Genomic DNA, 113,363 nt, shown 5'->3' with positions numbered 1-113,363 from the left:
GGTTCCTGGCCGGCTTCACGAAGGACCCTCGGCTGCCCCTGCTGCTCGCCGGTCTGGGCGCGGTGGCCGGGGTCGCCTCGCTGGTAGGCGAGTGGCAGGTGATGACTCTGCCGAACGAGGGACCCGACGGCATCGGCACGATCGAGGTGCCCGCCGGGGTCTCCGAGGTCGGCGGCTTCGGGGTTGGTTACCTGGCCGGGCTTCTCGGCCTCGTCTGCGTCGTGGCGCTGGCGCTGCGGGGCACGGCTGCCGTGCGGCCGAACGCCCGGCTCGCCGGTCTCACCTTGGCCGGTGCCCTGTTGGCGCTGCTGGTCGCCGCGACGGCCACCCTCGACGATCCCGGTCAGCGAAACTTCTTCTACTCGCCTGAGGACGGCTTCCGGGCCGAATACGGACGCGGCCTGGTGATGGCGTTCGTCGCCTGCGTGCTCCTCGGAGCGGCTCTGTGGTTGGCCCCGGCCGCACCGCCCGGTGCACTGGCCGGCCCACCGGAGGACGACCGCCCCGGGGACGTGCCAGCGACACCAACCTGGCGCCGTCGCCGGCACCGCGCCCCCGTCGAGGAGGGCGGCCTGTCCGCCCCGGCCGACCTGACCGTCACCCCGGCCGCCCCGTTCGCCCGCCCCGAACCCCCGTCCTGAGCTGACCCCCCGAACCCGGCCCTCTGCGCCGATCTTGCACTTCCTGCCTAGACAAATACCTGCATTTCGCGCATAACGGCGACCGAAAGTGCAAGATCGCGTGGGGGTTGGGGGTGCCAGCCTGGCGGTGCCCGATTCGCCTGGAAGCCATGGTTGCGACCCGTTGCGCGAGGTATGGTTGCTGCCCGCCGTCACGCCGGGTCTCGGCTTTTCCGACCGCACGGCAGGCTGCGACGGCGGCGGGCGAAGGAGGAACGATGACCCGCCCGGGACTTCCCAAGCTGATCGCGACCGACCTCGACGGGACACTGGTCCGCAGCGATGAGACCGTCTCCGCGTACACCCATGGGGTGCTCGACCGGGTGCGGGCCGCCGGAATTCCGGTGGTCGGCGCGACTGGTCGCGGCCCTCGGTTGACCGAACTGACCCGAAACGACATCCGCGCCGCCGACTTCCTGGTGATGGCCGGCGGCGGACGGGTGGTCGACCAGAGCGACCCGACCGGCCCGCTGGTGCTCCGCGATGAGCGGCTGCCCGCCGAGGTGCTGGCCCGGCTGCTCGCCGACCTGGAGGCCGAGGTCGGCCCGCTGACCGTGATGGTCGAGGCGTCCGACGAGCACGACGCCCCGCTCTGGGGCGACTACCACGAGAGTTGGCCCTACCAGGACAGGTTCGAGGCGCGTAGCCGCGCGGAGTGCCTCTCCTGCGACGTGATCAAGGCGTTCGCCCGGACCGCCGACCACCACGTGGACGAACTGCTGGCGGTGGCCCGCCGGATCGTCCCGCCGCAGGTCGCCACGCTCACCCAGGCCGGGCTCGGTTTCATCGAGATCTGCCCGCCCGGCGTGGACAAGGCGAGCGGGCTGACCGTGGTGGCGCAGACCCTCGGGGTCGACCCGGCCGAGGTGCTGGTCTTCGGCGACATGCCCAACGACCTGCCGATGTTCGAGTGGGCCGGCTGGTCACGGGTGGCGGTCGCCAATGCGCACCACGACGTGCGGGCCGCCGCCGACGAGGTGACCCTGCGCAACGACGACGACGGGGTGGCGGTGTATCTGGACCGACTACTCTCCCGGTGATGGGAGAGACACCCCGGCTCATCGCCACCGACATCGACGGCACGCTGATCCGCGACGACCACACGGTCAGCCCACACACCGCCGACGTGCTCGCGCGGATCTCCGCGCGAGGCACGCCGGTCGTGCTGGTCACCGGCCGTCCGGTCCGCTGGCTCAAGATGGTGTACGACCAACTGGCCGAGCCTCTGCCGGCTGTCTGCGCCAACGGCGCCGTGGTCTACGACCCGTTCACCGACGAGGTGCTGCGGGCCGACCCGCTCGCGCCGCAGCACCTGGCCGAGGTGGCCCGGAGGCTGCGCGCCGAGGTGCCCGGCATCAGCTTCGCCGTGGAGATCCTGGACAGCCGGGAGATGCGGCACGAGGCGCATTACCCGCTGCGCTGGGACGTCGACCCCGAGGGAATCCGACCGATTGAGACACCGGAGGAGCTGCTCTCGGTGCCGGCGGTGAAGCTGCTCGCCCGGGCCGGCGAGCAGGACCCGGACGTGTTCGTCGAGCTGATCGCCGCAGCGGTGGCGGGGCTGGCCGAGGCGACACACTCGTCGTCCTCCGGCCTGGTGGAGATCTCCGCGGCCGGGGTGACCAAGGCGGCCGGGCTGGCCTGGTACTGCGACCGACTCGGGGTGAAGGCGGCAGACGTGCTGGCCTTCGGCGACATGCCCAATGACGTGCCGATGCTGAGCTGGGCCGGGCGTGGCGTGGCGGTTGCCAACGCGCACCGCGCCGTCCTGGCGGTCGCCGACGAGGTGACGACGGCGAACTCCGAGGACGGCGTGGCGGCGTACCTGGAGAAGGTCTTCGGGGTGGGCTGAGCGGGCCGCTCAGAGGTACTGGCCGGTGTTGTGGCCCTCACCGCCGCCCGGCTGGCCGATGCCCGGCATCCCCGGCACGATCCCGCCGGGACCGCTGGGCAGCGCCTGCCGGCCGCCGCCGCGCATCTGCTCCAGCTGCACCCGGGCGGCCATCTGCTGAGCCACCAGGGCCGCCTGGATGCCGTGGAACAGGCCCTCCAGCCAACCGACGAGCTGGGCGTGCGCAATCCGCAGTTCGCTCTCGCTGGGGGCCTTGTCCTCGGCGAAGGGCAGCGAGATGCGCTCCAGCTCGTCGCGGAGCTCGGGGGCGAGGCCCTCCTTGAGCTCGACGATCGATCGCTCGTGGATCTCTCGCATCCGGCTGCGGCTGGCGTCGTCGAGAGGTGCGGCCTTCACCTCCTCCAGCAACTGCTTGATCATGCTGCCGATCCGCATCACCTTGGCCGGCTGTTCGACCAGTCGGGTCGGGTCCTCGCCCTGGCCCTCGTCGGTCTGCATCGTGCCGATCGGCCGGCCGTCCGGGCCCACCACCACCACCGTGCCGGAGTGGCCGGAGTCGTCGGGGCCGGGCTCGTCGTTCTGTCCAGCGGAGCGCGCTTCGGTCATGGGGTCCATCTTTACCCAGTGGGCGCGACCCATGCCCCCCGGGACCGACTCCCGGGGCTGAACCACCCGGGCGGGGCGCGCTACCGTCGCGCCATGCCTGTCGACCCGCGCGCCGTGTTGATCCGGCCCGCACCGGAGCCCGACGGGACCGTGGCGTACGGCGACCACCCGGATCAGGTCGCCGACCTACGGCGCCCGGCGGGGACGGGTCCGGCGCGGCCGCTGGTCATCGTGGTGCACGGCGGGTTCTGGCGGGTCGAGTACGACCGGCGGCACACCGGCCCGCTGGCCGCGGCGCTCGCCGCTCGCGGTTACCCGGTGGCGCAACTGGAGTACCGGCGGACCGGGCAGCCGGGAGGTGGCTGGCCGGGCACGTTGACCGATGTGGTGACCGGGGTGGCAAGACTGCCCGTGCTGGCCTCCGAGGCGCTGCCCGGCCGGGTGACCCAGGCCGCGCCGATTCTGATCGGGCACTCCGCCGGCGGCCACCTGGCGCTGTACGTGGCGGCCACCGCCCCGGCGACGGTGGGCGGGGTGCTCGCCCTGGCCCCGGTGGCCGACCTGGGCGAGGCGTACCGGCGGAATCTGGACTCGGGCGCGGTGGCCGCGTTGCTCGGCGGCGGCCCGGCAGAGGTCCCGGACCGGTACGCAGCTGCCGATCCACGAAGACTGGTGCCCATGCGGGCACGGACAGTAGTCATGCATGGTGCAGAGGATCAGCAGGTTCCGGCGGAGATCAGCCGGAGCTTCGTCACGGAGGCTCGTGCCGCAGGATCCGATATCTCCCTTGTTGAACTGCCCGGATGCGAGCATTTCGGGCTGATCGATCCGGAGTCCCCCGCCTGGCCCCGGGTCCTCGATGTATTGCGGTCCCTGCACGATGATCACTAGCCATTGACGCAGCGTCGCGGACCAGGTAGAACGCCGGAGGGGCGGTGTTCTGCCCTGCAACGCTCCTTGGAAGGAACTGGGTGTCACAGATGAATCGCAGACGGGCGCTCCAACTGTTGGCCGCGCTCGGTACCACCGGGTTCGTCGCCGGGTGTGGCTCCGACACCGACGCCCAGCCGACCGCCAATCGCAGCCCGATCAAGATCGGGCTGATCACGCCGAAGAGCGGTGGCTTCAAGAGCATCGGCGACGACATCACCAACGGCTTCCAGCTCTTCCTCGACCTGCACGAGCAACGGCTGGGTGGCCACCCGGTCAACCTGCTGACCGCCGACGAGGGTGACACCGCGCAGTCGGGCAAGGCCGCCGTCGATGGCCTGCTCAAGCAGGGCGTGCTGGCGCTCACCGGGGTGGTCAACTCGGCGGTGATGGTCGGCATCCGGGACACCGTGGAGCAGGCCCGGGTCCCGCTGATCGGCTCCAACGCCTCACCGAGCAGCCTGCAGAGCGTCTTCTACATCTGGCGGACGTCGTACGTGCTGGACGAGGCCGGCCGGGCGCTGGGCCGCTACCTGCGCGACCAACTGCCGGCGAACGGCCGCGTCGCGATCATCATGCCGGAGAACGTCGGCAGCACCGACGTGGTGCGAGGCTTCCGGCAGGAGTTCGGCACGACCGACCCGCGAATCAGCAACCCGGTGACCTACACCAGCGCCACCAACACCCCCGGCAAGACCACGTACGCCTCGGACATCAACAGGGCACTGGCCAAGAAGCCCACCGCGGTCTTCTGCTTCTTCGCCGGGGCGGCTGCCGTGGAGTTCATCAAGCAGCTGCGCGAGGAGTTCTCCGGGCCGATCTACGCACCCGGCTTCCTCACCGAGGGCAGCGTGCTGGAGAACCTGAAGGACAACGCGCTGGGCATCCAGACCGCGCTGAACTACTCGGCCGATCTGAACAACACGTCCAACCGGGTCTTCGCCTCGGCCTACCGCAAGAAATACCAGGTCACGCCCACCACGTACGCGATGGCGTCGTACGACGCGGCGCAGGTGCTCGACCAGGCGATCCAGCTGACCGGCGGCTCACCCACCCCGCAACAGGTCAACCTGGCACTGGGCAAGATCGGCCAGATCGACAGCCCGCGCGGCATCTGGCAGTTCAACCAGCCGCGTACCCCCCAGCAGAAGTGGTACCTGCGGGAGGTGCAGCGCGATGGTCAGGTCATGTCGAACGTGCTGATCAACGAGCTGGCCACGCTGGGCTGAGCGCCCACGCAGCGCGATCAGGGGCCGGTCTCCCAGATGGGAGGCCGGCCCCTGGCGTACGCGGCGGAGTTCGGCTCAGTGCCGCAGTTCGGCGATGCAGCACTTCACACTGCCGCCGGCCTTCTTCAGCTCGGCCAGTTCGACGGGGACCGGGGTGTAGCCGACGGCCTTGAGCTTGCCGGCCAGCCGGGCGGCCTCGCTGTTGAGCACCACGTTCGCGCCGTCGCTGACCAGGTTGAGCCCGAAGGCCAGGGCGTCCTCGTCGTCGGCGATAACCGCGTCCGGGAAGAGTTGCGTGAGCACCCGTTGGCTGGCGGCGGAGAACGCGCCCGGGAAGTAGACGACGTTCGAGTCGTCGATGGCCGCCAGCGCCACGTCCAGGTGGTAGAAGCGGGGGTCGATCAGGCGCAGCGACACCACTGGCCGGCCCAGCGCCTCCTGCGCCTCGGCGTGCGCCGGGATCTCGGTGCGGAAGCCGTGCCCGGCCAGGATGAGCCCGCCGTGCGCCTCCGGCACGTACGCGAAGTCGCCCTCGCCCTCGTTGGTCTCGCTCGGTGCGATGAACCGACAGCCCTGCGACTCGTAGAAGGCGTGGTGGATGGCAGCCTCGGCGGCCCGCTGCTCGTGCTTGAACCGCGCGCCGTACACGCTCCCGTCGACCATGAAGGCGCCGTTGGCGGCGTAGACCATGTCGGGCAGGCCCTGCTCGGGGGTGAGCAGGTGCACCTCGTGGCCCAGGCCGACCAGCGTCTCGCGCAGCTGGTTCCACTGCTTGACGGCCAGGTCCCGGTCGACCGGGGTGGTGACGTCCATCCACGGGTTGATCGCGTACTCGACCGCGAAGTGCTCGGGCGAGCACATGAGATATGTCCGCTTTCGCGGGAGTCGCTGCTGGTTCACGGTCACCAAGAGTAGGTACCGTTGAACTTTGGTAACAGCCACAACCGTTGCTTCCCAGAGGCGGAACGTTGCAGATAGACGCGGTAGACCAGCGGATCATTGCGTTACTCGTCGCCGACGCCCGTGCGTCGTACGCCGACATCGGCACTCGGGTGTCACTCTCCGCCCCGGCGGTCAAGCGTCGGGTCGACCGGCTGCGCGCCACCGGCGTGATCAGGGGATTCACGGCTGTGGTGGATCCGGCCGCCGTCGGCTGGACCACCGAGGCGTTCGTAGAGCTGTTCTGCGCCGGCCGGACCACCCCGGCGCAGATCGGCGTGGCCGCCCGCCGGCACCCGGAGGTGGTCGGCGCGTACACCGTCTCCGGGGAGGCGGACGCGTTGGTGCACCTGCGCGCCGCCGACATCGCCCACCTGGAGGCGGCGCTGGAGCGGCTGCGTGCCGAGTCCTTCGTGACCTCCACCCGCAGCACCATCGTGCTCTCGCGGCTGGTCGAGTCTCCCGGCGTCGGGCCCTCCACCCGCTGACCTTGACCTCAAGCCCGGTTGAGGCAGTGGACTGGCGGTGACGTGTGGGCACGACGCCCGCCGTGACCGAGGAGGACCGCATGCGGGCGATCTGGCTACGGGCGTTCGGTGGACCCGAGGTGCTGGTTCCCGGCCCGGCACCCGACCCGACACCCGGCACCGGCCAGGTGCTGATCGACGTGGCGCACGCCAACATCACGTTCGTCGAGACCCAACTGCGCGCCGGTCGCCCCGGGCCGTTCCGGGTCACCCCACCGCTGATTCCCGGCAACGGTGTCGGCGGGGTGATCTCCGCCGTCGGGCCGGACGTCGACCCGGCGCTGATCGGACGCCGGGTCATCAGCGCCACCGGCGGCTCCGGCGGGTACGCCGAACAGGTTGTGGTGGACGCGTCAGCGCCCTTCGAGGTGCCGGCCGGGCTGGCGCTCGACGCGGCGGTGGCGCTGCTGGCCGACGGACGTACCGCCACCCTGCTGGTCGAGGCGGTCGGCGTCCGCCCCGGCGACCGGGTGCTGGTGGAGGCCGCGGCGGGCGGCGTGGGCGGCCTGCTCGTGCAGCTCGCGGCGGCGGCCGGCGCGCGGGTGATCGGCGCTGCCGGCGGGCCCCGCAAGGTGGGCCTGCTGCCCGACCTCGGCACCGAACTGGCGGTGGACTACCGCGTGCCGGGCTGGGCCGAGCGGATCCGGGACGCGGTGGGTGGAGTCGACGTGGTGTTCGACGGCGTCGGCGGGTCGATCGCCCGGACGGCGTTCGAGCTGCTGACCCCGGGTGGCCGCATGGCCAGCTTCGGGTTGGCCAGCGGCGAGTGGTCCCCGGTGTCGGCGGAGGACGCCACGGCCCGGCAGATCACGCTCGTCCGGTCGGACGCGCCACCCGAGCGGATGCGGGCGTACACCGTTCGCGCGTTGGCGGACGCGGCGGACGGACGCCTGCGACCGCTGATCGGCCAACGCTTCCCGCTGGAACGCGCCGCCGACGCGCACGCCGCCATCGAGGCGCGCGCGACGGTCGGCAAGACCCTGCTGGACGTCTCCTAGAGGTACATGCCGGTGCGGTGCTGCGACTCGTCGCGCAGAACCGGCTTGTCGCCCTCGCCGAAGAACCGCTTGCCGCCGAACTCGCCGTGCAACCGGTCGTCCAACTCGTCGGCGAGACCGGTCATCACCTGCACGGCCAACATCAGGTGGGTGGCCTGGAAGTTGCGGCCGAAGACCGGGATGGACGCCCAGACCGTGTCGTCGGCGCAGTAGAGGCGGCCGATCGGCATCCGGTTGGTCAGCTCGGACAGCTTGACGTAGAGCCGCTCGGTGGGCTCGACCTCGGTGAGCACCGGGGAGAGGACATCGACCAGGGCGGGATTGTCCCGTACCCGCACGAAGACCATCGCCGAGCCGGCGCGGATGTTGATGTCGCCGTCCGAGTCGATCTGCAACCGGTCGGTGTCGGACTTCAGCATCGTCGACACCACCGTCCGGACCCGATCCGCCAGGTCGAGCACGTCATCCCGCTCGACCTGCGCGGCAGCCGCCTCGGCCAGCGCCTCCTCCAGGTCGTGCTCGACGTCGGCGTCCGGACCGAACTCGCTGCGCGCGGTGCCCAGCGGGTCCACGGCCAGCGGCTCGCCTTCGGTGTCGTGCACCACGTAGACGAGGAAGGCCGGGTGCGGGGCACCGTAGACGTCACGCAGCGTCCGAGAGAGCAGCGCCGCGATCCGGGTCGACTCGGTCGTCGTACCGTCCAGCCCGAAGGAACCGCCAGAGCCAGCGACCACCCCGGGCGGGGACCAGCCAAGCGCGATCATGTCCGCCACCGCGCGGCGGTCCAGCCGGTAGCCCGCCGGTAGGGCGGCGTTGCCGACCGCCCGGGCGGACAACACGCCGTCGCCGTCCACGTCGACGCTGATCGAGTAGACGGCGTCCCCGGTGCCGGAGGCGGTGGGGTCCAGGGTCACCTCGAGGTGCGCGCCGACAGGAAGCTCCCGCAGCCGTACGGCGAGCGCGCGGGCGAACTCCTGCCACGCCTCGGTCACCTTCGCCCGCAGGTCGGTCGTGCTGGGCTCGTCGAGCAAAATCGATTCCGCCGGCTCAGCCGTAGCGCCGGGCAGCTCATCGTGCGGCGCCGAGGGGTGGTCAGCCGTCATGATCGCCTCCGTCCGTCACGATCACCCTACCCACGCCGCCCGGGGGGCCGAATCAGCCCAGACCGGGATCGGACAACAGTGGTCAGGAAACGGTTGGGTCGGCGGGGTCGGCGCCCAGCTCGACCGGCCAGGTGGCCGCCAGCGCACTGAGCCGTGCCGCGGCGTCCGCCGGGTCGGCACCACGGCCCACCGCCAGCCCGAGCAGGTACGCGGTGACCGGCGCACCCGGCCGCAGCACCTGGTGAGCGACGTCGCGGGCCAGGTCGAGCACCGTCGGCACGGGCACTCCGGCCGGGTCGAGGTCCAACTCGGCACACACCGCCGTGACCCAGTCGTCCATCACCGTCATCGCGCCCACTCCTCCGCCCGGCGTACGTCCTCGTCAGTGTCGCAGTCGAACCAGGGCGGCGGGCCCTCGCCAGACCACGGCATCTCCCGCACGACGAGGCCGGCCAGCAGGGCCCGGACCGGAGCCCCGGCCAGGCTGCCGCCCCGCTCGACCGCCAGCCGGTCGAGCCCCACCCGCAGCGCGGCGACCCGCCAGACACCGCAGAGCGACTGCCGTCGCCCGTCCGCGTCGACGAAGCAGGCCCCGTCGGGCCGCCGCTCGCCGCTGTCCCCCTCCCGTGCGAGCTCGTTCAGCAACTCGCCGATCGCAGAACGGGTGAGCAGTGGCAGGTCGGCCGCGAGCAGCGCGACGAAGGCCGTGTCGGGATCCAGCAGCGCCAGCCCGGCAGCCGCCGCGGCGACCGGCCCACCGCCGGGCGGATCCTCCCGAGTGACCCGCACGCCCTCCGGAACGGCGTCGGCCGGACCGACCAGCACCCGTGGCGTGGCATCGGCGACGGCGTCCAGCACACGGTCGCGCATCGGACGGCCACCGACCGGGAGCGCGGGTTTGTCGACCCCGCCCATCCGTCGGGCGGCCCCACCCGCGAGCACCACTGCGGCATACGTCCCCACCCGGCCACGGTAACCGTGTGAACGCCCCGGCGGCGCTCGCTGCCGCGTGCCCGATGCCCGGTGGCCGTGCGGGCGTGCCGGCGCGGGGTGGAGGATGGCGGAATGGGACGGGCAACTGATCGACGGGGCGTACTCCGGATCGACCTGGACGCTGCTGCCACCGGGCGTGGGTCCGTCCGCCGGCCGGACACCCTCGCCGTGGAGGAGCCGCTGGAGATCCGGGTCGGCGCGGCCGGCCCCGGCCGGCGACGGCCCCTCGCCGTCACCATGCGCACCCCCGGCGACGACCTGGACCTGGCCATCGGGTTCCTGTTGACGGAAGGGCTGATCCGGTCGACCGACGACGTGCTGACCGCGCAACTCTGTGCTGGCGCGGAGACTCCGAACACGTACAACGTGGTGGACGTGGTGCTCGCCCCTGGCGTGCCGGAACCAACCACCGACCCGTCCCGGAACTTCTACACGACCAGTTCCTGCGGGGTCTGCGGCAAGGCCAGCATCGACGCGATCCGCACCCGGTCACTGTTTTCGGTCTCGGCCGACCCGCTCAGCGTGCCGGCCGCACTCCTCGCCGAACTGCCCGACCGGCTCCGCGCCGGCCAGCGCGGCTTCGATCGCACCGGCGGACTGCACGCGGCGGGGCTGTTCACCTCCGACGGTGAGCTGGTGGTGCTCCGGGAGGACGTGGGCCGGCACAACGCCGTGGACAAGGTGATCGGCTGGGCGGTACGGGAACGCCGGCTGCCCCTGGCCGGGCACCTGCTGCTGGTCTCCGGCCGGGCCAGCTTCGAGCTGACCCAGAAGGCGTGGATGGCGGGGTTGCCGCTGCTGGCGGCGGTGTCCGCCCCGAGCACCCTCGCCGCCGAGTTGGCCGAGGAGGCGGGGATGACGCTGGTCGGCTTCCTGCGCGGCAACACGATGAACGTCTACGCGCATCCCCAACGGGTCACAGTCTGACCACCAGCTCGTCCAACAGCCCCAGCCGAATCACGGCGTCGCGGGCCAGCAGGAAACCGGCGATGCCGAGGATCCAGCCGAGCATGCCGCCGGAGTGCCGCGCGATCCAGGCGTTGAGCCGGACCAGCACCGGCTCGACCAGCCTCGGCCACGCCACCCGCGCCCCCAGCAGCAGCACCGCCGGCAGCACCATGACCAGGCAGTAGCCGGCGAGCAGCCCCGCCATCTCCGCCGCACCGACCCCGGAGGTGGTCAGCAGGCCGACCGCACCGAGGTACGGCAGCATCGTCGCCACCTCCGCGAGCGCGGCGAGTAGTGCCAGCCCCACGAGCCATCGCGTCGAGGAGTCGCCGGCGGTGACCCGGTCCCGCCACCGCAGCACACCGCCGCCGCGTGGGCGTCGTTTGCCGTCGTACCGGAAGCTGAGCGCGAACAGCCCGACCCCGAGAGCGAGTTGCGCCCAGAGCACCGGCCGGTTGTCCATCGCCCCGCCGAGGACGTCGGCCAGCCGGCTGCCACCCACGGCGAGCAGCAACCCGACGGCGAAGTAGAAGACGGTGATGGTGCCGAGGTAGACGAGGATCCGCCGGGCGTTGACCGTCCCGGGTGCGAGCAACAACCAGACCGGGATGAAGAGGGTGCCGATGCTGGTGCTGTCGATCAGGGCCAGGCCGGCGAGCGACAGCAGCAGTCCGACACTCATGTCGGGCATTCACTGGATAGGGGCACCTGATGATTGTTCGGGGACGGCGGCTCCGATGCGTCAGTCGTGAACAGGAGAAACGGGTACATCGTTCGGCGGATGCCCTCGTCGGGGAACCGCCCGATCAGCGCCGGTTCGGATTCGGCGGCTGTCGAGCCTGGACCCAGCCGACGAAACGCTCGGTCAGGCCATCCGGCGGCGTGCCGCCGTACAGCTCGGTGAGGTGCTCGGTCGCCTCGGCTTGTAGCGTCTTCAGGTGCTCGACCAGCTCGACGGGGCGACCGCGGTACTGACCGAGCAGGCGCAGTTTCGCGACCGAGCAGGGCCAGGCGATCCCACAGGTGCGGCAACGCCACGTCGGCTTGAGCAGGGGATGATCCGCGTTGTCGGTCATCGGCCAGCCCGCACTGTCAGTGGCGGGTTCGTGGGCTTCGGCTTGCCCTGCATGGAGTCCCCTCGTCGTTGGGAGGGGGCCGCCCCCTGAGTGCTCGCTCACGGGGCGGCCCCGGCACGAACGCGACCGCCGGGTCTCGGGTGGTCCCTGCCGGCCGCGCCGTCTCAAGAGGCACACTTCCAAGGGTTGCGATCCGAATACACTGCGTAGCAATATCTCCTGTGGACGTTTCGGACGTACGGGAGGGGTTCCGGATGAACCGCGCAGTCGCTGAAGCCATGTCAGCATCCGGCCTGACAGCGGACAGCCTCGCCGCTCAGATCGGGGTGGATCCGAAGACGGCGGCCAAGTGGGCGAACCCGGGACGAATTCCGCAGACTCGCCACCGGTCGAAGGTCGCGGAGATCCTCCGCCGCGACGAGGGCGACCTCTGGCCCGACCTGTTCAAGCGGCGAGAGCCGGCGTGGTTCCGGCCATGGACGGACATCGAGCGCGAGGCCGTGGGCCTCCGGTACTACGAGTCAGCCGTCATCCCCGGCCTCCTGCAGACCGAGGCGTACGCCCGAGCCGTGTTGAGCAGCGGGCTCTGGGCCGACGACGACCTTGAGGCGCACGTGGAGACCCGCCTTCGCCGACAAGCCGCCGTCTTCGATCGGCCTCGCCCGCCGTTGAGCGTCTTCGTGATCGACGAGGCCGCGCTGCGCCGGGGACGGCCCGACATCATGGCCGACCAGCTCGACCACCTGATGGTGCTCGCCGAGCGGCCGGCCATCATGGTGCACGTGCTCCCCCTGACGGCTGGCTTCCACCCCGGCCAGGCCGGGCCGTTCGTCATCGCCAGCACACCCGACGGCGGCGACGTCGGGTATCTCGACGACCAGGCGGCGGGGCGCCTCAGTAATGACGTTGCTCCGCTGTGGGCGGTCTGGGATAGCGTGAGGTCGTTGGCGCTACCGCGAGACCTGACCATCAACCTGATGAGAGCGCGAGCATGGATGACCTGACCGGCGCCCGTTGGCGCAAGAGCACCCGCAGCAGCTCGAACGGTGGCAACTGCGTGGAGGTCGCCGACAATCTGCCGGGTGTCGTGCTCGTTCGCGACACCAAGGACCGGGCCGGCGGCACGCTGACCTTCGGGCCGGCGGCCTGGGCGGGCTTCGTCAGGCTTGCGAGGGAGATCGGCCCCGTCGGCTAGGGCATGCCCTGTCGATCATCTCGGGTCACGCCGCTACGATCTCGACGGCACCCTGGGAGATCTTTACGTCGAACTCCATGCCGGTGCCTCTGGAAAGTTTGACGAGCGTCGCGATCGACGGCGGCTGATCGCCGGACTCCAGTCGCGCGATGACCGACTGGGTCATGCCCACCTTGCGGGCGAGCGCGGTCTGGGTCAGTTCGTTATCGGTGCGGTACTGCACGATACGGAGAGCGACCTCCCGGGCGAAGGCTGTCCGATCCCACTCTGCGCGGAACACCGGGTCCTCACGGCCACGCTCCCTGACGACCTGCTGCGAGGTCTTGAGGTCGGAAATTTCCATCACTCCCCCTCCACGTCCTTGATCCTTCGCTCTGCGACTGTGACGGCTCGTTTGAAGTCTCGCTGACTGACGCTGTTTACTGGGCCGATGGCACCGACCACGAACGCCTCACCAACCCGCGCGTAGAAGACGCGCCACCAGCTGCGCCCTCCACGGGGGCGAAGTTCACGCAGGTTGTCGGCGGTTCGGATATTGCTTGAGTGCGGGTAGCCAAGGTTGAGACCCAGGCATTCCAGCTTTTCGACAGCGTGGCCGATTGCCGCCTGTTCGATTGCCGGTATGGCTTGTAGCTCGGTCAGGGGCCTCGGGGTGATAGAGGCCTGGCCAGGGGCCGTGGCGACTATAGCAAATTTGCGATACGGCTGCGGGGGAGTCAGCGGCGGCCGGGCGGCGGCTGGCAACAGGCTTGTCAGCGTCGGCCACGTCGGCTCCGTTTGCGGGGGCGGACCACTCCAGGCATCCCGACCGACGGCCAGCCATCCAGCTCGGACGGGGGCACGCCCCGCCGGAGCAGATCGTCCAGCAGCACGGCGAGCGAGTAGTCGGGGTGCAGGCTCAGCGTGCGCTCCAGCGCCACCGCCGCCAGCGCCCCCTGCCCCGCGCGCCAGGCAGCGAACGCCAGCAACGCACCCGGCGCGGCGGTCAACTCCGGCTCGGCCCGGCGCAGCACGTCGGTCCAGAGGGCGATGTCCCGGTCACGACCGTCGGTGCACTCCCAGGCGTGGTCACGAACCGGCAGGTGGGTGAGCAGCAGGCACAGCCAGGCCACCTCGTCGTCGTCAAGCCGTTCACCGCGCCGCTGACGGCGCTGCGCCTCGCGGACCGCCGCCACCCCGGCGGAGCGCACCGCCCGGCCGCCGAGCAGGTCGCTGGAGGGCGCGTGCTCGATCAGGTCGACCAGCCGCCCCTCGGCCCGGACGGCTGCCGCGTGCAGTGCGTCCCGGGAGGGCCCTTCCACCGGCGACACCTGCGCCACGAGAGCGGCCCGGTCGGGGAGAGCCACCTGGCCGGCGAAGACGGCCGACGCGCTCACCTGGTTGGCCGCCGGGTCGTAGCGCCGGCCCTCGGGCGGGCAGCAGTCCGGCTCGGTGCAGAGATAGGACCACCATCGGCCGTCGGTCACCCGCAGCGCGTCGAGCACCTCCAAGCCGGCACCGGTCAGAGCGGCGCGTACGGCATCCACGCTCGGGGTCACCCGGTCGGGCGGCCCGTAACCCACGACGGTGGCGGCCTCCGCGCCCTGCCGGCGGATCACGCCGGCCAGGTGCCGGGCCCGCTCGACCGGATCAGTCGACGGGTCGGGCAGGTCGGCACGGGCGGCGAAGATGATCTGCCGGCCGAGCAACGCCACGGCGACCACGCTGTCGGTGGGATGAAAACCGAGCAGGTACGGCACAGCGGCGATCAGGTCGGCGGGTGAGCGGACGGCGAGCTGAGGGCGATCGGTCGAGGTCATGCCGGAAGCCTGCGGCGGGTGTGCCCGACCCCGCCGCCCCTGTGGATGACACGCGGCTTATCCACAGTTACTCAGAGTGTTTTGCCTGGTCATCGCGGATCAAGCATGGCTCGATGTGTTCGGGTGGCACCGATGTGTCGTGGGGAGCGGTTACCGTGCGCTGATGGACCTGGCGTACCTGCGCGCACACCCGGCACACCTGCCGACGTTTCGGACCCACCAGCGGCTCCGGGAGACGCCGGTCGCCGGTGGGAACATCTGCGCCGCGGCCCGGCTGACCCTGGACGACGGTCACTCCGTCTTCGCCAAGTCCTGGCCCGAAGGGGCCAGCCGACCGGTGCCGGAGGGCTTCTTCTCCGCCGAGGCGGCCGGGTTGCGCTGGCTGCGGGAGGCCGGCGCGGTCGCCGTACCCGAGGTGATCGTGGCGTTGCCAGACCTGCTGGCGCTCGACTGGGTGGAGCCCGGCGAGCCGACGCCTGAGGCCGCGGAACGCTTCGGCCGGGAGTTGGCCGACCTGCACCGGGCGGGCTCACCCGCCTTCGGTGCGACCTGGCCCGGTTTCATCGGGGCGCTCCCACAGGACAACACCCCCACCGACGGGCCGTGGTCGACGTGGTTCGCCGAACGACGCCTCGCCCCCTACCTGGCGCGCTCGGTCGACGGCGGTGCGCTGAGCAGCGCCGACGCCAGGCTGGTCGAGCAGGTGATCGGTCGAGTTGGCGGGCTCGGCGGCGACGAGTCGCCCGCGCGCATCCACGGCGATCTGTGGCCGGGCAACGTGCTGTGGGGCGCCGACGACCGGGCCTGGCTGGTCGACCCGGCAGCGCACGGCGGGCACCGGGAAACTGATCTCGCTCAGCTCGCTCTCTTCGGCGGCATCCCACACCTGGACCGGGCGCTGGCCGCCTATCGGGAGAGCTGGCCGCTGCCGGCCGGCTGGCGCGAGCGGGTGCCACTTCATCAACTGCATCTGCTGCTCGTCCACACCACGCTGTTCGGCGGCAGCTACCGAGATGCGGTCGTCCAGACCGCCGGTGCCGTCCTGGGCCGGGCCGAGCGCGCTACGGTCGACAGATGAGCGTCGCCCCGGGGACCGACGGCGTCCTCGTCGACCGGTACGACCGCGTCGCCCGGGACCTGCGCGTGTCCCTCACCGACAAGTGCAACCTGCGCTGCACCTACTGCATGCCGGCGGAAGGGCTGCCCTGGCTGGCCGGCCCCGAGTTGCTGACCGACGAGGAGATCGTCCGGCTGGTCCGGGTGGCCGTCGAGCGGCTCGGTGTGACCGAGGTGCGGTTCACCGGCGGTGAGCCGCTGATCCGGTCCGGGCTGGTCGACATCGTGACCACGGTCGCCGCGTTGAAGCCCCGCCCCCGGGTCTCGCTGACCACCAACGGCATCGGCCTGGACCGGCTGGCCCCGGCGCTGAGGTCGGCCGGCCTGGACCGGGTGAACGTCTCTCTGGACACTCTCGACCCGGCCCGGTTCACCCAACTCACCCGTCGTCCCCGCCTGGACGCGGTGCTGGCCGGGCTCGCCGGGGCGGCCGCCGCCGGGCTCAGCCCGGTGAAGATCAATTCTGTGCTGATGCGCGGAGTCAACGAGGACGAGGCGCCGGCCCTGCTCCGCTTCGCCGTCGACCACGACTACCAGCTGCGGATCATCGAGCAGATGCCGTTGGACGCCCAGCACGGCTGGAACCGCGACACGATGGTCACCGCCGAGGAGATCCTGACCTCCCTGCGTACCGCCTTCGACCTCAGCCCCGACCCGGCCGAGCGCGGCGCGGCACCGGCGGAGACCTGGCTGGTCGACGGCGGCCCCGCCCGGGTCGGTGTGATCGCCAGCGTCACCCGCCCGTTCTGCGGGGACTGCGACCGCACCCGGCTGACCGCAGACGGCCAGGTCCGCGCCTGCCTCTTCGCGACCGAGGAGTCCGACCTGCGCGCCGCCCTTCGCACCGGCGCGGACGACGACGAGTTGGCGCGGCGCTGGCGTACCGCGATGTGGGGCAAGCGCGCCGGGCACGGCATCGACGACCCCACCTTCCTCCAGCCGACCCGGCCGATGTCCGCGATCGGAGGTTGAGGGCGTGGACATGACGCCGTTGACCGTCCGCTACTTCGCGGGTGCCCGCGCCGCCGCCGGGCGCACCGAGGAGGTCGTGCCCGCAGGCCGGTCGCTCGACGACCTCAGCGCCGAGCTGACCCAGCGACACGGCGATCGACTCGCCTCCGTGCTTCGGGTCGCGAGTTTTCTGGTGGACGGCGTCACCTGTCATGATCGTCAGGCACCCCTGCCGGCCGGGGCCACGATCGATGTCCTGCCCCCGTTCGCGGGCGGCTGAGGGAGGCGTACACATGTTGGCGGTTCTGGGGTTCGTGGCTGTCCTGGCACTGGTCACCGGTCTCATCCACCTCTACCTGTGGAAGCGGCTCGTTCGGGACACCACCACTCCGGGCCGTTGGCGGCGGGTCGGCGGGATCGCCGCCGTGGTGTTGGCGGTGCTCGTGCCGGTCACCCTCGCCGGGACGCAGGCCGGGCTCTACTGGCTCGCCTGGCCGGGCTACCTGTGGCTCGCGCTGATGTTCTACCTGTTGGTCGTGCTGGTCGTGCTGGAAGTGCCGATGCTGGTCACCCGGCTGGTGCTGCGCCGCCGGGTGGTTGCCGCGGAGCCGACCGCCGCCGCGCCCGAGCCGGTGTTGGTCGGTGCCGCCGGGCCGACCGAGCCGCCGGCCGCCGGCGCCGTCGCGGCACCGGACCACGACCCGGCCCGCCGGCTGCTGCTGGCCCGTGGGGCGGCCATCTTCGCCGGCCTCACCGCCACCGGCATCACGGGGTACGGCGTACGCACCGCGCTCGGCCCACCCCAACTGGACCGGGTGCGGATCCCGCTCGCGAAGCTCCCCCGCAGCATGGACGGCCTGCGCATCGCGACCGTCTCCGACATCCACCTCGGCCCGCTGCGTGGCCGGGCGCACACCGAGCGGATCGTCGCCGCGATCAACCGGCTCGACGCGGACCTGGTGGCGGTCGTCGGTGACCTGGTCGACGGCTCGGTCGCCGAGTTGGGCTCGGCTGCCGCTCCGCTGCGCGACCTGCGCTCCCGGTACGGCAGCTTCTTCGTCACCGGCAACCACGAGTACTACTCGGGGGTGGAGGAGTGGGTCCAGGAGGTGGACCGGCTCGGCCTGCGGGTGCTGCAGAACAAGCGGCAGGAGATCCAGGCCCGGGGCGGCGTGCTCGACCTGGCCGGCGTGAACGACCTGTCCGGCACGGGCACCGGCCTCGCTGCCGGGCCGGACTTCGCCGCCGCGCTCGGTGACCGTGACACGAGCCGGCCGGTGATCCTGCTCGCGCACCAGCCGTTGGCGGCGGTGGAGGCGGCCACGTACGGCGTCGACCTGCAACTGTCGGGGCACACCCACGGCGGGCAGATGGTGCCGTTCAATCTTGCCGTCCGACTCGAACAGCCGGTGGTCAGCGGGCTCGGCGAGGTCGACGGCACCAAGGTCTACGTGACCAACGGCGCCGGCTTCTGGGGTCCGCCGGTCCGGGTCGGCGCCAAACCGCAGATCACTCTGGTCGAGCTGCGCTCGGCATAGCGGACGTCACGTCCGCGCGTGGCGGCAGGCGGCCGTCGCGGCGGGCGTGACAGGATGCGGCGTGCCCCCGTTCAGCGCCGTACCCCCCGGTGGCCCCACGCCATTCGTCGCGGACCTGCACATCCACTCGAAGTACTCGCGCGCGTGCAGCCGCGACCTCACCACGCCGAACCTCGCGTGGTGGGCTCGACGCAAGGGCATCGGCCTGCTCGGCACCGGCGACTTCACCCACCCCGCCTGGTACGACCACCTGCGGGAGACACTGCGTCCGGCCGAACCGGGGCTCTACCGGCTCGACCCGGAGGCGGAGCGGGACGTCGCCCGCCGGCTGCCGCCCCGACTCGCCAGCACGGCGGAGGCGGACCCGGTCCGGTTCATGCTGAGCGTGGAGATCTCCACCATCTACAAGCGGGACGACCGGACCCGCAAGGTGCACCACCTGATCTACCTGCCCGATCTGGACGCGGTGGCCCGGTTCAACACCGCGCTCGGCCGGATCGGCAACCTCGGCTCCGACGGCCGGCCGATCCTCGGGCTGGACTCCCGCGACCTGCTGGAGATCACCCTGGAGGCCAGCCCGGGCGGCTTCCTGGTGCCGGCGCACATCTGGACGCCGTGGTTCTCCGCGCTGGGCTCGAAGTCCGGCTTCGACGCGATCGCGGACTGCTACGCCGACCTGGCTGAGCACATCTTCGCCGTGGAGACCGGTCTCTCCTCCGATCCGGCGATGAACTGGCGGGTCGGCAGCCTGGACGGCTACCAGCTGGTGTCCAACTCGGACGCGCACTCTCCCCCGGCCCTGGGCCGGGAGGCAACGGTGCTGACCGCTGAACGGGACTACTTTGCCGTCCGGGAGGCGCTGCGGACCGGCGACGGCCTGGCCGGCACCGTCGAGTTCTTCCCGGAAGAGGGCAAATACCACGCGGACGGGCACCGGCTGTGTGGGGTCAACTGGTCTCCGGAGCGGACCAGGGCCGCTGGCGGGCGCTGCCCCGAGTGCGGCAAGCCGCTCACCGTGGGCGTCCTCAGTCGGGTCGAGGAGCTGGCGGACCGGCCGGAGGGGCACCGGCCGGCGCACGCCCGGGACGTCACCCATCTGGTGCCGCTGGCCGAGATCCTCGGCGAGCTCAACAAGGTGGGCGCCCGGTCGAAGAAGGTCGAGGGGCGACTCAACGAGTTGCTGGCCGCGCTCGGCCCCGAGCTGGAGATCCTCACCACGACGCCGCTGACCGACATCGCGCAGGCAGGTGGTGAGCTGCTCGCGGAGGGCATCGGGCGGTTGCGGCGCGGCGATGTGCGCCGGGTGCCGGGCTACGACGGCGAGTACGGGGTGATCACGCTCTTCGACCCGGGGGAGCTGGATGCCAGCGCGGGCTCGGCCCAGGAGACGCTGTTCGACGTACCGGTGCCAGCGCAGCGGCGACCCGCGGAGCCGGCGGCCCGCTCGACGGCCAAGCGTCCGGCGGCGAAGGCGGAGCCGAAGCGTAAGCCGACCCCGGCCCCCGCCCCGCCGATCGCGTCGCCGCCGTCTCCCCACGAACCGTTCGAGCCGATGCTCTCCGGCATGGAGGAGGTCGGCACCGGCCTGCTGGACCGGCTGGACGCGATGCAGCGGGTGGCCGCCTCCGCTCCCGGCGGTCCGCTGCTGATCGTCGCTGGTCCGGGCACCGGCAAGACCAGAACCCTCACCCACCGGATCGCGTACCTTTGCGCGGAGCTGAACGTCTTTCCGGAGCACTGCCTCGCGATCACGTTCACCCGCCGGGCCGCCGAGGAGCTGCGGCACCGCCTCGACAGCCTGCTCGGCCCGGTCGCCGAGGACGTCACCGTCGGTACGTTCCACGCACTGGGGTTGACCATCCTGCGGGAGAACGTCGACGCGGCGGGCCTACCGGCCGACTTCCGCATCGCCGACGACGCGGAGCGGGCGGCAGCCCGGTCGGAGGCCGGCGACGACAGCGCCAGCTATACGGCACTGCTGCGCAAGCAGGACCTGGTCGACCTGGACGAGCTGGTGAGCCTGCCGGTGGAGCTGTTGCGGGCCGACCGTGAGCTGGTCGAGCGGTACCGGGACCGCTGGCGGTGGATCTTCGTCGACGAGTACCAGGACGTCGACGCGATGCAGTACGAGCTACTGCGGCTGCTCAGCCCGGCGGACGGCAACCTGTGCGCGATCGGTGACCCGGACCAGGCGATCTACTCGTTCCGGGGCGCCGACGTCGGCTACTTCCTGCGCTTCTCCCAGGACTTCACCGACGCCCGGCTGGTCCGGCTCAACCGCAACTACCGCTCGTCGGCGCCGATTCTGGCCGCCGCCGTGCAGGCCATCGCACCGTCCTCGCTGGTCCGCGGCCGACGGCTGGACCCGGCCCGACTCGACCCGGAGGCACCCCTGATCGGCCGGTACCCGGCGGCGTCCGTCGCCGAGGAGGCCGACTTCGTGGTCCGCACGGTCGACGAGCTGGTTGGCGGGCTGTCCCACCGGTCATTGGACTCGGGCCGGATCGACGGCCGGTCCACCTCGCTGTCCTTCTCCGACATCGCCGTGCTGTACCGCACCGACGCGCAGGCCGCGCCGATCGTGGACGCCCTGACCCGGGCCAACATCCCGGTGCAGAAGCGCTCACACGACCGGCTGCGGGACCGGCCCGGGGTGGCGGCCATCGCCCGCGAGCTGCGGCACGCCGACGGGTTGGCCGGCTCGCTGGCCGCCCGGGTACGGCTGGCCGGCCAGGTCGTCGCGGAGCGGTTCGCCATGCCCACCCTGGATGGCGCCGGCGGCACGGTACGTCCCGAGGACGTCCGCTCGGCCGTGGACCTGCTGACCCCGCTGGCCCGACGCTGCGGCGACGACCTGGAGACGTTCCTGTCGCAACTGGCCACCGGCGCGGAGGTCGACGCGCTCGACCCGCGCGCGGAGGCGGTCACCCTGCTCACCCTGCACGCCGCGAAGGGCCTGGAGTTCCCGGTGGTCTTCCTGGTCGGCGTCGAGGACGGGTTGCTGCCGCTGCGCTGGCCGGGCTCGACGCCCGACGAGGACGCGGTCGCCGAGGAGCGCCGGCTCTTCTTCGTCGGCCTGACCAGGGCCCAGGATCGGCTGTACGTGAGTCACGCCGCCCGTCGCACCCGACACGGCGCGGAGCGTGACTGTGTTCCGTCGCCGTTTCTCGGCGTCGTCGACCCGGGCCTGTTCGAGAGGTTCGGCGAGGCGGAGCCGCGTCGCCCCAAGGACCGCCAGCTCCGCCTCATCTGACGTTCGCCCGCGTCCAGCGGGCTGATCAGATCACCCGAGGAGCACGGCGAGCCAGGCGCCCGCGAGCAGGGCTGGACCAAGTGGCAGCAGGGTGTCCCGGCGCACCCGTCGCGCGGCGAGCAGCCCGAGCGCCAGGCCACCGTGCAGCAGGTGGGGCAGGAGCAGCCCGGTCAGCAGGGCGTCCCGGCCCAGCCAGCCGAGCGGCAGGCCGAGGACGGCGGCGAGCTTCACGTCCCCGAAGCCCAACCGGGACCGGGGCAGCAGGGCCAGCAGCACGTGCGCCGCGCCAGCGACGGCCGCGCCGACCAGCGCATTGACCAACCGGCCCGGAGTGCCGGCCAGCAGCGCCGCACCGGTCAGGCCGACGAGGGCCAGCACCCCGGCGGCGAGGACCAGCGGGTCAGGCAGTCGCAGGCAGGCCAGGTCCACCACGGCCAGCACCAGCCCCACCGCTGCCACCGCGAGGAGGACCGGCAACGCCGGGTCGTCAGCCCGCGCGACCGCGAGCCCGCCGAACACCACGGCCGCCACCACCGGGCTGAGCCACGCCCGGGTGTCGCGTCGAGGTCCCGGCCTGATCGACGCGGTCGTGAAGCGCCGGGCCAGCGGGGGGACGACGAGGCCGACCAGTGCGCCGAGCAGCGTCACCGGCACCAGCGCAGCGGCCGACATGGGCCGGACGTTACCGGCGGTCGCCCACCGGCGCGGCCCCCGACCGTGATTCCGCGCCCGCCCGGCGGGGACGCTCGGTGCTCACGACCACAGCAACCCCGGCGACGATGACCGCGCCTCCGAGCAGCACCTGCGGGGTGATCGGCTCGGCCACCAGCAGCGCGCCGAGCGCCACCGCGACCGCCGGGTTGACATAGGCGTACGTCGACACCAGCGAGATGGGCGCGTTGTGCAGCAGCCAGACGTACGCGGTGAACGCCACCAGCGAGCCGGCCACCATGAGGTAGCCCAACGCCAACCAGGACCGGGTGCTGACCGCGGCCGGGTGGAAGTCGGCGAACTCGCCCCGGCCAGCGGCGACGACGGCCAGCACCAGAGCGCCGGCCAGCATCTCGTACACCGTGGCCACGAAGGGGTCGGCGGGCATCCGGATCCGTCCGGACAGGAACGAGCCGACCGACCAGGAGGTGGCCGCCGCGACAATGGTCAACGCCCCGACCAGCGGTACCGCGTCCGCGCTGCCGGCGGGCAGCACCAGCAGGACCAGGCCCGCAAAGCCCAGGGTGACCCCGGCGAACGTCCAGATCGGCGGTCGGTCCCCGGTGGTGGAGCGCAACAGCACCACGAGCAGCGGCACGGTCGCCACCAGCAGCGCGGCGATCCCGGACGGCACCGCCACTCCGGGCGGCCCGGATTCGGCGAGCACCACCAGGCCGTTGCCGCCGGCGAGCAGGAGCACCCCGATCAGCGCGGCGGAGCCGACCTGCCGCCAGTCCACCCGCAGTGCGCCCGGGCCTCGGCGCAGCCGCAGCACCACCGCCAGGATCAGGCCGGCGACGGCAAACCGCAGGGCGGCCGACAGCAGCGGGGGCAGCGTCTCCACGGTGATCCGGATGGCCAGATAGGTGGAACCCCAGAGCACGTAGACCACGATCAGCGCGGTCCAGATCAGGGTCGGTGCGGCGCCTGCGCGGCGGCCGGCGAGGGCAGCGGCGCTCGGTGGAGGTGAGCTCATCGGTGGACCACGCTACGGTGACGTCGGAGTCGGCGTCGCGCATTGGTGGCCGGCCTCTCACCACTTGTGCAGGAGGGCGGCATGACGAACTACGGACCACCGGGGGGTGACAACCCGGGACCGTGGCGTGGACAACGACCCGACGAGACGCCTGGACGGCCGGTACAACCGCCCTACCCGGCAGCACCCGAGCCCTACCCGCCGGCCGTTCCGTCCTACCCGCCCGCACCCCAGGGACGACCCGGGCAGTACGGCGACACACCCGCCGCGCCCTACGGAAGCGGTTCGGAGACGCCGTACCGTGCCTACGGAGGCGGTTCGGGAACGGCGTACGGCGGTCCGCCCGGGGCGCCGTACGGTGGTCCGCCGCCCGGGACGCCGTACGGCGGCAGAACCGAGGCTCCCTACGGGCACGAGCCCGGAGCGCCCTACGGAGGCTCGTACCGGCCGACCGAGGCGAGCCCGGCGTACGGCGGGCAGCCGTACCGACCCGACGACAGCCCGTACGGCGGGGACCCCGCACCGACACCGGGCAGGCGCGGTCGAGGACCGTTGATCGCGGTACTGGCCGTCGTGCTGCTGGTGGTCGCTGTCGGCGGTGCGTTCTGGCTCCTCCGCGGGCAGGACGACGATCCAGCGCCGGTGGCCGCGCCAACCGGTTCGGCCGTTGCTGGTGAGCCCAGCGCGGACGCGGACGCGCCAGCACCGAGCGCCGCCGCGCCGGAGTCGTCGGCCGATCCCCGGTTCGTCAAGGTCGGCCAGTGCATCCGCAATGACGGCGTGCCCGGCGGCAAGCCCAAGCTGCTGATCAGCGGCTGCGCCCCGAAGTCGTACGAGGTGTTGAGTCGGATCGACGGCGCGACCAGCGGCGAACGCGACGCCAAGGCCAAGTGCGACAAGGTCGAGGGTTACACCGACTGGTTCTCCTTCGACAGCGAGCTGGACACTCTCGACTTCGTCCTCTGCCTCAAGCAGCGCTGAGACCACCCACCCTTGGGGATGACATGACGACCTACGGACCAGCGGGTTCCGGCCAGCCGGACGACCCGTACCAACGCCCGCCCACCGGGTCCGACGGCCCGCCACCGGTCGAGGAGACCCTGCCCCAGTGGGGTGCCCCGCCGCCCGGCGATGATCCGACCCGCCAGCAGTGGGGGCCGCCGCCGACCGGCGCTGAGCCGCCGACCGTACCGATGTGGGCACCGCCGCCCACCTCGGGCCCGGGTTACCCGCCGCCCGGGCCGTTCCCGCCGGCCGGGCCGTTCCCACCGGCCGGGCCGATGCCGCCGCCCGGGCCGATGCCGGGTCAGCCGCCCACGCCGTGGGGTCAGCCGCCTCCTGGCGGCTACGGGATGCCGCCCCTCGCGCCGGTGAAGAAGACCGGCCGCAAGGTCGCGCTCATCATCACGCTGGTGGTGCTACTCGTGCTCTGCCCGTGCCTCGGCCTGGCCGGTTGGGCGGTCTGGAAGGTCGCCGACGGAAGCGGTGACGCCGCGCGTACGCCGTCGACGAGCGCGCCGGTCGTTCCGCCCGCCCTGCCCAGCGACGCACCGACGTCGGCCGCGCCGACTCCGGATGAGGAGTTCGCCCGGGGAGACTGCGTGGTGAACGACGGCACTGAGGACGACGCGGAGCTGCGCAAGGTGTCGTGCGGCCCGAACACCTACCAGGTGCTGTTGCGGATTCCGGCGACGACCGACGCGGACCGGTGCGACACGCTCGCGCCGCAGGCAACCGCGAACTACGTGCACGACAACTCGGTCGACCTGTTCGACTACGTGCTCTGTCTGAAAAAGCGGTAACTCCGATTGCCAAAACTAGGGCTGTCTAGCGTCCAGGCTAGACAGCCCTAGTTTTCTGTCGACGGCCTCGACACGCCAGTAGCCCCATCTACCCATCTCTAGCCCCGCAGCTAGACGGCCCGATACTCTGCGATGCGTGGATCCGGTCCGCAACCCGTACGCGCCGGGCGCCGGCCAGCGTCCGCCCGAACTCGCCGGGCGGGGGCGGGAGCTGGACGTCTTCGACATCGTGCTCGAGCGCATCGCACGAGGCCGCCCCGAACGCAGCCTGATGCTCACCGGGCTACGCGGAGTCGGCAAGACGGTCCTGCTCAACACTCTCCGGTCGCAAGCGATCAACCGTCTCTGGGGCAGCGGCAAGATCGAGGCACGGCCGGACCAGTCGTTGCGTCGCCCGGTCGCCGCCGCGCTGCACATGGCGGTCCGGGAGCTCGCCCCCCGACACCGCGCGCCCGATCGGATCGACACGTTCCTCGGCGTCCTCAAGGCGTTCGCCCAACGGTCCGCCCCGACCGGCCGGGCCGGTGCCGCCCCGAAGCTGCGCGACCGGTGGCAGCCCGGCATCGACGTGCCGGCGGCCAGCGGCCGAGCCGACTCCGGCGACATCGAGATCGACCTGGTCGAGCTGTTCAGCGACGCCGCCGCCGTGGCCAGCGACGTGGGCACCGGCATTGCCATCTTCATCGACGAGATGCAGGATCTCGGCCCGGAGGACGTGTCGGCGCTCTGCGCCGCCTGCCATGAGCTGTCCCAGCTCGGCGCGCCGCTGATCGTCGTCGGCGCCGGCCTGCCGCACCTGCCGGCGGTGCTCAGCGCCGCCAAGTCGTACTCCGAACGGTTGTTCCGCTACCAACGCATCGACCGGCTCGACCGGATCGCCGCCGACCAGGCCCTCTGCGCGCCCGCCGAACGTGAAGAGGTCGAGTACGAGCAGAAGGCACTCGACCTGCTCTACGAGAAGTCCGGCGGCTATCCCTACTTCGTCCAGGCGTACGGCAAGGCGACCTGGGATCACGCGCCACGCTCGCCGATCACCGCCGCCGACGTGCGGGTTGCCGCGCCCGAGGCGGAAGCCGAACTGGCGGTCGGGTTCTTCGGCTCCCGGTTCGAACGAGCCACCCCCGCCGAGCGCGAGTACATGCGGGCGATGGCCACGATGTCCGTGGTCGACGGCGAGTCCGGAGCAGTGGTCCGCGACGACATGGATGCCGCGGTGCCCACCGCGGAGATCGCCCGGGCTCTCGGCCGCAAACCCGCCAGCCTCTCCCCAGCCCGGGACGCGCTGATCAAGAAGGGGTTGATCTACTCCGGTGAGCGGGGCACTGTCGCCTTCACGGTCCCGCACTTCGGCCGGTACCTCCGCACCCAGCCGGCCTGACCGGCACTCACCGCATCGGCGCAGTCAGACCTTGGACCAGGGCGCCGGAAAGAGCACCTCGCCGCGGGGCGGCGGCCCCTCCTCACTGGTGGACGGCGGCAGCACCAGCGCCTGCCACGGCTCACCGAGACCGGCCCACGGGCCGGTCAGGCCCAGCTCGGTCGCAGGGCCGAAGCCGAACCGCCGGTAGAAGGCCGGGTCACCGAGGACCACGACCAACCGCTCGTCCAGCTCGGTGGAGGCGTCCAGGGCGGCCTGCACAACCGCCGTGCCGTGCCCGACGCGCTGTCGATGCGGCGCGACCGCCACCGGGCCGAGTGCCAGGGCGGGCACGTCCGAACCCCGCTCCGGCCGCACCCGCACCCGGGTGAGCAGCGCGTAACCGACCACCTCGCCGCCGTACTCGGCGATCATGGCCAACTCCGGCAGCCAGGCGGCGGTGCCGCGCAACTCGTCGACCAGGCTCACCTCCGGCGGCGTCGCCACGTCCGGGCGGGCGAAAGCGGCGGCCAGCACGCGGCGGACCGGGCCGGCGTCGGCCGGGTCCTCGGGTCGTAGCCGCAGCGTGGTCACCCGCGCGACGTTACCCGCCACGGCCGGTCCATCCGTGACGGTCGCTCCAATCGGCGTGGCGCAGGTACACGGCCACCGATCCGGATCCGGCTGTTGCCGGGGTAGCAAACGCCGCGACGGGGTATGACTGATTCATGACGCCCGTACGCTCCCTCGCCCGTGCCATGTTGAGCGGCATCTTCGTGGTCAGCGGCTACCGCAACTTCCGTTCCCCCCAGCGGCTCGCCCAGAAGGCCGCGCCGGTTACCGAACGGGTGGCGCCGCTGCTGCAGAAGGTGCACCCCAGCTTCCCCACCGGGACCGAGCAGCTGATCCGGATCAACTCCGCGGTGCAGCTCGGCGCCGGGCTGATGCTCGCCACCGGGCGACTGACCCGGCCCGCCGCGCTGGTTCTCGCCGGCACGCTGGTGCCGACGACCATTGCCGGACATGCCTTCTGGAACGACGACGACCCGGCCACGCGCGACGCGAACAAGGTCAATTTCCTGAAGAACGTCGGTCTCCTCGGCGGTCTGCTGCTCGCCGCGGCCGACACCGAGGGCAAGCCGGGTCTGCGCTGGCGAACCGGCCACCGCATCGGCCACTCTCGACGTTCCATGGAGCGCGCCGTCCGGACGGCCAAGCGGGAGGCCCGGATCGCCGTCCGGTCCGCCTCCACCGCACGTCGACTCCCGGGCTGACCTGCGTCGATCCATCTCTGTGCCGCCCCCACCCCCGCTAAGGCCGCGAATTACCTGAACCACCCGGTAGGCGTTAACGCGGTGGAAATGTCAAAAACATGTGTGGGATCGGACACGGTCGCATAACGCGGGAGGCACTGACGTGAGGCGCCGTTCTAGGCTCCGTGCAGGACCTGGACGGGTAGGACGACCTTGGTATGGGGGTGGCCACGCCATGCCGACGGCTGTCGGTAGACGGGCGGACCGCCTCGCCCTGATACAACGCGTAACGCGTGGGATCGATCGCAGGAACGTTGTACGGGGTGCCATCGTGGTCGCGGTCGTCTACGCCGCATGGCTCGCCATCGGCGCCTTCGGGCGGCCGTACAACTTCTTCGACATGAAGATCTACCACGGTGCCGTGGTGTGGTGGGCGAGCGGTCACGAGCTCTACGAGTTCATCGCGCCCGGGACCACACTCGGTTTCACCTACCCGCCGTTCGCCGGGCTGGTCATGCTGCCGATGGCGCAGCTCCCGATCGGCGCGGCCGGCATGGTCAACGCTGCCGCCAGCATCGCCGCGTTGGCGCTGGCGCTTGCCGGGCTGCTCCGCCCCATCGTGGACCGGCTGGCGTGGCCACTGTGGTTCACGGTGGCCGTGGCGGTGCCGCTCGCGGTCGCCATCGAGCCAGGTCGGGAGACCCTCGGCTACGGCCAGGTCAACATCCTGCTGTTCGCGTTGATCATGGCCGACCTGATCGGCCTACGCTGGCGCTCCCGCCGGGGCACCCACTACGCCGCGACGGACGGCCCCCTGCTGCGCTTCGTCTACGGCGGAGCCTGGGCCGGCGCCGGCATCGGCCTGGCCACCGCCGTCAAGCTCACCCCGGCACTGTTCATCGCCTACCTGCTGATCACTCGCCAGTGGCGGGTGGCGGCCACTGCCATCGGCACCACGATCGGCGTGACGGTGGCGAGCTTCGTGATCGTCGGCGACGAGTCACGGGCGTACTTCGGCAGCGTGCTCTGGCAGACCGAGCGGGTCGGCGCGGCCGACATGACTCCCAACCAGTCGCTTGCCGGCCTGCTCGCCCGGCTGTACGACTCGATCGAGACACCCGGGCTGCTCTGGCTCGCCTTCTCGGTGCTGATCCTGGCGCTGGGCCTGTCCCGGGCGGCCAGCTCCCGCGCCGATGGCGACGAGTTGACCGCGTTCACGCTGGTCGGTCTCACCGCGAACGTGATCAGCCCGATCTCCTGGACGCACCACCTGGTCTGGGTGATCCCGGCGATCATCGTGCTGGGCGACGCCGCGGTGCGCCGCCGAGAGGCGAGCCGGGGGATGCCGCAGCGCACCGGCCAGGGCTCGATGTCTGGCGGGCTGCCCGGGGTCAACGGGCTCCGGCCGCCGATCTGGTACCCCACGTTGACGGGGCTCCGCCACGGCGTCGCCGCGATCGGGCTCTACCTGCTGTTCCTGATCTCCCCGATCTGGCCGTACGAGCACCAACTGCCGGAGATGTCGCACTACCAGGACGGTCTCTTCGGAGCGCTGATGGAGAACTCTCTCGCGGTCGCCCTGATCGTGCTGGTCGCCGCACTGCCCTGGCGCCCCGGTGCGGAGCCGGCGTTCTACGGCGACCGGCTCGCCAGGGCCGTGGTGCTCAACGGCCGCCGTTGAGCACGGTCAGGGGCAGTTGACCCATTCCTCGGTGCCATCGGTGAAGACCTGCCGCTTCCAGATCGGCAGCCGCGCCTTGACCTCGTCGACCAGTCGGGCACAGGCCGCGAAGGCCGCCGCCCGGTGGGCGGTGCTCACCGCGGCGACCAGCGCCACGTCACCGATCGCCAGTGGGCCGACCCGGTGCGAGACCGCCACCGCGTAGACGTCGGGCTCGGCGGCGATCTCAGCGGCCACCTCGCGCAGCACCTGCGCGGCGCTCGGGTGGCCTTCGTACTCCAGGCTCGTGACCTGGCGGCCGTGGTCGTGGTCGCGGACCACGCCCTGGAAGGAGACCACCGCGCCGGCCCGGCGGTCGCTGACCGCCGCCTCGTGCGTGGCAAGGTCGAGCGGCTGATCGGTGATCTCGCCGAAGGTGATCGCCGGTGCGGTCACGACGCACGCTCCCCAGGCAGCAACGGCAGCGGCACGATCGGCACCCGGTCGCCCGGCTCGCCGCTGGTGCCCGGCCGGATGACGGCGAACCCGTCCGCGCCGGCCAGGCCGCGCAGCATCGCCGAGCCGACGTGTCGCACCGGCGACGCGGTGCCGGCGGCCCGGTCGAGCCGGACCAGTGCCAGGTGGGTGTGGTCACCGCGACCGGGCACCGCCTCGGCCAACGTGGCCTGCGGCAGCACCGGCATCGAGCGGCCCTGTAGGCCGGCGAGCAGTGGGGCGACCAGCGACACCAGCGCGACGATGGCGGACTGTGGGTTGCCCGGCAGCCCGGCCACGAACCGGACCCGCCCGTCGTGGCCGGACAGCCGGGCCAGCAGCATCGGGAAGCCCGGGCGGACCGCCACGGTGTTGACCACGTAGTCGGCGCCGAGCGCCTCCAGGGTCGGATGCAGGTGGTCGACCGGGCCGTTCATCGTGCCGCCGGTGGTGCACACCAGGTCGGCGGTGGCCAGCGCCGAGCGCAGGGCCGCCACGTGCGCGGGCAGCGTGTCGGCCACCGGGCCGACCACGTCGGATGGGCGGACCTGGCAGCCGTACCGCCGCAGCCACGCCGGCACCGCGGGGCCCAGCGCGTCCCGGACCCGACCCGCCGCGGGCGGGCCCGTGGTCAGCAACTCATCGCCGAAGACCAGCAGCGCGGCGCGCGGCGCCCGCCGGACCCGCAGCGTGTCGTGCCCGCAGGAGGCCGCCAAGCCGATCACCGCCGGGTCCACCGGCGTGCCGACCGGCAACAGTTCCTCATCGGCGTACGCCTCCTCGCCGGGCTGCCGCCACTCCGGCGTCTCCCGGGGAGTGCCGCTGACCAGGCCATCGGTGGTCGTGGACTCCTCCACGCGCAGCACGGCGGTGGCGCCCTCGGGCACCATGGCCCCGGTCGCGATCTCGACGGTCGTGTCGTCCTCGGTGAGCGGCGCGGGGGTGCTGCCCGCCAACACCCGGCCAACGACGCGCCACGGGCCACCGCCGCGCACCGCCCAGCCGTCCACGCTGGAGGTCGGGAAGGCGGGCAGGTCGGTGCGGGTGGTCAGCGGCTCAGCCAGGGTCGACCCGTCAGTGTCGACCAATGGTCGGGCGACGACGGGCAGCGCGGCGGCGAGACCGACCGCGTAGACCCGTGACCGTGCTTCCTCCCACCCGGCTGGCGGCGGGGGTGCGGCGACCCGATCCGCGGCGGGTGCGGTTTCCGTGCTCACCGACCGAGCCTATCGGCACGGACCGACACCCGCCCGGGCCTGGCGTGGACGGGTCAGTGGTCTCCGCCGCGAAGTTGATCGACGGTGTGCCCGAGGATCGGCCCGAGCACGGCCAAGCCGTCCCGGGCACCGCCGGTCGAGCCGGGCAGGTTGATCACCAGCATCCGGCCGGCGACCCCGGCCAGGCCCCGGGACAGCACCGAGGTGGGCACCCGGTCCCGACTGTGCGCGCGGATCGCCTCGGCGATGCCGGGGATCTCGTAATCCAGCAGACCCCGGGTCACGTCCGGTGTCCGATCCGACGGGGTCACCCCGGTGCCCCCGCTGGTCAGCACCACGTCGACACCGTCAGCGCGGGCGGCCTGCACGGCGGCGCCGACCGGCTCACCGTCGGGCACCACCACCGGCTCGTCGACCTGGCACCCCAGCTCGCGCAGGCCGGCGACGAGCAGCGGCCCGCTGGTGTCGGCGTAGACACCGGCCGCAGCCCGATTGGACGCGACGATCACCCGGGCCCGGATCACGGCCGGTCCTCCGGCCGGACCCACTCGCCGGTCTTACCGCCCTCCTTGCGCAGCACCCGGACCGCCTCCACCGAGGCCGCCGGGTCGACGGCCTTGACCATGTCGATCAGAGCGAGACCGGCGACGGCGACCGCCGTGAGTGCCTCCATCTCCACCCCCGTACGGTCCGCCGTGCGGGCGGTGGCCGTGATCTCCACGGTGTCGGCGGTCAACCGCAGGTCGACGGTGACGCCGTGCAGGGCGATCGGGTGGCACAGCGGGATCAGATCCGGAGTGCGCTTGGCCCCCATGATCCCGGCCAACCGACCGACCGCCAACGCGTCGCCCTTGGGCAGCCCGTCGCGGTGCAGCAGGTCGATGACCTCGGGCGTGGTCCGCAAACGGCCGGCCGCGACGGCCAGTCGGCCCGTCACCGCCTTGGCAGAGACATCGACCATGCGGGCCGCGCCAGCGCGGTCGACGTGGCTGAGCTGCGGGGGTTCGGTCACGGTCGTGAGCCTATCGGTGCGGTACGACGGTGCTCGGAAGGAGCGGCGCCGCGGTGCCCGCCGCGCCGGGTGCTGACGGCGCATCGGCCGGACGCCGCTCCTTCCTCACCGACCCGCCGCCGAGGTCGCTGGGGGGGACCTGGCAGCGGGCGCGTGTCGACGACCTGGTTCTGCCCAGGGGCAGAACCTCCCCCGTTCGTCGATACGACCGAGAAGCTACCGGGCCCGGCGATAAGAAATCGATAAGCGCCGGCAGGCTGGTCAGCGCCCCACGTCCACGGCCCTGTCATCCAACTCGGCAAGGCGACGCTCGGCCTCGAAGCGCTCCGGCACGCCCATCCTCCGGAAGATCGCCAACGCCCGCTCCCAGTGCCGCCGGGCCTCCGCCGCGTCGACTCGGGCGAATTGTTCGGCGAGACCGGCCAGGGCGCGCCCCTGCTCGTGCGGGTGCGAGATCCGAGTCGCCAACCGCAATGCCTCCTGGTGCATCTCGGCCGCCTCGCCGCCCCGCCCCTGTGCCATCAGGGTGCGCCCGAGCTCGTTCAGCGCAGCCGCCTCGACGTGTCGTTCCCCCGAGCCGATCGACAGCTTTCGGGCCACCTCGTGCTGCTGCTGGGCCTCGACCAGACGGCCAAGACCGCGATAGGCGATCCCGAGGTCGTTGCGCACCTCGGCCTCGGCATACCGGTGGCCGGTGCGGTCACGCAGAGCCAACGAGGCCATGAGGATTCGGATCGCCTGGGGGTAATCGCCCATGCGGACGCGCACGGCACCGATGTGGCTGAGTGCGTTGAGCACATGGAAGTCTTCGGAGTTCGTCCGGGCCCACGCCAGGTGCAGGCGGTGCAGGCGCAACGCCTCCTCGTAACGACCCAGCGACGTCAGTGCTATGCCGATGTTCGGCAGCACCATCGGCACCCTGACGTTGCCGTACCCCTTGTAATCACGCAGGCACTCCAAACCGACCGCTACCGCTTCGGTCAGGTTGCCGCTCCACCAGTAGACAGCTGCGAGATTGGCGCGGTACCGCGCGGTGTTCAGCATGTCCCGTGAGTCTCTGAAGAGGGCGACCGCGCGGGTCAGGTGGTTGAGCGCACCCCGGTTATCGCCGGTCCGGACGTAGGCGGAAGCGAGGTAGTTGTTCATCAACGCCATTGCATTGATGTCCCCAGTTGCCTCCGCCGCGGTCAGCCCGTGCCGGTGGGTCATGATGATGTCCTCGAAGTATCCGCGGATGTAACAGAATCGCCAGAGGGCACGGGCCAGTCGCCAGGAGTGCTCGTGAAAGCCCGCCGCAAGCGCCGACGACACCATCGTCACCAGGTCCGTCCGCTCCGTCTCCAACCAGTCGGCGGTGGGCTCCCCGATGCCCTCGACCAGCTCGGGTCGCCCGAACGAAAGGTGAGTGACGTGGAATCTGATGACCCCGGGCTCCAGCGTCTCTGCGGCCCTCAGCGCCGACTCCAGCGTGAAGTCGAGCAGTTGAGCCAGCCCGAGCCTTCGGTCGCTCGCGGAGTCAGTACGCGAGCACAGCTCGACGGAGTACTGGCGCATGAGATCGTGCAACCGATATCGCGTCGAGTCGAGGTCCTCTACCAAGTTCCGGTCGACAAGGTCATCGAGCGTCGCGCGAGCTTCCGCAACGGTCAGGCCGGTCAGCGCGGCGACGGCCGGCGGGCCGAAACGATTGCCGGGATACAGGCTCAGGAACCGGAAGACTCGCCTGGCCGGCTCCGAGAGTGGCTCGTAGGAGGCGGCAAAGGCACCGGAGACCGTGCTCTCTTCGCCAGCTAGATGTCGTAGTGCTGCCGTGGCTCCGTCCATCTGTTCGGCGAGATCCGCCAATCGCCAACCGCGTCGATGGGCCAGTCGGGCACCGGCCAGCCGGATCGCCAGTGGGAGATGGCCGCACCGTCGAACCACCTCGACCGCCGCATCCGGCTCGGCCTCGACACGGTCTCGACCGACAGTGGAGGCGAGGAGGTCCACACTCTCTTCAGTAGTCAGGACCGGCAGGGTCTGCGAAGGCCCCACGTCCGGATGGGAAAGTCGTCGCCGCGACGTCACCAGCACGACGGCGGTCGGCTCAGCCGGCAGGAGAGGAAGGATCTGTTCGCTGCTCGCGGCATTGTCGAGGACGATCACAGACCTCCGGCGGGCCAGTTCTCGTCGCCACAACTCCACCTTGGCGTCGAACTCGACCGGAACTTGATCGGCTGGCACCCCAAGCTGACGAAGCAGGGTGACCAGGGCGCTCGCTGGCTCCACCCGATTCTTCTCGCCATGCCCACACAGGTCGATGAACAGTGCGGCGTCCGGGTACCGGGCGGACACCTGGCGCGCCAGGTGCACGGCGAGGGCCGTTTTGCCGCTGCCCGCCATGCCGTCGATCATGTGCACGGCCGGTACACGTTCCTCGACTCGCCGAGTCTCCCCAAGTAGCCGCGTTACCACGTCCTCCCTGCCGACGAAGTCGGTTACGGCGCGGGGGAGGTGATCTACCAATTCGGGCCGACGTACCTTCGCGGGAACCACTACGGCCGCCGGGGCATGCGCGTTCAAGGCGGAGAGTGCACCCAGGCCGGCCGGGCGGGCTGCGGCACTGTTCCTCGCGAGCGGCGGAGCCACCGTGAGGATCGTGCGGTAGAGAGTCTGGAGCCCAGAACCCGGGATGATCCCAAGCTCCGCCGCCAGCCTCGCGCGGACCTCCCCGTACTCGGCGAGCGCACCGGCGTGATCGCCGCGCTCGTACAGCGCCCGTATGAGAAGGACGTACGCCGGTTCCCGGAGGGGGTGACGCACGACGACATCCCGCAGCAGCGGGATCGCCAGGTCATCCCGTCCCAATCTCAGCTGTACGTCGGTGAGGAGTTCGATGGCCAACAGCCGTTCCTCCTCCGCGGCCGCGCTGCGTGCGGTGAGCACGGGTCCGAGCGGGACACCGGCGAGCATTGACCCCTGCCACCGCGCCACGGCAGACCCCAGCAGTTCCAGCGCCCGGTCCAGACGGCCAGCCATTAGGGCTTCCCGGCCTGCGACACGCTCCATCTCGAAGCGAAACACGTCGATAAGCTCCGGCCTCAGGGCAAGCCGGTAACCGGTCTGCTGCTTAACGATGACGCCCCGGCCCGTCTCGAAAGTCTCGAAAGTCCGACGCAGATTGGCGGCGTAGGTACGCACATTTGCGACCGCAGAGCGCGGCGGGCTGTCGGGCCACAGCTCGTCAACCAGGTCGTTCAGCGTAACCAGTTGCCCAGGTTGGACAGCGAGCGTGGCAAGAACAGCCCGCTGTTTAGGCGTACCAAGGTGCAGTTTGCGAGCGGGCAGTTGCACCGAGAGGCCGCCCAGAAGCTGAATCTCCACTCGTCCCCCTGCTCTAGCGGGGTAGACAGACGATCACGCGACGAAGCTTACGGACACCGAACGTAACGGGCCGATGCCAATCGGGCAGGACGGCCGTTAACGGCCACCGCAGCGTCCAGCGACCAGGCTGGCCAGCGCCGGTGCAACGTGCCTAGTGCAGGTTGCCGCCTTCTGACCGAGAGCAAGTTGCAGGATGCGCGCCCGGCCGACCATTGATTGCGCCTCCCGGCATTCCTAGACGAACAGCTTGCCCAACCGGCTGTGACCTCTGCCCGAACTCCAGATGATGCAGCGGGCCGGAAGCCCGCAGACTTGAGAGGATACGCAGACATAACCCATCGGATTCAACCTGCCGCAACGAGCGACGGCTCCAGAAGAAGAAGGTGTGAACCTCCACGGTGCGCTTAGAAGCGCGGACAGAACGTTACAAACCATCTTCCAGTTGGCTGATATTGCGCATAGAGACATATGGCGGCCTCTAACGGGCTTTATCTCCATTACGCTATCCCCGTCAGCAAGCCGGTGCATTAATGGCTAATCCATGATTTGCCATTAATGCCTGAGCCTCGGGGAGGTAGTCATGCGCGGCAACGAGTGGATGTGACAATGCGCGGGCCTGCCGTTGGCCCCTTGTCGTGCGCTACGGTGCCAGGAGCAGACCCGGCACCCTCGGGAGCGGCATGCCTTCCCAAGCGCAGAGCGACCAAGAAGATCATCGACGACTGACTCTGATCATCGGCGTCATCGGCGCTGCGGCTTCGGTGGTCTGTGCGCTGTCCCTGATGGCGGCGGTCGCCCATCCCCCGGCAACCGTGACCGAGGTTGCCACTGTCGTAGCACTCATCTCAATGATCGCCGTTGCCACGATGGTCAAGGCAAGGGTGAGAATCCGATCGACCACACACTCGATCACCTGGAATGAGACCGCGATCGTCGTCGGAGTGGCGGTCGCTCCAGCGCCCTGGGTCGTGCTGTGCACGGCAGTTGGGGTAGCCGTGGCTTTTGCGGTCCTGCGTCTGCCGGCGATCAAGATGGCGTTCAGCATCGGGAAGAACACGATCGTTGCCGCCGGTGCGGGGCTGACTCTCGTAGCGATGGACTGGGCATGGCCGCCCTCGAAACTCATCGACTTCATCCACCTCGTCGGCCCGGTAGCCCTCGCCTATCTGGCCGCCACGCTGCTCGACGAGATCATCGCGATCCCGGTCATCGCGATAGCTTCTGGCAGCAGCGTTCGTCAGCAGTTCCGCACAAACTGGGATCTACGCGGCGTCGGTGTGGCGCTACGGTTTCTCGTCGCCATCTGCACCCTGCTCCTCCTTCGTGCCGACCCACGACTCCTGGTGGCCGTTCCGCCACTCGTGCTCAGCCTGCACCTGGCCTACTCCACGCGAATCCGTTCCAGGACGGAACAGCAGGCGTGGCAGCGGCTGGCCCGCACCACCGACGCGCTCAACGTGGTCGACCTGGACAACGTCCTCACCACCGCCGTCACCCAGGCCGCCGAGTTGTTCTCCGCCGACGAGGTCGAGATCGAGCTGCGCGACGGTGACCGCACCGTGCGCGGCGGCACCGGCGGCATCACCTTCGACGGCCCGACCGGTACGCCCGCCGAGGTGGACGGCACCATCGTCCCCGCGCCGCTGGAAGGTCACGACCGGTCCGTCGACGTCGGCGTGCTGCGACTGCGCTTCCGCGGCCCGGTGCAGCTCTCCGAGCGGGAGCAGTACACCCTGCGCACCTTCGCCTCCGCGCTCTGCACGGCCGTCCGCAACGCTCAGGCGTACGCCGAGTTGGCCCGGGTGGCCGACGAGCACGCGTACGCGGCCACGCACGACGCGCTGACCGGCCTGGCCAACCGTCGGCACCTCCTCGACCAGGGCACCGAGCAGTTGAGCACCCGGCACGCGGACGGGGTGACCGCGCTGGTGCTCATCGACCTGAACCACTTCAAGGAGGTCAACGACACGCTCGGGCACGCCGCTGGCGACCAGGTGCTGGTGCAGGTCGCCGACCGGTTGCGGGGCGCCGCCCAGGCGAGTGACCTGGTGGCCCGCCTCGGCGGCGACGAGTTCGCCGTACTCCTGCGCGGCCTGCCGGCCCCGGCAGTGGCCGCACACCGGGCCGAGACGCTGCTCGCCGCTCTGCATGAGCCGTTCGAGCTGGACGGCATGCGGATCAGCGTCGAGGCCAGCGGCGGGATCTCGGTCGCCCCGTCGAGCGGTGGCATGGCCGAACTGCTGCGCCGCGCCGACGTTGCCATGTACCAGGCCAAACGGGCCGGGCAAAGGATCTCCACGTACGCCCCGACCCGGGACACCGCCGACCTGGGCCGCCTCACCCTCGGTGGCGAACTGCCACGGGCGGTCGCCGACCACGAGTTCGTCGTCAACTTCCAACCGATCGTCGATCTGGGCACCGGCGAGGTGACCAGCGCGGAGGCGCTGGCCCGCTGGCATCACCCCATCCACGGCATGATCGACCCCCTGCGCTTCCTGGAGGCGGTGGAGCGCTCGGGCCTGCTGCCGGCCTTCGCCGAAGCGATCCTCGACCAGGCGCTGATCGCGGCGGCCAACTGGCGCGACGCCGGCTTCGACGTACCGGTCGCGGTCAACGTGTCCCCGCGCAGCCTGCTCGACGCGCGATTCCCGGGCTCGGTGCTGGCCCGCCTGCGCGCCCACGACCTACCACCGGACCGGCTGGTGCTGGAGCTGACGGAGACGCTGACGCTCAGCCAACTCGACGTGGTCGACCGGGTGCTCAGCCGGCTGCGCGACGAGGGTGTCCGGTTGGCGTTGGACGACTTCGGCACCGGCTACTCCTCGCTATCCCTGCTCTCCCGGATCCCTGTGCACGAGCTGAAGATCGACCGGAGCTTCGTGACGACGATGGAGAGCTCGGCGGAGGCCGCCGCTGTCATCCGCTCCACCCTCGACCTGGGCCGCAGCCTCGACCTGGACGTGGTGGCCGAGGGGGTGGAGAGCGAGCCGCAGCGGCGGGCACTCTGGGAATTGGGCTGCGTCGCCGGCCAAGGGCACCTGTTCGCCCGGCCGATGCCGTCCGGCACCCTGCTCGCGGCGATGCAACGCGGGTCGGGCGGCCGGCCGGGTGCCCTGGCCGCGCCGCTGCACGACGCCGGCGCGGTGATCCGGTTGAGCCAGAACCGCCGTCAGGCCGGCCGCGCCCGCCCCGACCGCCTCCCGCACCTCCCCGCCTGACCGCGCACCGGCCCGGGGCGAAAGCAGGCCGATCTGCCAGACTGGCGGCCGTGATCGCCGCCGACCCGACTGCCCGCCGCCGTCGCTGGCACTGGCGGACGCTCGACACTGCCGCCGGCGGGCTCGCCCTCGACCTTGGCCTCTACGCGGTCTCAGCCATCTTCGCCGCGATCACCGCGGTCACGTCGACCCTGCTGCCGCACCGGGCCTGGGGCGCGGTCGCCGCCGTCGGCTACCTGGTCGCGACGCTGGCGGTGATCGCCCAACTCCTGCTGCGCCGACGCTCCCCGACCTCCCGGTTGACCGGTCTGCCAGCCCGCTGGGCGGTCACCGGTCTCGCGTGGGCGGGCACCGCACTGCTGCCCCTGCTCTGGCAGAGCATCGAACGGGCCAACGGGCGCACCGACCGGGCCCAGGAGGAGGTGCTGGTCGTGGAGCAGGCCGGCACCCGCCTCCTGGAGCACGGCACGCCGTACCTCGGGCCCGACGCGATAGCCGCCCTGCCGCCCGGCGAGCAACTGCTCGGCTACACCCCGTACCAGCCGGGTATGGCGCTGTTCGGCCTGCCCAGAGCGCTCGCTGACACCTGGTGGACCGACTCCCGGGTCTGGTTCGCGGTGGGCACCGCGCTGGCGCTCGCCCTGGCCGTGGCCGCCCTCCGCACCACCGCCGGCAACGCCACCTCCGCCGCCACCCAACGACGGGACGCCGCCCTGCTGCGCGGCGTGCAGGCCGCCACCGTACTGCCGATCTGCGCCCTCACCCTCGCCACCGGCGGCGACGACCTGCCCGTACTCGCGCTCTGTCTGCTGGCCCTCGCGCTCGCCGCCGCCGACCGACCCGGCCGGGCCGGCCTCGCGGTCGGGCTGGCCGGCGCGCTGAAGCTGTTCGCCTGGCCGGTCGCCCTGGTCCTGATCGTCTGGGGCCTGACCCGGCGCGCCGGCACGCGCGTCGCCGTCGGCGCGATCGGCCTGCCCGTCGCGGCCCTCCTGCCGGCGATGCTGGTCGACCGCGACGCGCTGACCGAGAACGTGCTGCGCTTCCCCCTCGGCCACGGCCTCGTCACCAGCCCCGCGCAGTCCCCGTTCCCCGGTTACCTGATCGCCACCGCGCTGCCCGCCGGCCGGCTGATCGCCGCCGCACTGCTGGTCGCCGCCGGCGTGGCCATCGCCGTCCGGCTCGCCCGCCGCCCGCCCCGCACCGCCGTCGCCACCGCGCTGATCTGCGGGTACGGGCTACTCGTCGCCATCGCCCTGATGCCCTCGACCCGCTTCGGCTACCTGCTGTACCCGTTGGCCCTGCTCACCTGGGCGCCCGCCCTGCACCGCCCGGTCGACGCGCCGACCGCCCCGGTTGCCGGCGACCTGTCCGGTCGGACCACTTCGGCGTAACTGCCGGGCGGAACGGCGCGCCAGGGCGTAGACCTGAAGGCATGACGACGTACCGCGACCGGGCCGAGGCGGGCCGGATGCTCTCCGAACGGCTCACCGCACTCATCGGCGCACCGGACGTCGTCGTCCTCGGCCTGGTCCGTGGCGGTGTGCCGGTCGCCCGGGTCGTCGCCGAACGGCTCGGCGCGCCACTGGACGTGCTGGTCGTCCGCAAGCTCGGCATGCCATGGGCCCGGGAGGTCGCCTTCGGCGCGCTCGGGCCAGGCGGTGTCCAGGTGCTCAACGATGCCGTGGCCAGCCGACTCAGCAGCGAGGACATCGCCGAGGTCAGCCAACGGGAACAGGCCGAGCTGGAACGCCGGGAACGCCTCTACCGGGGCGGTCGCCCCCAGCTGGACCTCACCGGGCGGACGGCGGTGATCGTCGACGACGGCCTGGCCACCGGCGCGACCGCCCGCGCCGCCGTGGAGGTCGTTCGCCACCTCGGGGCACACCGGGTCGTGGTCGCGGTTCCGGTCGGCGCGCAGGAGGCGTACGAACTGGTCGCCGCCGAGGCGGACCAGGTCATCTGTGCGCAGCGTCCACCCGACTTCGGCGCGGTGAGCGTCTACTACGAGGATTTCCACGAGGTGTCCGACGAAGAAGTCACCGAGGCGCTCACAGCAACTGCATAGGTCCACCGGGTACCGTCGGGCGATGAGTAGCCTCACCTGTCCCAAGTGTCACGGAGAAATGCGCCAGTACGAGCGCAGCGGCGTCGTCATCGACCAGTGTGGGGAGTGCCGAGGCATCTTCCTGGACCGCGGCGAACTGGAGAAGCTGTTCGAGGCGGAGGCCAACTGGAGCCGCCAACAGGCCGGCGGTGCGCCGCCGCCGCCCGCCCAGCAGCCGGCCGGCTACCCGCCGCAGCCGCCGCAGCCCGGTTACGGTGCCGTCCCGCCGCCGCCCCCGCCCGCACACGGCTACCCGCCGGCTCCGGCCTATGGCCACCAGCAGCAGCAACACCACGGCTACCACGGGCACTACCGGCAGAAGAAGCGCAAGGGCTTCCTCGACGACATGTTCGGCTGAGCCGAGACCGGCATCCCGCCCGGGCCGATCCGCGCGTCGGCCCGGGCGCATGATCTACACCGTCGATGGTTGGCGGGTGGGATGGTCCATGCGAGGCTGAATCGCATGACCTCGATCCGGCCGGACGAGGCGCTGGCCCAGGCGTACGACGGCATCAGCGCGGTGGTCGGCGGCCTGGACGACGCGGACCTGCAACGAGCCACCCGCTGCCAGGGCTGGCTCATCGCGGACCTGCTCCTCCACGTGCTCGGCGACGCCCAGCGGGCACTGGTCGCACTGGCCATCCCCGTTGACGGCCCCGCCGATGTCGACGACGTGAGCTACTGGCGTGACTTCCCCGTCAGCGACGAGAATTCCACCCGGCACGCCTGGTGGGTGCGTCGATCGGCCGCCGCGTTCGACCGTCCGACCGGAATCGTCCGGCTCTGGCGGGAGACCGCCCCGGCGGCGGTCCGCGCCGCCGCGTCAGCCGACCCCGAGGGGTACGTGACCACGCAGGGGCATGTGCTGCGCGTACCGGATTTCCTCGCCACCCTGACCACCGAGGCCGTCGTCCATCACCTCGACCTGACACTGGAACTGCCCGACGCGCCGCCGCCCGGCCCGCTGGCGGTAGGGGTCGCGGTGGCCACCATGGACGGCCTGCTCAGCGACGACACGGTGCGCCCCACCGCCTGGGACGACCACGATTTCCTGCTGAAGGCCACCGGGCGCGTCCCGCTCACCGACCGGGACCGGCTGGAGTTGGGCGAGTCGGCGGGCTGGTTTCCACTGCTGAGCTGATGCTTCATATGCGTCTGACACCTCCACCTCCGCAGCCGACGGCGGCGGAGGTGGAGTTCGCTCAGCAACTGGTCGAGCGGGCCAAGGCCGTTGAAATCACGTCGTACTCGCCGCTATCCCCTGGCAAGTTCAGGCATGGCTGCGTTCTCCGCTTCATTGCCGACGGCCCTCGGTACCGAGAGCCGTCGTCCAGCAAGGATCCAGACGCACACTGTCGCCATCGGTGCCGCCGACAGGAGCGTCACCGTGATTTCGTCTAGCTTTCCGCCTTCGGTCAGCAGCAAGCCTGTGAGCAGTGCTAGAACCATATTGTTTCCGGCGTGAGCCAAGCTTGAGGGCCAGATACTGTCGCTGCGCGTACGCAGCCAGGCCAGAATGACCTCCTGCAGCAGGAACATCACTGTCCAGACCAACAGCCCGAGGGCAATGTTGGTAAATTCGATATAACCGAAAAAGGCGAGCGGATAGTGCCAGAACGCCCAGATTAGTCCTGTCGCGACGACCGACAGAAGTGGCCTGCCCACGAAAATTCGAAGCCTCAGGTAGCTGGTCCAGCCGAACTCCTCACCCCAGTACAAGGGTGTGAGGAGCGGGACGACAGCCATCAGCACGAGGACAAACGCCCACCCTGGAAGCCCAGGAACGGCGTCGTCCAGGGTAGAGAGATCGGGAGTCCACAGACCCATCGCCGCCGCTAACCCGACGGTGCCCACAACGAACCCCATCGGACAGAGCCAGGCTATGAGATAGGAAGACCACGCGTCACGCAAACGGAGGGCGAGCCCTGCATCGTGGAATCCTTCCCGCGTTATCCATCGGCGTACAATTATCGCAGCTATCGCCGGGGCGAAGCCAAATGGAAGCTGAACCAGCGGGTTGACCAGTGAGAGCCCCAGACCCAGCCGGGCGAGGATCAACCAACCCCAGCTCGCCCCGAATGCAATGACCAAAAATGCCAGCACCCCTTTCATTCTCGCCATCACGAGGTACGTCACCTTTCTCCTGCCTGCAGATACAGATCAAGGAGATCATGTGGTTCGTGTCGCGATCACTGACGCTGGTAGGCGTAATTCGGGTATGGCCAGGCAGACCCGATGAATACCGCCAGACGTAATGAGTGGGGCGGCGGCCACAACACCCACGAGGGAGACGAGCACCGCCAGCCACAGCGGCAGGTCCGCCAGGCAGGTGGCGATCAGGAGGTCGGCGACCGTTCCGACGTGCGTGAACGGCCCACCGTCGGGGCCGCCTTCATAGATGCCACCCGCCGGACCCTCCCGGCAGGAAACTGGGTGACGAGGATCGCTCAGCCGTTTGCGGCCGCGGAGTGCGCGAGGCGCACCGCGCGCGGATAGAGGCGGTCTCAGTGCGGCAAACCACCCTCGATCTGCGCCGTCGACAGGTGAATCCCGAGACCTCTCAGCCGATTGCCATGTCCACGAATCGCGAGAGATGCAACTGCGCTGCGACGGTCACGGTGTCAGTTGGCCCATTTCGATGCTTGGCAACAATGAAATCCGCCTCGCCCGCCCGCGGCGACTCTTTGTCGTAGTAGTCGTCGCGGTGCAAAAGGATGACAACGTCGGCATCTTGCTCGATTGATCCTGATTCACGCAAATCGGACAGCTGTGGGCGCTTGTCGGTGCGCTGCTCGGGGCCACGGTTCAGCTGACTGACCGCGATGACCGGGCACTCGACCTCCTTGGCCAACAGCTTCAGGCCACGGGAAAGGTCCGCGACCTCCTGCTGTCGACTCTCGGTGCGCTTCGGTGAGGTCATCAGCTGCAGATAGTCGACCACGATCATTTTGAGGTCGTGCCGCTGCTTGAGCCGCCGAGCCTTGGCCCGGATCTCCATCAGGTTCATGCTCGGCGTGTCGTCGACGAAGAGCGGTGCCTCGCTGATCTCGCCCATACACCTGGCCAGCTTGGTCCAGTCGTCGTCGGAGAGCTGCCCGCTGCGCAGCACGTGCAGCGGCACCCGCGCCTCGGCGGAGAGCAGTCGCATGACGATCTCGACCTTGCTCATTTCCAGCGAGAAGATCGCGGCCGCCTGATTAGCGCGAATTGCAGCGTTTCGAGCAAAGTCCATACTTGCCGTGCTGTTGTGAGTGGGGATCATTGCTCGGCTGGCAAGGTAGAGATGCTCGGGATTGTCCACGGTGACACATCGGACTGGCACGCTCGGCACTGGGCGGACGTCGACAATGAACCGCGAGATTGACCGGGCGTCTGAGACGGTACGGCGGCGTTCGGCGTGGGCGTCCCGCTTTCGCTGCAGTCGAAAAACGACATCCGGCGTGGAGAAGTTCAAGGTGTAAGCGATGGACGACTCGGGGGTGCGACCACGTACCGGCTTCACGTTGACCGTGCAGCGGTAGCCGAGGCTGACGATGAGCTCGCGCACGTCTTCTGCCAACCGCTTCGAGGTCGACGTGTACTGCAGGTTGCCCGCGGGGGCGACGGTGCCATCGGTGTCCATCAGCCCAGCCAGCAACGCCCGACGTTGGCCCTCAGAGGCGCGGAGGTAGACGCCCGGGATGTGCTTGTCCGCCGCCACCCCGACCTGACGCAACAGCCCGAGGAAGGAACCGGTCCGCGTATGGCAGGCGGCACACTTCACGGTGGCTGGATTCTCGCGCAACGCTCGGGTGGAAACCCCGCACTCCACGCAGATGCCGTTGCCTGGCGCGACTGGCCTGGGCAGCAACAAAATGGTGTAGACCATTGGCCCGCTGGGCCGAACGACGAAACCGTCCGCCTCGACCTGCGTGACCATCTCCGGATCTGCGGTGGTGAAGCGGCTGGCACCGGTGTGGCCGTCACCAAGCCACGCCCCCAACGTGTACGGCGGGACCAGCAGTTCCTGTTCCGGAAGGTGAAGGGGCGCGCTGTTTTGTACGGCGTGGTTGAGCCGTCGGTCGGCAGTGTCCGTACGCAACGTGGCCGCGATCTCGGCAGTGGTGACGACACCGTCGTGGTCCGCCCGGCTACCGGCATTGACCTCCCGCTCGGCTTGTTCAAGAAGCGCGGTCAGAAGGGGACCGGCCGGATAGCCGGGCGCGGTCCAGTTCCGCGTCTGGCCATTACGGACAATGGGGCGGCTGATCCGGCCGATCGACCCGACCTCATGGGCGACGGTGTGCAGGACATGCCGGAATTCCGCCCCGACCTGCTCGACAGTGTCGAAAAGGGTGATCGGCTGGTTTCCCACGGCGCTGAGCCGCTTCTGCGCCGCACGTACGTTCTCCAGCGACGACTCAGGCCAGTGGCGCCTCTGCCGTGCCGGCTCCTGCCGCCGACTTGCCCGGCTGGTCGTCTTCCACAGGTGCTCCCCGTCCGCCACGATGACGGTGCCGTCGGAGAACTCGACCTCGTAGCAGGGGCGGTCGTGCATCACGTCGAAGGCATGTGTGACCGTAGTGGGGCTGCCGTCCGCCGCCAGTAGTTGATCACCCATCCGGACCTCGCCCATGGTGGTCCAGCCATTCGGCGTCGGCAGTGGGGTGTCGAGCGCGAGGGCCTTGCCCAAACCAGGCCTGCCGGCCACGATGATCAACTGCCCGGCGTGCAGGCCGTTGAGCAGGCGGTCCAGGTCGCTGAAGCCGGTCGGTACGCCGGTCATCATGCCGCCGGACGCCCCCACCGCCTCGATCTCGTCCAGCGTCGGCTGCAACATGTCGGCCAGGATCGCGAAATCCTCGCTGACCCGGCGTTCGGTGACGTCGTAGACGGCCTGCTGGGCGAGGTCCACGACGTCGTCCACGTCGCGGCTGCCGCCGCTGGCGGTGCCGTAGCCCAACTGCACGATCTTGGTGCCGGCCTCGACCAACCGGCGCAGCACCGCCCGTTCGCTGACGATCCGCGCGTAGTAGGCCGCGTTCGCGGCGGTGGGCACGCTCGCGATGAGGGTGTGCAGGTAGGGCGCGCCACCGATGCGGACCAGGTCGCCGGAGTCGGCGAGCGCCGCCGCGACCGTGATCGAGTCGGCCGGCTCACCCCGGCCGTAGATGTCCAGGATTATGTCGAAGATGGTGGCGTGCACCGGCCGGTAGAAGTCGTTGGTCTTCAGGATCTCGACGACGTCGGCGATGGCGTCCTTGGAGAGCAGCATTCCGCCGATGACGCACTGCTCGGCGGCAACATCCTGGGGCGGGGTCTTGTCGAACTGGCCGTCCCGCTGCGCGGGTGACTGGCCGCCGCCGGAGCGTGACTCTGCCCGCATGTCGTCGGTGACCGACACGGGTCCCCCCTCCACTGCGCCGGATCCGATCCCAGCTTTACCGCTGAGGTACGACACTTCCGTCCGACCGGGCCGGTCGATCGGGGGCCATCGCCGGCGGTCGAGGGCCAACCATACGGACCCCGAGGTCAGAGACTCAACAACGCCGGTGGACGAGCCTCGGGACAACCTGTGGATGTCGGGGGACAGCATGTGCGCAGCGTGTGCACAGGCTGTGGATAACCATTGGGGAATTCTTGGCCGCACGTCTTTGACCTGCGGAAACATCCTCCCCAGCCTGTGGAGGAGAATATTTCGGTCGGGCCTGTGACACGATCGTCCCGTACTATCTCCAGCGAACGGCTACACCTGGACAGCGGATTCCGCTTTCGGTTCAGAAGGGTCACACTCCGGCCGTGAATTACCGGGACTGGGGACGCGGGGATGGCAGCCCGCGCGAGCGCCAGCCGATCGCCTCGTGGGGTGAGCGCGCGGCGTCCCTTCCGGTTGACCCGTACGACGAGGACGGGCGCTACCGGACCTCCAGCCGCCAGCGTGCGTTGGACCGTGGCCAGGACGAGCCGGTCGACGCCTACCTGCCCCGGTGGGCTCTGGAGTCGGGGGTCCTGCACGCTGACGGCGGCGGTCGCCACGCGGCGCCGGACGAGCCCGAACCCGAGCGGCCAACTTCCGGAGCCGGCCGACGGTCCGCCGAGTCGCCGAGCAGCCGACGGCGGGTCAGCGAGACGAGTTGGCGCGGGCAGGCGGCAATCGGCGCGGCACCCGATTCGGACCACACCCAGGAGTGGACGCTCGACCGTCCGCAGGAGCAGGGGTACGCCGGCCGCCGGCGCGCCGACGCCGGGGGGGAGGAGCCGGTCTCCGGCGCTGTCCCGGACCGCCGTCCCCGCCGTGCGCCCGCTGGCCGTCCGCAGGTGATCTGGTCGGGCGGGGATCTGGAGCCCGCCCCGGCCGAGCCGGCGCCTGACAAGGACGTGAGCCGTCCCAGCCGGCGCAGTCGCCGTGCGGCGGAGGAGTCGTGGTCCCGCCCGACGGTCGACCCCTGGACGCGCGGGTCGGACCGGGCGGCGGAGCCCGAGCCGTCGTACCCGCCTGCGGTGGATCCATGGGACGCCTCCGGCGTGCACGCGTGGCCGCCCGCTGCCGGTGCGGACGGCGCGGATCTGAGCGAGCAGTGGTCGGCGGTGGAGAGCGTCGGTGGCTGGGAGCGGTCCGACCGCACCGGCCAGTGGGAGCGGTCCGCGATCGAGGACGACCAGTGGGACCGTACGGTGCCGCCGCGATCCGACCGGTCGGTGGCGGCAGAGGGTTGGCCGACCCGGGACGAGGGGTTCTGGCCCGGCACTCGGCTGGCCGATGACGACCCCCGTTGGACGGATCCGTCGACGTCGGCGCCCCGGTCTCCGGTGGTGGGCTACACCGCTCCGCGGCCGCGCAGCGCGCCTGTGCCGCCCGGGGGTGCGCCACGGCGTCGGGCCGACCGGCCGGCGGTTGGGGCGGCTTCGGTGCGCCAGCGGGTCGAGTCGGCGGCCACGGGTGCCTGGGCACGTCGTCTGGAGGACGACCTGCTCGATCCGGATCCGGGTGGGTCCGTCCGGCCATTGCTGTACACGGCCGCCTGTTACCTGGTGCCGGCGATGCTCATCTTCGTCTGGCTGTTGACGTTGGACAGCCAGGCGCCGGCTGGTTGTGTGACCGACATCAGCGGGGGCGGGTGCGACTCGGCCCGGTCACGCGCGTTGGAGGCGTTGCTCGCCGGCGCGCCGCGCTTCGGGTTGGCGTTGGTGAGCAGTCTGGTGGTGGCGGCGCTGCTGCGTCGGGTGGGCACGACGTGGCGCTCGGCCACCATCGCACTCGCCGCCGCAGTGGTGGGCGGCGGCCTCTCCACGGTGCTGATCAGCGCGGTGACCGGTCAGCCGATCGGGTGATACCGCCCGGACCAGGTCAGAGCTGAGCCAAGCCCGGCCAGGCTGGAATCGACGATGGTACGCACGAGGGCCCGCACCGATCGCTCGGTGCGGGCCCTCGTGCTGGTGTTGCGGACGTCAGCCCTGAAGAACGTTCAGGTTGAACGACGCGGTCACCTCGGGGTGCAGCTTGATCTTCACCGGGTAGGTGCCGGTCGACTTGATGTGACCGGGCACCTCCAGCCGACGCCGGTCGAGGACCGGGCCGCTGGACGCCTTGACGGCGTCGACGATCTCGGCCGGAGTGACCGAGCCGAAGAGCCGTCCGCCGTCGCCGGCGCGGACCTTCAGGTTGACCTTGAGACCCTCGAGCTGAGCCTTGACCTCGTTGGCGTGGTCGAGGTCGCGGATCTCGCGGGCCGAACGGGCCCGCTTGATGACCGTGACCTGCTTTTCCGCGCCCTTGGTCCAGGCGATCGCGAAGCCCTGCGGCAGCAGGTAGTTACGGCCGAAGCCGTCCTTGACCTCGACGATGTCGCCCGGGGCACCGAGGCCGGACACTTCCTGAGTCAGGATGATCTTCATATCGGTGCCTCCTCTCAGCGGGTGGTGGCCGTGTACGGCAGGAGCGCCATCTCACGGGCGTTCTTGACCGCACGGGCGATCTGCCGCTGCTGCTGCGAGGTCACGCCGGTCACCCGCCGAGCGCGGATCTTGCCGCGATCGGAGATGAACTTGCGCAGCAGCGCGGTGTCCTTGTAGTCGATGTAGGCGATCCCGTCCTTGTCGAGCGGGTTCACCTTCTTCTTGGGCTTGCGAAGTGCCGCAGCCTTGGCCGTTGCACGTGCTCCTGGTTTGCGATCGCGGGCGCTCGGCGCCATTAGAACGGTGGCTCCTCGTCAAAATTGGCGCCCGAACCGGCACGCGCGGGAGATGGTGCAGCCGAAGCCCAGGGGTCGTCGAAGTTGCCTCCGCCGCCACCCTGACCGCCACCGCCACCTTGACCGCCACCGCCACCGAACCCGCCGCCAGCACCGCCGGAGCGGGACATCTTCTGCACCTTCGCCGTGGCGTAGCGCAGGGACGGGCCGATCTCGTCGACCTCAAGCTCGATGACGGTGCGCTTCTCGCCCTCGCGGGTCTCGTACGACCGCTGACGCAGCCGGCCCGAGACGATCACGCGGGCGCCCCGCTGCAGCGACTCGGCGACGTGCTCCGCCGCCTGACGCCACACGGTGCAGGCCAGGAAGAGCGGCTCGCCGTCCTTCCACTCATTGGTGGTCTTGTCCATGAAACGGGGCGTCGAAGCGACCCGGAACTTGGCGACCGCCGCACCGGAAGGGGTGAACCGCAACTCGGGGTCATCGGTCAGATTGCCGATGACCGTGATGGTGGTGTCTCCTGCCATGACCATCTCCTCGCGCACTCAGCGTCTCGTCGTACAGGCTCGCAGAGCCGTACGACAGAGCCGCGGAGGCTGATCCGGGCGAACCGGGGGTTTGGATGCTTAGCGCATTTCCGGCCGGATGACCTTGGTGCGCAACACGGACTCGTTGAGTCGCAGCTGACGGTCCAGCTCGGCCACCGCAGCAGGCGTGGCCTGCAGGTCGATGACGGCGTAGATGCCCTCGGCCTTTTTGTTGATCTCGTACGCGAGGCGCCGGCGGCCCCACACGTCGGTCTTCTCAACCGAGCCACCCGCGGTCCGGATCACGTTCAGGTACGTGTCGAGCGACGGGGCGACGGTGCGTTCCTCGAGACTGGAGTCGAGGATCACCATTACTTCGTAATGACGCAAGACGTGCTCACCTCCTGTGGGCTAGGCGGCCACGGTCCTTCCGTGGCAGGAGGTCGTGCGTCGCTGCCCGCACGTGCCGAGGGAACTCGGCCGGACGCGGACAACCTGACCAGGATACCTGGTCCGGACGATCATGCTGGGGGTGGTCGGGTCAGCTCCCGGACATGCTGACGGGGGTCCGCCGCCCGACCGTCTACCGGCCGGTGGTGGACCCCCGTCAACGAGGCCGCGGGGCGTCCCGTCCGCATTCCTTGGGTGGGACCTGGGGAGGAACGACCACACCGATGAGGTTGGACTGAAGACGCCCCGCGGAGCTTTATCATGTTGTTATCTGACGATACAACGGCACTCGTACCTTGTCGGGGGAAAAAGCACAAATTTCCGAGATTCTTCATCGGTCCAGGTCCGGTGTGCGAAGGGCCGTCCCCCGCCGCGCCGGGCCGCGCGGCGGGGTGACCTCGCTGTCGGCCGTCGACCACCGATCGCCGTACGCGGCGCTCGCGCCGCCGGCGGGACCGGACGCTGGTCGCCGGTTCAATCCCATCAACGATCGTCGGTCCGTGCGGTGACGCGGCCGCACGCGACAACGCCTCGGCCGTCGCCCCGGCCGTCAGGGACGCGACGTAGGCTCGCTCGCATGCGTATCGGAGCCCACGTCGATTCGACCGACCCGCTGGCAGAGGCGGCCGCAAGGTCTGCCGACACCGTGCAGTTCTTCCTCTCCGACCCACAGGGGTGGAAGGCACCCAAGCCGCGGGAGGACGCCGAGCGGCTACGCGCGGCCGAGGTCGACCTCTACGTGCACGCGCCGTACGTCATCAACGTGGCCACCCTCAACAACCGCATCCGGATCCCCAGCCGAAAGCTGCTGCTCGGGCACGCCAACGCGGCCGCCGCCATCGACGCCAAGGGCCTGATCGTCCACGGTGGGCACGTCAACGCCGGAGACGACCTGGCCGTCGGCTTCGACAACTGGCGCAAGACGTTCGCGTACGCAGCCGACTCCGGCGGCTTCGGCGTGCCGGTCCTGATCGAGAACACCGCCGGCGGCGACAACGCGTGCGCCCGACGACTGGACGCGCTCGCCCGCCTCTGGGACGCCATCGGCGACTACGAGGTCGGCTTCTGCCTGGACACCTGCCACGCGTACGCGGGCGGCGAGGAGCTGCTCGGCCTCGTCGACCGGGTCAAGGCGATCACCGGGAGGATCGACCTGGTGCACGCCAACAACTCCAAAGGCGCGTTCAACTCCGGCCAGGACCGACACGACAACCTGGGCGGCGGGACGATCGACCCGGAGCTGGTGGTGGCGGTGATCCGGGCGGCCGGGGCGCCGGTGGTCGTCGAGACACCGGGCGGTGTGACCGGCCAGGCCGGCGACATCGACTTCCTCCGTCAGCAGCTCGGGACGGAGAGCCCGGCAGCATGACGACCGGACAGCCCGGGACCGGGAAGGCCCGGCCCACCTCCGTCGGCGCGGACGCCGAGATCGGACCCGCCACCGCGTCCGCGACGGGCACCCCCGCCCAGCCGGCTCGAACCTTCGACACCGCCTCCCAAAGCGGCGACTCCGACCCCGCGAAGAGCGACACGGCCGAAGACAGCGACGCGACCAAGGACGGCGACGCAGCCAAGGACGGCGACGCGACCAAGGATGAGAAGGCGGGCGACGCCGAGGGCGAGGCGAAGCCGGTCGGCCCGGAGCGTTGGGAGGCGTTCGCCTCCGCCCCGGAGCCGGTGCCCTCCGTCTTCAGCCGGGCGGGTCGAGCCGTCGGCCGGTTCCTGATCCACGAGTGGACCCTGGCCACCCTCGGCGCGCTGGCACTGGCCGGGCTGATGACCTGGCCGACGCTGCGCTATCCGCGCTACACACTCCCGCAGGACTACTGGGACCCGAGCCTGCAGGCCTGGCAGATGGCGTGGTCCGGGCACATCCTGCTGACCGACCCGGCGCGCCTGTGGCAGTCCAACACGTTCTTCCCCGAGCTGTGGAGCTTCGCGTTCTCCGACACGCTGCTCGGGTACGCCCCGGCCGGGATGCTCGGCAGCGGCCCCGAGGACGCGGTGCTGCGCTACAACATCATGTTCGTGTTGGCACACGCGCTCGCCACGCTCGGGGCGTACGCGCTGGCCCGACAGCTCGGGGCTGGCCGAATCGGCGCCGCGGTTGCTGGCGTCAGCTACACCTACGCGCCGTGGTTGTTGGCCCAGGCCGGGCACCTGCACGTGCTGTCCAACGGCGGGATTCCGCTGGCGCTGGCGATGTTGGCGCGCGGGCACGGCTGGTCCCTGCGGCACGGTTACCGACCCGAGCGCCGGCACGACGGTTGGGTCTACGCCGGATGGTTGGTGGCGGCCTGGCAGCTCAGCCTCGGCTTCGGCATTGGGCTGCCGTTCGCGTACATCATGGCTGGCACGGTGCTGGTCGTCGTCGTCCTCTTCTACGCGCGGCGGCTGCGCACCGGCCAGGCCGTGCCGTTCGGTCGCCGGTTGTTCGTCGCCGACCTGCTCGGTGGGTTGTTGTTCGCCGGTGTGGGCCTGCTGATGGCGTTCCCGTTCTTCAAGGTGACCGAGCTGCACCCGTACGCCGAGCGCACCATCCGCGACATCAGCATCTTCTCGCCGCCGGCGTCGGGTTTCGTGACGGCGCCCGCCGAGTCGAGGATCTGGGGTGGGTTGCACGAGGGGGCGCGCGCGGCGCTGCCGTGGCACCCGGAGATGACACTCCTGCCGGGCTTCGTGCTCTACGCGCTCGCCGCGGGTGGGCTGTTCTTCTCGGTCTGGCGGCTGCGACACCGACTGCTGCTGCTCGCCGGGGTGCTGGTGACGATGGCCTTCGCGATGGGCACCCGTTTCTTCGACGGCACCTTCACCTACGTGCCGCTCTTCGATCACGTGCCGGGCTGGAGCGCGCTGCGTACCCCTGGTCGGTTGATGCTCTGGGCCACGTTGCTGCTCGGCTTGCTCGCGGCGGGCGCGGTCACCGCTCTCACCGACCGGGTCCGCGAGTTGACCGCGGAGCGGATCCCGTCGTGGCCGGGACCATGGCTGCGGTTGGCCACCCTGCTGCCGCTGCTGCTGGTCACCGTCGAGGGCCTGAACAGCACGCCGCATCCGGTGGTGCCGACCCAACCGGCCGCGATGCGTATGGCGGAGGGGCCCCTGCTGGTGCTGCCCAGCAACCAGAGCCTGGACCAGCACGTCATGCTCTGGTCGACCAGCGGGTTTCCCGACGTGGTCAACGGCGGCAGCGGCTTCACGCCGCGCCAGCTCGACGACGTCCGTCGGGTCAGCCAGTCGTTCCCCAACCAGACCAGCGTCGACTACCTGCGCACGCTCGGCGTCCGCACTGTGGTGTTGCTGCGCGGGCAGGTGGCGGGCACGCCGTGGGAGATCAGCATCGACGCGCCCGTCGAGTCGCTCGGCATCAGCCGGCAGGACGTCGGCGACGCGGTGGTCTTCCGGTTGTGATGCCGACCGGCCGTAGGACGACCGACACGATCGCCAATGCGGCCACGGTGAACAGGGCGAGCACGCCGCTGAGCCACCACTGGACCTCGTTGGCGGAGAAGCACATATTCCCCGCGGTGCAGTCGATGCCGCTCATTTCAATGCGGCTGGCGACGATGCCCGCGGGGAAGCACAGCAGGGCTACACAGCCGGCGAGACCGAAGAACCATCCGGAGACCCGGCGGTTGATGAGCTGCACGATCCAGATTACGACGAACAGGCCGGGCAGGACCCAGTTGACCGCAGTCGTACCACTCAGTCCGATGTCGGCCTCCCGCTAACGACCCGACTCGCTGGCGACGGGTTCGGAGCTGGCTATCGTCGGTGTGCTGCCACGTGGGCGCAAGCGGTCGATCCAGCCGACGTCGGGTGCACCGTCGAGCACTCCACCATCCGGGTCGTCGGAATAGGTGGCCCGCACCGCGTCCCGCTCGGGGTGCAGGATCTCCTGGACGACCAGGACGCAGAGCACCACCACAGTGGCCAGCCGCAACGTCGAGGCCAGCACGAACACCCCTTCCGGGAAGACCGGGCGGCTCGTCGCCGCGCCGAGCAGCTCGCCGTAGAAGGCGACGAAGTAGCAGACCTCGGCGAACTGCCAGGCCAGGATCGCCCCCCACTTCGGCCGGGCCAGCACCACCAGCGGCAGCAGCCACAACACGAACTGCTGCGACCAGACCTTGCTGAAGATGAGGAACGCGGCGACCACCAGGAAGGCCAACTGCGCCAGCCGCGGTCGGCGCGGCGCCCGCAGCGCCAGCAGGGCCACACCGAGGCAGGCCAACCCGAACAGGGCGTACGAAAGGGTGTTGAGGGTGGGGATGTTGACGTTCAGCCACTCGAAGGGGCCGAGCCGGGCCGGGTCGTTGCCGACCTTGCCGTCCAGGTAGCGCCCGATGTACCAGAGCGTGCCCCAGTCGATGGGTCGGGTGCTGTTGAGCTCGAAGAACCGGTCCCAGTTTTCCGGATACGCCAGCGCGGGGGGCAGGTTCACCAACACCAGGGCGCCGATGGCGCTGCCGACCGCGATGAGCGCGGCGCGTAGCCGGGCGGCCCGCAGCGCCAGCACCAGAATCGGGCCGAGAATGAACAGCGGCCAGAGCTTCGCCGCCCCGGCGAGACCGAGCAGTACGCCGGCCACCGCCGGTCGTTTCCGGGCCCAGGCCAGCAGCCCGAACGCCGCCAGCCCGATGGCGAGCAGGTCCCAGTTGACGGTGGCGGTGAGCACCAGCGCCGGGGCGAGCGCGAACAACGCGGCGTCCCAGGGTCGTCGGCGACGCAGCGCCAGGATCACCGCCACGGTGGCCACCGCGAGCGCACCCAGCACCAGCGCGTTGAGGTTGTAGAACCACTGGCCCTGGTTGATGCTCGGGTCGCCGTCACCGATGGCGTGCACCGGCAGGCCCAGCGCCCCCATGAAGTAGCCGGTCAGCACCGGGTACTCGACCGGGTGGTCACGGTAGGGCACCTTGCCCTCGTTGAGCCCTTCGGCGTAGTAGAGGGCGAGGACGTCGGTGTAGCAGAACCGGGTGTACTGGACGTTGTTCTGCCAGGCGCCGTCCTGGCAGGGCGACTTCTGCACCCAGTGCAGCGCGAGCGTGAGGCAGACCATCGCCAGCACGATCCGGACGGCAGTCCAGAAGCGGCGTTCGCGGCCGGCCGGCCGGTCCAGCGCCGTCGCGTGGTCGCCCAGCGGGCCACCGATCACGCCGGAGATGCCGCGGACGAACCCATCGGAGCGGGACGGGTGGTCTGTGGTTCCGGCGTCGTCGATGCCGGGCGTCGACTGGGTGCTCATGAAGAGGCATCCTGCCGTACGACGGGGGTGCCCGTCCCGCCCCGACGCGGAGATCCGGGTACGAAAACGCCGCCGCCGGCCGGACAGGTCGTCCGGCCGGCGGCGGCATCGTGCAGAGGTACGGGTCAGTCCCGGTCAGGCGGTAAGCCTGGCAGCAGTCCGCCGCCGCCGCCACCTGCACCGGGCCCGCCGGGATTGTTACCACCGTTGTTGCCGCCGTTGTTACCACCGTTGTTGCCGCCGTTACGCGGGCAGAACGGGTCGGTCAGCGGGTCACAGGGCGCACCGCCGGGCAGACCCGGGATGGTCGGCGGCGGTGGCGGCGGTGGCGGTGCTTCACCGTTTCCGGACTCCGGGTCGCCGACGTTCGCCGCTGGCGGGAAGTCGACCTTCGGTTTGCCCTTCAGCGCCTCGTCCATGAAACGCTCCCAGATGTCACCAGGGAGATTGCCGCCGCTGACCTTACGGCCGTCCTTGAGAATGAGTGGCTTCCGGTCCTTCACGTTGCCCACCCACACCGCAGTGGCCAACTGTGGCGTGTAACCAATCATCCAGGCGTCGCCGTTGTCCTCGCTGTCGTCCTTGAGTTCCCAGGTGCCGGTCTTGGAGGCCGCCTTGCGGCCGTCATCGAGCCGGTGATTGACCGCAGCGGGATAGTCCTTCAGCACCGACGTCACATCGTCCACGATGCTCTTGTCGATCTTCCGCTTCGAGTCGAGCTTCTCGCTGTAGACCTTGTCCCACTTACCGGTGTTCGGGTTCTGCTTCTCCACCGAGTACAGGAAGTGCGCCTTGTTGTAGACGCCCCCGTTGGCGAAGGTGGCAACGCCGTTGGCGTGGTCCAGCACCGTGATCGGATACTGGCCGTAGCCGACCACGTTGAAGAACGGCTCCGGCGTGATGTCCTTCGGGTCGGTCTTGGTCAGGTCGTAGGCCTTCGCCGGGTTGGTGTCCGTGCGCCACATCGTGGTGACGCCGGCCTGCTTGGCCATGTCCACGACCTTGTCCGCGCCGATCTCCTCGGTGACGTAGTAGAACGGCACGTTCAGGGACTTGAGCGTCGACACCCTGAGGGTGCAGGAGTTGCCACAGGAGGGGTTGTCGGTGCCGGCATTGCTGACCTTGAACTTGGTGCCCTCCGGGGTGAATGCCTTGCCCTTCCACCGGGACTCGAGCGACTTCTTCTCCTTGAGCGCGGCCGCCAGGGTGTAGATCTTGAAGCTTGAACCGGGCGAGTGACCGCCGCTGATCGCCCCGGTGGAGTCGGTGTTCTTGCCGGCATAGTCGGTGCCGGTGCCGTTGTCACCGCCGTAGTACGCGACGACCCGACCGTTGGTGGGGTCGATCGACACCACCGCGGCCATGATGTTGCTTCGCTGGCCGGCCAACTCGGAGCCCTTGGACTTGCGCTGGGCCGTCTCGACCGCCGCTGCCTGCATCTTGGTGTCCATGGTGGTGCGGATCCGGTAGCCGCCGGCCATCAGCGCCTGGGAGCACAGCGGCTTCGCGTCCGTCACCTGCGTCTCCTTGTCGACGCAGATGCCTTTGTCCCGCATCTCTTCCCGGACGTAGTTGATCACATTGCCGTACGGCGTATCGACGCCGAAGTCGACGCCGATGCCGCCCTTCTTCGGGGCCTTGATGGTCTTCGGATACGCGGCAGGCCGCTCCGGCTTGCCGGCCGCACCCAGCCAGCCTTCCTTCACCATGCCCTCGATCACGTAGTTCCAGCGATCCTGGGCGGCAGTCAGGTTGATCGCCGGGTCGTACCCCTGGTGGGTGGAGCTGGGCTCCGGCTGCTTGATCAGGGCCGCGAGCACCGCACCCTCGGCCGGATCAAGCTTGCTCACCGGCTTGCCGAAGTAGGTCTGCGCCGCCGCTTCGATGCCATAGGCGCCTCGACCGAAGTAGATCACGTTGAGGTAGTGCTGCATGATCTGCGGCTTCGTGTACTCGTCGTTGAGCTTGGAGGCAAGGATCGCCTCCTTCACCTTCCGGGCGTAGGTGTCGTCCTTCAGATTGTCGTAGGCGTTGCGCGCGTACTGCTGGGTGATCGTGGAGGCACCCTGCTTGTCACCACCGGAGAGGTTGTTCCAGCCAGCCCGAGCAATGCCCTTGTAATCCACACCGGAGTGCCGGTAAAAGTTCCGGTCCTCGGCGGCGGCCACCGCGTTCTGCACCCACTCGGGAATCTGGTCGATGGTGACCAGGGTGCGGTTCTGATCGCCCACCTTGGCGATGATCGTCTTGTTGTCAAAGGCGTACAGGGTGGTCGCCTGCGGCGGGGTGATCTCGTCGGGAAGCACCACGTTGGTCGAGTAGTAGGTGAACCCGACCACACCGACGCCGGCCAGCATGATGAAAACCGCGAACCCGGCGATCAGCAGGTTCATCCGCTTGCGCTTCTTTGCCCGCGCGGCGCCCGCGTCACCCGCACCACGACCGCCCCGACCTGGACCGTTCGGCCCGCCCGGGCCACCTGGCCCACCAGGGCGACCGGAGACTGGTGAGACGCTCGCCCGGGCGACCGCGGCACGGCCACCCACCGAGGCGGAGCCGACACTGGCCCGTCCGGCCGAGGCGGTGCCGACAGAGGCTGCACCGACGGCGGCGGCACCGACCACGGCCCGACCTGCCGGTGCGCCCGGCGCCGGGGACACGGGCACCGAGGCCCGGCCCGCACCGGCGCGACCGGCGGCCACGCCCGGTGCCGGCGACACCGGCACCGACGCCCGCCCGGCTCGGCCCGGGGCTGCCGAACCCACCGAGGCTGACCCGGCGGCCGCAGCGCCACGCGGCGGCACGGAGGCCGAGCCGCCGACCGTGGCCCGCCCACCGGCGGGCCGTGGGGTCACCGAGGCGCGACCCGGGGTTGCCGTGCCGCCTTCCGAGGCCGACCAGCCGCTCTCGCGGGAGTCACCGCCGGGTCGGCGGTACGCGTCGTCCGCGCCAGGTCCAGGGTCGCCGTCCGGGCCCGGGTACTGGGACCGTCCGCGCGCAGAACTGGGATCGCCGTACGAGTTCATTCCTCACACCCTGCCGGTCGCGGTGGGGCGCGACTGCGCCGCCACCGGGTTGCCGTGAGTTGCTTCACCCTGGACACCGGCACGGGGGTGCCGTTCCACCGGGGTTATTGCCGTATTAATGGGGCCAATCGGACGAACGAGCGGCAGACCGTCCCGGGTTTCGACTACGGCCCCGGGGCCGGTCCAACCAGCTGCGATCACCGTTGCGCCTCTCGCCTCCGCCGACCGACGCCTTCGGCGCCCGCCGCGTCCTGCGTTCCGGTGCCGTCACCGTCACCGACCAGCCCGTCCCGGCCGAGCAGGTACTGCTCGACGAGGTGGTTCCAGTCACAGCCGAGGCACACCTCCACCACGAAGACCTGGAACTCACGCAGCGTCATCGCCAGCACGGGTAACTCGGTCAGTGTGCGGGCCTGCCCGGCGGACTGCTTGAGTTCGTCGCCGTAAATGTAATGGACGAGGGTCAGGTTCTCGCTCCGGCAAATCGGGCAGCGCCGGTCGGTCGGCTCACCGTGGAACCGGGCGGCGTTCTTCAGGTACGGCGACGCGTCACAGACGTCGTACGTGCCGACCCGCCCGGCCAGGAGCTCACGCAGCACTGCTCGCTTCTGAAGCGAGTAGTCGACGACCTGGCGCTGCGTACGCATGCGGAGAAGGGTACGCGGTCCGGCCCGACCAGGCGACCACGCTCACGATCCGTGACGACAGCATCCCGGAACGGGGGTTTGCCCTGACTCGCGCGACCCGCTAACGTGCGATGTATCGGTCCGATACATCGCGGCGGTTACCACTCCACGCCGGGGGTAAAGAGAGGATGGCAGCAGTGCTTGAGTTCGCCATCCTCGGCCTCCTGCAGGAGTCTCCGATGCACGGCTATGAGCTGCGCAAGGAGCTGACCGCCAAACTCGGCGCGATCCGGGCGGCGATCAGCTACGGCTCGCTCTACCCCACCCTGCGCAGGTTGCAGGCGGGGGGATGGATCACCGAAGCCGCCGAAACACCCGCCACCGCCGAGGAGGTTCCCGCGCTGACCAGCCGACGAGGTCGGGTGGTCTACAAAATCACCGCGGAAGGCAAGGAACGCTTCGCCCAGCTGATTGCACAGGCCGGGCCCGAGACGTACGACGACACGGGCTTCGGGGTGCACTTCGCGTTCTTCGCCCGGACCGACCAGGCGACCCGCCTTCGCATTCTGGAGGGTCGCCGCCGCAAGATCGAGGAGCGTCGCGAAGGGCTTCGCGATGTGCTGGGCCGGGCGGCCGAGCGCCTCGACGCTTACACACTGGAACTGCAGCGCCACGGCCTTGACGCCTGTGAGCGCGAGGTCCGCTGGCTGGAGGAGCTCATCGCCAACGAGCGCTCCGGCCGAGCCCCGACGGTCCCGAACATCGGGACGGCCGGTGGCCGACGAGAAGACAACAGCCCGCCTCCGCCTGGAGAGACCAGGAATGAGCGGCCGTGACAGAAAAGAAGGAGGCAGACGCTATGGGCTCCGTCCGCGTCGCCATCGTCGGTGTGGGTAACTGCGCCTCGTCCCTGGTTCAGGGCGTCGAGTACTACCGGAACGCCAACCCGAACGACCGCGTCCCGGGTCTCATGCACGTCGCCTTCGGCGACTACCACGTCTCCGCCGTGGAGTTCGTCGCGGCGTTCGACGTGGACGCCAAGAAGGTGGGCATGGACCTCTCGGAGGCGATCGTCGCCAGCGAGAACAACACCATCAAGCTCTGCGACGTACCGCCGACCGGCGTGTCCGTGCAGCGCGGTCCGACCTTCGATGGTCTGGGCCAGTACTACCGCGAGATCGTCGAGGAGTCCGACGCCGCCCCCGTCGACGTGGCGCAGGCGCTGCGCGACGCGCAGGTCGACGTCGTCGTCTGCTACCTGCCGGTCGGCTCCGAGCAGGCCGCCAAGTTCTACGCCCAGGCCGCGATCGACGCGCGCTGCGCGTTCGTCAACGCCCTGCCGGTCTTCATCGCCTCGGACCCGGAGTGGGCCCAGAAGTTCACCGACGCTGGCCTGCCGATCGTCGGTGACGACATCAAGAGCCAGGTCGGTGCCACCATCGTGCACCGTGCTCTGGCGAAGCTCTTCGAGGACCGCGGTGTCGAGCTGCTGCGCACGTACCAGCTCAACTTCGGCGGCAACATGGACTTCATGAACATGCTGGAGCGTAAGCGGCTGGTCTCGAAGAAGATCTCGAAGACCCAGTCGGTCACCTCGCAGATCCCGCACGAGATGAGCAAGAGCGACGTGCACATCGGCCCGTCGGACCACGTGCCGTGGCTGGACGACCGCAAGTGGGCGTACATCCGCCTGGAGGGCCGCTCGTTCGGTGACACCCCGCTCATGGCCGAGCTCAAGCTCGAGGTGTGGGATTCTCCGAACTCGGCCGGCGTCATCATCGACGCGGTCCGGGCCGCGAAGATCGCGCTGGACCGGAAGATCGGCGGCCCGATCCTGTCGGCCTCGTCGTACTTCATGAAGTCCCCGCCGGTGCAGTACGCCGACCACGACGCCCACCAGGCCGTCGAGGAGTTCATCGCCGGTGAGGTCGAGCGCTGACCCGCTGATTGACAGGCACGACCGAGGGCCGGGTCCGTATGGACCCGGCCCTCGCCGCGTTCAGCTCGACATCTTCAGGTACGGCGACAGCCGCAGCGCCACCTCGTCAACGCTCGCTCCAGGCGTGCCGCAGGGCGACCCCGGCCTCCAACTCCAGCAGCTTGACCTTGCGGGGTAGGCCTCCACCGAAACCGACCAGCTTGCCGCCTGCGCCGACGATCCGGTGACACGGCACGATCACCGGGACGGGATTGCGGTTGCAGGCCACGCCCACCGCGCGGGCCGCGCCGGCATCGCCGACCCGACGGGCCACTTCGCCGTACGTCAGCGTCTCGCCGTAGGGAATGCGGGTCATCTCCCGCCACACGGCCCGCTCGAACTCCGAACCGCGCGGCATCGACACCGAGATGGTGAACGCGGTCAACTCGCCGGCGAAGTACGCCCGCAGCTCGGCGACGGCCTGCCGGGACAGCGTGTGGTCGGGTGCCTCGGTGGCCGCCTCGACCCGGCCGAAGTGGGCACCGCAGACGCTCGTGGCATCGGTGGCGACGGAGAACTCGCCGATCGGTGAGTCGAGCACGGTCCAGCGCATCGGCCCATTCTCCCCGACCCGGGCGACCCTGGCGTACCCCCGCCGTAGGAACCGATCGACGTTGCACGGCGCCGATATCGTGCAGGTCGTGGCAACGGGGACGCTCATCTTTCTGATCATCGGCGGGGCTGGTGTCGGGGTACTGGCGCTCGCGCTGCTCGGCAGCGAGCTGCTGCACTTCGGGCACGCGGACGTGGACGGGCCGATCTCGACCGAGACGGTCGCCGGCTTCGCAGGGGCGTTCGGGTTCGGCGCGGCCATCGTCAACGAACTGCTCGGTGCACGTACACCAGGCATGATCGTCGGTGCGGCGGCCGGCGGCGTGCTCGCCGCCGTACCCACCGGCTGGATGGCGTCTCGGCTGAGCCGGGCGGCGCGGAACATGCGCACCGACCCCACCCCCACCCGCGACGACCTGGTCGGCGCGCTCGGCCTGGTCGTCACCCCGGTGCCGGCCGACGGCTACGGCGAGGTCCGGGTACGCCTCGCCGGCCAACCGGTCAAGCTCAGCGCCCGCGCGGACCGGCCGATCCCGATCGGCGCCCAGATCTTCGTCGTGCAGGCGCTCAGCGAGACCAGCGTGCAGGTCGAGACCTACTGACTTCCTCTTCGTAGACAGGACTTCTTTATGGCCCTATTAATCGCCATCGGTGGCGCGATCCTCCTCGTGCTCATCCTGGTGTTCTTCGTGCTTTCCCGGATCAAGGTGGCCGGCCCGAACGAGGCGTTCATTGTCACCGGCCGCAAGGGCCGCACCACCCAGACCGCCGACGGCGGCCGGTCGACCGACAACTCCGGGCAGAAGGTCGTGCTGGGCGCCTCGGTCTTCGTGCTGCCGGTGGTGCAGAAGCTCCAGTCGCTCGACCTGTCCAGCCGGCGGATCGACGTCGGCATCCGGGGTGCGGTGAGCAAGCAGGGCATCCGCGCCGACCTGCACGGCGTGGCGATCGTCAAGGTCGGCGGCACCGAGGACGCGATCCGGGCCGCCGCCCAGCGGTTCCTGAACCAACAGGATGAGATCGACAACTTCACCCGCGAGGTGCTCGCCGGTGCGCTGCGCTCGATCGTCGGCCGGCTCACCGTCGAGGAGGTCATCCGGGACCGGGCGGCGTTCGCCAGCGCGGTGGCCGAGGAGGCCGAACACTCGATGACCAACCAGGGTCTGGTGCTGGACACGTTCCAGCTCCAGGACATCCTTGCCGAGGGGTCCTACCTGCAGGACCTGGGCCGGCCCGAGGCCGCCCGGGTGCTCAAGGACGCGGCGATCGCCGAGGCACGGGCCCGGCAGCAGGCCGAGCAGGAGCGGCTGCTCGCCGAGGAGGCCATCGCCGAGGCCAACCGGAACCTGTCCCTCAAGCAGGCCGGCATCCAGGCGGAAATCGACGCGGCCAAGGCGAAGTCGGCGGCAGCCGGGCCGCTCGCCCAGGCGGAGCGGGACCAGGCGATCCTCTCCGAGCAGCAGAAGGTCGCCGAGCGCAACGCCGAACTCAAGCAGCGCCAACTGGACACCGAGGTGCGCAAGCCCGCCGACGCGGCCCGGTACAAGGTGGAGCAGGAGGCCGAGGCGTCCCGCGCCGCGGCGGTGCTGCACGCGGACGCGCAGCGGCAGTCGGTCATCGCCGCCGCGCAGGCCTCCGCCGAGCAGGCGCGGCTCACCGGTGAGGGCGAGCGGGCCCGCCGTGCCGCGCTCGCCGAGGCGAACGCCATCGAGGGTGCCAAGGAAGGTGAGGCCGAGCAGCGTCGGCGCTCCGCGATCGCCGAGGCGGTGGAGCGGGAAGGTCAGGCCGAGGCGGCGGCCATCCTGGCCAAGGGCGAGGCCGAGGCGGACGCGATGGCGCGCAAGGCCGAGGCGTTCGCCGCGTACGGGGAGGCGGCTGTGCTGGACCTGCTGGTCAAGATGCTGCCGCAGGTTGTGGCGGCGGCCAGCGCGCCGATCGGGGCAATCGACAAGATGACCGTCATCTCCACCGATGGCGCGTCGTCGCTGACGAAGGCCGTGGCCGGCAACGTGGCTCAGGGGCTCCAGCTCGGCAGCGACCTGACCGGGATCGATCTGGCCGGGCTGCTCGCCCGGCTGAGCGCCGGCGGTGCCGACGACAGCACCGCTCGTGCCGCCGATTCGGCGAACCGGGGCGGAACGCCGGCGGCGGGTAACGCGGTCGTCCCGAGCACCCGCTGACCGGACTCTGCCGACTCCCAAGCAGTGGCGCCGCCGAGCCGTACGGTTCGGCGGCGCCAGGCAGGCCACCGCCGCAGCTGAGGCCAGCCAAACGCCGGTCGGCCCGCTGTGGTCAGCGGACCGACCGGCGTCGGTCGAGAGGGATGTTGGTCAGGCGAGCCCGATGGTGAACTTCTCCCAGAACCCGAGCCCGTAGATGGGGCTGGCCCAGTCGATGTACCGGTTCGCGATGAGCGGACTGCTACCGGCGCGGTCGGCGGTCACGGCCTTGTCGTTGACGTACGCACCGAACTGGACCGTGCCGTCGGAGTTGTGGTCGATGACATAGAAGACAGCCGAGTCGGTGATCGCCGTACCAGCGGCGAGCAGCGGGTTGGCCCCGGCGTTCGGAGCGGTCACGTACCTGTTGTTGACCAGCGCCCGCAGCGCGTAGAACTGGTTTCCGAGGTCGACCAGCTCGTACTTCTCCCATGCGCCCGGCGTTGCGGCGCGGGCGATCAGCGGCTTGGTGCCCGCACTCTCCGCGGTGACGAACTTGCCGTTCGCCGTCGCCTTGAGGCTGATCACCGGGTTCGGCGACTCCAGGTCGAACCTCTCCCAGGAACTGATCGTCGTGCTGCGGGCGATCAGCGCCTTGCTGCCCGCGCCATCCGCGACCACGTACTTACCGTTGATCTGCGCCTTGAGGCTGACACTGCCGTCGGTGTTGTTGATCAGCTGGAACTTCTCCCAGGAACTGATGCTCGAGGCGCCGGCGACCAGCGGCTTGGCGCCGGCGCCATCCGCGCTGACGAACTTGCCGTTGGTGGTCGCCCTCAGGGCGACCAGACCAGTGCCGGCGGGGACGATGTCGAACTTCTCCATTGGCCCGAGGGTGGCGCCGCGGGCAATCAGCTGCTTGGTGCCCGCAGAATCCGCCGACACCAGGCTGCCGTTGATCCGGGCCCGCAGACCCACGGCGGTGCGGGTCGTCACCGCTGGTCCCACGTAGAGCAGCCGGTCCACGGAATCCGTCGTTCCGAGCACAGCCCCCGAGATACCGCTGGTCACGATGAAGTCTCGTACCTGCGCCGGGGTCGAGGTCGGGTTGGCGGCCAGCCGCAGCGCCGCAGCGCCGGCCACGTGTGGCGACGCCATGGAGGTCCCGTCACCGATGCGGGAGGCGGTAGGACTGCTGATACCCGCCGAGGTGATGCCCACGCCAGGGGCGAACGTGTCCAGGCACGGACCCCAGTTCGAGAAGGTCGCGCGCATGTCGACCCGATCGGTCGCGCCCACCGTGATCGCCGCCGGCACCGCGCTCGGCGAGTAGTTGCAGGCGTCGTCGTAGCTGTTGCCGGCGGCGACCGCGTAGGTGATCCCGGAGGCGATGGACGTGGCCACCGCCTGCTCGATGACCAGGTCACGGCCGTAGTTGGTACCGAGGCTCATGTTGGCAACGGCCGGCTTGACGGCGTTGGCCGTCACCCAGTCGATCCCGGCCAGGATCCCCTCGGTGTCACCCCCACCCGAGCAGTCGAGAACCCGCACCGCCACCAGCTTGACATCTTTGGCGACGCCGTAGGTGCTGCCACCGAGGGTGCCGGCGACGTGCGTGCCGTGCCCCTCGCAGTCGTCGGCCACCGTGTCGTTGTCGACGAAGTCGTAGCCGTACGAGGCCCGGGTACCGAAGTCCTGGTGGTTGATCTTGATGCCCGTGTCGATCACGTACGCCGTGACGCCACTCGCCGACGCGGAGGGGTAGGTGTACGACTTGTTCAGTGCCTGCGTGACCTGGTCGATCCGGTCCAGACCCCACGACGGCGGGTTGGTCTGCGTACCGCTCGCCCGGTAGCGCCGCACCGGCTGGACCGACGCCACGTCCTCGTGTGCCGCCAACCGCTTGGCCTGCGTCGCGCTCATCTGGGCGGAGTAACCCCGCAACGAGCGGGTGAAGACCTGCCGAACCTCCCCACCGTTGTTTCGCGACAGTGCGGTCGCCGCCGAGCGGGTCTCCGTGGGGGTTGCCTTGCTGTCCTTCAACTTGACGATGTAGCGACCCGGCACCACCGCGTCCGCCTGGTCCTTCACCGTGGCGGCCGGGGTGCGCGGGGCGGAGGGTAGCTGCGCCTCACCCGGCCCAGCCAGCGCCGGGACGGCAGTGAGGATGGACGTCAAAGTGGTCACTGAGGCGAGCGCCAGGCCCGCCGCGGCCGTTCGGTATGTCACACCACGGCTGAATGTCACATGAACTCCCCGTAGTAAGGCAGATCAGCACCCGTCCACGATGGAATATCGAATGAAGGCCGCCGTCTGACGGGGCCTGGCGGGTGCTGGCGATGTTGCCTCATCGTCCATGAGCGCAAATGCCGACGCTTCATCCGTTCGGTGGACAGCGTCCGGAATTCACCCGGCCCGCCGTCCCCGGAGTCCTTAACGGATTACAGAAGACCCTGTTCGCGGGCCCAACGCAGCAACTCCGCCTCAGCGGCGTCGCGGTCCATCGGACCGTGCTCGAGGCGCTGCTCCTTGAGATGCTTCCAGGCCTGTCCGACCACCGGCCCCGGCGGTACGCCGAGCAGCTCCATGATCGCGTTGCCGTCCAGGTCGGGCCGGACCCGGGCCAGGTCCTCCTCGACCGCGATCCGGGCGATCCGATCCTCCAGCGCGTCGTAGTCGGCCGCGAGCTGGGCGGCCTTGCGCCGGTTGCGGGTCGTGCAGTCCGAGCGGGTCAGCTTGTGCAGCCGGGGCAGCAGGTCACCGGCGTCGGCGACGTAGCGGCGCACCGCCGAGTCGGTCCACTCGCCCCGCCCGTACCCATAGAAGCGCAGGTGCAGCGCGACCAGCCCGGTCACCTTCGCGGTGACCTCCTTGGGGTACCGCATCGCCTTCATTCGGGCCTTGGTCAGCCGGGCACCGACCACCTCGTGGTGGTGGAAGCTGACCCGACCGTCGGGGGCGGCGGCCTTGGTCGCCGGCTTACCCACGTCGTGCATGAGGGCGGCCATCCGCAGGATGAAGTCGCAGCCCTCATCCTCGAAGGAGATCGCATTCTCGACGACCGTCAGCGTGTGCTCGTAGACGTCCTTGTGCTGGGCGTGCTCGTCGATCTCCAGCTTCAGCCCGGTCAGCTCCGGCAGGAACCGCTCGGCCAGCCCGGTGTCGACCAGCAGCCGCAGCCCGGTGATCGGGTCGGTGCCGCAGAGCAGCTTGGTGAACTCGTCTCGGATCCGCTCAGCGGTGATCCGGTCCAGGTCGGCGGCCATCTCGCCCATCGCCGTGCGCACGTCCGGGTGCACCGCGAAGCGCAACTGCGCGGCGAACCGGGCCGCCCGCAGCATCCGCAACGGGTCGTCGCCGAACGACTCACGCGGGGTGCTGGGGGTACGGATCACCTTGGCCGAGATGTCGTCCAGCCCGCCGTGCGGGTCGGTGAACCGGTGCTCCGGCAGGCTGACCGCCATCGCGTTGATCGTGAAGTCGCGCCGCTTCAGGTCCTCGTCGAGGCTGGTGCCGTACACGACCACCGGGTTGCGGCTGACCTGGTCGTACGACTCCGCGCGGAAGGTGGTGATCTCCAGTCGGAGACCGTCGCGCTGGGCGCCGATGGTGCCGAACTCCCGGCCGGTCTCCCAGATCGACTCTGCCCAACCCTTGATGATCCGCAGCGTCTCGTCGGGGTGCGCGTCGGTGCAGAAGTCGAGGTCGTCCCCGAGTCGACCGAGCAGCGCATCCCGCACCGAACCGCCCACCAGGTGCAACTCGTGACCGGCGCGGACGAACCGGCGGCCCAACTCGTCGGCGACCGGGGAAACCCGGAGCAGTTCGGCGACGGCGTTGCGCTGCGCGGCCGTGAGTTCGCGGCGGTCGGCGGCGTGGGGAGCGGAAGCTTCGGACATGGGATCGCCAGCCTATCGGGCCGAGGGGTGATCCGATCCGCCGGGCGCGGGTAACGGATAGCGGTTGACTAAGGTCTGTGGCGTGCGGGTCGGTGCCCGGCTCGACGTACCCCTGGGAGGCTGGAGATGAGCGGCGGGCTCTACCGCAGCGCCAACGCCACGCCGGACGGCGGGCCCGGCGCCGACGGGCGCCCGGGAGACGGCGCCACCTTCATCTCCGCCGAACCGCTGAACCAGCCGGCCATGGAGTCGACCGCGCCGCCGCAGGAGCAGGTGGCCGAGGCGAGCGCGGCGACCAACAGCGCGGTGATGGCCATCGGCAGCCTCGTCAGCCGTGGTACGGGCTTCCTGCGCACGTTGGCGCTGACCGCCGCGCTCGGCGGCGCGCTGGTCGGTGACGCCTACACCACCGCGCAGATCCTGCCCGGAATGGTCTACGAGTTCCTGCTCGGCGGCATTCTCACCAGTGTGCTGATCCCGGTGCTGGTCCGCCGGCGCAGGGCCGACGCCGACGGCGGCCAGGCGTACGCCCAGCGGTTGCTCACCCTCGCGGTGCTGACCTTGGCGGCGGCGGCCCTGCTCGCGGTGCTCTCGGCAGGCCTGCTGACCAAGCTCTACGCCGGCGACAACACCGGGGACGACTTCCGGGACCTGGTCAAGACACTGTCGTACCTGATGTTGCCGATGATCTTCTTCACCGGTCTCAGCGCGCTGATCAGCGCGGTGCTCAACACGCGAGGGCACTTCGCCGCGCCGATGTGGGCACCGATCCTGAACAACATCGTGGTGATCGCCACGGCGGGTCTGTACATCGCGATCTTCGGCGCGGAGATCATCCGACCCGGGCAGATGACCACCGGCCGGATCCTGCTGATCGGCGGAGGCACCCTGCTCGGCGTCGCGATCCAGGCCGCCGGGCTGCTGCCTGCGTTGCGCAAGGTCGGCTTCCGCTGGCGGTTCCGGTTCGACTTCCGCAGCCTCGGCCTCCGCGAGTTGGGTCGCCTTGGCGGCTGGATGTTCTGTTACGTCGCGGTGAGCCAGGTCGGCCTGATCGTTCTGTTCAACCTGCTGAACCGGGCGGGCAAGGAGAATGCCGCCGGCCCACTGATCTACAACAACGTGTTCCTGCTGTTGATGATGGCGCACGGCATCATCGCCGTCTCGATCATCACCGCGCTGATGCCCAGGATGAGCGCGGCCGCCGCTGACGGCCGGTACGCCGACGTCGCCGCTGACCTGTCCCGCGGCACACGGACCGTTTCCGCGGTGCTCGCCCCGATCGCGGTCTGCTACGCGGTGCTGGCCACCCCACTGGCCGTGACGCTGTTCCGCTACGGCGCGTTCACCGACGAGAATGCGGCGGACACCTCACTGGTGCTGCTACTGGCGGCGCTGGCGCTGGTGCCGTTCGCGATCAGTCAGCTCTTCACCTTCGCTTTCTACGCCCTCCCGGACACCCGGACCCCGGCGCTGATCAACATTCCGGTGGTGGCGCTGCGGATCGGCGTGCAGGTGGTGCTCTACGTCGCCTTCGCCGCCCACTTCGCCGCAGCCGGGATGATGATCGGCAACGCCGTGTCCTACCTTGCGGCGGCGTTCGCCTCCGCCTGGCTGCTGCGGCCCCGGGTTGGTCGGATCGGAATGGGTGCGATCCTGCGCACCCTCGGCCGGGTGGCGGTGGCAGCGTTGGGAGCCGCGCTGGTCGGCCTGCTCGTGGTGAGCCTGTTGCCCGGCGGCGACACGCCGAGCTGGGTGCAGGCCCTGGTGCAGCTCGTGATTGGCGGCGCGGTGATCGGCGGGACCTACCTGGGTCTGGCCATGCTGCTGCGGATCGGCGAGATCACCGAGGTGGTCGGCATGGTCCGCCGCCGCCTCGGTCGCTGACCGCCAGCATCCGATCACAAAAAGTTGACGCACGCACGGACCGTGACCGCCGATCACCAGGCTGGGGACGCACCTGTGGATAACTCCGCGATTCGCCGGTCAACCACCGCATCAGCCTGTGGATAACCAACCGTACGGCTGAGGGTGGCAGGCCGATCGGCGGGAACATGCCAGGTGGCGGGAGCGCCGCGACAGCCCGGCCCCGGCGTCGGTCACTTGCGGTGAAGCCGTAGATTAGCTAGTACATGTGCCAGCAACGTGGCTGACAACGGTCGTAACCGGACGAGTTCTTCGACTGCCGGGACCCCGCCGGGTACGGCGGGAAGATGACATGTCGGGGAGACGGGCAACCCGGGTAAGGTCGCTCTCGACGGGTACGGCAGGGGCGACGCTGCGCGTCGACACCGGTCGGCCGGTTCCTTCAACGGCAGAGCGGGAAGCCACATGCCCAGCAGTGCGGGTCCATCGATCGACACGATCACCGAGGGAGGACGGGTGACCCAGGTCGGCGAGGGTCAGGAGGCGGACGAAAGCGCTCCTCCGGTCATGACCTTCGGTGCTCCCACGGCCGGTGAAATCCTCGCCGAGCGGTACGAGCTGGTTGAGCACATCAACAACGACAGCGCGGGTCGGCTGGTCTGGCGTGGGGTCGACGTCATCCTGCGCCGTCCCGTCGCAGTGGTGCTGCGCTACCCGGGTGGCGACTCCGCCACCGAAATGCTTCAGGCCGCCGTCGCGGCCAGCCGGGTCATCCACCCCAACCTCGTCGGCGTCTACGACGCGATCGACGAGGCCGACCGGGCGTACGTCGTGCGCGAGTGGGTCGACGGGCAGTCCCTGCGCGACCTGGCGGCCGATGGCCCACTGGATCCGGCCCGGGCCACCGCGATCGGCAACGCCGTCGCGAGCGCGCTCGCCGCCGTACACGCCACCGGCATGGTGCACGGCAACGTCCACCCTGGCACCGTCATGATCAGTGACGAGGGCCGCGTGGTCCTGGCCGACGCCCGTACCGATGGCGCCGACAGCCAGGAGAACGACATCCGGGCCGTCGGCGGTGTCCTCTACTTTGCCCTGACCGGTTACTGGCCACACGCCGAGGCACCGTTGCGCGGTGCCACCGCCGGTCACGGCCGCGCCGCCATCCCGGACGCCGTTCGCGACGCCGGGGGTGCCATCGCGGCGCCCCGCCAGGTCCGGGCGGGTGTGCCCGCGTACCTGGACGACCTGACCATGGATCTGCTCGACGCCGAGATCGCGCCGCCGTCCTCCGATGTGCTCGCCGCGGAGTTGGCTCGGTTGGACGTGCCGGCCGAGGAGGAGCACTACCTCGAGAACAGCGGGCCGCTGCGGTTCGCCGCCGACACCGAGGAAGAGCCGTCGCCGCTGGCCGCAGCCGGCGGTCGCAAGGTCGCCGTGGGCATCGCCGGCCTGCTGGCGGTCGCCCTGGTCGGTCTGCTGATCGGGATCAGCGCGCTGGGCGACCGCGACAAGGACCCGCAGGCCAACCAGGGCCCCGCTCCTACCGCCACCGCCCCGGCCGGCGATGCCACGCCGGCCGCCGCCACTGCGCGCAAGCTGACCGTGAAGGGCGTCCGGATCATCGACCCGGACAGCAGGAACCGCAGCGAGGTCGGCGGTGCCGACAAAATCATCGACGGTGACGAGGACAAGGGCTGGGAGACGGAGACGTACCGGGACCGGCCCAACTTCGGCAACCTGAAGAAGGGCATGGGCGTCTGGCTCGACCTCGGCGAGCCGCACAGCGTCAGGTCGGTGCAGGCGGTGCTCTCGGCCACCGGCGCGTCCGCCCAGCTCTTCGCCGGCACGGACAACCCGCCGTCAAGCTCCAGCGGCGACAAGCAGTTGGTCTTGAACTACAAGGACCCCGTCGGGCAGCCCTTCGAGGACCACGATGGCACCACGATGACGTTCAACGGCTTCGACGCGGACAAGAAATACCAGTACCTGCTGTTCTGGATCACCGAACTGCCTCCGGCCGAGGGTGGCTTCAAGCTGGGGGTGCAGGAGATCACGGTCCAGGGGTCGTGATCCTGGCACCTCCACCGTGGCACCGCATCCGCAGGACGTGGTGATGGACGGGCGCGTCGCGGCTACGGATCTGGAGCTGCTGCGTGCCCACGTCGATGGCGACCGGCATGCCTTCGCTGAGCTGTTCCACCGGCACCGCGACCGGCTCTGGGCGGTCGCCCTGCGCACGATCGGTGACCGCGAGGAGGCCGCCGACGCACTCCAGGACGCGTTGCTCTCCGCGCACCGGGCGGCGGCCCGGTTCCGAGGTGACTCCGCCGTCACCACCTGGCTGCACCGCATCGTGGTGAACGCCTGCCTGGACCGGATGCGTCGCCGGCAGGCGCACCCGACCGTGCCGCTGCCTGATGGCACCCGTGCTGGGGACGGCTCGGGCATTGCCGGGGTGGAGCCGGCCGCCCCGGCACCGGACCACGACACCGCGCTGGTGGTCCGCGACGCGCTCGCCGCGCTGCCCCTCGAGCAACGCGCCGCGCTGGTGCTGGTGGACGTACAGGGCTACCCGGTCGCCGAGGTCGCCCGCATCCTCGGTGTCGCCGAGGGGACGGTGAAGAGCCGGTGCGCCCGGGGCCGGGCCCGGCTGGCGGTGATGCTCGGGCATCTTCGCCCAGCGATCGCCGCAACGCCTTCGGCCCGACCGGTCGCGGCCGACCCGATCGGGGACGTGCCGGGCGTCACGCCGGGGAACCCGGGCCCGGCGGAGGGCGTCGGATCGGGGTCGGGCCGGTACCGGCGGGACGCCAACCAGGAGGACACGTGACGACCGAGGGGTTCCGGGAGGTCGACGACGACCTGCTCGCTGACTACCTCGGCGGGGCGTTGGACGGCACCCCGCAGCAGGATGAGGTCGCCCGGTTGGTGTCCACGGACCCGGCCTGGGCCGAGGCGTACGCGCTGCTGGCTCCCGCGCTGCCGGAGGTCCGTGCGGACCTGGCCCGCTGGGCCGAGCCGTCGCCGGAAATGCCGCAGGCGATCGCCGACCGCCTCTCCGCCGCGTTGGCCGCCGCGGGTTCGACGCCGAACGGCACCCCTGCCGACGAGGACACCGCCGCCGAGCCCGGGGTCGACCGGGACGGCGACGTCGCGACGCCGCTGGTCGTGCCGGCGCAGGGCGGGGCCGGTCGCCGGCCGGCCGTCCCCACATCGGCCGGGTCGGGGCGCCGGGCGCCCGTCGGCCCAGGTCGCCGCCAACGCGGATGGGCCCGCCGCGGCGCACCGGTGGCGGCCGTCGCGGTCGCCGTCGTCGCGGTCGCGCTGGGCCTCAACCAGCTGTCGATGAGCGCATCGGACGATGCTGGCAGCACCAGCGCCCTGGACCGGCCGGCCAGCGCGCCCGAGGGCGCGGCGGCGGCCGGGGCGGTCCGCACCACCGGGCCGGCGCTGCGCAGCGGTACGAACTACACCCCGCAGACCCTCGGCAACGAGCAGAGCGGACCAACTCCCAAGCGGGTCACCGGCAACACGCCCGGCACGCAGCCGGGGGTCGATGCCGGGGGGGAAAGACGTCCTTCGCCGGACGGGCTGAACCAGCTGGCCCGGCTGACCGACGAGGCCGCCCTGACGACCTGCCTGGCCGACGTGGCGGCGGAGCACGGATCCGCCCCGCTGGTGGTCGAGGTGATCGACTACGCGCAGTTCCAGGGCGAGCAGGCGCTGGTCATCCGCTTCAGCGACGCGACCGGAGCCCGCTGGGCCTGGGTGAGCGGCCCGGAGTGCGGAGTGCCCGGGTCCGGCTCGGACAGCCGGTATTCAGCGCGGGTAGGGTGAATCCACGGTCAACGGCATGATGACCGTCCACGTGACCTGACCCACCGGATGCCCGGCTCGGGAATCCCCGGTTCGTACGATGGCGTTCTGGAAGTCAGCTGCCGGCCTCACCCAGGCGTCGGCAACTCGGATCAGCATCGGTGCTCGCGCCGACGCCGAACACACACAACTCGGGAGACGGCAGTGGACGAGGTCCGCAACCTGATCATCATCGGCTCCGGGCCGGCCGGCTACACGGCGGCGGTCTACGCCGCCCGCGCCAACCTGAAGCCGCTGATCATTGAGGGCGTGCAGTCCGGTGGCGCACTGATGACCACGACCGAGGTGGAAAACTTCCCCGGCTTCGCTGACGGCATCCTCGGCCCAGAGCTGATGGACAACATGCGCAAGCAGGCCGAGCGGTTCGGCGCCGAGTTCCTCACCGACGACGTGACCCGGGTCGAGCTGGTGGACACCGGCGATGTCGGCTCCGGCGCGGTGAGCACCGTCTGGGTCGGCGAGACCGCCTACCGGGCCCGATCCATCATCCTCTCCACCGGTTCGGCCTGGCGTCCGCTGGGCGTGCCCGGCGAGCAGGAGTACCTCGGCCACGGCGTCTCCTCGTGCGCCACCTGTGACGGGTTCTTCTTCCGCAACCAGCACATCGTGGTCGTCGGCGGCGGCGACTCGGCGATGGAGGAGGCCAGCTTCCTCACCCGCTTCGCCGACTCGGTCACCATCATCCACCGGCGCGACTCGTTCCGGGCCAGCAAGATCATGGCCGACCGGGCGCTGGGCAACGAGAAGATCAAGGTCGAGTGGAACAGCGCCGTCGAGGAGATCCTCGGTGCCGATGGCAAGGTCACCGGCGTACGGGTCCGCAACGTGCACACCGGCGACACCAAGGTGCTGGACGTGACCGGCGTTTTCGTGGCCATCGGCCACGACCCTCGCAGTGAGCTCTTCCGCGACCAGGTCCAGCTGGACGACGAGGGGTACGTGAAGGTCGAGGCGCCCAGCACCCGGACGAGCGTGCCCGGCGTCTTCGCCGCCGGTGACCTGGTCGACCACACCTACCGGCAGGCGATCACCGCGGCCGGCACCGGCTGTGCCGCCGCGCTCGACGCCGAACGGTTCATCGCGACGCTCAGCTGAACAAAACTGAACACATCCCGGAGGAGGGGCATAGTGGGAAATACCAAGGCGGTCACGGACGCGAGTTTCGTCGCTGACGTGCTGCAGGCCGACAAGCCGGTTCTGGTGGACTTCTGGGCCGAGTGGTGCGGGCCGTGCCGCAAGGTGTCGCCGCTGCTCGAGGAGATCGCGGGCGAGATGGGTGACCAGGTCACCATCGTCAAGCTCAACATCGACGAGAACCCGGAAACCGCCCGGGCCTACCGGGTGATGTCGGTGCCGACGCTCACCGTCTTCAAGAACGGCCAGCCGGTGCAGTCGATCGCCGGTGCCAAGCCGAAGGGCGAGCTGGTCCGGCTCATCGAATCGGCTCTCTGACCAGCAGGAACGTCCACCAAACCCCGTACCCGCTCGCCGGGTGCGGGGTTTGGTGTCTTCCGGCCGCACAGTCGACGTTTTTCCTGGCCCGAGCCACCTCGCCGGCCCGGAACGCATAACCTCAAGCCTGGGCCGCCCGGCCAGCCAGCTTCGTGCAGAGGGGGTCGTGCGTGCGTCCGATCCGACCCGGTGACCGGGGACCCGCGGTCGCGGAAATCCGTAACGTCCTGACCGGCCTCGACCTGCTCGCCCCCGTCGCCGGACCGCACGCCGACGAGTTCGACATCGACACCGAGCGGGCGGTCCGCGCCTTCCAGCAGTCCCGAGGGCTCAGCGTGGACGGGCGGGTCGGAGCGGAGACCTGGCGGGCCCTGGACGCCGCCCGCTGGCGGCTCGGCGCCCGCACCCTCTACCACGCGGTCCCCGAGCCGCTCACCGGCGAGGATGTCCGGTCGCTGCAGGAGCGACTGCTGGAGATGGGGTACGACGTGAGCCGGGCGGACGCCATCTACGGCATCCTGACGTCCCGGGCGGTGGCCCAGTTCCAGCGCGAGGTCGGGCTCACCCCCGACGGCTCCTGCGGCCCGCACACCATGAACGCACTGCGCCGGATCGGCCGCAAGGTGGTCGGTGGCCGCCCGCAGTGGCTACGCGAATCCGACGCGATCCGGCAGTCCGGGCCGGCGCTGGTCGGCAAGACAGTCGTCATCGACCCCGGCCACGGAGGCACCGACCCGGGCATGGTCGTACCGGACGGGCCGCTGCGCTGGACGGAGGCGGACCTGATGCACGACCTGGCCAGCCGGTTGGAGGGGCGACTCGCCGCGTCCGGGGTGCGGGTGCAGCTCACCCGGGGCCCCTCACCCGACAGTTGCCTGCCGGACACCGACCGCGCTCTGCTGGCCAACTCGCTGGGCGCCGACGTGTTCATCTCACTGCACCTGGACGGCCACGCCAACCCGGACGCGGAGGGCGTGGCGACCTACCACTACGGCACTGACAACGGGGTGACCTCGGCGACCGGTGAGCGCCTGGCCGGGCTGGTGCAGCGGGAGATCGTCGCCCGGACCGGGCTGCGGGACTGCCGTACCCACGCCAAGACCTGGGACCTGCTGCGACTGACGCGGATGCCTGCCGTCCGGGTCGAGGTCGGCTACCTCACCTCGCCGACGGACCGCGCCCAACTGGTCGACCCCCGGTTCCGGGACCGGGTGGTGGAGGCGATCGTCGCCGCGGTCCAACGGATGTACTACCCGATCGAACGGGACGTGCCAACCGGCTCGCTGGACGTCAGCGAACTGCGGGCGGTGGTGACCGCCGGCACGGTGGTCGACTGATCCGCCGCGAAACGGACGCTCCCCGCCGATTCAGCGGTCAGCCGTTGGTGGAGCTGGTTGCCGGGGCCGGACGGACCGGTCGGAGCAGGGTCTCCGGGCTCATCGAGCCGAGCAGCTTCTCCAGCGCGTACTCGACGTCGGACTTCCAACTCAGCGCCGTACGCAGCTCAAGGCGCAGCCGGGGAAACCGCGGATGCGGACGTACGGTTTTGAACCCGACTGAGAGGAAGAAATCGACCGGTGCCACACAGCCACCCGCGGGGTCGTCCGCGTCGCCGAACTTGGCGTCGCCGAACGCCTCGATGGCCTTGATCCCCCGCTTGGTCAGGTCCCGCGCGACGCCCTGCACCAGCATCCGGCCCAACCCGCCGCCAGCGAACGCGGCGACCACGTTGGCGGTCATCAGCAGTACCGCGTCGGCGGAGACCGGCGAGGTCGGGAACGCCATCGAGCGGGGCACGTAGGCGGGCGGGGCGTACATCACGAAGCCCGCCGGCATGCCGTCGACGTACGCGAGCTTGCCGCAGGAGCCCCACTCCAGCAGCGTCTGGGAGACCCAGGCCTCCTTCTCCAGGCCCGGATCGCCGGCGGCGCAGGCCCGGTCCGCGGAGACCGGATCGAGCTCCCAGTAGACGCACTGCCGGCACGGGCGAGGAAGGTCTTCCAACGTGTCGAGGGTCAGGCTGACCAGACGTCGCGACATATGGCGCATCCCCACAATAGGCTCGGTGGTATGCCGGCATGGAACGACAGCGCCGCCTTCCTGCCCCCGACGAGCGATCGTACGCCGCCGATCGACGGTACGGGAGGGGACGCGCAGATGCCTCACCAGACCGGGTGATGCGGGGCCGGTCCGCCATGTGGTCGATCCGTCTCGGCACGCGGCAGCGTGGCTCCGGCGGACTAGGATCGACAACCGGTGTCCCCGCCGCCATGGTCACGGGTGTGTGGGGTACCCGGGGCGAGAGCCACCGAGCAGCAATCGAGGTGAGGTCATGACCGGTACGACGCTCGACGACTACACCGACCGGTACGCCCGGCGGGTACGCGGGATGACCGCCTCCGAGATCCGAGCATTGTTCGCGGTGGCAAGCCGCCCGGAGGTCGTCTCGCTCGCCGGCGGCGCACCGTACATCGCCGCACTGCCGCTGGACGCGGTCGGTGAGATGCTCGGCCGGCTCGGGTCCGAGCACGGCGTGACCACCCTCCAGTACGGCATCGGTCAGGGCACCCTCGAGCTGCGCGAGCGGATCTGCGAGGTGATGTCGCTCTCCGGGATCGACGCCGCGTGTGGCGCCTCCCCGGAGGACGTCGTGGTCACCGTGGGCGGGCAGCAGGCACTGGACCTGGTGGCCCGACTCTTCCTCGACCCGGGGGACGTGGTGCTCGCCGAGGGTCCGACCTACGTCGGTGCGCTCGGAGTGTTCCAGGCCGCCCAGGCGCAGGTTGTGCACGTACCGATGGATGCGGACGGGCTCATTCCGGAAGCACTGGAGACGGCCATCGCCGACCTGGCCCGCGCGGGCCGGCGGGTGAAGTTCCTCTACACCATCCCCACCTACCAGAACCCCACCGGCGTGACGCTCAGCGAGGAGCGCCGGGAACGGGTGCTCGACATCTGCGAGCGCGCCGGCCTGCTCGTCGTCGAGGACGACCCGTACGGTCAGCTGGGGTTCGAGGGTGAAGCGCCAGCGCCCTTGCGGGCCCGCCGCCGGGATGGGGTCTTCTACCTCAGCACCTTCTCGAAGACCTTCGCGCCCGGGCTGCGGGTCGGCTGGATCCTGGCGCCGCATGCCGTCCGCGACAAGCTGGTCATCGCCAGCGAGGCGCAGATCCTCTGCCCCAGCGGTTACGCCCAGGCCGCGGTGGCCACCTACCTCAGCACCATGCCCTGGCGGCAGCAGCTGAAGGTCTACCGCGAGGTCTACCGGGAACGCCGGGACGCCCTACTCGACGCGATGGCCGACCTGATGCCCGAGGGCACCAGTTGGACCAGGCCGGCCGGCGGTCTGTTCGTCTGGGCCACCCTGCCCGAAGGGCTCGACTCGAAGGCCATGATGCCGCGAGCGGTCGCCGCCCGGGTCGCCTACGTGCCCGGCACCGGCTTCTACGCCGATGGCACCGGCACCGGCACCATGCGGCTCAACTTCAGCTTCCCGCCGCCGGAGCGAATCCGCGAGGGCATCCGCCGGCTGTCCGGCGTGATGGAGCAGGAGATCGCGATGCGCCGGGTCTTCGGTGCCGTGGGCGGCACCACCGGCCGACGCGGCCAGGCCGGCTCCGATGTGCCAGGGCCTGACTTGGCATGATGCCGGCATGGGTACGACTGCCGCCGAGCGCCTCCTCGTGACCGATTCCGCCATCTCGGCCGACCTGCGCGTTGTCGTGCTCGCGGGTGGGCTCTCCTACGAACGGGACGTGTCACTGCGCTCCGGTCGCCGGGTGCTCGACGCGCTGCGCGCCGTCGGCGTGGAAGCCGAGCTGCGGGACGCCGACGTGGCGCTGCTGCCGGCGCTGGCCGCCGACCCGCCGGACGCTGTGGTGATCGCACTGCACGGCGCCACCGGCGAGGACGGCTCGCTGCGCGGGGTTCTGGACCTGTGCGACATCCCGTACGTCGGCTGCGACGCCCGCGCCTCCCGAGTCGCCTGGGACAAGCCCTCGGCCAAGGCGGTGCTCCGCGAGGCGGGCATCCCCACCCCGGACTGGGTGGCCCTCCCGCACGATCGCTTCTCCGAGCTTGGCGCGGTCGCCGTACTGGACCGGATCGCCGACCGGTTGGGCCTCCCCCTGATGGTCAAGCCCGCGCAGGGCGGTTCAGGGTTGGGTGGCGCGGTGGTCCGGGACGCGGCGGCGCTGCCCGCCGCAATGGTCGGCTGCTTCGCGTACGACTCCACCGCGCTGGTGGAACGGTACGTGCCCGGCATGGACGTGGCGGTCTCCGTGGTCGACCTCGGTGACGGACCGCAGGCGCTGCCGCCGGTGGAGATCGTGCCCCGCAACGGGGTGTACGACTACGCCGCCCGCTACACCGCCGGGCGGACCACCTGGCACGCCCCGGCCCGGCTGGACCCGGAGGTGGCCGCGACGGTCGCTGACGTGGCCCTCGCCGCGCACACCGCGCTCGGTCTGCGGGATCTCTCCCGCGTCGACGTGATCGTGGACGCTGCCGGCCAGCCGCACGTGCTGGAGGTCAACGTCTCGCCGGGCATGACCGAGACGTCACTGCTGCCGCTCGCCGTACAGGCTGCGGGGCTGGATTTCGGCCGGCTCCTGGGCTCCCTGGTCACCCGGGCAGCGGCCCGCCTCGCCACTTCCTGATCCACTCGCCGACGCGTCAGCTATGACGCGGTGCTGCCCATAGGTCGACCATGAGGTTGGCGGGCGCCGCACGCCGGGGTGCCGTCGCCAACCTCATGGTCGGTCCAGCATCAGCGGGTGGGGCCGACGCCCGGTGCGCCGAGGCCGTTGGTCTGTGCGGCTGCGGCAGCCGGGGTACCGGTGTCCGGGATCGCCTTTCTGGCGGCCTCGTTTGTGGTGCCAGCGGCGGCCTCGTCAGCGTTGTCAGGTCCGATCTCGTCAACGGTGCCGGCTCCGGTCGCGTCAGCGGTGTCGTCCGCCGTGCTGCGGAGGACTGCGGGCCCGTTGGTAGGCCGCCCCACGGTGCCGAATACGGCGGACGGTGGGCCGGCGGACGCCCCGCTCGCCACGTTGGGGGCCGACCGAGTGGGTTGACCCGTCGGATCGGTGACGGCGACCGAGGAGTCGTTCGCGTCCACGGCGATCGGATCGGCCGAGGACGCCGTCTCGCCGTCGGTCGGCTCGGCGCCGGAGTCGATCGCTGGTTCCGGGATCTCCTCTGCCGCCTCGATGACCGAGGCAACCGCTGCCGCGGCAGCGGCGTCCGCGGCGGCAGCGTCGGCGGCAGCGGACTGGGCCAGCAGGCTGGACGGTGCCTGCCACTGGATGCGGGGTGGCTCGGCGAGCGGACGGCCACCAAACTCGGCGAGCCAGGCGGCGACGAGCGCGAGATTCTCCCGCCACTGCGCCTCGGAGATCGGAGGCAGGATCGAGTCCCACAGTGACAGGAAGGTCCCCCGCAGCTGAAGTCGGCCGTACGGCCGGGCGAGGAACCACATGTGCAGGTGGGCCGAGCCGTCGCCCCACCGGTTGACGTGCACCCGAGCCACGCCGTCGAGAGACCGGATGGCCCGCTCCAGACGTACGGTCATCACACCCAACTCTGCAGCAAGCAGGTTCGGCAGGTCACCGAGGTCGAGGTGGGTTCGCGATTCCAGGATGAGCACCATGGGCAGCCCGGTGGGCCGGTCCATGGCGCGTACTCGCCACCGCTCACCCACCCAGATGTAGGCATCGTCGGGTGCGTTGCAGGCGGTGCATTCCCGGAGACCCTCGCCCTTCCGGGGCGGTTCGACCGGGACCGGATCATCAAGTTGCTTCACGTGGAGGTCACCCTCGAAGGGGAACGACGGCCACTGGGTGAAGTCCGGGACTGAGGGAGGGGTGTCGTGCACGACGCTGACCCTAACCGAGTCTGGCACTGCTGTCCCTACCTGTTTGACCGGTCCCCGCCTACCGGATCAGTGCCCTCCGTCGATGACGTGCGCGGGGTCACCATTGCGTCGTTGAGCGATATCCACAGGCTGCCGAGATCCTGAACACAGCCCGTCATCCACAGGCTCACACCCGCTCTCACGCGCTGTTTCACGTGAAACAGGGGGTGCCTGTGGACAAAGGGTGTGGATAACTTTTCGGCCCTTCGGTCGTTGTCAGCGAACCGCTGAACCGACCGGTGGATGACTCCCCACCGTCGGGTGTTTGGACGTGGTCGAACTGTCGCGCCTGGAGCTGCGAGCCGGCCCGCACCTCAGGGAAAGAGGCGGGACGGTGACCGCAGCGTCTGATCGACGTTCAGAGCGACTTCGGGCGCGCAGTGCGTCGGGGATGGCTGCGAAGACGCTTCAGCACGGATGCCATGAGCCTCCCCAGCCATGTCTGGCCAGCCACGGTCGTGCGGCCCTGCCCTTTGCTCTACGTCGGTGAAGGACACGCCCCGGTGGGCCCGGGCCGTGGCGGCCTGCCACGCACCTGGCCGCCGCTGGGCGCATGCTCCCTGTCGGCGCGGTCGCTGGCATGGACCGCAGGAGGCGCGAATGCTCACGGCTCAGCGGACGCCAGCGGAATGCGGACCACGGCATTCCGGGTCAGGCGAGGTGGGTACGCCGGCGATCGCCGGTTTCCGCACCCGCCGTCCAGGGGTTGGCTGGAGGAGCGGGGCCATGCAGTCACAGCGACGGCCGGCACTCGGGATCCGCCGACGGCGGACAGGAAGGCGCGGACGGCGGACGGCCGGCATGAAGGGCGGCGGCGGCGGCGGGCGGCGGGCGGCGGGCGGCGGCGGGCGGCGGGCGGCGGGCGGCCGGCGGCGGGCGGCGGGCGGCGGCGGCGGGCGGCGGGCGGCGGGCGGCGGCGGCGGGCGGCGGGCGGCGGCGGCGGGCGGCGGGCGGCGGCGGCGGGCGATTGGCGGTTCGACTGTCTCGCAGACGCAACGTGAAGGCCTCGGCCTGGTCTGGCCGACCACAACCACCCTCTACGGTTTCCGGGGCCGCAGCGGCCCGCTGGGCGGCCTGCAAGGGGTACTCATGGTCATCCCCAGTCGGCGGGTGCACCGCATCCGTTGAAGACCTCTGTTTCACGTGAAACCGACCCGGTCGCGCGCAGTGGGCCTGAGCGAGTCGGCTGCGACGCCCGGCTGGAGTTCACAGAGCCCCGACCGAGCGCGAAGCGGCTTCGCTGTTTCACGTGAAACGCGACGAGCGGGAATGCAGAACGGCCGCGCTACCCGGAGGGGTGCGCGGCCGTAAGCGAAAGAGAGGGCTCAGTCCCCGCTCTCCTCCTGCTGCACTCCGATGATTCCCACGATGCGCTCAAGGTCGTCCACCGTCGCGAACTCAATCGTGATCTTGCCCTTGCTCCGACCGATGTCCACCTTCACCCGGGTGTCGAACCGGTCGGACAGCCGATCGGCGAGATCGGTCAGGGCTGGCGCGTGCGCCTTCGGTCGCCGCTTGGCGGCCGAACCATTCGCCGGCCCATCGTTCAGGGCCAGGGCCACGATCTCCTCGGTTGCCCGAACCGACAGGCCCTCGGCCACGATCCGCAACGCCAACTGCTCCTGCGCCTCCGCCTCGTCGAGGCTCAGCAGAGCGCGGGCGTGGCCCGCCGACAGGATCCCCGCAGCGACCCGGCGCTGGACCTGGGCCGGCAGGTTCAACAGCCGGATCGTGTTGGAGATCTGCGGACGGCTCCGGCCGATCCGCCGGGCCAACTCCTCGTGGGTGGCCCCGAACTCCTCCAGCAGCTGCTGGTAGGCGGCGGCCTCTTCCAGGGGGTTCAGGTTGGCCCGGTGGATGTTCTCCAGGAGGGCGTCGCGGAGCATGGCGTCATCACGGGTATCCCGGATAATCGCCGGGATATTCTCCCGCCCCACCGCCTGGGCGGCCCGCCAACGCCTCTCGCCCATGACCAGTTCGTACTTCTCGCCGTCGAGCTGCCGGACGACGATGGGCTGAAGAAAGCCGACCTCCTGGATCGAGGTCTTGAGCTCCTCCAGCGCATCCTCGTCGAAGACCTGGCGAGGCTGCTTCGGGTTGGGCAGGATCGCGTCGACCGGGATCTCGGCGAATCGGGCTCCGGGTACCGGACTGAGCGTGGGCTCCGGCTCGTGGGCTGGCGCCCCGACGGACAGCACGGGGACGGCGGCGGCGACCGCATCGTCCACGTACTCGTTCTCCGGTTCGGCCGTCATGGTGCCGGCGGCACTCGGCGCCGGCCCGGTCGGGATCAGAGCCCCCAGGCCCTTACCCAGACCGCCCCGAGGACGGTTCTTCATGCCACGCCTCCCAGCAACTCGTCCGCACTACGCATTCCGGCCCACCGGCTCCTTGACGCCCCGCTCGGCGATCTCCTGGGCGGCTTCGAAGTAACTCGTCGCCCCCCGCGAACCGGGATCGTAGGTCATCACCGACTGGCCGTAGCTGGGTGCCTCGGAGACCCGGACGTTGCGGGGGATGACCGCCTGGAGAACCTTGTCGCCAAAGTGGTTCCGGACGTCCTGCTCGACGGCGTCGGCCAACCGGGTACGGCGGTCGTACATGGTCAGCAGGATGGTGGAGACATCGAGCTTCGGGTTGAGGTGTTGGCGCACCAGGTTGATGTTGTTGATCAGCTGGTTGAGCCCTTCCAGCGCGTAGTACTCGCACTGGATCGGAATCAGCACCTCCTGCGCGGCAACCAGGGCGTTGACCGTGAGCAAACCGAGCGAGGGCGGGCAGTCGATGAAGACGTAGTCGAACTCGCCCGGGTAGGCGGTGATCGCCCGGTCCAGGCGCGACTCCCGTGCCACGACCGACACCAGCTCGATCTCCGCACCGGCCAGGTCGATGGTCGCGGGTACGCACCACAGGTTGGGGATGCCCTCGACCGCCTGCGCCACCTCGGCCAGTGGCACGCTGTTGATCAGGCAGTCGTAGACGTCCGGGATGCCGGTGTGGTGCGGGACGTTGAGCCCGGTCGAGGCATTGCCCTGCGGGTCGAGGTCCACCACGAGCACCCGGTTGCCGTGCAGGGCGAGCGCCACCGCAAGGTTGACGGTGGTGGTGGTCTTACCCACGCCGCCCTTCTGGTTGGCGACGCACATGACCCGTGTCCGGTCCGGCCGAGGCATGATCACCTCGCCACTGGGATTCAGGATCTGCACGGCGCGCATCGCCTCCATAGCCAACGGTGGGTCATCCTCTTCGCGCGTCGGGGTTTCACGTGAAACGTACGTGGGATCGGCCGCCACGGCGGCCAGCGACTCGGTCGAAGCGACCGGCGCGGCGTCGATCACCGGTGCGGCGTCGCGAGCAACCGCCGCGGTGGGTTGGTGCGGGACCGCAGGCTCGAACCGAACCGCCGCGGCGGTGTTGCGTCGACCTGAGGTCAGCCGCACCTCTGCGGCGTTGACCGGTCGGCTCAACCCCTCCGGCGTCCGACGAACAGTCGTCGGCTCCGGGGTGGCTGATCCCTCCGGCTGCCCCGAGCCCGCAGGATCGTCGCGAACTGCCGGCGGATCGCCGTCCGCAGGCCCGGTCGCGCCGGGCGACCAGCTCGGGTAGTCGGTTTCACGTGAAACGGGATCGCTGGTTGACCCGGTCACGCGTGGATCGTCGTACCTGCCGTCGTCATGCACCTGTCATCCCTGCCCGCTTCGGATGGTCGGTCCGCGCCCCGGTCAACTTGGCCGTACCCACGCTCGCAACCCGGAGCGTACGGCCCCTCGGGAGCGGTCGGAGACCTTGCGACGTCCGCCGCCCGCTCCACACTATCGACGCGCGGTCAGCCTACGGCGGACGGGCGCGGCCGGTCCACGTCGGGTTGTCATCTCCTCGTACATCCGTACCGGTACAACGAGGCAACCCACCGGCCGGAAGCCCGATGGCGCAAAGTGTCAGCGTCGGCGGGAGCGTCCGTCACGGGGGCGCTTGTTGGCCGCCGGGCGCGCAGGGCCAACCATCCGCTCGCGCACGATCTCCACGACGGTGGCGGGCGGATCGATCACTCCGATGCCGCAGAGGTGCACCGCCGGCTCGCCGCCACCGAGTCGCGTCACCACCTCGGCGTGCTCCTCGATCTCCGCTGCGGCGGACGAACCCTTGAGCGCCAGCAGACGGCCACCACGAACCGCCAGTGGCAGGCACCAACCCGCCAGTCGATCCAGTGGCGCGACCGCCCGGGAGGTCACCACCTCTCCGCTGATCGGTTCCCGACCACTCGATCCGGTGGCCGCCTCGTCGGCACGACCGCGGAACACCCGCACCGACCTGGTCAGGCCGAGTCGCTCGACGACCTCGATCAGGAACGACGTCCGTCGGGCGAGGGGCTCGATCAGGGTGACCGTGAGGTCCGGGCGCGCGATGGCCAGGACCAGACCCGGTAGACCGGCGCCGGCGCCGACGTCGAGCACGGTCGCGCCGGACGGGATCCGCTCGGCGACCGCAGCACAGTTGAGCAGGTGCCGATCCCAGATGCGGGGTGCCTCCCGGGGGCCGATCAGACCGCGGACCACCCCGTCGGTGGCCAACAGCTCGGCGTACGCGGCGGCCACGTCGAGACGTTCGCCGAAGAGGGTCAGTGCGGCCGGCGCCAACTCGGGTGGCAGCGCCGCGTCGGCTGGCGACGGGGCAGTGTCGTGTCGAGGTGAGTCGACGTCAGCATCGGGGCTGGCGGGCCGGACAGCGGACGGCCCGGGCGGCGTGCCGCCCGGGCCGGTCACGGCATCGGCCGTGATGTCGTCGTGGGTCACCCGGTCAGTCCGCCGGCCGTACGACGATGCGCCGGTTCGGCTCCACACCCTCGGATTCGCTCGCCACTCCAGACATGGCGTTGACCACGTCGTGCACGCACTTGCGCTCGAACGCGGACATCGCGTCCAGCCGGACCGGCTCGCCGTACTCCTTGACCTTCTCGACGGCGTTCTTGGCGACCGCGGCGAGTTCCTTGCGGCGGTTCGCCCGGTAGCCGCCGACGTCGAGCAGCAGGCGGCTCGGCGTTCCGGTCTGCCGGAAGACGGCGAGGCGGGTCAGCTCCTGGAGCGCCTCCAGGGTGGCCCCACGCTGGCCGACCAGATTCTGCAGCCGCTCGCCAACCACCTCGACCATCGGGCGACCGGCGGCGACCAGCTCGTCGATGTCGCCGTCGTAGTCGAGGATGTCCAGCAGCCCTTCGACGTAGTCGGCCGCGATCTCGCTCTGCCGGAACAGGTCGCCCTCGCTCACAGCCTTCTTGACCCGGGTACCGGCGGCGGTATCGGTGTCGTCGGCCTCCGCGTCGTCAGCCTCAACGTCGTCGGCCTCGGTGTCGTCGCCGTCCACCGCGAGCGTCGCGGTCTCCTCCTCGTCCAGGGACTGCTCGGCGTGGGGGATGCTGGTCTCGGTCACGGTCTCATCTCCGTACTCGGTCGGCCGGACCGTCGGGTCCGACTGGTTTCCCGGGGCCGGCGGGAGGTCGCCGGTGCCCACGGGCACGTCTGTACGGGCAGTCTCGCCCGTGGCCGCGCGGTGCGCGGTCGGTTCCGCCCGGCGCCGGCCGTACGGCGGCTGCACAGTGCGGAACGGGCCGCCGCCGGTCACCCGGCGACGGCCCTTACAGGTCAGCCCTGCCGCTTGGCGGGCCGGCTCTTCTTCGGGTTGTTCATCGGCTTGGCGCCCGGCTTCGGCCCGGCCACCTTGGGCGCGGTCGCCTTGACCGGCGCCGGCGGGGCCGACTTGCCACGACCGAACAGGCCACCGGACTTGGCGGGCTGCACCGGGTTGCGGGTGGCGGCGGGGGCGACGGCCTTCTTGGCGGTCACCGGCGGCGGGAACTTCCGCAGCACCCACTGCTGCTGGCCGAGGGTGAAGAGGTTGTTGGTGACCCAGTAGATGATCACGCCGATCGGGAAGATCGCACCGGAGATCAGCAGCGACGCGGGGATGCCGTAGAGCATCAGTCGCTGGATCATCCGCTGCTGCGGGTCCTCGGCCCAGCCGGTCTTGAGGATCATCTGACGGCTGGTCAGGTAGGTGGTCGCGATCATGACCAGAACCAGGATGCCGGCAATGATCTTGACGGTGCTGCCGTTGGCGCCCAGGCTCGCCAGTTCGTCGGCCGTGGAGCCGAACTTGCCGGCGATCGGGGCGGTGAAGAGCTTCGCCTGCGAGGCGCTCTGGAACTGGTCGACGGTCCAGCCGTAGAGGGTCTTGTTCTGCTTGTCCGGGTCGAGGCGGCGCAGCACGTGGAAGAGGCCCAGAAAGACCGGGATCTGAAGGAACATCGGAAGGCAACCCATCAGCGGGTTGGCCTTCTCCTTCTTGTAGAGCTCCATCATTTCTTTCTGGAGCGTCTCCCGGTCACCCTTGTGCTTCTCCTGAAGCTCCTTGACCTTGGGCTGGAGCGCCTGCATCGCACGCTGCGACTTGATCTGCTTGACGAAGACCGGGAACAGGATCACCCGGACGGTGACCACCAGGAAGACGATGGACAGGATCCAGGCGAAGTTGGTGCCGAGCACCGCGCCGACCGGCACCCCGATGGCGTCCCAGGCAGAGTGCCAGGTCAGCAGGATCCACGAAATCGCGTAGTAGATCCAGTCGAGACTCAGACTCAATTCGGGGCTCCAGTCACATCAGTGCGGCGGCGGCCGCCCGGCTCCGGCACCGGGTCATATCCACCAGGGTGAAAGGGGTGGCAACGCAACAGTCGCCGGACCGCCAGCACGGCTCCCCGGAGCGCGCCGTGCCGAACGACAGCCTCCTGGGCGTACGCACTGCACGACGGGTAGAACCGACAGCGGGCCGGCAGTGCCGGACTTATCCACCGACGGTACGCGATGATGGGCGCGATCAGCACCTTGGCACCGGTTGTCGGCGGGCGCGTGCTGGTCTGGTCGCTGTCGCTCATCGGGACCGCCGCTCGCGGGGCGATCGGGCGACCGCGATGGCGGCGTCCAGGTCCGTGGCGAGCCGGGGGTAGGACGCCTCCGCCGCTGCGGGAAGCGCCCGGACGACCAGGGTGCTGCCGGCCGGCAGGTCGATCAACCGTTCCCGGACCAGTGCCCGCAGTCGGCGCCGAACCCGGTTGCGGGTCACCGCGTTGCCGACAGCCTTGGACACGACGAAGCCGGCGCGGGACGGCACGGAGAACTGCTCCGCACCATCGTCCCGCACCGGCTCCGGCGAGGTCGGTGTGCTGGGTTCGACGGTCACCGGCACGGTCAGGTGGACCACGACGACGCCACGTCCGGCGCGTCGGCCACCGCGAACCGCTGCGGCGAAGTCAGTGCTGCGCCGCAGTCGCTGCGCGGCTGCCAGCACGACTGCCCACGTCCCCTGGACCGGCCCGATCGGCTCAGGCCGACAGGGTGGTGCGACCCTTGGCGCGACGGCTCGAAAGGATGGCACGGCCGGCACGGGTGCGCATGCGCAGCCGGAAGCCGTGGGTCTTCGCGCGCCGGCGGTTGTTCGGCTGGTAGGTGCGCTTGCTCACGTCAGGCTCTCCGTTTTCGTACGCGCCCCGCGCGACGGGATCGCCGGGGTCGTGTGGTGGTCCAGGACACCTCAGCGGTGGCCCACGATCGGTGCTGTCCGGTGGAGCGGGACCTCGGCGATGCGGGGATGCGACCGCGGACAGCAAGCACCCATCACCCTAGCAGAGGGCGAGAAAGCAGCCGTTCCAGCCTACGCAGGGGGGCAATGACCGTCAAACACCCCGAGCAGCGGATAACGGGACGCGCCCGAGGCCGAAGGGCGGTTTTCGCTGATGCCGACAAGGGCGTCGCCGCGTCGCCGGTTGATGGCGCAGGGACAACGCTGTTACCGTGCCCGATTGCGGTGAGCGTCGGAAGCTCCGGTCGTCGCACAGGCAAGACCGGACCAGGTAGTGAATCGTTCGGCACGGTGAACCCGCTTCAGCGCCCGTTCAGGCAGGGGCAGGTCGCACCCGCGTCCGGCGGCGGCCACAATCGGTCGGTACACAGGCTGTGGATAACTTGTGGATGACCACCGGTCGATCGTCCGGGTGGGTGTTGTTTCACCCGCGAACGCGGCGGGCCCGGGACGGCCGGCTGGCAGACAGCGGCGGCCGGGAGCAGAGGCGAGGGGGTGGCACGACGGTGGCCGGTACGACCGACCTTGCCGCGGTGTGGTTAGCGGCGACCGACGAGCTCGCCGACGAGATCATCTCCGCTCAGCAGCGTGCCTATCTCCGACTGACCCGCCTGCGGGCGATCGTCGAGGACACCGCGCTTCTCTCCGTCCCGGACGCGTTCACCCGGGACGTGATCGAGTCACGGCTGCGCCCGGCGATCACCGAGGCGCTCACCCGCCGGCTCGGCCGGCCGATCCAGGTCGCGGTCACCGTCCGGGTCGCCGAGGACGCCACGGGCCGACCGGCCGGCACCGTCTACCGCAGCGCCCCGGAGACCGGGCCGCTCGACGTCGAGGGACCGGCCGCCGCACCGTTCGACGACGACCAGGGCCTTCGGCCGACGGCCGACGCGTTGATCCCTGAGCAACCACATACGGCGCGTATGCCCGAGCCGGCCGCGCCACCCGCACCCGCGGGTCCGCCACTCACGGCGACCGCTGACGGACATCGTTCGGGGCTGATCCCGGCCAGCAGGGACGGGCAGGAGGCGCTGTTCAGCGCCTCCTTCGCGGAGCCGATGCGGTCGACCCGCCCGGGGCCGGACCGACGCGGCTACGACGAGCAGGCCGCTCGCCTGGACCCACCCGGCCCGGACACCCGGCCCTACGAGCCCCGCTATCGGGAAGACCCTTCGTCGCCGCGCGACCAGCACGTGATCCGCGCGCTGCCCCGGGACAGCGGAACGGACAGCGGCCCCGGCCGTAGCGGAGTGGACCACCGGACGGGTGGCCGTGACGACCGCCGGCTGCCCGGTGCCGACACCGGGGGCAACCGACTCAACCCGAAGTACATGTTCGAGACGTTCGTCATCGGCTCGTCCAACCGGTTCGCGCACGCGGCGAGCGTGGCGGTGGCGGAGTCACCGGCGAAGGCGTACAACCCGCTCTTCATCTACGGTCACTCCGGGCTGGGCAAGACCCACCTGCTGCACGCCATCGGGCACTACGCCACGACACTCGGCAACGCCCGCTCGGTCCGGTACGTCTCGACCGAGGAGTTCACCAACGACTTCATCAACTCGCTCCGGGACGACAAGACCAGCGCGTTCCAGCGGCGCTACCGCGACGTCGACATCCTGCTGATCGACGACATCCAGTTCCTGGAGAACCGCGAGCGCACGCAGGAGGAGTTCTTCCACACCTTCAACACCCTGCACAACGCCAACAAGCAGATCGTGATCACCTCCGACCGGTCGCCACGCCAGCTCGCCACCCTTGAGGACCGGATGCGAACCCGGTTCGAGTGGGGGCTGCTGGCCGACATCCAGCCGCCGGACCTGGAGACCCGGATCGCGATCCTGCAGAAGAAGGCGGCGCAGGAGCGGATGTACGCCCCGCCGGACGTGCTGGAGTTCATCGCCTCCCGGGTGTCGAACTCCATCCGGGAACTGGAGGGCGCGCTGATCCGCGTGACCGCGTTCGCCAGTCTGACCCGGTCGACCGTCGAGCTGTCACTGGCCGAGGAGGTCCTCCGGGACTTCATGCCCGACGGCGCCGGGCCGGAGATCAACGCCGACCAGATCATGGCCTCGACCGCTGACTACTTCGGGGTGAGCCTGGAGGACCTGCGCGGTCAGTCCAGGTCCCGGGTGCTCGTCAACGCCCGGCAGGTGGCCATGTACCTGTGTCGGGAGTTGACCGAGCTGTCGCTGCCCCGGATCGGGCAGGCCTTCGGTGGCCGGGACCACACCACGGTGATGCACGCCGACCGGAAGATCCGTCAGCAGATGGCGGAGCGCCGCTCGCTCTACAACCAGATCGCCGAGCTGACCAACCGGATCAAGCAGAACAGCTGAGGGGTACGCCAGCGCCGTCGTGACGGCACGCAGCCCGGGACACGCCCGGCCGGATCTCCGGTCGGGCGTTCTTTTTTGGTCCCTCAGCTTGACTCTCGACATGGTGTAGACCACAGCATCGAAGCCGTGACCGCCTCGACTCCCACTCGTTGTCCACAGCTCGTTGTCCACCGTCGGTGGATAACTACGGTCCGTCCTTCGCCGGTTACCCACAGGCTGTGGAGAAACCCTGTGGACGAGCCTGTGGACGCCTAGGGACAACCGCCACGTTTTCCACCGATGGCCGTCGACCTGTGTACGAGCTGTTGAAGGTTCTGGGGATGACGGCAATGGTGATCTTCATCGTCATCCACAGGCATGGGGAGAAAGTCGGTGGATTACCGGTGGACAACCGGTGGACAACGGTGGACAACCGGCCGCCGCGACCGGGCTGTGGACACGCAAGCCAGTTTGACCCCCGGTTCTCCACAGCTAAATCACCGGTGGATAACCTGTCTGAGCTGCGCAGACCCGAGTTTTCCACAGTTTGCACAGGTGCGATGAAGACGATGGGTTATCTCTTCTAAGAGAACAAAAACCAATAATCACCGTTGGGCTTTCTGTGGATCGGGCCGAACGCTGCCGGATCAGCCGGTCAGCACCGACACGATCCATGGGGTCGGGCGCACAGCCGATGCCCCCGCGCCCTAAGGTGCGATGGGTACCCGCACGGTTGGGCGGGACGGTAGGCAGCGGTCGGCATGAGAGAGTTGTCGCTGACGTCGACGCGGAGGCATTGATGAAGTTCCGAGTAGAGCGCGACGCGCTCGCCGAGGCCGTGGCGTGGACCGCGAAGAGCCTGCCCAACCGGCCATCCGTACCGGTGCTTGCCGGGGTGATGCTCCGTGTCACCGACGGCAACCTGCGGGTGTCCGGGTTCGACTACGAGGTCTCCAGCCAGGTGACCGTCGAGGTGCAGGGTGACGCCGACGGCGCCGCACTCGTCTCCGGCCGCCTGCTCGCCGAGATCACCAAGGCATTGCCGGCCAAGCCGGTGGACATCGCCGCGGTCGGCGCCCACCTCGAGCTGGTGTGCGGCAGCGCCCGGTTCACCCTGCCCACCATGCCGGTGGAGGATTACCCCGCGCTGCCCGAGATGCCGCAGAGCGCCGGCACGGTCGACGCCGCAGCGTTCGCCACCGCGGTCGCCCAGGTGGCCATCGCGGCCGGCCGCGACGAGACGCTGCCGATGATGACCGGCGTGCGCGTCGAGCTCTCCGGCAACATGCTGTCGATGCTCGCCACCGACCGTTACCGGCTGGCCCTGCGTGAGATCCAGTGGCGTCCGGACGACCCCGAGGTGAGCATCAACGCCCTGGTGCCGGCCCGCACCCTGAACGACACCGCCAAGGCCCTCGGCCCGCTGGGCGGCGAGGTCACGCTCGCTCTCGCCCAGGGCGCTGCGGGTGAGGGCATGGTCGGCCTGGCCGGCGGCACCCGGCGCACCACCAGCCGCCTGCTCGACGGCGCCAACTACCCGCCGGTGCGTTCGCTCTTCCCGGCCACTCACAACGCCGAGGCCCGGGTGCCGGTCAGCACCCTGATCGAGGTGGTCAAGCGGGTCGCGCTGGTCGCCGAGCGGACCACCCCGGTGCTGCTCAGCTTCAGCGCGGACGGCCTGGTGGTCGAGGCCGGCGGTTCCGAGGAGGCGCGCGCCAGCGAGGCGATGGAGGCCACCTTCACCGGCGACGCGCTGACCATCGGGTTCAACCCGCAGTACCTCATCGACGGCCTGGCCAACCTGGGTTCCCAGACCGCTGTGCTCTCGTTCGTCGACGCCTTCAAGCCGGCGGTGATCTCCCCCGCCGGGGAGGACGGCGAGGTCATTCCGGGGTATCGGTACCTCATCATGCCGATTCGCGTATCCCGCTGATCGCGCCCAGCACCACCCAGATCCACGGAGGTAGAAACACATGCAGCTCGGCCTTGTAGGACTCGGCCGTATGGGCGGCAACATGCGGGAGCGGTTGCGTGCGGCAGGCCACGAGGTGGTCGGCTTCGACCACAACGCCCAGCTGAGCGACGTCGCGACCATCGCGGATCTGGCGGACAAGCTCGAGTCGCCGCGTGCGGTCTGGGTCATGGTGCCCGCCGGTGTCACCGACGCCACCATCGACGAGCTCGCCGGGGTGCTCGGTGCGGGCGACATCATCATCGACGGTGGCAACTCGCGCTTCAGCGACGACGCCCCGCGAGCCGAGCGGCTCAACGAGCTGGGCATCGGCTACATCGACGTCGGCGTCTCCGGCGGTGTCTGGGGCCGGCAGAACGGCTATGGGCTGATGGTCGGCGGCGCCCAGGAGCACGTCGACCGGCTGATGCCGATCTTCAACGCGCTCAAGCCGGAGGGCGAGTTCGGCTTCGTGCACGCCGGGCCGGTCGGTGCCGGGCACTACTCGAAGATGGTGCACAACGGCATCGAGTACGGCCTGATGCACGCCTACGCCGAGGGCTACGAGCTGATGGCCGCCTCCGAGCTGGTGACCAACGTGCCGGGCGTCATCAAGTCCTGGCGGGAGGGCACCGTCGTCCGCTCCTGGCTGCTCGACCTGCTGGACCGGGCGCTCGACGAGGACCCGGAGCTGGCCGACCTGAGCGGCTACACCGAGGACACCGGCGAGGGCCGGTGGACGGTCGACGAGGCGGTCCGGCTGGCCGTGCCGCTGAACGTCATCACCGCGTCGCTGTTCGCCCGGTTCGCCTCGCGGCAGGACGACTCGCCCGCCATGAAGGCCGTCGCCGCGCTGCGCCAGCAGTTCGGCGGCCACGCCGTCCACAAGCGCTGAGCGGTATCCACACCCTGTGTACGTCCACCGGCTGGAACTGATCGACTTCCGCTCGTACGAGCGGGTGGCCGTCGACCTCCAGCCGGGGGCGAACGTCCTGACCGGCGCCAACGGCGTCGGCAAGACCAACCTCGTCGAGGCGCTGGGCTACGTGGCGACCCTGGATTCGCACCGGGTCGCCACGGACGCACCTCTGGTCCGGATGGGCGCCGCGTCCGCGGTGATCCGCTGCGCTGTGGTCCACGAGGGGCGGGAGCTCCTGGTCGAGCTGGAGATCGTGCCCGGCAAGGCCAACCGGGCCCGGCTGGGCCGATCACCGGCGCGACGGGCCCGGGACGTCCTCGGCGCCCTGCGACTGGTGCTGTTCGCCCCGGAAGATCTTGAGTTGGTCCGGGGCGACCCGGGCGAGCGCCGCCGCTACCTGGACGACCTGCTGGTCAACCGACAGCCGCGGTACGCGGGCGTGCGGGCCGACTACGAGCGGGTGGTCAAGCAACGCAACGCCCTGCTGCGCACCGCGTACCTGGCCCGCAAGACCGGCGGGTCCCGGGGCGGCGACCTCGGCACCCTCGCCGTCTGGGACACCCACCTGGCCCAGCACGGCGCGGAGCTGCTCGCCGGCCGACTGGACCTCGTCGCCGCGCTCACTCCGCACGTCGCCAAGGCCTACGACGCGGTGGCTGCCGGTCGGGGTGCGGCGAGCATCACCTACCGGCCCTCGATCGAGCTGACGGAGCCGACCACCGACCGGGCCGCGTTGGCCGATGCCCTGACCGCCGCCCTGGCCGCGTCCCGCTCCGCCGAGATCGAACGGGGCACCACCCTGGTCGGCCCACACCGCGACGAACTGGCACTGACTCTCGGCCCACTGCCCGCCAAGGGGTACGCCAGCCACGGCGAGTCCTGGTCGTTCGCGCTCGCGTTGCGGCTGGCCGGGTACGACCTGTTGCGCGCCGACGGCATCGAGCCGGTGCTGGTGCTCGACGACGTCTTCGCGGAGTTGGACACCGGCCGCCGGGAACGGTTGGCGGAGCTGGTGGGCGGGGCGAGTCAGCTGCTGGTCACCTGCGCGGTGGACGACGACGTGCCGGCCGCCCTGCGCGGCACCCGCTACCAGGTAGGCGAAGGGACGGTACGCCGTGTCGGATGAGCCACGCCCCAAGCGACCCGCCGCCGCCGGCGACGCCGCAGCCGCGCGTACCCCTGGGAAGGAAGCGACGGGCGGTGAGCCGGCGGCGGCCGCCAGTGGGCCGGAGCTGGCCCGGGCGGTGCTCGACGCGGCGCTGTCCCGGCGGCAGGCGGCGGCCCGCGCCCGACGTGCCCCTGGCGGCGGTGGCGACGCTGCCGGTGGCTCGGGGCGGCGGCTGCGTGGCTATTCGGGCCCGGGCCCCGATCCGCGTGATCCGCAGCCGCTCAGCGCGGTGCTGAACCGGTTGGTGAAGGCGCGTGGCTGGCAGCAGCCGGCGGCCGAGGCCACCGTGTTCGGTGCCTGGGAGCGGGTCGTCGGTGCGGAGGTCGCCCAGCACAGTCGCCCGGTCAAGCTGGAGAACGGCGAGCTGACCGTGGAGGCGCGCTCGACCGCCTGGGCGACCCAACTGCGGCTGCTCGCCGGCTCGCTGCTCAAGCAGATCGCCAGCGAGGTCGGCCACAACGTGGTGCGCAAGCTGCACATCCACGGCCCGGCCGCGCCCTCCTGGGGGAAGGGGCCGCGCCGGGTGCGGGGCCGGGGCCCCCGCGACACGTACGGCTGAGCAGGCTTCTCAGCGCCTCCGGTCGGCCTCCCGGGCCGCCCGCTTCCGCTCGCGCTGCTCCCGGCTGTAGCGGTTGCGCTCGGCCAGGTCGCGTTTCCACGCCTCGCGGGCCTCGGCCGAGCCGCCCTGCACCGCGCCCTGCACGCCCTCGGCTGGGCCGGCGAGGTGCCGGAAGACCCAGCGCAGGAATCGGCCGCCCTCGCCGGGGGACCTGGTGACCGCGCCGTCCTCGCTCATCTGCCGCACTCTCCCGCGTCACGTCGTTTCGCCCTCGACCGGGCAATAGTTGGGGCACCAATGCTTGGTACACCAATGATCGGTACGATAGTCACCGTGCTTGGGGAGGGCAACCGATGAGCGAACAACCGGGCGGCGTCGACCCGCTGGCGCTGGAACAACAGGTCTGTTTCGCCCTCTCGGTGGCCGCGCGCAGCGTGGTGGCCGTCTACCGGCCACTCCTGGAACCGATGGGGCTGACCCATCCGCAGTACCTGGTCATGTTGGCGCTCTGGCAGCACGCGCCGTTGTCCGGTCGCGATCTCAGCCGCCTGTTGCAGCTCGACCCGGGCACACTGTCACCCCTGCTCAAGCGGCTCGAAGCGGCCGGTTACCTGCGCCGGGAACGCGACGCCACCGACGAGCGCAGCCTCGCCGTCACCCTCACCGCCAGCGGTGCCGCGCTGCGGAGTCAGGCAGAGCTGATCCCCGCCGCGATCGTGCAGCGCCTCGGGCTGCCCGTCGAGGACCTGCAACACCTGCACGCGGTGCTCACGCAGTTGATCGCGGCGGCCAACCGGCCGAGCGGCGACCAGACCACCACGGAGACCGGCGCGGCGGCTCAGGCGTCGGCGTAGACGGCGAAACCGCGCTCGGCGCAGCGCCGGTAGAACGCGGCCAGAACGCCCAACTCGGCGCAGGTGAAGTTCCACTGCGGCGGGTCGCCGCGCTCGTCGCGCAGCGCGTCGAGCCGGCTCTCCAGCCAGCGCAGTTGCTGCTCGGCCAGTCGTCCGTCGCCGAGCAGCGAGCGGAGCACGGTGCTCACCGACTCGAAGGTGACCACCTCGCCGTGCGGGCGGTGGCCGGCCACGAACCGCTCGATCCCGCCGGCGACCCAGGCGCAGCCGTCCGGGTCGATCACCGGGTCCTCATCCTCGGCGGCAGCGTCTGTGGCGTACAACACACCTTCGAGGCCGAGGAGCAGATCCACCAACTCGGTGTACGCGGTAGCCCGGATGGTGCCGGTCTTCGCGATGAGCTCAGCCAGCGCCGCGGTCGGCGCGGAGATTCGCGGCAGGTCGACGATCTCGCCGAAGTCGACGAACTCGGCCGGTGCGACCGGGTCGTAGAAGCGGCCGGTCCGCGGCCAGTGCACCGCGACGTTGTCCAGCCCCATCTGTCACCTCTTCAAGAGCACGTGTCGGGTCGATCGGGTCGATCGTCCGGTTCCGGCCGGTAAAGATCAAGGCCGGTTCCCGGGGCGCCGCAAACGTACGGCACGGACGCTACTGCCGCGACCCCCGACCCGCCCGGCTGCGGGTCAACCCTTCCGGGGGCGCGCGTGCGATCGGGGCCTGGCGTGTGGGGGGAGTCGTGGGCAATGGGGTTCTGCCGGCTATGGACTTCTGAGCCGCCTCTCTGAGGGTGCCGAGTGGTGGTTCTGTCCTCCGCGCACAGTAGGATTGACAGCGAGACGAAGACTCGGTGCGGAGAGGGATGGGGCTGGCAGCCCCAGGTTCATTCTCCACGTCGGGTTGAGCCGATCGCGATCCGCGGGCAACCGCGGCGACCGGCGCGTTCGACCCGCTGTCCGGAGGTCTCCGGCACCGGTCTGCGCGCCGACGTCGCGTCCTGTCCGCCGAACCCGCGCCCGACGCGCCCTACCGGCGTGGCTGACGCGAGAAAGTGGCCGAGGGTGGCAGCGCAGGACAAGCAGGAGTACGGCGCAGAGTCGATCACCGTTCTTGAGGGTCTGGAGGCGGTCCGCAAGCGGCCCGGTATGTACATCGGGTCCACCGGTGAGCGCGGTCTGCACCACCTCGTCTGGGAGGTCGTCGACAACGCGGTCGACGAGGCGCTGGCCGGTTACTGCGACACCATCGACGTGGTGCTGCTCGCCGACGGTGGCGTCCAGGTCACCGACAACGGCCGTGGTTTCCCGGTCGACCTCCACCCCAAGCTCAAGAAGCCGGGTGTCGAGGTCGCGCTGACCGTGCTGCACGCGGGTGGCAAGTTCGACGGTAAGGCGTACGCGGTCTCCGGTGGTCTGCACGGTGTCGGTGTCTCCGTGGTGAACGCGCTCTCCACCCGGATGGCCGTGGAGATCCACAAGTCCGGCTTCGTGTGGCGGCAGCAGTACAACTACTCCAAGCCCGGTCCACTGGACAAGGGCGAGACCACCGACCGCACCGGCTCGACGGTCACCTTCTGGCCCGACTCCGACATCTTCGAGACCGTCGACTTCGACTTCCAGACCATCTACCGGCGCCTGCAGGAGATGGCCTTCCTCAACCGAGCGCTGCGCATCCACCTGCTCGACGAGCGGGTGGCCGAGGAGGAGGACGGCCGGCAGCGTGAGGTCACCTTCTACTACGAGGGCGGCATCGCCGACTTCGTCCGGCACCTCAACGCCTCGAAGAGCCCGATCCACAAGACCGTGGTCGAGTTCGGTGCCGAGGAGGAGGGCATGTCGCTCGAGATCGCCATGCAGTGGAACGAGTCGTACGGCGAATCGGTCTACACCTTCGCCAACACGATCAACACGCATGAGGGCGGCACCCACGAGGAGGGCTTCCGGTCCGCGCTGACCAGCGTGGTCAACCGGTACGGCACCGACAAGAAGCTGCTAAAGGGCGACGAGAAGCTCTCCGGTGAGGACATCCGGGAAGGGCTCGCGGCGATCATCTCGGTCAAGCTCGCCAACCCGCAGTTCGAGGGCCAGACCAAGACCAAGCTTGGCAACACCCCGGTGAAGAGCTTCGTGCAGCGCGTCTGCAACGACCGGCTGGTCGACTGGTTCGACCGCAACCCGGCCGAGGCAAAGATGATCATCACGAAGGCGTCCCAGGCGGCCCGGGCCCGGATCGCCGCGCAGCAGGCGCGCAAGTTGGCTCGGCGCAAGTCGCTGCTGGAGTCCGGCTCGATGCCGGGCAAGCTGGCCGACTGCCAGTCCACCGACCCGCGTGAGTCCGAGGTGTTCATCGTCGAGGGCGACTCGGCCGGCGGCTCGGCGAAGCAGGGCCGCGACCCGCGGACCCAGGCGATCCTGCCGATTCGCGGCAAGATCCTCAACGTGGAGAAGGCCCGGATCGACCGGGTGCTGAAGAACAACGAGGTCCAAGCGCTGATCACCGCGCTGGGCACCGGCATCCACGACGACTTCGACATGGAGAAGCTGCGGTACCACAAGGTGGTGCTCATGGCCGACGCCGATGTCGACGGCCAGCACATCCAGACGTTGCTGCTGACCCTGCTGTTCCGCTTCATGCGTCCGCTGGTCGAGATGGGCAACGTCTACCTGGCTGCCCCGCCGCTCTACAAGATCAAGTGGAACAAGAAGGGCGACGACGCGCAGTACGCGTACTCCGACCGCGAGCGGGACGGGCTGATCGCGCTGCGCCAGCAGAAGAAGCCGAACGCCAAGCCGGACGACATCCAGCGCTTCAAGGGCCTCGGCGAGATGAACTATCCCGAGCTGTGGGAAACCACGATGAACCCGGCGACGCGTACCCTGCGTCAGGTCACTCTCGACGACGCGGCGACCGCCGACGAGTTGTTCAGTGTGCTGATGGGTGAGGACGTCGAGGCGCGCCGGTCGTTCATCCAGCGCAACGCCAAGGACGTGCGGTTCCTGGACATCTGACGGACCGGGGTGGATCGGCCGGGTGCTGCCTGGCCGATCCACCGGTCCACAGAGTTATCCACAGCTTGGCCGGTATCCACAGCCGTTATCCACAGCACGAAAACGACTCTGAGTCTGATAAGGGTATACAGTGACCGATTCTCCCGAGTCCACACCGAACGAGCCCGAGGTCCCCGCCGAGGCCATCGCCGCCGTGGTCGCGCACGACCGGATCGAACCGGTCGGGCTCGAGGTGGAGATGCAGCGCTCCTACCTCGACTACGCGATGAGCGTGATCGTCGGTCGCGCGCTGCCGGACGTCCGGGACGGGCTCAAGCCGGTCCACCGCAAGATCCTCTACGCCATGTTCGACTCCGGCTACCGCCCCGACCGCGGCTACGTGAAGTGCTCCCGCGTCGTGGGCGACGTGATGGGCCAGTTCCACCCGCACGGCGACTCGGCGATCTACGACGCGCTGGTCCGCATGGCGCAGCCCTGGTCGCTGCGGTACCCGCTGGTGGACGGCAACGGCAACTTCGGCTCGCCCGGTAATGACCCGGCCGCCGCGATGCGCTACACCGAGTGCAAGCTCGACCCGCTGGCCATGGAGATGCTGCGGGACATCGACGAGGACACCGTCGACCTCCAGGACAACTACGACGGCCGGGCCAAGGAGCCCACGATCCTGCCGTCGCGGATCCCCAACCTGCTGGTGAACGGCTCCGAGGGCATCGCGGTCGGCATGGCCACCAAGATCCCGCCGCACAACCTGCGCGAGATCGGCGCGGCGGTGCAGTGGTGCCTCGATCACCCGGAGGAGGACGAGCAGACCACCCTTGAGGCCCTGCTCGGCATCGTCAAGGGTCCGGACTTCCCGACCCACGGCCTGATCGTCGGCACGACCGCCATTCAGGACGCGTACCGCACGGGTCGTGGCTCGATCCGGATGCGCGCGGTGGTGGAGGTCGAGGAGGACAAGCGGGGCCGGCCCTGCCTGGTCGTCAGCGAGCTGCCCTACCAGGTCAACCCGGACAACCTGGCCGAGCGGATCGCCGAGCTGATCAAGGAGGGCAAGCTCGCCGGCATCGCCGACATCCGCGACGAGTCCTCCGGGCGTACCGGTATGCGGATCGTGCTGGTGCTCAAGCGCGACGCGGTCGCCAAGGTGGTGCTGAACAACCTCTACAAGCACACCCAGCTCCAGGAGACCTTCGGCGCCAACATGCTGGCGCTGGTCGACGGTGTGCCGCGCACGCTCAACCTGGCCCAGTTCATCCGCTACTACGTCGAGCACCAGATCGACGTGATCCGTCGGCGGACCGCGTTCCGGCTGCGCAAGGCCGAGGAGCGGGCGCACATCCTGCGTGGTCTGGGCAAGGCGCTGGACGCGTTGGACGAGGTGATCGCCCTGATCCGGCGGTCGCCGACCGTGGACGACGCCCGGCAGGGCCTGATCCGGCTGCTGGAGATCGACGAGATCCAGGCGACCGCGATCCTGGACATGCAGCTGCGCCGGCTGGCCGCACTGGAGCGGCAGCGGATCGTGGACGATCTGGCCAAGCTGGAAATCGAGATCGCCGAGTTCAAGGACATCCTGGCCAAGCCGGAGCGGCAGCGGCGGATCGTCTCGGAGGAGCTCGGCGAGATCGTCGCCAAGTGGGGCGACGACCGGCGTACGCAGATCATTCCGTTCGACGGCGAGGTCTCGATGGAGGACCTCATCGCCCGCGAGGATGTGGTCGTCACGATCACCCGCACCGGGTACGCCAAGCGGACCAAGGTCGATCTGTATCGCTCGCAGCGGCGCGGCGGTAAGGGCGTCAGTGGCGCCACGCTGCGGCAGGACGACATTGTCAGCCACTTCTTCGTATGCTCGACCCACGACTGGATCCTGTTTTTGACGAACAAGGGTCGCGTCTACCGGGCCAAGGCGTATGAGTTGCCGGAGGCCAGTAGGGTAGCCAAGGGCCAACACGTGGCCAACCTGCTCGCCTTCCTGCCTGACGAGCAGATCGCGCAGATCATTGAGATCCCGAACTACCAGGTAGCCCCCTATCTGGTACTGGCCACGAAGAACGGCCTGGTGAAGAAGACGCGGCTCGAGGAGTTCGACTCCAACCGTTCCGGCGGCATCATCGCGATCAACCTTCGCGATGAGGACGAGCTGGTCGGTGCTGCGCTGGTTGCGCCGGAGAACGACCTGCTGCTGGTCTCCAAGAAGGCACAGGCAATCCGGTTCAACGCCTCGGACGAGGCGTTGCGGCCGATGGGCCGGGCCACCTCGGGCGTGATCGGCATGCGCTTCACGGACGATGACGTCCTGCTCGCCATGGAGGTCGTCCGAGAGGGTTTGGACGTTCTGGTGGCCACGAACGGGGGATACGCGAAGCGCACTCCGATCGAGGAATACCCGGTGCAGGGCCGGGGAGGTAAGGGCGTGCTGACTGCGAAGATCACCGAACGACGTGGTGGCCTGGTCGGCGCGGTGGTGATCGATCCGGACGATGAGCTGTTCGCGATCACCAGTAACGGTGGTGTCATTCGGACTCCGGTGAAGCCTGTACGCCGTACCCGTGACCGGAACACAATGGGGGTCAAGCTGATGGACCTCCCGGACGGCGTGACTATCGTGGCGATTGCTCGCAATGCCGACGAGCCTGACGAACAGGACTAGTTGAATGACGGAGACACAGGCGAAGTCGGGGAACACGGGGACCTCGGCCAACCCGGTCGACGAGGAGGCCGCCAAGGGCGGCACACCAGCGACCGGCCGCGCGGCCGTGGGCCGGGCGACGGTCCCCGCCGATGCGCCTGCCCCGAAATTCACGAGGGCCCCGGGCATGACACCCCCGCCGGAGCAGTCCGGCGAGGACGCTGAATCGGGCGACAAGACCGAGACGGCTGGCGCCGAGGCGCCGACGTCCGCCACCGCCACACCTCCGGGTTCGGCGGCGGCACCCTCGGCCCGTCCGGCGACGACCCAGCCGATCAACGTGCGGCCCGGCCAGGCGGCGTCGACCGGGACCACCGGCACCCAGCCGCGGATCACACCCGGCATGACCCAGCCGCAGCCGGACGCGGCGCGTACCGCCGCTGCTGCCGCCCGCCCGGCCAGCGGCGGTGGCCTCCCCCCGGGGATCGGCAACGCGTCCGCCGTCGGGGCCGCCCGCGTCGGTGAAGCGGTGCGTGCGGCGCGTACGTCGGTCAGCTCGGCCGCGTCCCGCGGACCGCGCCGGGCCCGGCTGAACCTGAAGCGGATCGACCCGTGGTCGGTGATGAAGTTCGCGTTCGCCGTCTCGGTGGTGCTCTTCATCGTCGTGGTGGTCGCCACCTCGGTGCTCTACCTGGCGCTGGACGCGATGGGCGTGTTCCAGAGCGTCAACGAGAGCCTGAGTGACCTGGTCAACGCCGGCGGTGGGCAGAGCACCAGCGGCTTCCAGATCACCGCCAAGGGCGTGATCCTCAGCTCGGCGCTGATCGGCCTGGTCAACGTGGTGCTGTTCACCGCGCTGGCCACGCTGGGAGCGTTCGTCTACAACGTCTGCGCCGACCTGGTCGGCGGGATCGAGCTGACCCTCGCCGAGCGGGACTGAGCAACCGGGACGCCGGGGCACCGCGGAAAGCGGTCGCTCCGGCGTCCCGTACTCAGGTAGGTTTTGCAGGCGTCGATGGCCTGGCTCGTGAGGCCGGACCCCGATTTGGGGCTGGCCGAGCGGATGGGTTAATCTTGCTCGTCGCAACGCGGGGCTATAGCTCAGTCGGTTAGAGCGCAGAGCTGATAACTCTGAGGTCGATGGTTCGATTCCATCTAGCCCCACCGCATGTCGTCCGACGGTAGTCGAGCTTGAGGGGTTGCCCCATGTTCAAGAAGCTGCTGATTCTGGCTGGCGTCGTCGGCGTAGCCGCCGTCGTGTTCAACAAGATCAAAGCATCGAACGACGAGCGCGCTCTGTGGCACGAGGCGACCACCGCGCCCGACCTGCGCTGACGTCTGGCCAGGCGACGAGCGATCGACGCCACGGCCACCCACGGGGCCCTAGCTCAACTGGCAGAGCACTGCCTTTGCAAGGCAGGGGTTAGGGGTTCGAGTCCCCTGGGCTCCACCAAGCTCCGATGCAGTTCACAGGGCGTTTTCGTCTCCCAAATCCGGCTCATCGGATCGATGGTCGTCTTTCTTGGTCAGCGAATCGTCAGCGGGGTACCCGAAGACGCCTCGGATGAGCCGGTGGAAGTCGGCCGGTGTGTGCGTGTAGCGATTGAGCGTCGTGGACGCCTGTTCGTGGCCCATCACCGCCTGGACGACGTTGACCGGCACCCCGCTTGAGATTAGGTACGTGGCGTATCCGTGCCGAAGGTCGTGGAACCGCAACCCACCCGCAGCCCTGGCCGCCACGTGGGCAACCGCATCGCGGTGCGTCGTAAGCTCCGCCGACCACTCGATGCCCTCCCGGTCGCGCCAGGTAGCCCGGAAGCGGTGCGGGCCGGTTTCCGCGACCTCACCAAGCAGTCCGGCTCGCACCAGCGAGGGCCGCCACACCTGGCGCCGGAAGTTGCTTCGGAGCATGGGGTCGCCCGCCTGGTTGGTGAACACCCGGTCGGCCTCGCCGGGGTCCGTCCGCTCCCGGTGACGCACCAGCTCGACCCGCAGGAACGGCGGTACGGGGACTACGCGCCGGCTCTGCGCTGTCTTCGGATACGGCTTGTCCGACGCGTGCCCGTTGACCTCGATCACCACGCGCCGCACGGTCAACGTCGCGTCCTGGTCGTCATCCTCCGGCAGGTCGATATCGGCCCACCTCAGCCCGAGGCACTCGCCCCACCGCAGGCCAGCGCCAGCCGCCGCCGCGACCACCGGTCGGTGCCACTCCGGCACGCTCGGCAGCAGCAGTTCCCCCACCTGGTCGAGCGTGAGCGGGACCAGCCCTCCCGCGCGCTTGCGCTGTGCTGGTAGCCGCACACCCTCGCAAGGGTTGAACGCGATCAGCCTGCCGCGCACCGCCGACGCGAGGATGGACGACAGCAGCGAGTGGCACGAGGCGACGGTGGCCGGCGACAGCTCACGGCCCATCCGCGTCACCCACTCCTGAACGGCCAGGTGATCGATCCGCCCGACCGGCCAGGTGCCCCACTGTGGCAGCAGTCGCGCTCGTAGACGCGAGGTCCAACCGGCAAGCGTCGTCGTCTCCACCGACCGCGACGCTAGCCACCGCTCGGCGTACGTACTGAATCGGATCTTTCCCGCAGCAGGATCGACGTAGGTGCCCTGACTGACGGTCGTCTCGGTGGCCGCGAGGTACGCGGCGGCCTCCTTGCGCGTGCGGAAGGTCTTCGCGCGCTGACTGCCGGATGGGTCGCGCCAGTTGGCGCGGAACGTGCCGGCGGGTGTCTTGATGATGTGTCCCACGGTTGTGAATCTCCTCGCGTTGGTGACGGTGTGTTACCTGTTGCTCGGCCGGTTAGTGGCTTAGCTAGCAGGGCTTGCCGGTGGCGTGGTTCGCGTTCTGGTGGGGTTTTCGGGTGTTGGTGCTGGTGAGCCGCTAGCCGCTAGGTTGCTGGTGGTGTTGGCGATTTGCCGCTAGCGGGGGTGCTAGCGCTAGCAGGGCGGGCCGCTAGCGCTAGCACCTACGGCGGGTGCCGTCCGGTCGTCCGTTTCAGTGACGGAGCGTGTACGTGGTGGCGGTGGCGCTAGCGGTGCCGCTAGGTCTAGCGCCACCACCCGCTAGACCTAGCCGGCTGAACCCATCTCGGTTCGGCGTTGCTGGCGTTGCTCGCGGCGTTCGATGGCGGCTAGCTCCCGCTCCACGTCTTCGACGCTGGCGATGGGAAGGCCGTCGATCCACTGATGGAGGCGGCGCTTCGGAATGGCCCACCGCCCGCCGAGCTTGATCGCAGGGATCTCGCCGGAGCGAACGAGGGCGTAGGTGGAGCCGAGGGAGAGTCGCAGGATCTCGGCGGTTTCGGCGACGGTGTAGACGGCGGACACGACCGGGGCGCGGGTGCCGGTGGTGGGGATGCCCCCCGCCTTGGTGGGGGTGGGCCGGTGTGGGAACGGGACGACGTTGCTCACGGCTGGTTCCTCCGGGTAGCGGCTGCTGGGGGTTGGTCAAGGGCCGTGGGGCGGTTTTCGGCCGGTGGGCGGTGTGGGCCGCTACCGCTAACTGGCGGGGTCGGTGCTGGCCAGGCTGGTAGCGGCTGGGGTAGCGGTGGCGCTACCTGGTGGCGAGCCGCTACCCGGGTTGCTGGGGGTCGCGGTCGCGGGTGGTGGTGGCCGGATGGGTGGCCGGTGGCCCGGTTCGGCGGGTTGGTGGTGGTGGCCGCGACCCGCGACCTCGGGGTGTTGGTGCTGGCCGGGTCGGTCGCGGCGCGGGTCGCGTCGACGCGACCGGTTGCGGTCGGGGCGCGACCCGGGTGGCGGTGACGGAACGCCCGCGGTCGAGCTGCCCGGCGTGGTGACAACCGGGGTTGTCGCCAGGTGGCTTGCGTTGCCGGGTGGCTAGGAGGTGCCCGGTCGTCGCGGTGGCCGCCAGGGCGTGCCGGGCGGGTGTCCGGCGTGCCGGTCCTAGACCGCTAGATCGCTGGTCGGCTGCGGTGTTGGCTCCTAGGGGTGCTCCTAGGTCTAGGAGGGTGTCGGTCCTAGGGCTAGGAGGGCTGGCAAGCCGGTCCCTGCCGGCGGTCCGGCGGTCGTCCGTCTGGTGTGGAGGGTCGGTGGGGTGGTCCGGCAGAACGGCGCAGGGCGGGCCGCCCAGAGGGCCGTAGGCGCTTGATCCGGCCCGGGTCGGGGTTAGGCCATGCGCCGATCCGTCTGTGGGGCTCTCAGCGGGCCGGCTTGCGGCGGCCTGGCCGCGCCGGGTGGGTTCAGCGGGTGGTGATAGCGCTGACACGTTGACACTCCCTCATGGTCGGCGGGTTTGTGCTGGTCAGGGCCGGTGTCGCGCTGTCAGCGCCGGGTGTTGACAGGCGTTGACAGCGCTGACACCTGGCCGCGCCTAGCGGGGTGACGGAGCGTGAGGGATTTCGGTCTGTCCGGCCAGTGCGGCCACAGTGCGGCCAGTGCGGCCAGCTTCTGAAACGTGGCCGGACTGGCCGGACTGTGGCCGGACTGGCCGCTCTGCGGGTTGGTCGTCACGGACGGTGAGTTGCCAGAGGGTGCGGGCGGGGAAGCCGTGGCGGGTGACGGTGACTCCCGCGCGGGTCTTGGCCCGGCGCAGCGTCCGCTCGGCGATGCCCTCGGCGCGGGCGGCCTTGAGCACGTCGCTGCGGATCGCCTCGCCGCCCTGCTCGATCAGGTAGTCCTTCAACCACCCGGCGGCCTCATCACGCTCGCTGCGGTCGTCGCCTTCACCGGCCGCGCCGTCGCCGAGGATGTCGCCCACGGACCGGTCGGACTCCCCGGTGATGGTCAGCTTCCCGACGAACGCCGGTCCCTCGTCGGTGGGGATCTCTACCGACTCGACCACGTACCGCAGTGAGGGCACGTTCAGCGGGCCGAGGTTGTTCTTCGCCTGGCTCATGACGCACGAGCCGTCGCCGGCCTCGTCGTCGCGGGCGATGGCGATCACGGCCCGCGCCACTGCCGAGAACGCCCGCGACCCGGTGATCAGGTTCAACGCGTCGGGGCTGGCTGACTTGTTGAAGTGCGCCAGGCCAACCACCGCGCACCCGGTGCGGTCAGCCATGTTGACCAACGGTTCCAGCGCGGTCCGTAGGTCGCGGTCGCGGTGGGTGTCGATCGCCGAGTGGATCAGCGACAGCAGCGGGTCGGCGGCCAGCAGGGCCACACCGAGACGGGTGATCTCCCGACCCAGCGCGGTGCAGTCGCGGGGCAGGGTGAGGGAGTCAAAGCCGCCGTCGTGCTGCACGTCGACCCGGTACACCATGTCCATGTCCGCGCCGGCCGCGAACAGTCGTGGGCCGATGGTCTGCGACCACGAATCCTCGGTGGCCGCGTAGATGACCGGGCGCGGCGTGCCGTGGTGCCGGCCCGGCAGGATGCCTTGGGTGATCTGCGCGGTCAGCCACGCCAGGGTGAGGGACTTCCCGATGCCTTCACGGCCGGGGATGACGGTCAGCGCACCGGAGGGAATGCGGTCGGTCCACGTCCACGCCACGGGGCGCATCCGGATCTGCGACGCCGGAGTCAGCAGGATCTTCCGGCCGTGCTCGGCGTTCCCGCCGGGCTCAACCTGACCCGTGCTGGCCGCGTCGTGGTCCGGTTCACCATCCGAGGCGTGACCGGCGGCAACGCCGTCCAGACCCGCTGGGGCGGGGGGCATCTCCGAGTCAGATCGGCTGAAACACTGCGCAGCGGGATCAGGTCCGCCCGTGACGCCGCTGAGGGGTGTTTCAGCCGGTTGTGGTGGTCGGACACCCGGGGCCGATGATCGGCCCAGCGTGGTTGGTGGTGGTGGAGAGTCCGGCGTCAGCCGGTCCAATGAGCTGTGGTTCGTGGCGGTCACAGGGTGACTCCCGTCCGAGGGTTGTGCGGGGCGGTCTGGGGTTGCCGGACCCGGGTCCGGCATGAGGCGGCTTGCCGGTTCGATCACCGGTGACGCAAGCCGCCAGGCGGCATCCGTCACCGGCAGGTGGCGGCAACCGTGGTTGTCGTCGGGCGGCGCAGCTCGACGCGCAGCCGGCCCGCGAGGGTGGCGACGGTGGTGATGAGGCGGCCCGGTTTGCGCAGTGGCGGCACCTGGCCGGCGTGGCGTAGGTAGACCTGCGGGAGCTGTCCGGACTTGCGCTGGTTGCACGGCCGGCAGGCAAGGACGAGGTTCATCAGCGCCCACCCGGGCAGAAGGCTCTGCGGGATGAGGTGGTCGACGGTTGCTGTGATCAGGGCCGGGAACGGGTGGCCGCAGTAGAAGCACCCGGCGCCGTCGCGGTCGGCCAACGTCTGCTTGATCTGGCGCATCCGGCGGGAGTTCGGCCGGGCCATCAGGCCACCGACCGATCAAGGTTCGCGCCGAGGTGCGCGGCCAGGCCGGTCACGTCCCACGCCACCGACACCGCCCGGGACTGCCGGCGCTGGCCGCAACCCCACACCTGCCGCTCACGCTCGTTGAGCGCCTTCACCAGCGAGTCACCCGGGGCGACCCGACCGCCGTTCATCTCCAACAGCTCGACGTACCGGCCATTGACGTTCCGGGCCGCCGTCGCCCGTGCTTGCACCTCAGCCACACCGAGACGCGCCACGCCCTGAACCGCGTAGCCGATCTCCTGCTCACTGCTCAGCGCTTCCCGCCGCGTCGGCATGTCCGACACCGCCAGCGCCACCGCCACTTCCTGCGCGTCCAGCACCGACGTGACCAGCACCCGCAGATACTCCACATCCGCGCTGTCGTTCGCCGGGACCGCAGAGATAGGCTTGACCTGCATCTTCGTACTCCCTCGCCTGGAGATCCGTTGATGTACTGGCCTCGGCGGGGTTGCACCCCCGCCGAGGCCGCTTGCATAGGTGACACGGTAACCGGCTAGCCGGTAGCTGTCTAGCCGTATCGCCGGTAGCTGTCTAGTCGCTAGACTGCTCGCATGACCGCTCTTGAAGACCTTGAGAAGCTGGCTGCCCGTGTTCGTGAGGCCAGTCAGGCGCTTGACGCCCTGCGGCAGCAGCGGGACCAGCTCATCCGCGACGTGCGCCGCTCCACTGAGCACACCGTTCCGGAGATAGCTGAGGCGGCCGGCGTGTCGCAGGCGACCGTCAAGACGGTCATACGTGGCGTGCGCTGATTTCGTAGCCATGCAACGAGGAAAGCCGATATCGGCAGTGGTCAGCACCGTGTGACGACCCATGTGAAGTTCGGCAACCCGTGTGGGCGTATCCCGTCGTGCCGCTCCACCGGTACCGTCCCAGGTAGGCCCTGGGGAGGGACGGACACGTGAACGAACCGAATGACACTCTGGCCGCACTCGTCCATGAGGCAGGGTTTTCGTGGGCCGGATTGGCGAGGCGCATTAACGACCTTGGTGCCACCGAAGGGCTTGCCCTTCGGTACGACTACACGGCCGTGAACCGCTGGGTGAAGCGCGGCGAGACCCCGCGATCACCGGTTCCGACGCTGCTCGCGCGGGCACTATCCGAACGGGTCGGCCGGCGGGTGAGCCCATCTGAATTCGGCATGACTGAGGAAGAAACCCTCGCCGCGCGAGGGTTGGAGTACGCGGACAGCCCGCGCGCAACAGTGGACACGATCATCGATCTCGGGAGAGCTGACGTGAAGCGCCGCGACATCGTGAAAGCGCCGTTCGTGCTGGCCGCGCTCGGTGCACCTAGCCGCGACTGGCTCCTAGCCACGCTCGACGAGACGACGACCGAGCGCGGACCGCGCCAGGTGGGCATGCGCCAGGTGGCCGGCATCCGGGAGATGTTTACGCTCTTTCAAGAGATGGACGTGATGCGCGGTGGTGGGCACGCGCGGACCGCCCTGGTGGAGTACATGCAGAGCTACGTCCTGCCCTTGCTCAAGCGTGAGCATGAGCCGGCTGTGCAGCGCGCCCTCTACGAGGCTGCCGCCGAACAGTCGTACTTGGTGGGCTGGATGGCGTACGACGATGGAGAGCACGGTCTGGCGCAGCGGTACCTGATCCAGGCGCTACGACTGGCGCAGGCGGCCAACAGCGTTGCTCTCGGCGCGCACGTTCTGGCCGGCATGTCGGATCAGGCGAACCTGCTCGGTCACCCACGCGAGGCACTGATGCTGGCTCGGGCCGGTCGCCGTGGACTTTCCGAGGGAGATTCGCCTGCCTGCCTCGCTGATCTTCACATTCTGGAGGGGCGCGCGCTCGCGGCTCTCGGTGAGGCGTCAGCCACCGCCGCATCGGTCGTGAGGGCCGAGCAGGTGTTTGGGCGCGTGGTCCACGACGAAGAGCCGGCCTGGGCAAAGTTCATCGACGCACCGTACATCTTCGGGGAAGCCGCACACTGCTTCCGTGACCTCGGCCAACCCTCGGAGCTTGAGCGCTTCGCCAGCGAGTCCGCCGCTGGCGCTCGGCGGCAGGGACGCGCACGCCGCGGGGCACTCAGTGAGGCGGCGCTCTCAATCGCTGACCTTGACCGGGCGAATGTCGAAGCTGCTGCATCTCGGGCCGCGCATGTCGTGAATTTGGCCGCCTCGGTCAATTCGTCGCGTGCTATCGAGACCGTGCGCGACCTGCAACGTCGCATGAAGCCGTTTAGCAACGTCCAGGAAGTCCAGGAGTTCAATACGCGGGCGGCCACGCTGCTCGGTGTTGCCGCGTAGCCTTCGACTTCTACCATTCGGCAGTTGTTCAAAGCGAGTATGTAGGTGACTCTTGATCCGCAGGCTGACTCTCGACTCAATAGGACGCCCGCCTTCGTGGCCCGACTCGTCGGACAATCCCATTCGTTCGCCGTTCGAGCCTAGAGCGCCACTACCTAGGATGCGAGTGTTGTTAGATGCCGGGGTGGTTCAACGAGCTAACGAGTGTGAGGAATCCTTAGAGGCCCTTCTTGTCGGCCTGCTGGCACATGATTTGATCGAACTATACCGCTATTCCGATGATGGTCCTCCCGTCGATGCTCCCCGGTTTAAGGCCGGCGATCAGCAAGGGTCGGCGATTGGTTGGGTCGAAGTGCTCGATGATTCTCGTAACGACTATCGAGGGGTTTGGTGGGCTAATGATTCATCACGTACCTTCGGCTCTTTTCATTTGAGCTTGGCGCGATTAGTTGAATCGGAGAGTTCTGCTGGGGCATCTGTCGACCCGCCCACCGAGCAGGTGGCCGAGCGGGCAAGGTTAGCCGGTAATGCTGCCGGAGCGGCCGAGGCTGTTGGCGCGCATCTTTTCGTTACAAATAGGGCTCAACTTACTGCATCACGGTATCGGCAGCGGAAGAACTGGCTGAGCCCATCGGAGGCGATAGCCTTTGTAAGCCTTTATCTGAGGGCGCAGGACGTCTACCTTGCCTCAGTTTCTCCCGATGGTCGATATTCGATAGCCTTCGATCGAGGCATGTTCTTTTGGGTAGGTACGCGTGAGCTTCTGCCCTCAGCGTGGCGTTACGTTGGCGGGTTGATGCAGCATTCCACGCATCAAGGGGTGGAGGATCTTGGCGTTCTCCCCCTTTCCGTACTTGAGCGAGTACAGCGGGTGCTAGAGGCCCGGGACGTCATCCACGTGTCGCTCAATCGACCGCATAGCAGACGCGCTGGAGATGAGGCAATCTCTAGCTTCGAGACTGCTCTGCTCTTTCTGATGGCCGCTCTCGATGCGACCGCTGTTGTAGCGCATATTGTCCTTGGTTTTACTGGTCCGCAGTATCACGCAGGATGGCAGAACCCTGGTTGGATAGCGAGGGTGCAGAAGACGGCAGGGTCGAAACTTGCTGATATCTTTGTGCAGGGATCGCGAGGAAAGTCGGCGCTTACGATCCTCCAGCACTTGCGAAACTCCATCCACGGAGCCCCTCTCCAAAATGTGACGTACCAGAAGGGGGGTGCGGTTGAGCGTAGTCTTTTTAGCTTCCCGCAAACGCGCCGACAAGAACTCATGGATGCGATATCGGCATTGGGCGGGAATTCTCTCTGGGGGGTAGAGAAGTTTTCAGACGACCATATACTCGTCGATGCCGGCGTGATGCTGGACAGGCTCCTGCCCGAAATCTTCGACCTTCTCAACAAGGTAATGGACCTAACACCGATTGAGAGCCTTGAGGGTGTCTCACTTAGCCCTGGTGATGTGGATCCGCCTAGCGACGATGGGTCAGGGCATCCCAGCCCCTTCCACGAGGGGTATCGGCTGAGCGCTCGGTGGCAACTGGGGTTTAGCACCTAGCGGGGCGGCGCTTTTCGTTCGCTGAACTTGCCCCGGGTTGACGTCGATGCTGCCGCGTTGCGGGGCGGCACGTTGAGAAGCCGGCCGCGTCCGTCACCTCGTCGCGGGCCCATCGAGACGGTGCGCGACCTACGACGCCGTATGAAGCCGCTCAGTGCCATCCCCGAGGTTCAGAGGTCTAATCACCGCGTCGGTGAGCTGCTTGGCCTTGCGGCTTAGTGCTCCGTGCCGGGGCAGGCAGGATCGCTCTGCCTGCCCCGCAGGTAACTAGGCAACGAACAGCGCCGCCAGGGTGGCGGCAGCAGCCACCAGCGTCGACACCGCTGTGACCAGGGCCGTTACGGCTGTTAGGTAGCCGATTCGGTGCCTGTGCTGGTCATCGCTTGGCTTGGCCCGTCCCCGCCGGGTTGCTAACCTGGGCACTCGATCTCCTTAGCTAGTCCGTTGCACGCGGATCAACACGGAGTTCACTGCGGCACCCGTTCCTAGGCGGGTGCCGCTCCGTGTCTCTAGAGGTTGTACACCGCCGTGCCGACAGCTGTGCGTACCAGGGTGACGTCTAAACATCAGCCGTGTAAGTCCTCGGCCTTGATCGAAGCACTAGGCGCGTGAGCAGCACAACAACGCCGGTGGACGAGTCTCGGGACAACCTGTGGACGACGGTGGACGAACATGTGTGCTAGCTGTGCACAGCTTGTGGGTAACAGTTGGGGAATTCGCGAAAATCCATGCTTGACCTGGGCAAACGAGATCCACAGCCTGTGGACGGACGTTTATCGGTCCGCGTGGTAAGACAACCGGCCACTTTCGACCTACTCGCTAGTAGAGAGCTAAGTCAGGCCCTGTCGTACGGGTGTGATAGGGCCGAGGCGCGTCAGCGAATAGTCAGCAAAAGCTGTGATGGCCGCTACCAACGGACGACAAAGAACGACGGGCGCTGTGCAAAGAACGACCAGTGTTGCCACTCGTCGACTATGCCCAGCGCCCGTCAATGGCCTTTGCAAGGCAGGGGTTAGGGGTTCGAGTCCCCTGGGCTCCACCAGCACTTTCCTGGGCGATCTCGGTCCCGAGTGCAGCCAAGCGGGTCAATGCCGTCCACTCCTCGCCCAGCACGCGATCGATGGCTGAGGCAGCCTGACGAGCCCGCGCCGGCAGGACCTGGCCGTAGGTATCGGCCGTCATCCGGATCGTGGAGTGCCCGAGCAGCTCCATCACCGTCCGCAGTTCCTCGCCCTGATCAAGGCGGCCCGCAAGCGGGCCGCGCCGGCCCGGCCTCGGCCTGCTGGCGACCTCCGGCCGGCATCGGCCGGGCCGGCCGGCCGGCCGGCCACGCTGGCGTGACACAAGAACATGAAGACCTCGGGGCTCCGCCCCGAACCCCGGCCCTCCTCAGAGATGCCACCGCAGCTCACCTCGCCGGGCACCACAAGGGCTACCAGCCTCCCCGGAGGGGGAGTGTCAACGCCGCCCCAACCCTGACCACCGTGGTCCGGCTGAAAGTGGACCACCTCGGGTTGGTTGATCTTTAGTCGTTGGTCTTGGTGGCCGGT

Annotated in this window: 106 protein-coding genes and 2 tRNA genes (1 of these 108 running past the window's edge); 60 read left to right on the top strand and 48 right to left on the bottom strand. The window is 69.9% G+C overall.

The genetic code is table 11. The features are described 5' to 3' along the window. The 3 genes from ABZS37_RS13460 to ABZS37_RS13450 all read left to right on the top strand — a co-directional run. Nucleotides 1-641, top strand: partial view of a hypothetical protein gene (locus tag ABZS37_RS13460; protein WP_355168616.1) — the 3' portion only. The gene continues 103 nt to the left of window position 1, outside the view; 641 of the gene's 744 nt are visible here — the last part of the coding sequence; its start codon lies off the left edge, out of view; the stop codon is at nucleotides 639-641. A 257-nt stretch (nucleotides 642-898) separates the two neighbouring features. Next, nucleotides 899-1,720, top strand: coding sequence for an HAD family hydrolase (locus ABZS37_RS13455; RefSeq protein ID WP_354993055.1), 822 nt, complete (start codon nucleotides 899-901; stop codon nucleotides 1,718-1,720). After that, entirely contained in the window at nucleotides 1,720-2,532 is an 813-nt protein-coding gene (locus ABZS37_RS13450; RefSeq protein ID WP_355168614.1) for an HAD family hydrolase, read from the top strand. The genes ABZS37_RS13455 and ABZS37_RS13450 overlap by 1 nt, the downstream gene beginning before the upstream one ends. 9 nt (nucleotides 2,533-2,541) lie before the next feature. On the opposite strand, the gene ABZS37_RS13445 is transcribed toward ABZS37_RS13450, so the two are convergent. Further along, nucleotides 2,542-3,147, bottom strand: a complete 606-nt coding sequence (locus tag ABZS37_RS13445; protein ID WP_355168612.1) for a bacterial proteasome activator family protein — start codon at nucleotides 3,145-3,147, stop codon at nucleotides 2,542-2,544. Nucleotides 3,148-3,231: 84 nt separating this feature from the next. Between ABZS37_RS13445 and ABZS37_RS13440 the strand changes: the two genes are divergently transcribed. Both ABZS37_RS13440 and ABZS37_RS13435 read left to right on the top strand, forming a co-directional pair. Continuing rightward, entirely contained in the window at nucleotides 3,232-4,029 is a 798-nt protein-coding gene (locus tag ABZS37_RS13440; protein ID WP_355168610.1) for an alpha/beta hydrolase, read from the top strand. A gap of 80 nt (nucleotides 4,030-4,109) precedes the next feature. After that, the gene (locus tag ABZS37_RS13435) at nucleotides 4,110-5,297 is read left to right on the top strand and encodes an ABC transporter substrate-binding protein (protein ID WP_355168608.1); all 1,188 of its coding nucleotides are present in this window, start codon (nucleotides 4,110-4,112) and stop codon (nucleotides 5,295-5,297) included. Nucleotides 5,298-5,372: 75 nt separating this feature from the next. On the opposite strand, the gene ddaH is transcribed toward ABZS37_RS13435, so the two are convergent. Then, on the bottom strand, nucleotides 5,373-6,206 hold the full coding sequence (gene ddaH, locus ABZS37_RS13430; protein WP_355168606.1) for a dimethylargininase: 834 nt from the start codon (nucleotides 6,204-6,206) through the stop codon (nucleotides 5,373-5,375). A gap of 59 nt (nucleotides 6,207-6,265) precedes the next feature. Here ddaH and ABZS37_RS13425 point away from each other — a divergent pair, with 59 nt between their 5' ends. Next, a complete protein-coding gene (locus tag ABZS37_RS13425) occupies nucleotides 6,266-6,724 on the top strand; it encodes an Lrp/AsnC family transcriptional regulator (RefSeq protein ID WP_074315467.1) in 459 nt (152 codons plus the stop codon). Nucleotides 6,725-6,804: 80 nt separating this feature from the next. Next, a complete protein-coding gene (locus ABZS37_RS13420) occupies nucleotides 6,805-7,761 on the top strand; it encodes a zinc-binding dehydrogenase (protein ID WP_355168602.1) in 957 nt (318 codons plus the stop codon). Here ABZS37_RS13420 and ABZS37_RS13415 read toward each other — a convergent pair. From ABZS37_RS13415 to ABZS37_RS13405, 3 genes are all read right to left on the bottom strand, one after another. After that, on the bottom strand, nucleotides 7,758-8,864 hold the full coding sequence (locus ABZS37_RS13415; RefSeq protein ID WP_355168600.1) for a hypothetical protein: 1,107 nt from the start codon (nucleotides 8,862-8,864) through the stop codon (nucleotides 7,758-7,760). The genes ABZS37_RS13420 and ABZS37_RS13415 overlap by 4 nt on opposite strands. An 82-nt stretch (nucleotides 8,865-8,946) precedes the next feature. After that, nucleotides 8,947-9,213, bottom strand: a complete 267-nt coding sequence (locus ABZS37_RS13410) for a DUF6457 domain-containing protein (protein ID WP_355168598.1) — start codon at nucleotides 9,211-9,213, stop codon at nucleotides 8,947-8,949. Next, nucleotides 9,210-9,827: an NTP transferase domain-containing protein gene (locus tag ABZS37_RS13405; RefSeq protein ID WP_355168596.1), complete on the bottom strand. Its 618-nt coding sequence runs from the start codon at nucleotides 9,825-9,827 to the stop codon at nucleotides 9,210-9,212. Before ABZS37_RS13405 ends, ABZS37_RS13410 begins: the two co-directional genes overlap by 4 nt. Before the next feature lie 102 nt (nucleotides 9,828-9,929). Between ABZS37_RS13405 and fdhD the strand changes: the two genes are divergently transcribed. Beyond that, nucleotides 9,930-10,784, top strand: a complete 855-nt coding sequence (gene fdhD / locus ABZS37_RS13400) for a formate dehydrogenase accessory sulfurtransferase FdhD (protein WP_355168594.1) — start codon at nucleotides 9,930-9,932, stop codon at nucleotides 10,782-10,784. Here fdhD and ABZS37_RS13395 read toward each other — a convergent pair. Next, a complete protein-coding gene (locus ABZS37_RS13395; RefSeq protein ID WP_355168592.1) occupies nucleotides 10,774-11,487 on the bottom strand; it encodes a GAP family protein in 714 nt (237 codons plus the stop codon). The genes fdhD and ABZS37_RS13395 overlap by 11 nt on opposite strands. Before the next feature lie 124 nt (nucleotides 11,488-11,611). Beyond that, a complete protein-coding gene (locus ABZS37_RS13390) occupies nucleotides 11,612-11,881 on the bottom strand; it encodes a flavin reductase (RefSeq protein ID WP_355168590.1) in 270 nt (89 codons plus the stop codon). A 254-nt stretch (nucleotides 11,882-12,135) separates the two neighbouring features. Between ABZS37_RS13390 and ABZS37_RS13385 the strand changes: the two genes are divergently transcribed. Together ABZS37_RS13385 and ABZS37_RS13380 are read left to right on the top strand one after the other, a co-directional pair. Next, nucleotides 12,136-12,885: a DUF5753 domain-containing protein gene (locus ABZS37_RS13385; RefSeq protein ID WP_355168588.1), complete on the top strand. Its 750-nt coding sequence runs from the start codon at nucleotides 12,136-12,138 to the stop codon at nucleotides 12,883-12,885. Next, nucleotides 12,873-13,076: a DUF397 domain-containing protein gene (locus tag ABZS37_RS13380; protein ID WP_355168586.1), complete on the top strand. Its 204-nt coding sequence runs from the start codon at nucleotides 12,873-12,875 to the stop codon at nucleotides 13,074-13,076. Before ABZS37_RS13385 ends, ABZS37_RS13380 begins: the two co-directional genes overlap by 13 nt. A gap of 25 nt (nucleotides 13,077-13,101) precedes the next feature. On the opposite strand, the gene ABZS37_RS13375 is transcribed toward ABZS37_RS13380, so the two are convergent. The 3 genes from ABZS37_RS13375 to ABZS37_RS13365 are packed head-to-tail and all read right to left on the bottom strand — an operon-like array spanning nucleotide 13,102 to nucleotide 14,875. After that, complete coding sequence (locus ABZS37_RS13375; protein ID WP_354993039.1) at nucleotides 13,102-13,419, bottom strand: helix-turn-helix transcriptional regulator; 318 nt, start codon at nucleotides 13,417-13,419, stop codon at nucleotides 13,102-13,104. Beyond that, on the bottom strand, nucleotides 13,419-13,820 hold the full coding sequence (locus tag ABZS37_RS13370) for a type II toxin-antitoxin system RelE/ParE family toxin (RefSeq protein ID WP_355168584.1): 402 nt from the start codon (nucleotides 13,818-13,820) through the stop codon (nucleotides 13,419-13,421). The genes ABZS37_RS13375 and ABZS37_RS13370 overlap by 1 nt, the downstream gene beginning before the upstream one ends. 8 nt (nucleotides 13,821-13,828) lie before the next feature. Beyond that, nucleotides 13,829-14,875, bottom strand: a complete 1,047-nt coding sequence (locus tag ABZS37_RS13365; protein WP_355168582.1) for a DUF4192 domain-containing protein — start codon at nucleotides 14,873-14,875, stop codon at nucleotides 13,829-13,831. A 163-nt stretch (nucleotides 14,876-15,038) separates the two neighbouring features. Between ABZS37_RS13365 and ABZS37_RS13360 the strand changes: the two genes are divergently transcribed. From ABZS37_RS13360 to ABZS37_RS13340, 5 genes are all read left to right on the top strand, one after another. Further along, on the top strand, nucleotides 15,039-15,953 hold the full coding sequence (locus ABZS37_RS13360) for a fructosamine kinase family protein (RefSeq protein WP_355168580.1): 915 nt from the start codon (nucleotides 15,039-15,041) through the stop codon (nucleotides 15,951-15,953). Next, nucleotides 15,950-16,963 (top strand): GTP 3',8-cyclase MoaA, encoded by a 1,014-nt coding sequence (gene moaA / locus ABZS37_RS13355; protein WP_355168578.1) that lies wholly within the window; start codon nucleotides 15,950-15,952, stop codon nucleotides 16,961-16,963. The genes ABZS37_RS13360 and moaA overlap by 4 nt, the downstream gene beginning before the upstream one ends. A 10-nt stretch (nucleotides 16,964-16,973) precedes the next feature. Beyond that, on the top strand, nucleotides 16,974-17,222 hold the full coding sequence (locus ABZS37_RS13350) for a MoaD/ThiS family protein (RefSeq protein ID WP_355168747.1): 249 nt from the start codon (nucleotides 16,974-16,976) through the stop codon (nucleotides 17,220-17,222). 13 nt (nucleotides 17,223-17,235) lie between these two features. Beyond that, the gene (locus ABZS37_RS13345) at nucleotides 17,236-18,480 is read left to right on the top strand and encodes a metallophosphoesterase (protein WP_355168576.1); all 1,245 of its coding nucleotides are present in this window, start codon (nucleotides 17,236-17,238) and stop codon (nucleotides 18,478-18,480) included. Nucleotides 18,481-18,541: 61 nt separating this feature from the next. Beyond that, a complete protein-coding gene (locus ABZS37_RS13340; RefSeq protein ID WP_355168574.1) occupies nucleotides 18,542-21,733 on the top strand; it encodes a UvrD-helicase domain-containing protein in 3,192 nt (1,063 codons plus the stop codon). 30 nt (nucleotides 21,734-21,763) lie between these two features. On the opposite strand, the gene ABZS37_RS13335 is transcribed toward ABZS37_RS13340, so the two are convergent. Together ABZS37_RS13335 and ABZS37_RS13330 are read right to left on the bottom strand one after the other, a co-directional pair. Further along, nucleotides 21,764-22,405, bottom strand: coding sequence for a prepilin peptidase (locus ABZS37_RS13335; protein ID WP_355168572.1), 642 nt, complete (start codon nucleotides 22,403-22,405; stop codon nucleotides 21,764-21,766). Between the two features lie 10 nt (nucleotides 22,406-22,415). Continuing rightward, on the bottom strand, nucleotides 22,416-23,420 hold the full coding sequence (locus ABZS37_RS13330) for an EamA family transporter (protein WP_355168570.1): 1,005 nt from the start codon (nucleotides 23,418-23,420) through the stop codon (nucleotides 22,416-22,418). Nucleotides 23,421-23,972: 552 nt separating this feature from the next. Here ABZS37_RS13330 and ABZS37_RS13325 point away from each other — a divergent pair. The 3 genes from ABZS37_RS13325 to ABZS37_RS13315 all read left to right on the top strand — a co-directional run bounded on the left by ABZS37_RS13325 (nucleotide 23,973) and on the right by ABZS37_RS13315 (nucleotide 26,600). Beyond that, nucleotides 23,973-24,401, top strand: a complete 429-nt coding sequence (locus ABZS37_RS13325; protein ID WP_355168568.1) for a hypothetical protein — start codon at nucleotides 23,973-23,975, stop codon at nucleotides 24,399-24,401. 371 nt (nucleotides 24,402-24,772) lie between these two features. After that, nucleotides 24,773-25,222, top strand: coding sequence for a hypothetical protein (locus ABZS37_RS13320; protein WP_355168745.1), 450 nt, complete (start codon nucleotides 24,773-24,775; stop codon nucleotides 25,220-25,222). Between the two features lie 136 nt (nucleotides 25,223-25,358). Further along, complete coding sequence (locus tag ABZS37_RS13315; RefSeq protein ID WP_355168566.1) at nucleotides 25,359-26,600, top strand: ATP-binding protein; 1,242 nt, start codon at nucleotides 25,359-25,361, stop codon at nucleotides 26,598-26,600. Nucleotides 26,601-26,624: 24 nt separating this feature from the next. Here ABZS37_RS13315 and ABZS37_RS13310 read toward each other — a convergent pair whose 3' ends face one another. Continuing rightward, the gene (locus ABZS37_RS13310) at nucleotides 26,625-27,173 is read right to left on the bottom strand and encodes an N-acetyltransferase (protein WP_355168564.1); all 549 of its coding nucleotides are present in this window, start codon (nucleotides 27,171-27,173) and stop codon (nucleotides 26,625-26,627) included. A gap of 134 nt (nucleotides 27,174-27,307) precedes the next feature. On the opposite strand from ABZS37_RS13310, the gene ABZS37_RS13305 reads away from it, so the two are divergent. Together ABZS37_RS13305 and ABZS37_RS13300 are read left to right on the top strand one after the other, a co-directional pair. After that, complete coding sequence (locus ABZS37_RS13305; protein WP_355168562.1) at nucleotides 27,308-27,853, top strand: DoxX family protein; 546 nt, start codon at nucleotides 27,308-27,310, stop codon at nucleotides 27,851-27,853. Nucleotides 27,854-28,067: 214 nt separating this feature from the next. Further along, nucleotides 28,068-29,513 (top strand): glycosyltransferase 87 family protein, encoded by a 1,446-nt coding sequence (locus ABZS37_RS13300; protein WP_355168560.1) that lies wholly within the window; start codon nucleotides 28,068-28,070, stop codon nucleotides 29,511-29,513. A gap of 6 nt (nucleotides 29,514-29,519) precedes the next feature. Here the strand turns inward: ABZS37_RS13300 and ABZS37_RS13295 are convergent, their stop codons facing one another. From ABZS37_RS13295 to ABZS37_RS13275, 5 genes are all read right to left on the bottom strand, one after another. Next, complete coding sequence (locus tag ABZS37_RS13295; RefSeq protein WP_355168558.1) at nucleotides 29,520-29,948, bottom strand: molybdenum cofactor biosynthesis protein MoaE; 429 nt, start codon at nucleotides 29,946-29,948, stop codon at nucleotides 29,520-29,522. Further along, nucleotides 29,945-31,204: a molybdopterin molybdotransferase MoeA gene (locus tag ABZS37_RS13290; RefSeq protein WP_355168556.1), complete on the bottom strand. Its 1,260-nt coding sequence runs from the start codon at nucleotides 31,202-31,204 to the stop codon at nucleotides 29,945-29,947. Before ABZS37_RS13290 ends, ABZS37_RS13295 begins: the two co-directional genes overlap by 4 nt. Before the next feature lie 53 nt (nucleotides 31,205-31,257). Beyond that, nucleotides 31,258-31,728: a MogA/MoaB family molybdenum cofactor biosynthesis protein gene (locus ABZS37_RS13285; protein WP_355168555.1), complete on the bottom strand. Its 471-nt coding sequence runs from the start codon at nucleotides 31,726-31,728 to the stop codon at nucleotides 31,258-31,260. Next, nucleotides 31,725-32,216 carry a cyclic pyranopterin monophosphate synthase MoaC gene (gene moaC, locus ABZS37_RS13280; protein ID WP_354993024.1) on the bottom strand — a complete coding sequence of 164 codons (492 nt, stop codon included), beginning with the start codon at nucleotides 32,214-32,216 and terminating at the stop codon, nucleotides 31,725-31,727. Before moaC ends, ABZS37_RS13285 begins: the two co-directional genes overlap by 4 nt. Nucleotides 32,217-32,477: 261 nt before the next feature. Then, complete coding sequence (locus ABZS37_RS13275; RefSeq protein ID WP_355168553.1) at nucleotides 32,478-35,579, bottom strand: BTAD domain-containing putative transcriptional regulator; 3,102 nt, start codon at nucleotides 35,577-35,579, stop codon at nucleotides 32,478-32,480. A 680-nt stretch (nucleotides 35,580-36,259) separates the two neighbouring features. On the opposite strand from ABZS37_RS13275, the gene ABZS37_RS13270 reads away from it, so the two are divergent. The 5 genes from ABZS37_RS13270 (at nucleotide 36,260) to ABZS37_RS13250 (ending at nucleotide 42,042) form a co-directional block, all read left to right on the top strand. Then, nucleotides 36,260-38,797, top strand: coding sequence for a bifunctional diguanylate cyclase/phosphodiesterase (locus tag ABZS37_RS13270; RefSeq protein ID WP_355168551.1), 2,538 nt, complete (start codon nucleotides 36,260-36,262; stop codon nucleotides 38,795-38,797). Between the two features lie 50 nt (nucleotides 38,798-38,847). Next, nucleotides 38,848-40,188 (top strand): glycosyltransferase family 87 protein, encoded by a 1,341-nt coding sequence (locus ABZS37_RS13265; RefSeq protein ID WP_355168549.1) that lies wholly within the window; start codon nucleotides 38,848-38,850, stop codon nucleotides 40,186-40,188. A gap of 41 nt (nucleotides 40,189-40,229) precedes the next feature. Further along, nucleotides 40,230-40,862, top strand: coding sequence for a phosphoribosyltransferase (locus ABZS37_RS13260; RefSeq protein WP_355168547.1), 633 nt, complete (start codon nucleotides 40,230-40,232; stop codon nucleotides 40,860-40,862). A 22-nt stretch (nucleotides 40,863-40,884) separates the two neighbouring features. Further along, nucleotides 40,885-41,259 (top strand): zf-TFIIB domain-containing protein, encoded by a 375-nt coding sequence (locus ABZS37_RS13255; protein WP_355168545.1) that lies wholly within the window; start codon nucleotides 40,885-40,887, stop codon nucleotides 41,257-41,259. Between the two features lie 105 nt (nucleotides 41,260-41,364). After that, nucleotides 41,365-42,042: a maleylpyruvate isomerase N-terminal domain-containing protein gene (locus ABZS37_RS13250; RefSeq protein ID WP_355168543.1), complete on the top strand. Its 678-nt coding sequence runs from the start codon at nucleotides 41,365-41,367 to the stop codon at nucleotides 42,040-42,042. Nucleotides 42,043-42,155: 113 nt separating this feature from the next. On the opposite strand, the gene ABZS37_RS13245 is transcribed toward ABZS37_RS13250, so the two are convergent. Beyond that, nucleotides 42,156-43,037: a CPBP family intramembrane glutamic endopeptidase gene (locus tag ABZS37_RS13245; RefSeq protein WP_355168541.1), complete on the bottom strand. Its 882-nt coding sequence runs from the start codon at nucleotides 43,035-43,037 to the stop codon at nucleotides 42,156-42,158. 424 nt (nucleotides 43,038-43,461) lie between these two features. After that, on the bottom strand, nucleotides 43,462-46,299 hold the full coding sequence (gene dnaB / locus ABZS37_RS13240; protein ID WP_355168743.1) for a replicative DNA helicase: 2,838 nt from the start codon (nucleotides 46,297-46,299) through the stop codon (nucleotides 43,462-43,464). A gap of 380 nt (nucleotides 46,300-46,679) precedes the next feature. On the opposite strand from dnaB, the gene ABZS37_RS13235 reads away from it, so the two are divergent. Continuing rightward, complete coding sequence (locus tag ABZS37_RS13235) at nucleotides 46,680-48,212, top strand: hypothetical protein (RefSeq protein WP_355168539.1); 1,533 nt, start codon at nucleotides 46,680-46,682, stop codon at nucleotides 48,210-48,212. A gap of 117 nt (nucleotides 48,213-48,329) precedes the next feature. On the opposite strand, the gene rplI is transcribed toward ABZS37_RS13235, so the two are convergent. The 4 genes from rplI to rpsF form a co-directional block, all read right to left on the bottom strand. Continuing rightward, nucleotides 48,330-48,776 carry a 50S ribosomal protein L9 gene (gene rplI / locus ABZS37_RS13230; RefSeq protein ID WP_354993016.1) on the bottom strand — a complete coding sequence of 149 codons (447 nt, stop codon included), beginning with the start codon at nucleotides 48,774-48,776 and terminating at the stop codon, nucleotides 48,330-48,332. Between the two features lie 14 nt (nucleotides 48,777-48,790). Continuing rightward, nucleotides 48,791-49,072 carry a 30S ribosomal protein S18 gene (rpsR, locus tag ABZS37_RS13225; RefSeq protein WP_051723758.1) on the bottom strand — a complete coding sequence of 94 codons (282 nt, stop codon included), beginning with the start codon at nucleotides 49,070-49,072 and terminating at the stop codon, nucleotides 48,791-48,793. Continuing rightward, nucleotides 49,072-49,617: a single-stranded DNA-binding protein gene (locus ABZS37_RS13220; protein WP_354993015.1), complete on the bottom strand. Its 546-nt coding sequence runs from the start codon at nucleotides 49,615-49,617 to the stop codon at nucleotides 49,072-49,074. The genes rpsR and ABZS37_RS13220 overlap by 1 nt, the downstream gene beginning before the upstream one ends. Nucleotides 49,618-49,698: 81 nt before the next feature. Then, nucleotides 49,699-49,989: a 30S ribosomal protein S6 gene (rpsF, locus tag ABZS37_RS13215; RefSeq protein WP_117668160.1), complete on the bottom strand. Its 291-nt coding sequence runs from the start codon at nucleotides 49,987-49,989 to the stop codon at nucleotides 49,699-49,701. Nucleotides 49,990-50,626: 637 nt separating this feature from the next. Between rpsF and ABZS37_RS13210 the strand changes: the two genes are divergently transcribed. Together ABZS37_RS13210 and ABZS37_RS13205 are read left to right on the top strand one after the other, a co-directional pair. Next, on the top strand, nucleotides 50,627-51,418 hold the full coding sequence (locus tag ABZS37_RS13210; RefSeq protein WP_355168537.1) for a deoxyribonuclease IV: 792 nt from the start codon (nucleotides 50,627-50,629) through the stop codon (nucleotides 51,416-51,418). Then, nucleotides 51,415-53,460 (top strand): hypothetical protein, encoded by a 2,046-nt coding sequence (locus ABZS37_RS13205; RefSeq protein WP_355168535.1) that lies wholly within the window; start codon nucleotides 51,415-51,417, stop codon nucleotides 53,458-53,460. Before ABZS37_RS13210 ends, ABZS37_RS13205 begins: the two co-directional genes overlap by 4 nt. Here the strand turns inward: ABZS37_RS13205 and ABZS37_RS13200 are convergent. The 3 genes from ABZS37_RS13200 to ABZS37_RS13190 all read right to left on the bottom strand — a co-directional run bounded on the left by ABZS37_RS13200 (nucleotide 53,417) and on the right by ABZS37_RS13190 (nucleotide 57,690). Beyond that, complete coding sequence (locus tag ABZS37_RS13200) at nucleotides 53,417-53,698, bottom strand: hypothetical protein (protein WP_355168533.1); 282 nt, start codon at nucleotides 53,696-53,698, stop codon at nucleotides 53,417-53,419. The genes ABZS37_RS13205 and ABZS37_RS13200 overlap by 44 nt on opposite strands. A gap of 78 nt (nucleotides 53,699-53,776) precedes the next feature. Then, nucleotides 53,777-55,297 (bottom strand): glycosyltransferase 87 family protein, encoded by a 1,521-nt coding sequence (locus ABZS37_RS13195; RefSeq protein ID WP_355168531.1) that lies wholly within the window; start codon nucleotides 55,295-55,297, stop codon nucleotides 53,777-53,779. 125 nt (nucleotides 55,298-55,422) lie between these two features. Then, complete coding sequence (locus tag ABZS37_RS13190; protein ID WP_355168529.1) at nucleotides 55,423-57,690, bottom strand: transglycosylase domain-containing protein; 2,268 nt, start codon at nucleotides 57,688-57,690, stop codon at nucleotides 55,423-55,425. A 190-nt stretch (nucleotides 57,691-57,880) separates the two neighbouring features. Between ABZS37_RS13190 and ABZS37_RS13185 the strand changes: the two genes are divergently transcribed. Continuing rightward, on the top strand, nucleotides 57,881-58,381 hold the full coding sequence (locus ABZS37_RS13185; protein ID WP_355168527.1) for a hypothetical protein: 501 nt from the start codon (nucleotides 57,881-57,883) through the stop codon (nucleotides 58,379-58,381). A 139-nt stretch (nucleotides 58,382-58,520) separates the two neighbouring features. Here the strand turns inward: ABZS37_RS13185 and ABZS37_RS13180 are convergent, their stop codons facing one another. Beyond that, nucleotides 58,521-58,970, bottom strand: a complete 450-nt coding sequence (locus tag ABZS37_RS13180) for a DUF5318 domain-containing protein (RefSeq protein WP_355168525.1) — start codon at nucleotides 58,968-58,970, stop codon at nucleotides 58,521-58,523. A gap of 176 nt (nucleotides 58,971-59,146) precedes the next feature. On the opposite strand from ABZS37_RS13180, the gene ABZS37_RS13175 reads away from it, so the two are divergent. Together ABZS37_RS13175 and ABZS37_RS13170 are read left to right on the top strand one after the other, a co-directional pair. Then, nucleotides 59,147-59,785 carry a PadR family transcriptional regulator gene (locus ABZS37_RS13175; RefSeq protein WP_354993008.1) on the top strand — a complete coding sequence of 213 codons (639 nt, stop codon included), beginning with the start codon at nucleotides 59,147-59,149 and terminating at the stop codon, nucleotides 59,783-59,785. 23 nt (nucleotides 59,786-59,808) lie between these two features. After that, nucleotides 59,809-60,888: an inositol-3-phosphate synthase gene (locus tag ABZS37_RS13170; protein ID WP_354993007.1), complete on the top strand. Its 1,080-nt coding sequence runs from the start codon at nucleotides 59,809-59,811 to the stop codon at nucleotides 60,886-60,888. 106 nt (nucleotides 60,889-60,994) lie between these two features. Here the strand turns inward: ABZS37_RS13170 and ABZS37_RS13165 are convergent, their stop codons facing one another. Next, nucleotides 60,995-61,480, bottom strand: a complete 486-nt coding sequence (locus ABZS37_RS13165; protein WP_355168523.1) for a methylated-DNA--[protein]-cysteine S-methyltransferase — start codon at nucleotides 61,478-61,480, stop codon at nucleotides 60,995-60,997. Between the two features lie 79 nt (nucleotides 61,481-61,559). Between ABZS37_RS13165 and ABZS37_RS13160 the strand changes: the two genes are divergently transcribed. After that, the gene (locus tag ABZS37_RS13160) at nucleotides 61,560-62,081 is read left to right on the top strand and encodes a hypothetical protein (protein WP_355168521.1); all 522 of its coding nucleotides are present in this window, start codon (nucleotides 61,560-61,562) and stop codon (nucleotides 62,079-62,081) included. Nucleotides 62,082-62,108: 27 nt separating this feature from the next. After that, nucleotides 62,109-63,659: an SPFH domain-containing protein gene (locus tag ABZS37_RS13155; protein ID WP_355168519.1), complete on the top strand. Its 1,551-nt coding sequence runs from the start codon at nucleotides 62,109-62,111 to the stop codon at nucleotides 63,657-63,659. A 150-nt stretch (nucleotides 63,660-63,809) separates the two neighbouring features. Here the strand turns inward: ABZS37_RS13155 and ABZS37_RS13150 are convergent, their stop codons facing one another. Both ABZS37_RS13150 and ABZS37_RS13145 read right to left on the bottom strand, forming a co-directional pair. Next, nucleotides 63,810-65,825, bottom strand: a complete 2,016-nt coding sequence (locus tag ABZS37_RS13150; protein WP_355168517.1) for a S8 family serine peptidase — start codon at nucleotides 65,823-65,825, stop codon at nucleotides 63,810-63,812. A 254-nt stretch (nucleotides 65,826-66,079) separates the two neighbouring features. After that, nucleotides 66,080-67,537 (bottom strand): CCA tRNA nucleotidyltransferase, encoded by a 1,458-nt coding sequence (locus ABZS37_RS13145; RefSeq protein ID WP_355168515.1) that lies wholly within the window; start codon nucleotides 67,535-67,537, stop codon nucleotides 66,080-66,082. Nucleotides 67,538-67,663: 126 nt separating this feature from the next. Here ABZS37_RS13145 and murJ point away from each other — a divergent pair, with 126 nt between their 5' ends. The 7 genes from murJ (at nucleotide 67,664) to ABZS37_RS13110 (ending at nucleotide 76,068) form a co-directional block, all read left to right on the top strand. After that, nucleotides 67,664-69,421 (top strand): murein biosynthesis integral membrane protein MurJ, encoded by a 1,758-nt coding sequence (murJ, locus tag ABZS37_RS13140; protein WP_355168513.1) that lies wholly within the window; start codon nucleotides 67,664-67,666, stop codon nucleotides 69,419-69,421. A 444-nt stretch (nucleotides 69,422-69,865) separates the two neighbouring features. After that, nucleotides 69,866-71,473 carry a protein kinase family protein gene (locus tag ABZS37_RS13135; RefSeq protein WP_355168511.1) on the top strand — a complete coding sequence of 536 codons (1,608 nt, stop codon included), beginning with the start codon at nucleotides 69,866-69,868 and terminating at the stop codon, nucleotides 71,471-71,473. Nucleotides 71,474-71,516: 43 nt separating this feature from the next. Continuing rightward, nucleotides 71,517-72,233 (top strand): RNA polymerase sigma factor SigM, encoded by a 717-nt coding sequence (gene sigM / locus ABZS37_RS13130; RefSeq protein ID WP_355168741.1) that lies wholly within the window; start codon nucleotides 71,517-71,519, stop codon nucleotides 72,231-72,233. Continuing rightward, on the top strand, nucleotides 72,230-73,240 hold the full coding sequence (locus tag ABZS37_RS13125) for a hypothetical protein (RefSeq protein WP_355168509.1): 1,011 nt from the start codon (nucleotides 72,230-72,232) through the stop codon (nucleotides 73,238-73,240). Before sigM ends, ABZS37_RS13125 begins: the two co-directional genes overlap by 4 nt. A gap of 183 nt (nucleotides 73,241-73,423) precedes the next feature. Further along, nucleotides 73,424-74,374, top strand: a complete 951-nt coding sequence (gene trxB, locus ABZS37_RS13120; protein ID WP_355168507.1) for a thioredoxin-disulfide reductase — start codon at nucleotides 73,424-73,426, stop codon at nucleotides 74,372-74,374. A gap of 33 nt (nucleotides 74,375-74,407) precedes the next feature. After that, nucleotides 74,408-74,731 carry a thioredoxin gene (gene trxA, locus ABZS37_RS13115; protein ID WP_007453873.1) on the top strand — a complete coding sequence of 108 codons (324 nt, stop codon included), beginning with the start codon at nucleotides 74,408-74,410 and terminating at the stop codon, nucleotides 74,729-74,731. A 170-nt stretch (nucleotides 74,732-74,901) separates the two neighbouring features. After that, nucleotides 74,902-76,068 carry an N-acetylmuramoyl-L-alanine amidase gene (locus tag ABZS37_RS13110; protein ID WP_355168505.1) on the top strand — a complete coding sequence of 389 codons (1,167 nt, stop codon included), beginning with the start codon at nucleotides 74,902-74,904 and terminating at the stop codon, nucleotides 76,066-76,068. A gap of 37 nt (nucleotides 76,069-76,105) precedes the next feature. On the opposite strand, the gene ABZS37_RS13105 is transcribed toward ABZS37_RS13110, so the two are convergent. Beyond that, nucleotides 76,106-76,771, bottom strand: a complete 666-nt coding sequence (locus tag ABZS37_RS13105; protein ID WP_355168503.1) for a GNAT family N-acetyltransferase — start codon at nucleotides 76,769-76,771, stop codon at nucleotides 76,106-76,108. Nucleotides 76,772-77,063: 292 nt separating this feature from the next. Between ABZS37_RS13105 and ABZS37_RS13100 the strand changes: the two genes are divergently transcribed. Together ABZS37_RS13100 and ABZS37_RS13095 are read left to right on the top strand one after the other, a co-directional pair. After that, a complete protein-coding gene (locus ABZS37_RS13100; protein ID WP_355168501.1) occupies nucleotides 77,064-78,377 on the top strand; it encodes a PLP-dependent aminotransferase family protein in 1,314 nt (437 codons plus the stop codon). A 7-nt stretch (nucleotides 78,378-78,384) separates the two neighbouring features. Continuing rightward, complete coding sequence (locus ABZS37_RS13095; protein ID WP_355168499.1) at nucleotides 78,385-79,389, top strand: D-alanine--D-alanine ligase; 1,005 nt, start codon at nucleotides 78,385-78,387, stop codon at nucleotides 79,387-79,389. A gap of 110 nt (nucleotides 79,390-79,499) precedes the next feature. On the opposite strand, the gene ABZS37_RS13090 is transcribed toward ABZS37_RS13095, so the two are convergent. Next, complete coding sequence (locus tag ABZS37_RS13090) at nucleotides 79,500-80,378, bottom strand: hypothetical protein (protein ID WP_355168739.1); 879 nt, start codon at nucleotides 80,376-80,378, stop codon at nucleotides 79,500-79,502. Nucleotides 80,379-81,443: 1,065 nt separating this feature from the next. On the opposite strand from ABZS37_RS13090, the gene ABZS37_RS13085 reads away from it, so the two are divergent. Beyond that, nucleotides 81,444-81,770, top strand: a complete 327-nt coding sequence (locus ABZS37_RS13085; protein ID WP_355168497.1) for a hypothetical protein — start codon at nucleotides 81,444-81,446, stop codon at nucleotides 81,768-81,770. Nucleotides 81,771-81,967: 197 nt separating this feature from the next. On the opposite strand, the gene ABZS37_RS13080 is transcribed toward ABZS37_RS13085, so the two are convergent. The 8 genes from ABZS37_RS13080 to rpmH all read right to left on the bottom strand — a co-directional run bounded on the left by ABZS37_RS13080 (nucleotide 81,968) and on the right by rpmH (nucleotide 88,155). Further along, nucleotides 81,968-82,981: a ParB/RepB/Spo0J family partition protein gene (locus ABZS37_RS13080; protein ID WP_355168495.1), complete on the bottom strand. Its 1,014-nt coding sequence runs from the start codon at nucleotides 82,979-82,981 to the stop codon at nucleotides 81,968-81,970. A 27-nt stretch (nucleotides 82,982-83,008) separates the two neighbouring features. Continuing rightward, nucleotides 83,009-84,322 (bottom strand): AAA family ATPase, encoded by a 1,314-nt coding sequence (locus ABZS37_RS13075; protein ID WP_355168493.1) that lies wholly within the window; start codon nucleotides 84,320-84,322, stop codon nucleotides 83,009-83,011. Between the two features lie 258 nt (nucleotides 84,323-84,580). Continuing rightward, nucleotides 84,581-85,435: a 16S rRNA (guanine(527)-N(7))-methyltransferase RsmG gene (rsmG, locus tag ABZS37_RS13070; RefSeq protein WP_355168491.1), complete on the bottom strand. Its 855-nt coding sequence runs from the start codon at nucleotides 85,433-85,435 to the stop codon at nucleotides 84,581-84,583. Between the two features lie 4 nt (nucleotides 85,436-85,439). Continuing rightward, entirely contained in the window at nucleotides 85,440-86,069 is a 630-nt protein-coding gene (locus ABZS37_RS13065) for a R3H domain-containing nucleic acid-binding protein (RefSeq protein WP_355168489.1), read from the bottom strand. Between the two features lie 212 nt (nucleotides 86,070-86,281). Next, the gene (yidC, locus tag ABZS37_RS13060) at nucleotides 86,282-87,271 is read right to left on the bottom strand and encodes a membrane protein insertase YidC (protein ID WP_355168737.1); all 990 of its coding nucleotides are present in this window, start codon (nucleotides 87,269-87,271) and stop codon (nucleotides 86,282-86,284) included. A gap of 2 nt (nucleotides 87,272-87,273) precedes the next feature. After that, nucleotides 87,274-87,570, bottom strand: coding sequence for a membrane protein insertion efficiency factor YidD (gene yidD / locus ABZS37_RS13055; protein ID WP_355168487.1), 297 nt, complete (start codon nucleotides 87,568-87,570; stop codon nucleotides 87,274-87,276). Beyond that, nucleotides 87,567-87,983 carry a ribonuclease P protein component gene (gene rnpA / locus ABZS37_RS13050; RefSeq protein WP_355168485.1) on the bottom strand — a complete coding sequence of 139 codons (417 nt, stop codon included), beginning with the start codon at nucleotides 87,981-87,983 and terminating at the stop codon, nucleotides 87,567-87,569. Before rnpA ends, yidD begins: the two co-directional genes overlap by 4 nt. 34 nt (nucleotides 87,984-88,017) lie before the next feature. Further along, the gene (rpmH, locus tag ABZS37_RS13045; RefSeq protein ID WP_007453904.1) at nucleotides 88,018-88,155 is read right to left on the bottom strand and encodes a 50S ribosomal protein L34; all 138 of its coding nucleotides are present in this window, start codon (nucleotides 88,153-88,155) and stop codon (nucleotides 88,018-88,020) included. 625 nt (nucleotides 88,156-88,780) lie between these two features. On the opposite strand from rpmH, the gene dnaA reads away from it, so the two are divergent. From dnaA to ABZS37_RS13020, 5 genes are all read left to right on the top strand, one after another. Continuing rightward, entirely contained in the window at nucleotides 88,781-90,610 is a 1,830-nt protein-coding gene (dnaA, locus tag ABZS37_RS13040; protein ID WP_355168483.1) for a chromosomal replication initiator protein DnaA, read from the top strand. Between the two features lie 778 nt (nucleotides 90,611-91,388). After that, nucleotides 91,389-92,522, top strand: coding sequence for a DNA polymerase III subunit beta (gene dnaN / locus ABZS37_RS13035; RefSeq protein ID WP_355168481.1), 1,134 nt, complete (start codon nucleotides 91,389-91,391; stop codon nucleotides 92,520-92,522). Nucleotides 92,523-92,562: 40 nt separating this feature from the next. Further along, nucleotides 92,563-93,435 (top strand): phosphogluconate dehydrogenase (NAD(+)-dependent, decarboxylating), encoded by an 873-nt coding sequence (gene gnd / locus ABZS37_RS13030; protein WP_355168479.1) that lies wholly within the window; start codon nucleotides 92,563-92,565, stop codon nucleotides 93,433-93,435. Between the two features lie 16 nt (nucleotides 93,436-93,451). Continuing rightward, nucleotides 93,452-94,585 carry a DNA replication/repair protein RecF gene (gene recF, locus ABZS37_RS13025; RefSeq protein ID WP_355168477.1) on the top strand — a complete coding sequence of 378 codons (1,134 nt, stop codon included), beginning with the start codon at nucleotides 93,452-93,454 and terminating at the stop codon, nucleotides 94,583-94,585. After that, on the top strand, nucleotides 94,575-95,186 hold the full coding sequence (locus tag ABZS37_RS13020) for a DciA family protein (RefSeq protein WP_355168475.1): 612 nt from the start codon (nucleotides 94,575-94,577) through the stop codon (nucleotides 95,184-95,186). The genes recF and ABZS37_RS13020 overlap by 11 nt, the downstream gene beginning before the upstream one ends. Before the next feature lie 9 nt (nucleotides 95,187-95,195). Here the strand turns inward: ABZS37_RS13020 and ABZS37_RS13015 are convergent, their stop codons facing one another. After that, the gene (locus tag ABZS37_RS13015) at nucleotides 95,196-95,423 is read right to left on the bottom strand and encodes a hypothetical protein (RefSeq protein ID WP_355168473.1); all 228 of its coding nucleotides are present in this window, start codon (nucleotides 95,421-95,423) and stop codon (nucleotides 95,196-95,198) included. A 116-nt stretch (nucleotides 95,424-95,539) separates the two neighbouring features. Between ABZS37_RS13015 and ABZS37_RS13010 the strand changes: the two genes are divergently transcribed. Continuing rightward, a complete protein-coding gene (locus tag ABZS37_RS13010; protein WP_355168471.1) occupies nucleotides 95,540-96,040 on the top strand; it encodes a MarR family transcriptional regulator in 501 nt (166 codons plus the stop codon). On the opposite strand, the gene ABZS37_RS13005 is transcribed toward ABZS37_RS13010, so the two are convergent. Then, nucleotides 96,025-96,579 carry a hypothetical protein gene (locus tag ABZS37_RS13005; RefSeq protein ID WP_354992978.1) on the bottom strand — a complete coding sequence of 185 codons (555 nt, stop codon included), beginning with the start codon at nucleotides 96,577-96,579 and terminating at the stop codon, nucleotides 96,025-96,027. The two genes, ABZS37_RS13010 and ABZS37_RS13005, sit on opposite strands and share 16 nt — an antisense overlap. A 519-nt stretch (nucleotides 96,580-97,098) precedes the next feature. On the opposite strand from ABZS37_RS13005, the gene gyrB reads away from it, so the two are divergent. From gyrB to ABZS37_RS12975, 6 genes are all read left to right on the top strand, one after another. Continuing rightward, the gene (gene gyrB, locus ABZS37_RS13000; protein ID WP_355168469.1) at nucleotides 97,099-99,045 is read left to right on the top strand and encodes a DNA topoisomerase (ATP-hydrolyzing) subunit B; all 1,947 of its coding nucleotides are present in this window, start codon (nucleotides 97,099-97,101) and stop codon (nucleotides 99,043-99,045) included. Between the two features lie 130 nt (nucleotides 99,046-99,175). Continuing rightward, nucleotides 99,176-101,698, top strand: coding sequence for a DNA gyrase subunit A (gene gyrA, locus ABZS37_RS12995; RefSeq protein ID WP_355168467.1), 2,523 nt, complete (start codon nucleotides 99,176-99,178; stop codon nucleotides 101,696-101,698). 4 nt (nucleotides 101,699-101,702) lie between these two features. Continuing rightward, complete coding sequence (locus ABZS37_RS12990) at nucleotides 101,703-102,617, top strand: DUF3566 domain-containing protein (RefSeq protein WP_355168465.1); 915 nt, start codon at nucleotides 101,703-101,705, stop codon at nucleotides 102,615-102,617. Between the two features lie 150 nt (nucleotides 102,618-102,767). Next, nucleotides 102,768-102,841: transfer RNA gene (locus tag ABZS37_RS12985), tRNA-Ile, on the top strand. Between the two features lie 42 nt (nucleotides 102,842-102,883). Then, a complete protein-coding gene (locus ABZS37_RS12980) occupies nucleotides 102,884-103,012 on the top strand; it encodes a DLW-39 family protein (RefSeq protein WP_209444550.1) in 129 nt (42 codons plus the stop codon). A gap of 42 nt (nucleotides 103,013-103,054) precedes the next feature. Continuing rightward, nucleotides 103,055-103,130, top strand: a tRNA-Ala gene (locus tag ABZS37_RS12975). Between the two features lie 14 nt (nucleotides 103,131-103,144). Here ABZS37_RS12975 and ABZS37_RS12970 read toward each other — a convergent pair. Both ABZS37_RS12970 and ABZS37_RS12965 read right to left on the bottom strand, forming a co-directional pair. After that, on the bottom strand, nucleotides 103,145-104,428 hold the full coding sequence (locus ABZS37_RS12970; protein ID WP_355168463.1) for a site-specific integrase: 1,284 nt from the start codon (nucleotides 104,426-104,428) through the stop codon (nucleotides 103,145-103,147). A 321-nt stretch (nucleotides 104,429-104,749) separates the two neighbouring features. Further along, nucleotides 104,750-105,091 carry a helix-turn-helix domain-containing protein gene (locus ABZS37_RS12965; protein ID WP_355168461.1) on the bottom strand — a complete coding sequence of 114 codons (342 nt, stop codon included), beginning with the start codon at nucleotides 105,089-105,091 and terminating at the stop codon, nucleotides 104,750-104,752. 216 nt (nucleotides 105,092-105,307) lie between these two features. On the opposite strand from ABZS37_RS12965, the gene ABZS37_RS12960 reads away from it, so the two are divergent. Continuing rightward, nucleotides 105,308-105,442 (top strand): hypothetical protein, encoded by a 135-nt coding sequence (locus ABZS37_RS12960; RefSeq protein WP_355168459.1) that lies wholly within the window; start codon nucleotides 105,308-105,310, stop codon nucleotides 105,440-105,442. Nucleotides 105,443-106,010: 568 nt separating this feature from the next. Here the strand turns inward: ABZS37_RS12960 and ABZS37_RS12955 are convergent. The 3 genes from ABZS37_RS12955 to ABZS37_RS12945 all read right to left on the bottom strand — a co-directional run bounded on the left by ABZS37_RS12955 (nucleotide 106,011) and on the right by ABZS37_RS12945 (nucleotide 108,396). Continuing rightward, nucleotides 106,011-107,297 carry an AAA family ATPase gene (locus tag ABZS37_RS12955; protein ID WP_355168457.1) on the bottom strand — a complete coding sequence of 429 codons (1,287 nt, stop codon included), beginning with the start codon at nucleotides 107,295-107,297 and terminating at the stop codon, nucleotides 106,011-106,013. Nucleotides 107,298-107,596: 299 nt separating this feature from the next. Next, the gene (locus tag ABZS37_RS12950; RefSeq protein ID WP_355168455.1) at nucleotides 107,597-107,956 is read right to left on the bottom strand and encodes an HNH endonuclease; all 360 of its coding nucleotides are present in this window, start codon (nucleotides 107,954-107,956) and stop codon (nucleotides 107,597-107,599) included. Next, nucleotides 107,956-108,396, bottom strand: a complete 441-nt coding sequence (locus ABZS37_RS12945) for a hypothetical protein (protein ID WP_355168453.1) — start codon at nucleotides 108,394-108,396, stop codon at nucleotides 107,956-107,958. Before ABZS37_RS12945 ends, ABZS37_RS12950 begins: the two co-directional genes overlap by 1 nt. A gap of 153 nt (nucleotides 108,397-108,549) precedes the next feature. Here ABZS37_RS12945 and ABZS37_RS12940 point away from each other — a divergent pair, with 153 nt between their 5' ends. From ABZS37_RS12940 to ABZS37_RS12925, 4 genes are all read left to right on the top strand, one after another. Further along, complete coding sequence (locus ABZS37_RS12940; RefSeq protein WP_355168451.1) at nucleotides 108,550-108,747, top strand: hypothetical protein; 198 nt, start codon at nucleotides 108,550-108,552, stop codon at nucleotides 108,745-108,747. A 149-nt stretch (nucleotides 108,748-108,896) separates the two neighbouring features. After that, nucleotides 108,897-110,258 carry a hypothetical protein gene (locus ABZS37_RS12935; RefSeq protein WP_355168449.1) on the top strand — a complete coding sequence of 454 codons (1,362 nt, stop codon included), beginning with the start codon at nucleotides 108,897-108,899 and terminating at the stop codon, nucleotides 110,256-110,258. A gap of 166 nt (nucleotides 110,259-110,424) precedes the next feature. Next, nucleotides 110,425-111,813, top strand: a complete 1,389-nt coding sequence (locus ABZS37_RS12930; protein ID WP_355168447.1) for a hypothetical protein — start codon at nucleotides 110,425-110,427, stop codon at nucleotides 111,811-111,813. Between the two features lie 1,194 nt (nucleotides 111,814-113,007). Next, nucleotides 113,008-113,154, top strand: coding sequence for a hypothetical protein (locus ABZS37_RS12925; RefSeq protein WP_355168445.1), 147 nt, complete (start codon nucleotides 113,008-113,010; stop codon nucleotides 113,152-113,154). The last annotated feature ends 209 nt before the right edge of the window (nucleotides 113,155-113,363 follow it).

The organism is Micromonospora sp. NPDC005413 (assembly GCF_040606435.1).
Lineage (GTDB): Bacteria > Actinomycetota > Actinomycetes > Mycobacteriales > Micromonosporaceae > Micromonospora.
This window is presented reverse-complemented; position numbering and strand designations above follow the sequence as displayed.

Excerpts from the sequence above, each read along its gene's own strand:
- ABZS37_RS13455 (WP_354993055.1), top strand. The coding sequence starts at position 899 with ATGACCCGCCCGGGACTTCCCAAGCTGATCGCGACCGACCTCGACGGG.
- ABZS37_RS13450 (WP_355168614.1), top strand. The coding sequence starts at position 1,720 with ATGGGAGAGACACCCCGGCTCATCGCCACCGACATCGACGGCACGCTG.
- ABZS37_RS13445 (WP_355168612.1), bottom strand. The coding sequence starts at position 3,147 with ATGGACCCCATGACCGAAGCGCGCTCCGCTGGACAGAACGACGAGCCC.
- ABZS37_RS13440 (WP_355168610.1), top strand. The coding sequence starts at position 3,232 with ATGCCTGTCGACCCGCGCGCCGTGTTGATCCGGCCCGCACCGGAGCCC.
- ABZS37_RS13420 (WP_355168602.1), top strand. The coding sequence starts at position 6,805 with ATGCGGGCGATCTGGCTACGGGCGTTCGGTGGACCCGAGGTGCTGGTT.
- ABZS37_RS13415 (WP_355168600.1), bottom strand. The coding sequence starts at position 8,864 with ATGACGGCTGACCACCCCTCGGCGCCGCACGATGAGCTGCCCGGCGCT.
- ABZS37_RS13410 (WP_355168598.1), bottom strand. The coding sequence starts at position 9,213 with ATGACGGTGATGGACGACTGGGTCACGGCGGTGTGTGCCGAGTTGGAC.
- fdhD (WP_355168594.1), top strand. The coding sequence starts at position 9,930 with ATGGGACGGGCAACTGATCGACGGGGCGTACTCCGGATCGACCTGGAC.
- ABZS37_RS13395 (WP_355168592.1), bottom strand. The coding sequence starts at position 11,487 with ATGAGTGTCGGACTGCTGCTGTCGCTCGCCGGCCTGGCCCTGATCGAC.
- ABZS37_RS13390 (WP_355168590.1), bottom strand. The coding sequence starts at position 11,881 with ATGACCGACAACGCGGATCATCCCCTGCTCAAGCCGACGTGGCGTTGC.
- ABZS37_RS13385 (WP_355168588.1), top strand. The coding sequence starts at position 12,136 with ATGAACCGCGCAGTCGCTGAAGCCATGTCAGCATCCGGCCTGACAGCG.
- ABZS37_RS13380 (WP_355168586.1), top strand. The coding sequence starts at position 12,873 with ATGGATGACCTGACCGGCGCCCGTTGGCGCAAGAGCACCCGCAGCAGC.
- ABZS37_RS13375 (WP_354993039.1), bottom strand. The coding sequence starts at position 13,419 with ATGGAAATTTCCGACCTCAAGACCTCGCAGCAGGTCGTCAGGGAGCGT.
- ABZS37_RS13365 (WP_355168582.1), bottom strand. The coding sequence starts at position 14,875 with ATGACCTCGACCGATCGCCCTCAGCTCGCCGTCCGCTCACCCGCCGAC.
- ABZS37_RS13360 (WP_355168580.1), top strand. The coding sequence starts at position 15,039 with ATGGACCTGGCGTACCTGCGCGCACACCCGGCACACCTGCCGACGTTT.
- moaA (WP_355168578.1), top strand. The coding sequence starts at position 15,950 with ATGAGCGTCGCCCCGGGGACCGACGGCGTCCTCGTCGACCGGTACGAC.
- ABZS37_RS13350 (WP_355168747.1), top strand. The coding sequence starts at position 16,974 with ATGACGCCGTTGACCGTCCGCTACTTCGCGGGTGCCCGCGCCGCCGCC.
- ABZS37_RS13345 (WP_355168576.1), top strand. The coding sequence starts at position 17,236 with ATGTTGGCGGTTCTGGGGTTCGTGGCTGTCCTGGCACTGGTCACCGGT.
- ABZS37_RS13335 (WP_355168572.1), bottom strand. The coding sequence starts at position 22,405 with ATGTCGGCCGCTGCGCTGGTGCCGGTGACGCTGCTCGGCGCACTGGTC.
- ABZS37_RS13330 (WP_355168570.1), bottom strand. The coding sequence starts at position 23,420 with ATGAGCTCACCTCCACCGAGCGCCGCTGCCCTCGCCGGCCGCCGCGCA.
- ABZS37_RS13320 (WP_355168745.1), top strand. The coding sequence starts at position 24,773 with ATGCCGCCCCTCGCGCCGGTGAAGAAGACCGGCCGCAAGGTCGCGCTC.
- ABZS37_RS13305 (WP_355168562.1), top strand. The coding sequence starts at position 27,308 with ATGACGCCCGTACGCTCCCTCGCCCGTGCCATGTTGAGCGGCATCTTC.
- ABZS37_RS13300 (WP_355168560.1), top strand. The coding sequence starts at position 28,068 with ATGCCGACGGCTGTCGGTAGACGGGCGGACCGCCTCGCCCTGATACAA.
- ABZS37_RS13270 (WP_355168551.1), top strand. The coding sequence starts at position 36,260 with ATGCCTTCCCAAGCGCAGAGCGACCAAGAAGATCATCGACGACTGACT.
- ABZS37_RS13260 (WP_355168547.1), top strand. The coding sequence starts at position 40,230 with ATGACGACGTACCGCGACCGGGCCGAGGCGGGCCGGATGCTCTCCGAA.
- ABZS37_RS13255 (WP_355168545.1), top strand. The coding sequence starts at position 40,885 with ATGAGTAGCCTCACCTGTCCCAAGTGTCACGGAGAAATGCGCCAGTAC.
- ABZS37_RS13250 (WP_355168543.1), top strand. The coding sequence starts at position 41,365 with ATGACCTCGATCCGGCCGGACGAGGCGCTGGCCCAGGCGTACGACGGC.
- rplI (WP_354993016.1), bottom strand. The coding sequence starts at position 48,776 with ATGAAGATCATCCTGACTCAGGAAGTGTCCGGCCTCGGTGCCCCGGGC.
- rpsR (WP_051723758.1), bottom strand. The coding sequence starts at position 49,072 with ATGGCGCCGAGCGCCCGCGATCGCAAACCAGGAGCACGTGCAACGGCC.
- ABZS37_RS13210 (WP_355168537.1), top strand. The coding sequence starts at position 50,627 with ATGCGTATCGGAGCCCACGTCGATTCGACCGACCCGCTGGCAGAGGCG.
- ABZS37_RS13205 (WP_355168535.1), top strand. The coding sequence starts at position 51,415 with ATGACGACCGGACAGCCCGGGACCGGGAAGGCCCGGCCCACCTCCGTC.
- ABZS37_RS13195 (WP_355168531.1), bottom strand. The coding sequence starts at position 55,297 with ATGAGCACCCAGTCGACGCCCGGCATCGACGACGCCGGAACCACAGAC.
- ABZS37_RS13190 (WP_355168529.1), bottom strand. The coding sequence starts at position 57,690 with ATGAACCTGCTGATCGCCGGGTTCGCGGTTTTCATCATGCTGGCCGGC.
- ABZS37_RS13180 (WP_355168525.1), bottom strand. The coding sequence starts at position 58,970 with ATGCGTACGCAGCGCCAGGTCGTCGACTACTCGCTTCAGAAGCGAGCA.
- ABZS37_RS13170 (WP_354993007.1), top strand. The coding sequence starts at position 59,809 with ATGGGCTCCGTCCGCGTCGCCATCGTCGGTGTGGGTAACTGCGCCTCG.
- ABZS37_RS13165 (WP_355168523.1), bottom strand. The coding sequence starts at position 61,480 with ATGCGCTGGACCGTGCTCGACTCACCGATCGGCGAGTTCTCCGTCGCC.
- ABZS37_RS13155 (WP_355168519.1), top strand. The coding sequence starts at position 62,109 with ATGGCCCTATTAATCGCCATCGGTGGCGCGATCCTCCTCGTGCTCATC.
- ABZS37_RS13145 (WP_355168515.1), bottom strand. The coding sequence starts at position 67,537 with ATGTCCGAAGCTTCCGCTCCCCACGCCGCCGACCGCCGCGAACTCACG.
- murJ (WP_355168513.1), top strand. The coding sequence starts at position 67,664 with ATGAGCGGCGGGCTCTACCGCAGCGCCAACGCCACGCCGGACGGCGGG.
- ABZS37_RS13135 (WP_355168511.1), top strand. The coding sequence starts at position 69,866 with ATGCCCAGCAGTGCGGGTCCATCGATCGACACGATCACCGAGGGAGGA.
- sigM (WP_355168741.1), top strand. The coding sequence starts at position 71,517 with ATGGACGGGCGCGTCGCGGCTACGGATCTGGAGCTGCTGCGTGCCCAC.
- ABZS37_RS13105 (WP_355168503.1), bottom strand. The coding sequence starts at position 76,771 with ATGTCGCGACGTCTGGTCAGCCTGACCCTCGACACGTTGGAAGACCTT.
- ABZS37_RS13100 (WP_355168501.1), top strand. The coding sequence starts at position 77,064 with ATGACCGGTACGACGCTCGACGACTACACCGACCGGTACGCCCGGCGG.
- ABZS37_RS13095 (WP_355168499.1), top strand. The coding sequence starts at position 78,385 with ATGGGTACGACTGCCGCCGAGCGCCTCCTCGTGACCGATTCCGCCATC.
- ABZS37_RS13090 (WP_355168739.1), bottom strand. The coding sequence starts at position 80,378 with ATGGTGCTCATCCTGGAATCGCGAACCCACCTCGACCTCGGTGACCTG.
- ABZS37_RS13085 (WP_355168497.1), top strand. The coding sequence starts at position 81,444 with ATGAAGGGCGGCGGCGGCGGCGGGCGGCGGGCGGCGGGCGGCGGCGGG.
- ABZS37_RS13080 (WP_355168495.1), bottom strand. The coding sequence starts at position 82,981 with ATGAAGAACCGTCCTCGGGGCGGTCTGGGTAAGGGCCTGGGGGCTCTG.
- yidD (WP_355168487.1), bottom strand. The coding sequence starts at position 87,570 with ATGAGCGACAGCGACCAGACCAGCACGCGCCCGCCGACAACCGGTGCC.
- dnaN (WP_355168481.1), top strand. The coding sequence starts at position 91,389 with ATGAAGTTCCGAGTAGAGCGCGACGCGCTCGCCGAGGCCGTGGCGTGG.
- gnd (WP_355168479.1), top strand. The coding sequence starts at position 92,563 with ATGCAGCTCGGCCTTGTAGGACTCGGCCGTATGGGCGGCAACATGCGG.
- ABZS37_RS13015 (WP_355168473.1), bottom strand. The coding sequence starts at position 95,423 with ATGAGCGAGGACGGCGCGGTCACCAGGTCCCCCGGCGAGGGCGGCCGA.
- ABZS37_RS13010 (WP_355168471.1), top strand. The coding sequence starts at position 95,540 with ATGAGCGAACAACCGGGCGGCGTCGACCCGCTGGCGCTGGAACAACAG.
- ABZS37_RS13005 (WP_354992978.1), bottom strand. The coding sequence starts at position 96,579 with ATGGGGCTGGACAACGTCGCGGTGCACTGGCCGCGGACCGGCCGCTTC.
- ABZS37_RS12990 (WP_355168465.1), top strand. The coding sequence starts at position 101,703 with ATGACGGAGACACAGGCGAAGTCGGGGAACACGGGGACCTCGGCCAAC.
- ABZS37_RS12980 (WP_209444550.1), top strand. The coding sequence starts at position 102,884 with ATGTTCAAGAAGCTGCTGATTCTGGCTGGCGTCGTCGGCGTAGCCGCC.
- ABZS37_RS12955 (WP_355168457.1), bottom strand. The coding sequence starts at position 107,297 with ATGCCCCCCGCCCCAGCGGGTCTGGACGGCGTTGCCGCCGGTCACGCC.
- ABZS37_RS12950 (WP_355168455.1), bottom strand. The coding sequence starts at position 107,956 with ATGGCCCGGCCGAACTCCCGCCGGATGCGCCAGATCAAGCAGACGTTG.
- ABZS37_RS12945 (WP_355168453.1), bottom strand. The coding sequence starts at position 108,396 with ATGCAGGTCAAGCCTATCTCTGCGGTCCCGGCGAACGACAGCGCGGAT.
- ABZS37_RS12940 (WP_355168451.1), top strand. The coding sequence starts at position 108,550 with ATGACCGCTCTTGAAGACCTTGAGAAGCTGGCTGCCCGTGTTCGTGAG.